General features: G+C 44.2%; 109 protein-coding genes, 1 other RNA gene, 1 pseudogene and 1 riboswitch (1 of these 112 cut by a window edge). Of the genes and pseudogenes, 19 read left to right on the top strand and 92 right to left on the bottom strand.

Features of this window, described 5'->3' with window-relative positions; all coding sequences use genetic code 11:
- Positions 1 to 79: 79 nt before the first annotated feature.
- The 11 genes from MARME_RS09770 to gorA form a co-directional block, all read right to left on the bottom strand.
- Positions 80 to 520 (bottom strand): hypothetical protein, encoded by a 441-nt coding sequence (locus tag MARME_RS09770; protein WP_013661098.1) that lies wholly within the window; start codon positions 518 to 520, stop codon positions 80 to 82.
- A 374-nt stretch (positions 521 to 894) separates the two neighbouring features.
- Positions 895 to 1,950, bottom strand: coding sequence for an IS91 family transposase (locus MARME_RS09765; RefSeq protein WP_013661097.1), 1,056 nt, complete (start codon positions 1,948 to 1,950; stop codon positions 895 to 897).
- Complete coding sequence (locus MARME_RS09760; protein WP_013661096.1) at positions 1,947 to 2,798, bottom strand: tyrosine-type recombinase/integrase; 852 nt, start codon at positions 2,796 to 2,798, stop codon at positions 1,947 to 1,949. The genes MARME_RS09765 and MARME_RS09760 overlap by 4 nt, the downstream gene beginning before the upstream one ends.
- Before the next feature lie 196 nt (positions 2,799 to 2,994).
- Positions 2,995 to 3,411 carry a hypothetical protein gene (locus MARME_RS09755; protein ID WP_013661095.1) on the bottom strand — a complete coding sequence of 139 codons (417 nt, stop codon included), beginning with the start codon at positions 3,409 to 3,411 and terminating at the stop codon, positions 2,995 to 2,997.
- 246 nt (positions 3,412 to 3,657) lie between these two features.
- Positions 3,658 to 5,406, bottom strand: coding sequence for a hypothetical protein (locus MARME_RS09750; protein ID WP_013661094.1), 1,749 nt, complete (start codon positions 5,404 to 5,406; stop codon positions 3,658 to 3,660).
- Between the two features lie 229 nt (positions 5,407 to 5,635).
- Positions 5,636 to 6,400 (bottom strand): TRADD-N-associated membrane domain-containing protein, encoded by a 765-nt coding sequence (locus MARME_RS09745; RefSeq protein WP_013661093.1) that lies wholly within the window; start codon positions 6,398 to 6,400, stop codon positions 5,636 to 5,638.
- Between the two features lie 719 nt (positions 6,401 to 7,119).
- Entirely contained in the window at positions 7,120 to 7,728 is a 609-nt protein-coding gene (gene cobO, locus MARME_RS09740) for a cob(I)yrinic acid a,c-diamide adenosyltransferase (protein WP_013661092.1), read from the bottom strand.
- Positions 7,712 to 8,167: a hypothetical protein gene (locus MARME_RS09735; protein WP_013661091.1), complete on the bottom strand. Its 456-nt coding sequence runs from the start codon at positions 8,165 to 8,167 to the stop codon at positions 7,712 to 7,714. The genes cobO and MARME_RS09735 overlap by 17 nt, the downstream gene beginning before the upstream one ends.
- Positions 8,168 to 8,195: 28 nt before the next feature.
- Entirely contained in the window at positions 8,196 to 11,930 is a 3,735-nt protein-coding gene (gene metH / locus MARME_RS09730) for a methionine synthase (RefSeq protein WP_013661090.1), read from the bottom strand.
- Between the two features lie 252 nt (positions 11,931 to 12,182).
- Positions 12,183 to 13,658, bottom strand: coding sequence for an aminoacyl-histidine dipeptidase (locus MARME_RS09725; protein WP_013661089.1), 1,476 nt, complete (start codon positions 13,656 to 13,658; stop codon positions 12,183 to 12,185).
- A gap of 165 nt (positions 13,659 to 13,823) precedes the next feature.
- A complete protein-coding gene (gorA, locus tag MARME_RS09720) occupies positions 13,824 to 15,182 on the bottom strand; it encodes a glutathione-disulfide reductase (RefSeq protein ID WP_013661088.1) in 1,359 nt (452 codons plus the stop codon).
- Between the two features lie 148 nt (positions 15,183 to 15,330).
- On the opposite strand from gorA, the gene xthA reads away from it, so the two are divergent.
- On the top strand, positions 15,331 to 16,137 hold the full coding sequence (gene xthA / locus MARME_RS09715; RefSeq protein ID WP_013661087.1) for an exodeoxyribonuclease III: 807 nt from the start codon (positions 15,331 to 15,333) through the stop codon (positions 16,135 to 16,137).
- Positions 16,138 to 16,359: 222 nt separating this feature from the next.
- Positions 16,360 to 16,671, top strand: coding sequence for an ArsR/SmtB family transcription factor (locus tag MARME_RS09710; RefSeq protein ID WP_013661086.1), 312 nt, complete (start codon positions 16,360 to 16,362; stop codon positions 16,669 to 16,671).
- A 22-nt stretch (positions 16,672 to 16,693) separates the two neighbouring features.
- On the opposite strand, the gene MARME_RS09705 is transcribed toward MARME_RS09710, so the two are convergent.
- From MARME_RS09705 to sbcB, 17 genes are all read right to left on the bottom strand, one after another.
- A complete protein-coding gene (locus MARME_RS09705; protein ID WP_013661085.1) occupies positions 16,694 to 17,416 on the bottom strand; it encodes an alpha/beta fold hydrolase in 723 nt (240 codons plus the stop codon).
- Positions 17,417 to 17,424: 8 nt separating this feature from the next.
- Positions 17,425 to 18,252: a DNA ligase gene (locus MARME_RS09700; RefSeq protein ID WP_013661084.1), complete on the bottom strand. Its 828-nt coding sequence runs from the start codon at positions 18,250 to 18,252 to the stop codon at positions 17,425 to 17,427.
- A gap of 170 nt (positions 18,253 to 18,422) precedes the next feature.
- A complete protein-coding gene (gene htpG / locus MARME_RS09695) occupies positions 18,423 to 20,351 on the bottom strand; it encodes a molecular chaperone HtpG (RefSeq protein WP_013661083.1) in 1,929 nt (642 codons plus the stop codon).
- 145 nt (positions 20,352 to 20,496) lie between these two features.
- The gene (locus MARME_RS09690) at positions 20,497 to 21,198 is read right to left on the bottom strand and encodes an O-methyltransferase (protein ID WP_013661082.1); all 702 of its coding nucleotides are present in this window, start codon (positions 21,196 to 21,198) and stop codon (positions 20,497 to 20,499) included.
- The gene (locus MARME_RS09685; protein ID WP_013661081.1) at positions 21,188 to 21,919 is read right to left on the bottom strand and encodes a DUF599 domain-containing protein; all 732 of its coding nucleotides are present in this window, start codon (positions 21,917 to 21,919) and stop codon (positions 21,188 to 21,190) included. The genes MARME_RS09690 and MARME_RS09685 overlap by 11 nt, the downstream gene beginning before the upstream one ends.
- A gap of 270 nt (positions 21,920 to 22,189) precedes the next feature.
- The gene (locus MARME_RS09680) at positions 22,190 to 22,432 is read right to left on the bottom strand and encodes a DUF2164 domain-containing protein (protein ID WP_013661080.1); all 243 of its coding nucleotides are present in this window, start codon (positions 22,430 to 22,432) and stop codon (positions 22,190 to 22,192) included.
- The gene (locus MARME_RS09675) at positions 22,429 to 22,812 is read right to left on the bottom strand and encodes a hypothetical protein (protein WP_013661079.1); all 384 of its coding nucleotides are present in this window, start codon (positions 22,810 to 22,812) and stop codon (positions 22,429 to 22,431) included. Before MARME_RS09675 ends, MARME_RS09680 begins: the two co-directional genes overlap by 4 nt.
- A gap of 45 nt (positions 22,813 to 22,857) precedes the next feature.
- Entirely contained in the window at positions 22,858 to 23,196 is a 339-nt protein-coding gene (locus MARME_RS09670) for a zinc ribbon domain-containing protein YjdM (protein WP_013661078.1), read from the bottom strand.
- Positions 23,197 to 23,310: 114 nt separating this feature from the next.
- Entirely contained in the window at positions 23,311 to 23,742 is a 432-nt protein-coding gene (gene gvpU, locus MARME_RS09665) for a gas vesicle accessory protein GvpU (RefSeq protein ID WP_013661077.1), read from the bottom strand.
- Between the two features lie 264 nt (positions 23,743 to 24,006).
- On the bottom strand, positions 24,007 to 25,656 hold the full coding sequence (locus MARME_RS09660) for a tannase/feruloyl esterase family alpha/beta hydrolase (protein ID WP_013661076.1): 1,650 nt from the start codon (positions 25,654 to 25,656) through the stop codon (positions 24,007 to 24,009).
- Between the two features lie 470 nt (positions 25,657 to 26,126).
- Positions 26,127 to 26,405 carry a pyridoxamine 5'-phosphate oxidase family protein gene (locus tag MARME_RS22860; protein ID WP_223295024.1) on the bottom strand — a complete coding sequence of 93 codons (279 nt, stop codon included), beginning with the start codon at positions 26,403 to 26,405 and terminating at the stop codon, positions 26,127 to 26,129.
- A gap of 284 nt (positions 26,406 to 26,689) precedes the next feature.
- Positions 26,690 to 27,349, bottom strand: coding sequence for a formyl transferase (locus MARME_RS09655; RefSeq protein WP_013661075.1), 660 nt, complete (start codon positions 27,347 to 27,349; stop codon positions 26,690 to 26,692).
- A 1,005-nt stretch (positions 27,350 to 28,354) separates the two neighbouring features.
- Positions 28,355 to 29,386: a dihydroorotase gene (gene pyrC / locus MARME_RS09650; RefSeq protein WP_013661074.1), complete on the bottom strand. Its 1,032-nt coding sequence runs from the start codon at positions 29,384 to 29,386 to the stop codon at positions 28,355 to 28,357.
- Positions 29,387 to 29,521: 135 nt separating this feature from the next.
- A complete protein-coding gene (locus MARME_RS09645) occupies positions 29,522 to 31,381 on the bottom strand; it encodes a DEAD/DEAH box helicase (RefSeq protein ID WP_013661073.1) in 1,860 nt (619 codons plus the stop codon).
- A 247-nt stretch (positions 31,382 to 31,628) separates the two neighbouring features.
- Complete coding sequence (locus MARME_RS09640) at positions 31,629 to 32,324, bottom strand: SDR family oxidoreductase (protein ID WP_013661072.1); 696 nt, start codon at positions 32,322 to 32,324, stop codon at positions 31,629 to 31,631.
- Positions 32,325 to 32,332: 8 nt separating this feature from the next.
- Positions 32,333 to 33,370 (bottom strand): AI-2E family transporter, encoded by a 1,038-nt coding sequence (locus tag MARME_RS09635; protein ID WP_013661071.1) that lies wholly within the window; start codon positions 33,368 to 33,370, stop codon positions 32,333 to 32,335.
- A gap of 126 nt (positions 33,371 to 33,496) precedes the next feature.
- Positions 33,497 to 34,945 carry an exodeoxyribonuclease I gene (gene sbcB / locus MARME_RS09630; RefSeq protein WP_013661070.1) on the bottom strand — a complete coding sequence of 483 codons (1,449 nt, stop codon included), beginning with the start codon at positions 34,943 to 34,945 and terminating at the stop codon, positions 33,497 to 33,499.
- A 77-nt stretch (positions 34,946 to 35,022) separates the two neighbouring features.
- On the opposite strand from sbcB, the gene MARME_RS09625 reads away from it, so the two are divergent.
- Entirely contained in the window at positions 35,023 to 35,544 is a 522-nt protein-coding gene (locus MARME_RS09625) for a YchJ family protein (protein WP_013661069.1), read from the top strand.
- Positions 35,545 to 35,641: 97 nt separating this feature from the next.
- Here MARME_RS09625 and MARME_RS09620 read toward each other — a convergent pair whose 3' ends face one another.
- From MARME_RS09620 to MARME_RS09605, 4 genes are all read right to left on the bottom strand, one after another.
- Positions 35,642 to 36,739 (bottom strand): HD domain-containing phosphohydrolase, encoded by a 1,098-nt coding sequence (locus MARME_RS09620; protein ID WP_049787821.1) that lies wholly within the window; start codon positions 36,737 to 36,739, stop codon positions 35,642 to 35,644.
- Positions 36,732 to 39,734 (bottom strand): hybrid sensor histidine kinase/response regulator, encoded by a 3,003-nt coding sequence (locus MARME_RS09615; protein ID WP_013661067.1) that lies wholly within the window; start codon positions 39,732 to 39,734, stop codon positions 36,732 to 36,734. Before MARME_RS09615 ends, MARME_RS09620 begins: the two co-directional genes overlap by 8 nt.
- Positions 39,735 to 39,752: 18 nt before the next feature.
- A complete protein-coding gene (locus MARME_RS09610; RefSeq protein ID WP_013661066.1) occupies positions 39,753 to 40,289 on the bottom strand; it encodes a molybdopterin-dependent oxidoreductase in 537 nt (178 codons plus the stop codon).
- A 121-nt stretch (positions 40,290 to 40,410) separates the two neighbouring features.
- Positions 40,411 to 41,316, bottom strand: a complete 906-nt coding sequence (locus tag MARME_RS09605) for an aldo/keto reductase (protein WP_013661065.1) — start codon at positions 41,314 to 41,316, stop codon at positions 40,411 to 40,413.
- A gap of 196 nt (positions 41,317 to 41,512) precedes the next feature.
- On the opposite strand from MARME_RS09605, the gene aroA reads away from it, so the two are divergent.
- Positions 41,513 to 42,790 (top strand): 3-phosphoshikimate 1-carboxyvinyltransferase, encoded by a 1,278-nt coding sequence (gene aroA / locus MARME_RS09600; RefSeq protein ID WP_013661064.1) that lies wholly within the window; start codon positions 41,513 to 41,515, stop codon positions 42,788 to 42,790.
- A 121-nt stretch (positions 42,791 to 42,911) separates the two neighbouring features.
- Here aroA and MARME_RS09595 read toward each other — a convergent pair whose 3' ends face one another.
- The 6 genes from MARME_RS09595 to thiC all read right to left on the bottom strand — a co-directional run bounded on the left by MARME_RS09595 (position 42,912) and on the right by thiC (position 49,470).
- Complete coding sequence (locus tag MARME_RS09595; RefSeq protein ID WP_041647861.1) at positions 42,912 to 43,490, bottom strand: Spy/CpxP family protein refolding chaperone; 579 nt, start codon at positions 43,488 to 43,490, stop codon at positions 42,912 to 42,914.
- 127 nt (positions 43,491 to 43,617) lie between these two features.
- On the bottom strand, positions 43,618 to 44,820 hold the full coding sequence (gene thiH / locus MARME_RS09590) for a 2-iminoacetate synthase ThiH (RefSeq protein ID WP_013661062.1): 1,203 nt from the start codon (positions 44,818 to 44,820) through the stop codon (positions 43,618 to 43,620).
- Positions 44,817 to 45,644, bottom strand: a complete 828-nt coding sequence (locus tag MARME_RS09585; RefSeq protein ID WP_013661061.1) for a thiazole synthase — start codon at positions 45,642 to 45,644, stop codon at positions 44,817 to 44,819. The genes thiH and MARME_RS09585 overlap by 4 nt, the downstream gene beginning before the upstream one ends.
- Positions 45,645 to 45,648: 4 nt before the next feature.
- On the bottom strand, positions 45,649 to 45,849 hold the full coding sequence (gene thiS, locus MARME_RS09580; RefSeq protein WP_013661060.1) for a sulfur carrier protein ThiS: 201 nt from the start codon (positions 45,847 to 45,849) through the stop codon (positions 45,649 to 45,651).
- 3 nt (positions 45,850 to 45,852) lie between these two features.
- Positions 45,853 to 47,475 carry a thiamine phosphate synthase gene (gene thiE / locus MARME_RS09575; RefSeq protein ID WP_013661059.1) on the bottom strand — a complete coding sequence of 541 codons (1,623 nt, stop codon included), beginning with the start codon at positions 47,473 to 47,475 and terminating at the stop codon, positions 45,853 to 45,855.
- Between the two features lie 45 nt (positions 47,476 to 47,520).
- Positions 47,521 to 49,470, bottom strand: coding sequence for a phosphomethylpyrimidine synthase ThiC (thiC, locus tag MARME_RS09570; protein ID WP_013661058.1), 1,950 nt, complete (start codon positions 49,468 to 49,470; stop codon positions 47,521 to 47,523).
- A gap of 193 nt (positions 49,471 to 49,663) precedes the next feature.
- A riboswitch (TPP riboswitch) is annotated at positions 49,664 to 49,770 on the bottom strand.
- A gap of 222 nt (positions 49,771 to 49,992) precedes the next feature.
- Here thiC and MARME_RS09565 point away from each other — a divergent pair.
- A complete protein-coding gene (locus tag MARME_RS09565) occupies positions 49,993 to 50,559 on the top strand; it encodes an NADPH-dependent FMN reductase (protein ID WP_013661057.1) in 567 nt (188 codons plus the stop codon).
- Positions 50,560 to 50,566: 7 nt separating this feature from the next.
- Here the strand turns inward: MARME_RS09565 and MARME_RS09560 are convergent, their stop codons facing one another.
- The 10 genes and pseudogenes from MARME_RS09560 to ffs all read right to left on the bottom strand — a co-directional run bounded on the left by MARME_RS09560 (position 50,567) and on the right by ffs (position 59,589).
- Entirely contained in the window at positions 50,567 to 51,598 is a 1,032-nt protein-coding gene (locus MARME_RS09560) for a phytanoyl-CoA dioxygenase family protein (RefSeq protein WP_013661056.1), read from the bottom strand.
- A gap of 52 nt (positions 51,599 to 51,650) precedes the next feature.
- Positions 51,651 to 52,625 carry a GlxA family transcriptional regulator gene (locus MARME_RS09555; RefSeq protein WP_013661055.1) on the bottom strand — a complete coding sequence of 325 codons (975 nt, stop codon included), beginning with the start codon at positions 52,623 to 52,625 and terminating at the stop codon, positions 51,651 to 51,653.
- Between the two features lie 64 nt (positions 52,626 to 52,689).
- Positions 52,690 to 53,607 (bottom strand): O-acetylserine/cysteine exporter, encoded by a 918-nt coding sequence (locus MARME_RS09550; protein ID WP_013661054.1) that lies wholly within the window; start codon positions 53,605 to 53,607, stop codon positions 52,690 to 52,692.
- Positions 53,608 to 53,851: 244 nt separating this feature from the next.
- Entirely contained in the window at positions 53,852 to 54,190 is a 339-nt protein-coding gene (locus MARME_RS22470) for an NAD(P)/FAD-dependent oxidoreductase (RefSeq protein ID WP_223295023.1), read from the bottom strand.
- Positions 54,191 to 54,354: 164 nt separating this feature from the next.
- Positions 54,355 to 55,143, bottom strand: a complete 789-nt coding sequence (locus tag MARME_RS22465; RefSeq protein WP_223295022.1) for an NAD(P)/FAD-dependent oxidoreductase — start codon at positions 55,141 to 55,143, stop codon at positions 54,355 to 54,357.
- 6 nt (positions 55,144 to 55,149) lie between these two features.
- On the bottom strand, positions 55,150 to 55,350 hold the full coding sequence (locus tag MARME_RS22290) for a RidA family protein (protein ID WP_263053304.1): 201 nt from the start codon (positions 55,348 to 55,350) through the stop codon (positions 55,150 to 55,152).
- Between the two features lie 102 nt (positions 55,351 to 55,452).
- Positions 55,453 to 56,396, bottom strand: a pseudogene (locus tag MARME_RS09540) (tyramine oxidase subunit B); the annotation flags it as partial.
- 300 nt (positions 56,397 to 56,696) lie between these two features.
- The gene (locus tag MARME_RS09535) at positions 56,697 to 57,737 is read right to left on the bottom strand and encodes a methionine synthase (RefSeq protein ID WP_013661053.1); all 1,041 of its coding nucleotides are present in this window, start codon (positions 57,735 to 57,737) and stop codon (positions 56,697 to 56,699) included.
- A gap of 22 nt (positions 57,738 to 57,759) precedes the next feature.
- Positions 57,760 to 58,737, bottom strand: coding sequence for a DUF1852 domain-containing protein (locus MARME_RS09530; protein ID WP_013661052.1), 978 nt, complete (start codon positions 58,735 to 58,737; stop codon positions 57,760 to 57,762).
- A 755-nt stretch (positions 58,738 to 59,492) separates the two neighbouring features.
- Positions 59,493 to 59,589: signal recognition particle sRNA small type (gene ffs, locus MARME_RS21730), an RNA gene on the bottom strand.
- 305 nt (positions 59,590 to 59,894) lie between these two features.
- Between ffs and MARME_RS09525 the strand changes: the two genes are divergently transcribed.
- The 4 genes from MARME_RS09525 to MARME_RS09510 all read left to right on the top strand — a co-directional run bounded on the left by MARME_RS09525 (position 59,895) and on the right by MARME_RS09510 (position 64,151).
- Positions 59,895 to 60,758, top strand: coding sequence for a 6-carboxytetrahydropterin synthase (locus MARME_RS09525; RefSeq protein WP_013661051.1), 864 nt, complete (start codon positions 59,895 to 59,897; stop codon positions 60,756 to 60,758).
- Positions 60,759 to 60,765: 7 nt separating this feature from the next.
- Entirely contained in the window at positions 60,766 to 61,170 is a 405-nt protein-coding gene (hisI, locus tag MARME_RS09520) for a phosphoribosyl-AMP cyclohydrolase (protein ID WP_013661050.1), read from the top strand.
- 463 nt (positions 61,171 to 61,633) lie between these two features.
- On the top strand, positions 61,634 to 63,301 hold the full coding sequence (locus tag MARME_RS09515) for a methyl-accepting chemotaxis protein (RefSeq protein WP_013661049.1): 1,668 nt from the start codon (positions 61,634 to 61,636) through the stop codon (positions 63,299 to 63,301).
- A gap of 76 nt (positions 63,302 to 63,377) precedes the next feature.
- The gene (locus MARME_RS09510) at positions 63,378 to 64,151 is read left to right on the top strand and encodes a class II glutamine amidotransferase (protein ID WP_013661048.1); all 774 of its coding nucleotides are present in this window, start codon (positions 63,378 to 63,380) and stop codon (positions 64,149 to 64,151) included.
- A 165-nt stretch (positions 64,152 to 64,316) separates the two neighbouring features.
- Here MARME_RS09510 and MARME_RS09505 read toward each other — a convergent pair whose 3' ends face one another.
- The 3 genes from MARME_RS09505 to MARME_RS09495 are packed head-to-tail and all read right to left on the bottom strand — an operon-like array spanning position 64,317 to position 68,812.
- Positions 64,317 to 65,267: an isopenicillin N synthase family dioxygenase gene (locus MARME_RS09505; protein ID WP_013661047.1), complete on the bottom strand. Its 951-nt coding sequence runs from the start codon at positions 65,265 to 65,267 to the stop codon at positions 64,317 to 64,319.
- A gap of 9 nt (positions 65,268 to 65,276) precedes the next feature.
- Positions 65,277 to 67,616: an ATP-dependent helicase gene (locus MARME_RS09500; protein ID WP_013661046.1), complete on the bottom strand. Its 2,340-nt coding sequence runs from the start codon at positions 67,614 to 67,616 to the stop codon at positions 65,277 to 65,279.
- Between the two features lie 11 nt (positions 67,617 to 67,627).
- Positions 67,628 to 68,812, bottom strand: coding sequence for a succinylglutamate desuccinylase/aspartoacylase family protein (locus tag MARME_RS09495; RefSeq protein ID WP_013661045.1), 1,185 nt, complete (start codon positions 68,810 to 68,812; stop codon positions 67,628 to 67,630).
- Between the two features lie 285 nt (positions 68,813 to 69,097).
- Here MARME_RS09495 and MARME_RS09490 point away from each other — a divergent pair, with 285 nt between their 5' ends.
- Genes MARME_RS09490 through MARME_RS09480 form a run of 3 tightly spaced genes read left to right on the top strand, consistent with a single transcriptional unit; the run spans position 69,098 to position 72,718 of the window.
- The gene (locus MARME_RS09490; protein ID WP_013661044.1) at positions 69,098 to 70,297 is read left to right on the top strand and encodes an ABC transporter substrate-binding protein; all 1,200 of its coding nucleotides are present in this window, start codon (positions 69,098 to 69,100) and stop codon (positions 70,295 to 70,297) included.
- The gene (locus MARME_RS09485; RefSeq protein ID WP_013661043.1) at positions 70,297 to 72,099 is read left to right on the top strand and encodes an ABC transporter permease; all 1,803 of its coding nucleotides are present in this window, start codon (positions 70,297 to 70,299) and stop codon (positions 72,097 to 72,099) included. The genes MARME_RS09490 and MARME_RS09485 overlap by 1 nt, the downstream gene beginning before the upstream one ends.
- A complete protein-coding gene (locus MARME_RS09480) occupies positions 72,083 to 72,718 on the top strand; it encodes an ATP-binding cassette domain-containing protein (protein ID WP_013661042.1) in 636 nt (211 codons plus the stop codon). Before MARME_RS09485 ends, MARME_RS09480 begins: the two co-directional genes overlap by 17 nt.
- A 135-nt stretch (positions 72,719 to 72,853) precedes the next feature.
- Here MARME_RS09480 and MARME_RS09475 read toward each other — a convergent pair whose 3' ends face one another.
- Positions 72,854 to 74,005, bottom strand: a complete 1,152-nt coding sequence (locus tag MARME_RS09475; RefSeq protein ID WP_083799763.1) for a tRNA-queuosine alpha-mannosyltransferase domain-containing protein — start codon at positions 74,003 to 74,005, stop codon at positions 72,854 to 72,856.
- Positions 74,006 to 74,246: 241 nt separating this feature from the next.
- Positions 74,247 to 74,798, bottom strand: coding sequence for a YaeQ family protein (locus MARME_RS09470; protein ID WP_013661041.1), 552 nt, complete (start codon positions 74,796 to 74,798; stop codon positions 74,247 to 74,249).
- Between the two features lie 687 nt (positions 74,799 to 75,485).
- Between MARME_RS09470 and MARME_RS09465 the strand changes: the two genes are divergently transcribed.
- Entirely contained in the window at positions 75,486 to 75,701 is a 216-nt protein-coding gene (locus tag MARME_RS09465; protein ID WP_013661039.1) for a DUF1127 domain-containing protein, read from the top strand.
- Positions 75,702 to 75,846: 145 nt separating this feature from the next.
- Here MARME_RS09465 and MARME_RS09460 read toward each other — a convergent pair whose 3' ends face one another.
- From MARME_RS09460 to MARME_RS21835, 4 genes are all read right to left on the bottom strand, one after another.
- Entirely contained in the window at positions 75,847 to 77,094 is a 1,248-nt protein-coding gene (locus tag MARME_RS09460) for an ABC transporter substrate-binding protein (RefSeq protein ID WP_013661038.1), read from the bottom strand.
- A 44-nt stretch (positions 77,095 to 77,138) separates the two neighbouring features.
- Positions 77,139 to 79,679: a bifunctional diguanylate cyclase/phosphodiesterase gene (locus tag MARME_RS09455; RefSeq protein WP_013661037.1), complete on the bottom strand. Its 2,541-nt coding sequence runs from the start codon at positions 79,677 to 79,679 to the stop codon at positions 77,139 to 77,141.
- A 732-nt stretch (positions 79,680 to 80,411) separates the two neighbouring features.
- Positions 80,412 to 81,419 (bottom strand): hypothetical protein, encoded by a 1,008-nt coding sequence (locus MARME_RS09450; RefSeq protein WP_013661036.1) that lies wholly within the window; start codon positions 81,417 to 81,419, stop codon positions 80,412 to 80,414.
- Between the two features lie 290 nt (positions 81,420 to 81,709).
- A complete protein-coding gene (locus MARME_RS21835) occupies positions 81,710 to 82,012 on the bottom strand; it encodes a site-specific integrase (RefSeq protein WP_041647858.1) in 303 nt (100 codons plus the stop codon).
- Positions 82,013 to 82,617: 605 nt separating this feature from the next.
- Here MARME_RS21835 and MARME_RS09440 point away from each other — a divergent pair.
- Positions 82,618 to 83,487, top strand: coding sequence for a hypothetical protein (locus MARME_RS09440; RefSeq protein ID WP_013661035.1), 870 nt, complete (start codon positions 82,618 to 82,620; stop codon positions 83,485 to 83,487).
- Here MARME_RS09440 and MARME_RS09435 read toward each other — a convergent pair.
- On the bottom strand, positions 83,468 to 84,304 hold the full coding sequence (locus MARME_RS09435; protein WP_013661034.1) for an alpha/beta fold hydrolase: 837 nt from the start codon (positions 84,302 to 84,304) through the stop codon (positions 83,468 to 83,470). The two genes, MARME_RS09440 and MARME_RS09435, sit on opposite strands and share 20 nt — an antisense overlap.
- 132 nt (positions 84,305 to 84,436) lie before the next feature.
- Between MARME_RS09435 and MARME_RS09430 the strand changes: the two genes are divergently transcribed.
- From MARME_RS09430 to MARME_RS09425, 3 genes are all read left to right on the top strand, one after another.
- Positions 84,437 to 84,640, top strand: a complete 204-nt coding sequence (locus MARME_RS09430; protein ID WP_013661033.1) for a hypothetical protein — start codon at positions 84,437 to 84,439, stop codon at positions 84,638 to 84,640.
- A gap of 221 nt (positions 84,641 to 84,861) precedes the next feature.
- Positions 84,862 to 85,029, top strand: coding sequence for a hypothetical protein (locus MARME_RS22285; protein WP_013661032.1), 168 nt, complete (start codon positions 84,862 to 84,864; stop codon positions 85,027 to 85,029).
- Between the two features lie 96 nt (positions 85,030 to 85,125).
- The gene (locus tag MARME_RS09425) at positions 85,126 to 85,983 is read left to right on the top strand and encodes an endonuclease I family protein (protein ID WP_013661031.1); all 858 of its coding nucleotides are present in this window, start codon (positions 85,126 to 85,128) and stop codon (positions 85,981 to 85,983) included.
- Between the two features lie 53 nt (positions 85,984 to 86,036).
- On the opposite strand, the gene MARME_RS09420 is transcribed toward MARME_RS09425, so the two are convergent.
- Positions 86,037 to 86,603, bottom strand: a complete 567-nt coding sequence (locus MARME_RS09420; RefSeq protein ID WP_013661030.1) for a KilA-N domain-containing protein — start codon at positions 86,601 to 86,603, stop codon at positions 86,037 to 86,039.
- Positions 86,604 to 86,968: 365 nt separating this feature from the next.
- On the bottom strand, positions 86,969 to 87,829 hold the full coding sequence (locus tag MARME_RS09415; RefSeq protein WP_013661029.1) for a BRCT domain-containing protein: 861 nt from the start codon (positions 87,827 to 87,829) through the stop codon (positions 86,969 to 86,971).
- 124 nt (positions 87,830 to 87,953) lie between these two features.
- On the opposite strand from MARME_RS09415, the gene MARME_RS09410 reads away from it, so the two are divergent.
- Positions 87,954 to 89,102, top strand: a complete 1,149-nt coding sequence (locus tag MARME_RS09410; RefSeq protein ID WP_013661028.1) for a hypothetical protein — start codon at positions 87,954 to 87,956, stop codon at positions 89,100 to 89,102.
- Positions 89,103 to 90,372: 1,270 nt separating this feature from the next.
- Here MARME_RS09410 and MARME_RS09400 read toward each other — a convergent pair.
- The 9 genes from MARME_RS09400 to MARME_RS09365 form a co-directional block, all read right to left on the bottom strand.
- Positions 90,373 to 91,320, bottom strand: coding sequence for an IS30 family transposase (locus MARME_RS09400; RefSeq protein ID WP_013661027.1), 948 nt, complete (start codon positions 91,318 to 91,320; stop codon positions 90,373 to 90,375).
- 88 nt (positions 91,321 to 91,408) lie between these two features.
- Entirely contained in the window at positions 91,409 to 91,903 is a 495-nt protein-coding gene (locus MARME_RS09395) for a hypothetical protein (RefSeq protein ID WP_013661026.1), read from the bottom strand.
- Positions 91,904 to 91,954: 51 nt separating this feature from the next.
- Positions 91,955 to 92,089, bottom strand: a complete 135-nt coding sequence (locus tag MARME_RS22680) for a hypothetical protein (protein ID WP_013661025.1) — start codon at positions 92,087 to 92,089, stop codon at positions 91,955 to 91,957.
- Positions 92,090 to 92,245 (bottom strand): hypothetical protein, encoded by a 156-nt coding sequence (locus MARME_RS09390; protein ID WP_013661024.1) that lies wholly within the window; start codon positions 92,243 to 92,245, stop codon positions 92,090 to 92,092.
- Positions 92,246 to 92,477: 232 nt separating this feature from the next.
- A complete protein-coding gene (locus tag MARME_RS09385; RefSeq protein ID WP_013661023.1) occupies positions 92,478 to 93,488 on the bottom strand; it encodes a contractile injection system protein, VgrG/Pvc8 family in 1,011 nt (336 codons plus the stop codon).
- Positions 93,479 to 93,688 carry a tail protein X gene (locus MARME_RS09380; RefSeq protein ID WP_013661022.1) on the bottom strand — a complete coding sequence of 70 codons (210 nt, stop codon included), beginning with the start codon at positions 93,686 to 93,688 and terminating at the stop codon, positions 93,479 to 93,481. The genes MARME_RS09385 and MARME_RS09380 overlap by 10 nt, the downstream gene beginning before the upstream one ends.
- A complete protein-coding gene (locus tag MARME_RS09375; RefSeq protein ID WP_013661021.1) occupies positions 93,672 to 94,064 on the bottom strand; it encodes a phage tail protein in 393 nt (130 codons plus the stop codon). The genes MARME_RS09380 and MARME_RS09375 overlap by 17 nt, the downstream gene beginning before the upstream one ends.
- A 138-nt stretch (positions 94,065 to 94,202) precedes the next feature.
- On the bottom strand, positions 94,203 to 94,850 hold the full coding sequence (locus MARME_RS09370) for a hypothetical protein (protein ID WP_013661020.1): 648 nt from the start codon (positions 94,848 to 94,850) through the stop codon (positions 94,203 to 94,205).
- A 161-nt stretch (positions 94,851 to 95,011) separates the two neighbouring features.
- Complete coding sequence (locus MARME_RS09365; protein ID WP_013661019.1) at positions 95,012 to 95,770, bottom strand: hypothetical protein; 759 nt, start codon at positions 95,768 to 95,770, stop codon at positions 95,012 to 95,014.
- Between the two features lie 377 nt (positions 95,771 to 96,147).
- On the opposite strand from MARME_RS09365, the gene MARME_RS09360 reads away from it, so the two are divergent.
- Positions 96,148 to 97,095 (top strand): IS30 family transposase, encoded by a 948-nt coding sequence (locus tag MARME_RS09360; protein WP_013661018.1) that lies wholly within the window; start codon positions 96,148 to 96,150, stop codon positions 97,093 to 97,095.
- A gap of 201 nt (positions 97,096 to 97,296) precedes the next feature.
- Here the strand turns inward: MARME_RS09360 and MARME_RS09355 are convergent, their stop codons facing one another.
- The 23 genes from MARME_RS09355 to MARME_RS09245 all read right to left on the bottom strand — a co-directional run.
- Positions 97,297 to 100,143, bottom strand: coding sequence for a phage tail tape measure protein (locus tag MARME_RS09355; RefSeq protein ID WP_041647855.1), 2,847 nt, complete (start codon positions 100,141 to 100,143; stop codon positions 97,297 to 97,299).
- A 131-nt stretch (positions 100,144 to 100,274) separates the two neighbouring features.
- The gene (locus MARME_RS09350; protein ID WP_013661016.1) at positions 100,275 to 100,844 is read right to left on the bottom strand and encodes a phage tail assembly protein; all 570 of its coding nucleotides are present in this window, start codon (positions 100,842 to 100,844) and stop codon (positions 100,275 to 100,277) included.
- Between the two features lie 55 nt (positions 100,845 to 100,899).
- On the bottom strand, positions 100,900 to 101,406 hold the full coding sequence (locus MARME_RS09345) for a phage major tail tube protein (protein WP_013661015.1): 507 nt from the start codon (positions 101,404 to 101,406) through the stop codon (positions 100,900 to 100,902).
- A gap of 1 nt (position 101,407) precedes the next feature.
- Positions 101,408 to 102,577 (bottom strand): phage tail sheath protein, encoded by a 1,170-nt coding sequence (locus MARME_RS09340; RefSeq protein ID WP_013661014.1) that lies wholly within the window; start codon positions 102,575 to 102,577, stop codon positions 101,408 to 101,410.
- Positions 102,577 to 102,765, bottom strand: coding sequence for a hypothetical protein (locus MARME_RS09335; RefSeq protein WP_013661013.1), 189 nt, complete (start codon positions 102,763 to 102,765; stop codon positions 102,577 to 102,579). The genes MARME_RS09340 and MARME_RS09335 overlap by 1 nt, the downstream gene beginning before the upstream one ends.
- 82 nt (positions 102,766 to 102,847) lie before the next feature.
- Complete coding sequence (locus tag MARME_RS09330; RefSeq protein WP_013661012.1) at positions 102,848 to 103,261, bottom strand: hypothetical protein; 414 nt, start codon at positions 103,259 to 103,261, stop codon at positions 102,848 to 102,850.
- Positions 103,258 to 103,959 carry a hypothetical protein gene (locus MARME_RS09325; protein WP_013661011.1) on the bottom strand — a complete coding sequence of 234 codons (702 nt, stop codon included), beginning with the start codon at positions 103,957 to 103,959 and terminating at the stop codon, positions 103,258 to 103,260. Before MARME_RS09325 ends, MARME_RS09330 begins: the two co-directional genes overlap by 4 nt.
- Before the next feature lie 4 nt (positions 103,960 to 103,963).
- Positions 103,964 to 104,500 carry a phage tail protein gene (locus MARME_RS09320; protein WP_013661010.1) on the bottom strand — a complete coding sequence of 179 codons (537 nt, stop codon included), beginning with the start codon at positions 104,498 to 104,500 and terminating at the stop codon, positions 103,964 to 103,966.
- On the bottom strand, positions 104,497 to 105,249 hold the full coding sequence (locus MARME_RS21420; RefSeq protein WP_013661009.1) for a phage tail protein I: 753 nt from the start codon (positions 105,247 to 105,249) through the stop codon (positions 104,497 to 104,499). The genes MARME_RS09320 and MARME_RS21420 overlap by 4 nt, the downstream gene beginning before the upstream one ends.
- Positions 105,209 to 106,210 (bottom strand): baseplate J/gp47 family protein, encoded by a 1,002-nt coding sequence (locus tag MARME_RS09310; protein ID WP_013661008.1) that lies wholly within the window; start codon positions 106,208 to 106,210, stop codon positions 105,209 to 105,211. The genes MARME_RS21420 and MARME_RS09310 overlap by 41 nt, the downstream gene beginning before the upstream one ends.
- A complete protein-coding gene (locus tag MARME_RS09305; protein WP_013661007.1) occupies positions 106,197 to 106,538 on the bottom strand; it encodes a hypothetical protein in 342 nt (113 codons plus the stop codon). The genes MARME_RS09310 and MARME_RS09305 overlap by 14 nt, the downstream gene beginning before the upstream one ends.
- On the bottom strand, positions 106,538 to 106,735 hold the full coding sequence (locus tag MARME_RS09300) for a hypothetical protein (protein ID WP_013661006.1): 198 nt from the start codon (positions 106,733 to 106,735) through the stop codon (positions 106,538 to 106,540). Before MARME_RS09300 ends, MARME_RS09305 begins: the two co-directional genes overlap by 1 nt.
- Before the next feature lie 13 nt (positions 106,736 to 106,748).
- Entirely contained in the window at positions 106,749 to 107,414 is a 666-nt protein-coding gene (locus MARME_RS21415; protein ID WP_013661005.1) for a phage baseplate assembly protein V, read from the bottom strand.
- Positions 107,411 to 107,950 carry a hypothetical protein gene (locus tag MARME_RS09290; protein WP_013661004.1) on the bottom strand — a complete coding sequence of 180 codons (540 nt, stop codon included), beginning with the start codon at positions 107,948 to 107,950 and terminating at the stop codon, positions 107,411 to 107,413. The genes MARME_RS21415 and MARME_RS09290 overlap by 4 nt, the downstream gene beginning before the upstream one ends.
- Entirely contained in the window at positions 107,947 to 108,438 is a 492-nt protein-coding gene (locus MARME_RS09285) for a phage tail protein (RefSeq protein ID WP_013661003.1), read from the bottom strand. Before MARME_RS09285 ends, MARME_RS09290 begins: the two co-directional genes overlap by 4 nt.
- On the bottom strand, positions 108,428 to 108,793 hold the full coding sequence (locus tag MARME_RS09280; RefSeq protein WP_013661002.1) for a hypothetical protein: 366 nt from the start codon (positions 108,791 to 108,793) through the stop codon (positions 108,428 to 108,430). Before MARME_RS09280 ends, MARME_RS09285 begins: the two co-directional genes overlap by 11 nt.
- Complete coding sequence (locus MARME_RS09275; protein WP_013661001.1) at positions 108,793 to 109,812, bottom strand: major capsid protein; 1,020 nt, start codon at positions 109,810 to 109,812, stop codon at positions 108,793 to 108,795. Before MARME_RS09275 ends, MARME_RS09280 begins: the two co-directional genes overlap by 1 nt.
- A 9-nt stretch (positions 109,813 to 109,821) precedes the next feature.
- The gene (locus MARME_RS09270; RefSeq protein WP_013661000.1) at positions 109,822 to 110,184 is read right to left on the bottom strand and encodes a head decoration protein; all 363 of its coding nucleotides are present in this window, start codon (positions 110,182 to 110,184) and stop codon (positions 109,822 to 109,824) included.
- 33 nt (positions 110,185 to 110,217) lie between these two features.
- Positions 110,218 to 111,246, bottom strand: a complete 1,029-nt coding sequence (locus MARME_RS09265; RefSeq protein WP_013660999.1) for a head maturation protease, ClpP-related — start codon at positions 111,244 to 111,246, stop codon at positions 110,218 to 110,220.
- A 28-nt stretch (positions 111,247 to 111,274) separates the two neighbouring features.
- Complete coding sequence (locus MARME_RS09260; RefSeq protein ID WP_013660998.1) at positions 111,275 to 112,774, bottom strand: phage portal protein; 1,500 nt, start codon at positions 112,772 to 112,774, stop codon at positions 111,275 to 111,277.
- The gene (locus MARME_RS09255) at positions 112,774 to 112,974 is read right to left on the bottom strand and encodes a phage head-tail joining protein (RefSeq protein ID WP_013660997.1); all 201 of its coding nucleotides are present in this window, start codon (positions 112,972 to 112,974) and stop codon (positions 112,774 to 112,776) included. Before MARME_RS09255 ends, MARME_RS09260 begins: the two co-directional genes overlap by 1 nt.
- On the bottom strand, positions 112,971 to 115,022 hold the full coding sequence (locus MARME_RS09250; RefSeq protein WP_013660996.1) for a phage terminase large subunit family protein: 2,052 nt from the start codon (positions 115,020 to 115,022) through the stop codon (positions 112,971 to 112,973). Before MARME_RS09250 ends, MARME_RS09255 begins: the two co-directional genes overlap by 4 nt.
- A protein-coding gene (locus MARME_RS09245; protein ID WP_013660995.1) for a DUF1441 family protein crosses the window boundary here: on the bottom strand, positions 115,022 to 115,343 show its 3' portion. 158 nt of this gene lie beyond the right edge of the window; only the last 322 of its 480 coding nucleotides appear in the window; its start codon lies off the right edge, out of view; it ends in the stop codon at positions 115,022 to 115,024. The genes MARME_RS09250 and MARME_RS09245 overlap by 1 nt, the downstream gene beginning before the upstream one ends.

Raw genomic sequence — 115,343 nt, 5'->3', positions numbered from 1 at the left:
GCATGTTGGACGCTTTTTTGCGTCATGTTTTTTTAAGCAAAAAATCGGACAATATGAAACGTCAGATTTAATGCGCTTGTTATGTTGCTGAAAGCCTGAGACTTAAAAATTTACGTAGTTTAGAGTTAAGCGTTGTAGCTTTTTTCTGTATCTCTTTTTTATCATTGCTAGACAATGAGTGCAGATATCCGTTACGTAATTGCCTGGCTGATTTTTCATTTTGTTTACCCGCTCCGCCTTTAAACAACTCAGGTAAGTCCGTATCATCGAAAGTGAGTTTAAAGTGATTTAAAGCGGCTTTAAGAGCAGTAATGTTTAACTTATCTTCAGCTGTTTTATTTATATCAGTTCGATAATAGCGCTGTAATTTTTTTGCAAAGACTTCAGACTGCAAATACAAACCTATAAAAGACCCAACTTCACCTTGGCAACTAAATTGAGGATCTAGTTTCTGAACAGCGTCTAATTCCTTGTTTCTGGAATTAGCTAAGGCTTCTTTCTGTTTTATCGATTTGGTCACAAACTTTCCCTAGCAACATAACAATTAATGGTTATACGGCGACGCAGCCGCAGTTATAACCGTCTGTTGAACGGCCGCGTCTTTATATAGGGAATTTGCTTTTTTCATGATATGACCTCCCTGTGTCTTTGCGGTGTGTTTTCGAGTGCTCTTGTCCTTAAATCAGGCTAAGAAGATTCTTTTTGATCGTTTTTTATCTTCTATCTCTATAGTTTTACCCAGATCCTAGGCAATTGGCAAGCCTAATCCCCAAGCTCTTTGACCTGATTCTGTTTTCGCTGACGTTCGTGTTCGTTTTATGCCACTAGCCTGTTCTTAATCTTTCTCGCTTCCAACGGTTCGAGGTGACTTCGCCTATGTAGTGTGCCGACGAGTCACCGTACGCAGGGCAATGACATCCTATTACCGGAGACTCCTGTTGGGTGCTTTTTATCTTTTTCAGGACGGGGCGCATCTTGTTCTCGTATTTTTAATAGGCTCTTTCGTCGGATCGCATTCGACATATAGCCATAGTGTCTTACTCGCATGAACCCTTTCGGCAGAACGTGAAGCAAAAACCGCCTTAGCAGCTCTTCGGGTGTGAGTGTCATCTGGCTTTGTGTATTCGTTCGGTAGTCTTTGTACGATAAGCGGACATGCTCGCCGTCCCACGATTGAATACGGTGATTACTCAGACCAATACGATGCGTATAGCGAGCAAGGTAGCGGATCAGGGTCTCTTGGTATTCCAGTGCGGATTTGCAATACACTACCCAAGGAGCAGACATCAGTTCGTTTAGTTTAGAAGTAAGCTGTTGCTGTGTAACACCTTCCAATTCGCCTTGCTTGTGTGCTTCACGTAGCAGGCTCACCATGAGCCCTCTGAATCGATTCGACATCAGTTTGACGGGCAAAAAATACGACTTGTTGACTCGCTTCCAAGATTGCGTCCCCAGTACACCGGCTGGCACGAGTGCATGCAGATGAACATGTCGTACCAGCGTTTGCCCCCAAGTATGCAACACAGCCGTCATCCCTGCTCTACCGTGATATTTTCGGATCGCGAGCACGTTTAAGGTTTGCCAAGCAGAGTGAAACAAGGCGTGGTAGATGACTCTATCATGCTGGCTGATCCATTCATTGAGCTGGTGAGGCAGAGTAAACACGATATGGAAGTACGGCGCTGGCACACTTCGCTCTGTTTGTTTTCTTACCCAATCTTCATTTGCTTTGGTCTGACATTGTGGACAATGACGATCTCGACAGCTGTGATGCCAGTACCAGTGATACCCGCAATGATGGCATTCGTATTGCCCCGTTCCCATCTTTTCAGTTCGGCAGTCTTCAATGTGATGAAGCACCTGCCATTGCCGTGGGCTTGCACATAAAGTTTGGTTCTGTTGACAATGCTGAACCAGCTGAGCAAGGTTAACCTTTTCCATGCCTTTCATTGCGTTGTCTCCAGCGGTCTCAATAAGTCTTCTGACGACTCTTCTTTTAGATCCATCATGGCGATCCACTGTAAATACCTAAACGTGGTCTGGATGACCTGATGACCGAGTAATATCTGGAGCCTGGGAAGAGGCATGCCTCTTAATAGTTGATGGCACGCAAACGCATGGCGCAAACTATGAAAACGTACTTCTTTATGTATTTCTGCCTGTTGTGCTGCAAGTTTAAGACCTCGTCTCAGAGTTGAGGTATCGATTTTTCGATCCTTATCCAATCCGTAAACAACATAATCTGTTGGACGAAACACCCTCCAGTATTCTCTAAGGGGAACTTTGAGCCCTTCTGGAAACAACACGTAGCGATCTCGCCTTCCCTTTCCTTCTCTGATTTTAATGCAGCTGTTTTTACCATCGAGATCAGGCACCTTAAGCCTAACAATCTCTCCCGCTCTCATGCCTGTGGCATAAGCCAGCATTATCGCTGCTTTCGCCTTTCCTCGTTCGCAGGCTGAGATCATTCGATGTACTTCGTTTGGATAAAGGAGATCAGGAATACGCTGTTGTTTATTGGGGTGAGGTAAAGCAACTCTTAAACGGTTTCTAGACAACACCTTCTGGTACAAAAAGTTCAGAGCATGAACACTCTGTCGGCAACTTGACCAACTCCAGCCCCGATCCCGTATAAGGTGTAGGATATAACGCTGTATATCTGCCCGCCGGATACGGTCGGGCGGCAGGTTAAAATAGCGTGACGCTTCACCAATCTGATAAAGATAGGCCTTTTGAGTCAGGGGGGATAACCCTTCAAGGGTCATTGTATCAATGATTTTTTGATGTAACGCAGACATATAAACTCTCCTATAATGAATTAACAGGACAGTTAAGTTTGGTCGCGAACGACTAAGTTGGGGTATTCAAATAACGCTCCGCGAAGCGGCTTAGCTCAACACTCATTTAAGGGGCTGATAATTGTTGGCTAAAATGTGTAGCGAAGCGAAACCGAGCAAACTGTTAGCAGTCCCGCTTTAAATTCTTGTATGGAAATCACTCAAAGTACTCGGCTTTCATTTTTATAAAACGATCGTAGTGGTAAGCAATCGGAGCATCTTGGTAATTATCATTTGATAGAAGCTCTAGCACTATATTTTCCCTCTTAAACGTACAATCTACACAACGAATAACTTTTACTAATTTAAACTTAGTACCTATAGGTAACTCTTCGCGACTTAAAACTTCAGGGCCACCGAAACCCGGAGCCTCCATTAAGGAGTAGTGATGAAGAACTTCCTCATAGTTAGGCTCCGTTGTTACACCATGGATTACGAATTTAACTTTAGTCTTAAGTTGAGTCCCGATAATGCCTTTAAATTCATTCTCCCCACTTACATCTTCCCACTCTTTGATTAAACAACCAGATAAAGAAAGAATTAAGGATATGACTATTAGAATTCTCAGGTTCACAGCATACTCCTTTGCATATAACGCCCAAATAACCCGCAACTACTGCGGAAGTTTTTTGTGTGTAAAATGGAAGCGAACCGCACACAAAAAATCCGGAGTAGTAGTTGTCGGTGTTGATTTGTTTGTTATATTGCAATTTAAACTTACCGTAGCTATTTTCATTATGTCTAAAAACTATTATAGCTATGTATCTAGCGAACTCACATATCCAAAAATCAGATATAATTAGCGTCTACTCCATCAATTTTAATTACTAAGTTTAGAATTGACCTGATGCCTTGCAACAAGCGGGTTGTTAAAGGTTACATTATTTTCTTCTTCTTTCGGCTTAGGATTCATAAGCTCGACATGCCACAATGCATTTCTAGAGATATCTTTATGTTCAGGAGTAAGTCTGTGGGCAACAAGCTTAGCAATTTCTTGTATGGTAGAGGTCTGAATTTGTAGATCTTCCTCACTTTTCTTTATAACTTCTTCTTCGAATTTAATATCCAAAATGACTGAGGTCAACAATGTACCGACGCAATTATCTTCATTATTTGCCCTCATACCACTACAGCGCATCAGTAAACCACTTTTCCATTCTGAAGTTCTCCGTTTATATTCTACTTTACGATATATCTGAATTATACTTTCGCAAAGCTTTGTGCGACCCCTTTCATTCTCCACATAAGGCACCTCAAGGACTTTTGCGTAATTATTAATGTTGCTTAAAAATGTCTTTGATTTTAATAAGTCATTTACTTCAGATTCATCGATGTAAGCGGGGTTTTGGATTACTTCAGTCTTGATATGGTCCCAATCTTTTCTTTGTATCAATGATTTTCCATTTACCGTTATCTTGGAAAGTTTATCCCAAGTAGTATCGCGATAAACTTTTTTGGTGGATACATTATGTTCATGCTGCCACTGGTGCCAGGCAATAATTGTTTTGTACGCTACAGCAGCTGCTGCTGAACCATCATTTGCTTGCGACATCTGCCATTCGATAAGGTTTCGCGTTCTAACAACCATGTCATGACTTAATTTAGCTCTTTTTTCTTTGTATATGACCATCCCGCTATTCATCAACTCAGTTTCAACAAGCGTAGCCCCTTCCGTTGCGCTTAGTTCCCACCAATTCTTATTCCTTGAGCTCAATTGATTTAAGAAGCATATGCGAATAATTAGGTTTTCAATTTTTTTATCGTCAAATGAAATAGCATCAGGGAACACTTGGCTGATATCTACTTCAGGTATGTTTCCAATGGTGGAACCCGATACAGCAACATCCGGCATGTCAGTTGTTTTTGCACCACACTTTACAACTTGTTTCTTCGCCTCATTTACAGTGCCTGAAATTGCACTTGAAATAAGGCCTGTACACCAATTAGTTACTGACTCGCGAGCAGCCTGACTAAGATTACTACCAAAATTTCCGCCGGTCCCCCACTGAACATTCCAATCTAATTTAACAGTATCGTCATTTTTAACAGTTCTAGTAGGGACTAAGCCAAATTCACTTGGGCCTGTAGTACCCAAAGCTTGGGTGATCAATCCGCCAGCTATTGAGCCGATAGGTACAGCTACCATTGAAATTGCGATTTCGACGACTGCTGATAACAATAGTTTTCCAGAAGCAACTAAGTTACTATCTTTGAATGGGCAACCGACACCCTCCAATTGTTGCACCGCTATACTTTGAGCAAGCATGACAATACTCTTACTAAGCTTTTCCATGGCACTCGTCATTTCAGTTATACAGGCTAACTCTGTAAGTTCGGTAGTGATAGCCTTAACCACTTGCCCATTAGCTTCCTGCTCGACGCCTTCGAGCAATGTTCTTAGATTGCTTTTAGGATACAATGCTTGCAGTCTATCTATTTCATAATCAAGTTTCCGTATTATTCCTTCAATACCATCTGAAGACTTGATCCATTCTCTATATATCTCGGCTTTAACCCCTTGCTTTCTCATTTCTATCATCGCATTGGCGATCTTCTCATAATCAGTCATATTACCTACCCTTTTATATTTCTTAAGTTTTCTAAAGGTGAGGATAACTTTGCTAAAGAAATCTTTCTCTTGTGAATTTATTGATTATTCTTGTTAAATTATGAACAGGTATGACAAAAAAAAGTAAGTTATAAAAAATTTACGCACTTTCCTTACAATATAACGCCGCCAGCAGGGGCTGGAGCACGCAGTGCGGAAGTCCCACTGGCTGGCTTTGTTATACATTTATCTACTTTCTAGTTAGGTATTCGTTAACATTTTCTGACAACCTATCAACAAGTTGCTTCTGAGTATCGCTTCTATCGTCAGTTTCAAGATCTTCTGCAATTTTTAGGGCGAGACTAATATTCTGTGTAACTACCAATTTGTCGTGATAATCTGACATTTTGCTGACAGTTTGATTGTAAAAATAGAAAAATATAGCTGCGATAAACTCGCTAGTAACCCCTGCTGCTGTTGTAACATATGCAGGAGTGACATCTCCCGAGCCGTTATACATCATAACGATTCCCGTAGTTATGACAGCTAAACCAGCTAGTGATGCAAAAGCCGCTAGAAAAAAGCTTTTATTAGCTTGATTTTGTGTTTGTTCATAATACTGGTCCAAGTATTTAAAGTTAATCTGAACAAGCTTTGTAACAAAATCAGTTTCAATTGTATCTTGTAAGTTTGCAGCGCCTTCTTTTAGTAGTTGTTTATCAACATTCGATTTAGCAAACCACGTAAAAAACCGAACGTAATAAATAAGGAAAACGTAAATCCCTGACCCTGCAGCAATACCTCCCATTGAAAAAGTTAATATTTCCTTGGTTCCATCAAGTTCGTTTTCAAGATACCCAAGGCCTATTAATAAAATCCAGCCTAATGCTATCGCTATAGATAGATGGGTCACTCTAAATCGAAATTTGTCCGCTTGCTTTTCAAATGACGCCTTCTGCTTCTTAAGGAGCTCAATCTTTTCCTTCGGCGTAAAAACTATGTCTACTTCAGGCATATTATTACCTTATCTTCAATGATCCCTAATTGATTGCTGAGTATTGTATAACATTTTATTAATAGGCATGCTCATTTATCCAGTCGGGTTATTTCACATTTCTTTCTAACCCTTTGAATAAAAATAACTTTTCAACCCTCCCGAAAAAGCGAGCATTGAAAACGAGCATGCGCATATGTATTTATCGGTATGGCACACTATTTCGGCCACCCATTCACTATACTCCTGATATTAATACACTTTCTGAAAGCATTATAGACGAACCGAGAAAGTGAATTTGGTTCACCTCGTAAATAGTGAGCCATTTTTGAGATAAGGCAAAAATAGACTGTATATAAGCGCAGTTTTTTGATTTTTTGGCGAAGATTAGAGATGCACTTCCTAGGCTGCTATTTATAGACTCCACAACGAGTGTGGAGTGACTGTTTGGGGTTGCAAGGTCACCAGGAAAAACGCTAGATCTTTAGTAGATGTCGGACGGCGTCTCTTCGAGACTTGGCCGACCTACTTTCTTTGGTTTCAAGTGAGACGTTCTAGGTTGCGAGGTGGACTCCGCATCGGAGTGCGGAGTGACTGTGTTGAGGTGCAAGATTGTCGGCGAATGTCGGGTGGCATCTCTTCGAGACTTAGCCGACCTACTTTTCTTTGATTCCAAGTGAGACGTTCTAGGTTGCGAGGTGGACTCCACATCAAGTGTGGAGTGACTTTAAAATGCAAGCTTAGTACTCAAGCCCTTTCTGAGCTTTGATACCGCGTTTGAAGGCGTGTTTGATTTCTTTGATTTCGCTGACGGTGTCGGCGAGTTCGATAAGGGATTCAGATGCGCCACGGCCTGATACAACAAGGTGTTGGTTTTCAGGTCGGTTGATGATGGCGGAGACAACGTCGTCTTCGTTGAGGTATTCGTAGTGTAGAAGATAAGTCAGTTCATCGAGTACCACAAGGTCGATGCTGTCGTCTTGCAGCAATGCTTTGGCGTGTGCCCATGCCTCTTCTGAACTGGCTTTGTCTTGTTCGCGGTTTTGGGTTTCCCATGTAAAGCCGGAGCTCATTATGTGCCATTGGACGTTTTCATGTTGTTTGAAGAAGCTTATTTCGCCCGTGTCCCATTCGCCTTTCAAGAATTGCACAACGCCCACTTTCATACCGTGCCCGAGTGCTCTTGCAACCATTCCTAATGATGAGCTGGACTTCCCTTTTCCGTTACCTGTGAGCAACACAAACGTGCCTTTGTCCTCTTGCGCTTTTGCTATCCGACGGTCGACGTGCTCTTTAATACGTTTCATTCTCTCGACGTGTTTTTCGGGATCTTTAATCGCTTTGGACATTGCTGACTACCTCAATTTTGTTCTTTAACGTGTGAATGAAGTTATCGATTTGCAGTTGGCGTTCGGTACTGACGTTTCGGATATGTCGCAGGGTTAGCCAACCGTTTACATTCGATGAAAACGTTATTACGGATGAAAAGTCATTATTGGATTCAATTGAGATAGACCAATACTCTTTTGTTTTGAAAATCGGTAACGAAACGGTGAAACTAAGTACGAGTTTATTTGGTGGTTCTGCTAATGACACATGCCCTTTGATGGCACGTCGTCGAAAGCCATATTTAGAGACAAGCTTAATGTTCGCCATTGAGGGTAAGGATGGCAGCGTCGATTCGATATAGAAGAGTTGAGCATTTTCATCTTGAAAATGCTCACTCATAACACGCCAAAGTACATCAGGTGTAGCGGATATTATCGTTGAAGACTCATATAACTTCACGCGTTAGCCCTGCTTCTTAGTACGCGATTTATACGCGGTCGTCTTCTGGGTCATACCCTAGATTCGGAGCTAACCAACGCTCTGCGTCGTCTTTACTCATACCTTTGCGTTCAGCATAGCTTTCTACTTGATCAGGGCCAATTTTACCGACTCCGAAATAGTTACTTTCGGCGTTCCCAAAGTACCAACCGCTTACAGCCGCCGTGGGCCACATTGCGAAGCTTTCCGTTAGGTCTATGTCTGCGTTTTCTTTTACGTTTAGCAGATCCCACAGTTTGGCTTTTTCAGTGTGATCAGGGCACGCTGGGTAACCCGGTGCAGGACGGATGCCTTTATAACGCTCTTTAATCAGCTCTTCGTTGGTCAGGGTTTCGTCTTCAGCATAACCCCATAGTTCTTTTCGCACTTTTTCATGCAGGTATTCTGCTGTTGCTTCCGCTAAACGATCTGCCACGGCTTTGACCATGATGGAGTTATAGTCGTCGTGATCAGCCTCGTACGCTTCGACAATTGGATCAATACCAAAGCCAGCCGCACACGCAAACGCGCCCATGTAGTCGTTAACACCACTGTCTTTTGGTGCGACGAAGTCAGATAGACACTGGTTGTATTTACCCGGTGTTTTCAGTTCGTTCTGATTACGCAAGAAGCTCAGTGTCATGCGTTCCGTTTGACGGCTTTCGTCTTCGTAGATGACCACATCGTCATGGTTAACCTGAGCTGCTGGGAACAAGCCAACAACGGCTTTTGCGTCTAGGTTACCTTCTTCAATAACCTTCGCTAACATGGCTTTGGCGTCTGCAAAGAGTCGAGTGGCTTCTTCTCCGACGACCTTGTCCGTTAGAATTCGTGGGTAAGCGCCTGCCAATTCCCACGTTTGGAAGAACGGAGTCCAATCGATGTAATTTTGAACAATATTAAAATCGATATCCGATTCTTTAAAAACGGTAATGCCGAGTTTCTTAGGTGTCACAACAGAGCTGAAATCAACAGGCGTTTTATTTTCACGCGCTTTGTTTAGCGACACGCGACGGCCAGCACTTGCTCGGTCTTTAAAGCGTTTACGCGTTTTTTCGTAGTCATCTTTAATGGTGTCGATAAATTCTTTACGACGTTCTTCGTCTTTGGTCAATAACGAACTGGCAACACTCACACTTCGAGAGGCGTTCGTCACATGCACGACTTGGTTACGCTTGTAATTTTGTTCAATTTTAACCGCTGTATGGGCCTTAGAGGTCGTTGCGCCACCAATCATGACAGGCAGGTCGAACTCTTGACGCTCCATTTCTTTGGCAACATGAACCATCTCGTCCAAAGACGGTGTGATCAGTCCAGATAAACCAATAATGTCGGCGTTTTCTTCACGCGCGGTACGCAAGATTTTCTCTGCGGGTACCATGACACCTAGGTCAATCACTTCAAAGTTATTACATTGAAGTACAACGCCGACGATATTTTTACCAATGTCATGCACGTCACCTTTTACGGTTGCCATGATGACTTTACCAGCGCTTGAAGAAGCGGTATCTGAATTACGTGCTTTCTCTTCTTCGATGAACGGCATCAAATACGCAACGGCCTTCTTCATGACTCGTGCTGATTTTACGACCTGCGGTAAGAACATTTTACCCGCACCAAACAGATCACCAACAATACTCATGCCCGCCATGAGCGGCCCTTCGATTACTTCGAGAGGTCTATCGTACTGTTGGCGTGCTTCTTCAGTGTCTTCATCGATAAATTCTGTAATGCCTTTTACTAAGGCATGACTCAGACGCTCACTTACGTCAAATGAGCGCCATTCCTGAGTTTCTGCTTCGACCGTTTCGCCTGTTCCGACGAATTCACCAGCAATGGAAAGCAAGGTGTCCGTTGCGTCAGGTGTTCGGTTTAATACCGCGTCTTCCACGGCGTCTCGTAGACGTGGTGGAATGTCTTCGTAAACCGCAAGTTGACCCGCGTTCACGATCCCCATTGTCATGCCTTGTTTGATCGCGTGGTATAGGAACACGGCGTGAATCGCTTCGCGCACAGGGTTGTTACCACGGAATGAGAAAGAGACATTGGACACGCCGCCAGAGATTTTAGCGTAAGGCAGCTCTCGTTTAATATCGCCCGTTGCTTCGATAAAGTCCAAAGCATAACGGTTATGTTCTTCAATACCTGTCGCGATCGCAAAAATGTTGGGATCAAAGATGATGTCTTCTGGTGAAAAGCCAACTTTGTTAACCAATACGTCGTACGAACGACGACAAATTTCTATCTTGCGCTCACGAGTGTCCGCTTGACCTACTTCGTCAAACGCCATAACGATCACGGCTGCGCCGTACTTCATGAGTTTTCGAGCTTGCTCAACGAATTTCTCTTCGCCTTCTTTCAAGCTAATGGAGTTTACGACGCCCTTACCTTGAACCCATTTCAGGCCCGCTTCTAAGATTTCCCACTTTGAGGAATCAAGCATGATCGGAACACGAGAGATATCTGGCTCAGAGGCAATTAATTTAAGAAAACGCTCCATGGCCGCTTGAGAATCCAACATCCCTTCGTCCATGTTGATGTCGATAATTTGGGCACCGTTTTCTACTTGCTGCCTCGCGACTTCCAATGCGGCGTCATAATCGCCTTCTTTAATAAGACGTTTGAATCGAGCAGAACCTGTTACGTTGGTTCTTTCACCCACGTTTACAAACAAGCTACTTTCATCAATGTTAAATGGCTCTAACCCCGACAGGCGACACGCTTTTTCGATTTCTGGAATAGTTCGAGGTGCGGATTCTTTGAACGCTTCGGCAAACACAGCAATGTGTTCCGGCGTTGTTCCGCAACAGCCACCTATGATGTTTAGGAAGCCAGAGTCCACCCACCCTTGAATCTCTTCAAGCATTTCTTCTGGTGACTCATCGTATTCACCAAAGGCATTCGGTAGGCCAGCATTGGGGTGTGCAGAGACTTGTGTATCAGCGATGCGAGACAGTTCATCAATATATTGGCGTAGGTCTTTTGGGCCAAGCGCACAGTTTAGTCCAACGGAAATGGGCTTGGCATGTGCAATGGAGTTCCAGAACGCTTCGGTTGTTTGACCAGATAAGGTTCGACCCGACGCGTCGGTGATCGTGCCCGATATCATAATCGGATAACGTACCCCTGTTTTTTCGAAGTATTCTAATGCGGCATAGATCGCCGCTTTGGCGTTCAATGTGTCGAAAATTGTTTCGATTAAGATAAGATCAACGCCGCCTTTGATGAGACCATCCAGCGCCGTATCGTACGCAGCGACAAGCTCATCAAAATGAACATTACGATAACCTGGGTCATTCACATCAGGGGAAATGGTACAAGTACGCGATGTGGGGCCAATAGCACCCGCAACAAAACGAGGTTTGTGCGGCTCTTTGGCTGTGATCTCATCGGCTGCCTGACGCGCAAGTTTCGCAGACTCATAGTTGATTTCGTAGCTAAGTTCTTCCATGTGGTAATCAAGCATGGAAATGGCATTCGCATTGAAGGTATTCGTCTCAACAATGTCAGCACCCGCTTCAAGGTACGCGGTATGAATCGCCTTAATCACTTGAGGTTGAGTCAGTGAAAGTAAGTCGTTGTTCCCTTTCAGTTCGCTTTTCCAGTCCGCGAATCGTTCTCCTCGAAAATCAGCTTCCTCAAATTTATAATCCTGAATCATAGTGCCCATTGCACCGTCTAGAATCAGTATATTTTCCTTTAAACGATTTTCGATCGCTTCATAAGAACGAGATTTAACGACCACACTTTCACCTCAAATATTAAGTTTCACCGCTACTATAACCGACACACATAAAAAAGAGTTGAAAAATTATAATAGGAAAATGAATGAAGCGAATGTTCTTACAAGAATGTATATGATTGTCGTCCTAACAATGTGTTCTGGCGCTCTAAAGCGTTAAATTTTACTAACAGCATTGGGTCGTCAGCGTATCCTTCTCCGACGACGCCAATGATCGCCTTCCTTTGCCTTGCACTGTTCTTTGTATTTTGTTTTTTACTTAATCGATGTCATCGCTAAGAGAGACTTCAATAACACCCAGAAATCTGCGACAGAACGGATTTCCAATTTTTCAGACGGTGAGTGCGCTCCGCGAATATTCGGACCAAACGACACCATTTCCATGCCCGGGTATTTCGCGCCGATAATGCCGCATTCTAATCCGGCATGTATGACCTTGACGTTGGCATCGTACCCCATCGACTCTTTATGAACCTTTAGAAATTGCGTTAATAAACGTGCACCTGCATCCGGCTTCCACCCCGGATAGCCATTGTCAAACGATACATCCGCACCGCATAAAAGAAAGGCACTTTTGGCTTTATTCGCAATGTTTTCAAACGCAGAATCAATTAGGGAACGGGTTAGCAAACATGAACTAAAAATTAACTTGCCGCTGTTATCCGCTTCAAGATTAATGACACCCAAGTTGCAGGATGTTTCTGTCACACCTTCCAATTCAATGCTCATTCGCATGACACCATGAGGAGCGCAATTAAGTGAGGCTAGCAAGGCGATCTGATCATCTTTATCAAGCGCAGTCTCAGCAGGGCTACCAACGCTCAATTTAATACGTAAATCTGGCTCAACCTGCGAATATTCGTTTTTAATGTCATTCAAAAGGCTTTCTAATGCGGCTTCGATCTCAGCAAACACAAGATGATTCACATTAAGCATAGCGATTGCATCGCGAGCAATCGCATTACGCAGTGTTCCCCCATTGAACGACGTGAGAGACAGTTCAAATTGATCCTGCAATGCGTTTAACACTCTAATCAGCAACACATTCGCGCTGGCACGGCCTTTATGGATGTCCAATCCAGAATGTCCGCCTTTAAGACCGTCAATACGGAGTGTCACGCCTATTTGGTCATCAACAACCGTCTTTGCGTTAAAGGCTTTTTTCACATTGATATCAACACCCCCAGCGCAACCAATATAGACATCGCCTCGGTCTTCAGAGTCAAGGTTCAGTAAGATTTTTCCTTGAAGAATGCCCTCTTCTAATTGCAATGCGCCACGAAGACTCGACTCTTCTTCAATCGTAAATAAGGCTTCAATAGGCCCGTGCTCAATCTCCTCAGAATCCAACACCGCCAACGCCGCTGCGACGCCGATCCCATTATCAGCCCCTAAGGTCGTTCCTATTGCATGCACCCAACCGTCTATAATCTGAGTTTTGATTGGGTCGTACTCGAAGTTATGTTCGATGTTCGCGTCTTTTTGCGCCACCATATCCAAATGACCTTGTAAGACAACGCCCTCACGATCCTCCATCCCGCGCGTCGCTGGCTTTCGTATAATCAAGTTCCCCACAGGATCGACGTAGGTCGCAAGCTGTTTGGATTCCGCCCAGCGAATCAGCTTATCTCTCAGCGCCGCTTCTTTGTATGACGGGCGTGGCGTATTGCACAGAGTTTGAAAATGACGCCACACGATACTTGGCTCTAAATCCGCGAGGTGCTCGTTCATAGATAAGGTCTCTTAATGTTCTTTATTAGATACAGAGACAATATAGGGAAGACGCAATGTAAGGCAATTCAAATAAAGAAATGCCTTCATTCAAAAAGCAAATGAAGGCGTTGCATGAGGCGTGTCCGGCGGACCGCAATCGTTAGATTGTAGTAAGAATATCTACTAACGTTTTTTTAGTGCGTTCGCAGAAAAGGTAACAAACTCTTCAGCACTTGTTGGATGAACACCAATGGTCGAATCAAAATGCTCTTTGGTCGCGCCCGCTTTAATCGCGATCCCCAAACCTTGAATGATTTCACCGGCGTAATCACCTACCATATGCGCACCGATTACCTCGTCATTTTCATTGTTCACAATAAGCTTCATAAAGGAGCGACTTTCACTGCCACTTAACGTGTTCTTCATGGCCTTGAAATCGGTCTGATACACACGAATATCTAACCCTTTGCTGTCCGCTTCGTCTTCGCTTAGACCCACTGTGCCAATTTGAGGCTGACTGAAAACGGCAGTCGGAATATTGTCGTAGTCAAACTGAACGTCTTTGCCTTCGAACCAGTAATCCAGCAAAGCCATTGCTTCTTTGATTGCCACTGGCGTTAGTTGAATATTGTCTGTCACGTCACCAATGGCGTAGACACTTTCGACGTTCGATTGGTAATTATTGTTTATCTCGATCGCCCCTTTTCCAGACATCTTCACGCCGATTTCGGCCAATCCAAGATTCGCAGTATTTGGAACACGGCCCGTCGCATACAACACAAGGCCAAAGTTTTCGGTTTTACCGTCTTTAAAGGTCACCAGTTTGGACCCATCTTGATCGGCAATGCTTGCAACATCGGTATTTAAGCGAACATCAACACCGGACTTCACATACTCTTGTGATGCGAAAGCACGCACGTCAGAGTCAAACCCTCTAAGCAGTTGATCGCCTCGATAAGCCAATGAGACATCCACTCCAAGACCTTTTAAAATGCCAGCAAACTCGACTGCAATATAACCACCACCGACAACCAATGCTTTTGACGGCAATTCGTCTAGGTAAAACATATTGTCGGAGACAACAACATGCTCGTTACCTGGGAAGTTCGGTACGAATGGCGTCGCGCCCACCGCGATTAGAATACGTTCTGCGGTATACGTGTTACCAGCAACTTCGACTGTGTGTGCGTCGATCAGCTTGCCGTGCCCTTCGATAATCTCAACACCAGGAGAACGGAGTAAATTACCGTATATACCATTTAATCGTTCAATTTCTTTGGTTTTGTTATCACGCAATGTCTTCCAATCAAAAGACGGTTGAGAGAAAGACCAACCATACCCTTTCGCGTCTTTCGCAATATGAGAAAATTCCGCGCCATAAACAAACAGCTTTTTAGGGACGCAGCCGATGTTTACGCAAGTCCCACCTAAGGCAGACGACTCTGCAACCGCCACTTTGTATCCTTTGGAAGCAGCAACACGACTTGCTCGAACTCCACCAGAACCAGCACCAATAACGAACAGATCGTACTGATAAGACATTTTTCAAAACTCCTTTATCTTTTTCTAATGCATGTAACCATAATAGAAAGCCATTACAAATGCTCTAAAACCGCTGCAATTATCGCATTTTTTAGCAATAAGCTTTATTCTTTGTTCAATCAGGCTTAACCAAGAAGGCTAAATTGAAATGAAAGTTATCTCTTTTAATATCAACGGACTAAGAGCACGTCCCCATCAAATCGCAGCACTGGTCGAAAAGCATCAACCCGATGTGATTGGTTTACAAGAAATCAAGGTACATGACGACGCATTTCCAAAGGAAATACCGGAAGAGCACAGTTACCACGCCTATTATTACGGTCAAAAATCACACTATGGCGTTGCTATATTTAGTAAGCAACCCGCAACAAGCGTCGAGTACGGTTTCCCTACAGACGAAGAAGACGCACAACGTCGTATGATCATTGCAACCTTCGACACTGAAAATGGTCCGGTTAAAGTAATTAACGGATACTTTCCTCAAGGTGAAAGTCGCGACCATGAAACGAAGTTTCCTGCTAAGCGTAAATTTTATGCTGATCTAATGGCCTACCTTGCCAGTCACTCAAAGGATGAGAAAATCATCGTAATGGGGGATGTTAATATTTCACCAACGGATCTCGACATCGGTATCGGTGAGAAAAATGCAAAACGCTGGCTTAAAACCGGAAAATGCAGTTTCTTACCCGAAGAAAGAGAATGGTTCGACGCACTCCTCGACTGGGGATTTGTTGATACCTATCGATCTCAAAATCCAGAGAGCAACGAACTGTTTAGCTGGTTTGACTATCGATCTAAAGGATTTGAAGACACGCCTAAGCGCGGACTAAGAATTGATGTTATCCTAGCCAGCAATGGATTGATTAATCAGTTAGAAGCAACGGGTATAGACTACGATATACGCGGTATTGAAAAGCCTTCCGATCACGCACCGATTTGGGCGAGTTTTTCTTAATCTACGACCTGCGAAACTGAGCACTTTTTAGACAGCACTGCGTTAGTAATAACGAATGCCTATAAACGGGAAGAAAGACGACATTATCAGACTTCTTCCCCCAAGCTTATCCACAGAGTCTGTGGATGAAAGTTTATTTACAACCGAAATACTCTTGTTAAGAGCATGGGTTTTGAGCTCATGGGTTTAGAATTTTAGTTTAAACATTGGATAGCGGTATATATGACAGATAGCAACTTATCCATGGATGATATGCTTGCTCGCGCAGCGGAAGCAGCGGGCTTTATGAAGGCATTGGGAAATGAACGACGTTTGATCATCTTATGTAATCTAGTAGATCAAGAACTGTCCGTAAGTGGCCTAAACAAACGATTGCCCTTAAGCCAATCCGCGCTTTCTCAGCACTTGGCCGTTTTGAGAAAAGATGGTTTGGTCACGACACGTCGCGATTCGCAAACCATCTACTATTCCATCGGGGATGAGCGAGTAAAGCAACTCATGCAGACTCTATATGCCCTATTCTGCAAAGAGTAAATGCTACCCGCCGTGTTACTTTTTACAGACCTGAATGAATAAGTAAGTTATTGAGGTGAGAAGCCAACCATTTGGGCTGTTCCATTGGCAACATATGACCACAATCAGACGTTAAATAGATATTCAAATTTTCAACTTGTGATAGCTTTCGAATCTGTCGCATAGAAATGAGATTATCTTCCATGCCAACGAACGCCTTAATTGGGACACGCGTTGCACTTAGAGCATCGATCAGGCATGGACGATCCATGGTCGCATCAAGCTGAGTGACAAATGCCTTCTCGCCCATTTCTTCCGCCATTGACATAATTTGTTGCACCATGCTTCTTTTACGCCTATTTCTAGCACCAAGCATGGATTCCGCTTTCTTTACGGGCACGCCCTGATAGCCACTTTTAGACACCCAATTCAATGCCTGCTTCCTTTGAGCAAGCTCACTATCAGGCAGCGCTTGGGCACTGTTTGAGATCATATAGAGGGTAGAAATACGGTGCGGATGATAAACCGTAAAATAACTCGCTAAATAGCCTCCTAGTGAAAAACCCACAAGCTCAATAGGCTCGTCGGGTAAAACCGTTGCCAGCTTATCCATCATCGCATTTAAGCTTGGCTCCATTGGAATATCGATATGGACGAGCTCCGTACCTACTGCAATGTGACTTTCAAGTTCACGCCAAAGGCGCTCGTCGCACATGGTGCCAGGCAAGCAGTAGAGTTTCCTGTTTACAGACTTAGTAATTTTCATAAATAGTCTTACTCTTGAGGCCTTACACGCAAAAAGCTCGCAAAACGCGGCAAGCCTGTCCCTGTAAACCCAAAATACTTGTAGGTAACTCGATCACCTACTCTTGGGGGATTCATACGTTGAACATTAGTAAAACCTGTCCCAATTTTAAAACGTTGGCCTGTTGGCATTTCAACCAGTAACGCTCCCATCATATTCTTGAACTTTCCTTTTCCTGGTAATACGGAAACCACGGAGGCCTCCGCGTCTTCAAATCTCTTAAATTTTAGCAAGTTTCCAGATCGACCCGATGCAAATAAAGCAGACTTTTTGTGTAAAATTAGGCCCTCTCCGTCCATATTAGTTATTTCTTCGAGTAATATGTAAAGATCCTCTTTCGATTCAAGCTCTCGTTGTTGTACCGCTTGAACATGGTTCAGCTTAAGCGACGCGACTAATTCGCCGTATATGTGCCAGCGCTCACTAAAAGGACGCGAATAATCTGGTGCGTCGAAAACCATGTACGTGATCTTGCGCCATGCCGCCTCTTCTGGTGTTTTGTCTAAAACTGTCGATGCTACAAATCTATAGTCATTTCGATTGCTCCAAAGTTCCCCATCTAGCCAAACATCTGGCAAATCGTGAGTAAACCAATCGGGAGCGTGTATTTCATGACCATTTTTAGTGAGCAAACGGTGACCGTTCCAAATGGCGCGGATACCGTCGTATTTTTCGCTGACATAATATTCAGAGACGGGAACGCCTTCTCGGTACACTTTTGCAAGCTGTACGTCTTGGGCAAACAAACAACAAGGAAGCAGTAGACTCATTAAGCCTACGAGACGGGACACTTTCATCGAAAATCCTTTTCTGTAAAATCGCCAAATCCGTAGCAACTTTATCTTCAGTTAACGTGAGATCTTTGCACGGTCGTCGTGTCAAAATCTCAACATAAAATATTACGTGTAGAACATACAAAAGCCCGCCAGCGAAACGCTGGCAGGCTTTTATGTTTAAGCCGCTGTAACTACTGGCTTAATTGAACAATAAGCTTGTTCATGCGAGATACAAATGAAGCTGGATCATCTAATTGACCGCCTTCTGATAGCGTCGCTTGCTCAAACAGCAACCAAGCCATGTCTGAAAAACGCTCTTCATCTGCTTCCGAGTCCATTTTAACCACGATCGGGTGATCAGGGTTAATCTCTAAACTTGGCTTAGACTCAGGCATTGCTTGACCTGCTTGCTCAAGTAGACGGCGCATTTGTAGACCCATGTCGTACTCACCAACAACCAAACACGCTGGTGAGTTGGTTAGACGATCAGTGGACGTCACGTCGGTTACTTGCTCTTCTAAAACAGCTTTCATGCGATCTAACAGTGGCTTGATTTCTTCTGCCTTCTGTTCTTTTTCTTTCTTCGCTTCTTCTGTTTCGTCTTCTGCTAGATCAAGCTTACCTTTTGTAACGTCTTGGAATTTTTTGCCATCAAACTCTTGCAGAGAGGACATCATCCATTCGTCAATACGGTCACTTAGCAACAGAACCTCAAAGCCTTTCTTACGCAAAATCTCTAGGTGAGGGCTGTTCTTCGCTGTGTTGTGGTTTTCAGCGTAGATGTAGTAGATCTTATCCTGACCTTCTGACATACGCTCAACATAACCCGCTAGAGACTCAGTTTGCTCTGCTTTATCAGTGTGCGTCGTACTAAAGCGAAGCAACTGGGCGATTTTGTCTTTGTTACCAAAGTCGTCAGCAGGCCCTTCTTTCAGTACGTTACCGAACTCATCCCAGAACGTTTGATATTTTTCTGACTCATTTTTAGCCATTTTAGACAACATGTCTAATACACGCTTAGTCAACGCTGAACGCATAGAGTCGACCGCTTTGTCATTCTGAAGGATTTCGCGAGAAACGTTCAGTGACAAGTCGTTAGAATCAACCACACCTTTAACGAAACGCATGTAAGGTGGTAGGAATGCTTCTGCTTCGTCCATGATAAAGACGCGTTGAACATAAAGCTTCAAACCGCGCTGCATATCACGGTTCCAAAGATCATGCGGCGCTTTTGAAGGAACGTATAGCAAGCTTGTGTACTCAAGCTTACCTTCAACTTTGTTATGCGACCACTTGATAGGATCTTGAAAGTCATGCGATACATGCTTGTAGAACTCAGAGTATTCTTCGTCAGACACTTCGCTACGAGCACGAGTCCAAAGCGCTTTTGCTGAGTTAACAGCTTCAAACTCGACCGCTTGGTTTTCATCAACAGGTTTTGGGTTACCCTCTTCGTCCATTTCTGGATAAACCACTTTTTCCATTTCAACTGGAATAGAAATGTGATCAGAGTACTTGGTAACCAAAGAACGTAAACGGTAGTTATCCGCGAAATCTTTTTCGTCTGCTTTTAAATGCAGCGTAATGCGTGTACCGCGTGTTTCTTTTTCAATCGCTTCGATCGTAAAGTCGCCATCACCGCTGGATTCCCAACGTACAGCTTCATCCGTCGCTGCGCCTGCTTTACGCGTTTCTACCGTTACTTTGTCTGCAACGATAAAGGCAGAGTAAAAACCAACACCGAACTGTCCGATCAACTGACTGTCTTTTTTCTGGTCGCCGCTAAGCTGTTCAAGAAATTGAGCGGTTCCAGATTTAGCGATCGTACCTAGGTTATTGATTGCATCATCGCGATTCATACCAATACCGTTATCATCGATGATAACCGTACCCGCTTCGTTATCAAATTCTAAACGAACGCGTAGATTAGGATCTTCGGATAGTAAGTCTGCGTTTGATACCGACTCAAAGCGTAGTTTGTCTACAGCATCAGATGCGTTAGAGATCAGCTCTCGTAAAAATATTTCTTTGTTCGAGTATAAAGAGTGGATCATCAAGTGAAGCAATTGTTTCACTTCAGTTTGGAATCCTAACGTTTCTTTTTGAGTTTCTGTTGCCATCTTTCTAGCAGCTCCTATTTAAAACACTTAATCAACCCAAGGAAGGGTTTATTTACAGTAATGTGTTCTCTTAGATAGAGGCTGCAAATTAGATTTCAAGGCCAAACCCACAAATTCTTTACGCTTAATGACAAGGCGTTAAAACCTATTGCTTACGCACTATGGTTAAACCATCGCCAATCGGCAACTGGGACAAGGTAACATCAGCGTCAGAGTGAATATAATCATTTAATGCTCTAACTGCGACCGTATCTTTATCGTCAAACTCAGCGTTCGCAACGTTGCCCCACCAAAGTGTATTGTCAATAATGAGGCAACCTCCAGATGACAACAACTGTATCCCCATTGTGTAATAAGCCATTAAATTGGCTTTATCTGCATCGATAAAGAGAAAATCATACGTTCCTGACTCTGTTTTAACGAGGTCTTGCATGACTTCAACCGCGTTTGCGCATACGGTTTTCACATCCGCTTTAATCTCTGCTTGCTCAAGGTATCGATTAGCGATGTCCAACCACATTTGCTTCTTATCAACGGCTAACATAGTTGCGTCTTTAGACAAATACCTTGCTATCGAAATCGTGCTATACCCTGTAAACACACCTATTTCCAACACCTTTTTTGGATTAACCAATGACACAAGCATGCCTAAAAACTGCCCTACTTCTGGCGACAACGCCATACGAGCCATATGATACTGAGCCGTTTCGCGACGCAATGCGTCTAACACTTCGGGTTCACGGACCGAATGATCAATCAAATAGTCATACAAAGTGTCGTCCACTTTAACCGTGCGATTTACAGGACGGTTTTCTTCAGAAACAGGTTTTGGAAAATTAGGAAGCATGGTTGTTTATTACTAGGCCTCGATTTAAGGTTTTAAACGTTTTAGAACGAAATTCTCTGCGATACAACACCAGCACCACCATGACGCTCGATGCCATGCAAAAATAAGGACCGAGAAACCAACCGCAAAATGCCATTGCGAAATAATACGCTCGTAAACCGTAGTTGAATTGGTTCGCGGCTAAGCTACATACACGCGCCATATGCGTCGCGTAAGACTGTCTCTCGCTTTCGTCTATGCCCCGTTCAGTCGCAAGCGGCGCACTGCCCACCAGAACCGAACAGAAATTGTATTGCCGCACAGACCACGTAAATGTGAAAAAGGCGTAGACAAAGATGACGATCAACATGATAACCTTCATCTCCCATTCTTGCTGACTGTTCGGCGCCAGCAAGTAAAAATCAGCAATAATCCCAACGGCTTTTTCGGAATAATTAAACGCAGTAAAAAGGCCAGCAATGATAAGCAAGCTACTGGACGCAAAAAACAAGCTACTTCGTTCTAAATTCGCCATCACAGAGGCATCGGCGATGCGATTATCTCGCCTTAGCAAACGCGTCATCCAAGCCAGTCGAAATTGGTGTAATACACTGACCAAGCAGGATTTACGTTTTGAATTGTATTGTGCGTAAAATGAGTACCCCCACCAACACGTAAAAAACACGATGATAGTGGCAATATTGAGCGGATCTAAAAGACGAGAAGCCGTTTCGGTTTCCATTATATAAAGGTACCTAAAGAGAATGATGGACTACTGGGAAGCTACCAATAGATTGCTTGAGCTTCGGTTTTATCAAAGAGTTTGACGATCAAGGCAAAAATTCGCAGTTTCACCAGACAATTAAACCATTAATTGCGCCATCGACACCATGAACAAACCATTAAAAAGTAAGACTTTTTTGTATTTTCTTTATATCAAATTGTTGCGCACTGCGGCCGAACAAAGGGAGTTCCCGCCCTTAACGTTTACTTGCTAACAAAAGACACTCCTTTAGATCGGCTGTTCAAGTTCCTGAATGAGATAACCTAGCTCATCCGCTTTCTCATTGAACGCTGACTGCGCATCCGATAAACCTTTATTGTAGGCATAAGGCGCCAATTCTTTAAGAAAGAATTGAATCAGAAACTCCGCTTCAAATCCGCCAATATCCTGATCCAGTTCATCTGTAAAATAACGTTTGATCTTACTCACGAGCTGCTCCGTCTCAGCTCTATCAAGCTCAATATCTTTCATTTTCGCTTCACCTTTATACGATCAGAGCCTCTTTTTGAGAGCAACTTAAACAAATAAACACCAAACCCTAGAACCAATAAAATGTGACCGATAAAGTTCCAAATACTGATCCAGATAAACGCCACCAACAAAGGGTACTCAATCACTCTGACGGTAGACAACTTCCGACCTGACAGAGCGCAAACAGCAGGCGTGACGACACCGCTGCCATAAAACAACAACATCCCCATATAGTTACCATCGGTAGGATAGGACACCAACCAATCCAAGTACATAGGAATGTCATTTACCACTAAAAAGAAAAAAGCAAAGGCATAGTAGATGCTGGCCAGCATCAAAACCGTACCGTAATAGGTAATGAGACGATCTTCTAATTTCATAGCGCCCTGAGCATGACTATTGTTAAAAACAGGAATAGGAAAGCGTTATGCTTTCTTTACAAATTTTGCCGTTACCATCATCGCGCCTGCACCATCCACTCGGCAATCAAGTTGATGATCTTTAGCGTCTACAATGCGCTTTATTAATGCTTTAGTGCCAATTTTAAGCACTTGAGAACTCCCTTTCACTTTCAAATCTTTTGCCAGTGTCACCTTATCGCCCTCGTGGAGTGCCGTTCCATTAGCATCCAATACTGTCGGTTCAGCCTCTTCAGAATCGTCATCGGATGGGCTCCATTCAAAGGCGCACTCAGGGCAAATTAACAACTCCTGATCTTGATAAACGTATTCTGATTGACATTGCTTACATGGTGGAAGAGACATAAGTCATGACCTTTAGTCTAAAAAAAATGCCTATACTAATGCCTCCGCCGAGACTTGACGAGTCACTTACCGACATTATGCAATCACAGTGGCTACTGAACTTAAACGCTGTGCCTATTCATCGTCTGCAACTAATGCGCCGAGAGAGAAGCCAACAACTTCGGACACTCTACCTCGCCACCAAACACCACGATTCTCGGGAACTGGCGTGCCAACGGTATGGAAAAAACGCGCATTTTTTAGATGTACGTAATTTGGCGGCACAGCAGGTGCATGTGTTTCAGTGTACATGAGCCCATTTTTAGCAAACGCCGACTTTACCTTTTCAGCAGCCTCACCGTCTAATCCAAACGAAAACTCTTCACCAAACCCGTCAAAATATTCCTTACCTCCGACTAACGTACCCGATACTAAAAAACCGCCAACGGTTAACGTAATATCAAAAGTCATTTTACCGCTATTAGTAATTTCAATTAAATCTTGCAAAAACCAATCTTTGCTATCGATATCAACCACTTCAGTTAGCGTTGCATTATTTTCATTCATAGATAGTCCGTACATTTGCTATTAATAAACTGATATATAAAACCAATTAAAGATTAATAACATAGTACATTTTTCCGGCAGGATACAAGCATCTTAAAAATAACGGCAAAAACGAAAAACTCACATCTTAATTTTCGTTTTTTACATGCATATCAGTGGCATTGCTTATGATAGAAGAGAGTTGATGACAGTGCCACCAACTCGCTAGGTTCAAAGAAGTGTTTATTTCAAAGAAAAAACACACCTATTTTTCTAACAGAAGACTTATTGACAGGCAAATGAACGTGCTTTTGCAACATCACCTTTTTTGTATATAGCAGTCAATGGATAAGGACACAGAGGGCGAGAGATCCCTTTCATAGTTTCTGGAATATCACGATTATCATCACGTGTTGCTGCAACAACCTCCGCAGGAGAGTGACCTTGTTCAACCCAAGAAATCAACGGTTCAAGCATATTAAATTGATCAGCAGAAGGCCCACCTTGACCATGCGGCATACCTGGAATGCGATACAATTTAGCAAAATTGCTCGCGTTTCCATCATTATTTTCATCTAAACGATTGTACCAGCGCACAGTATCTTTAACAGAGAAAACAGGGTCACTGTTGCCATGATAAATCATCATTTTGCCATTTGACTGTTGGAACTCTTTCAGTATTGGATTATCAGCGTTAGGTGGTGTCATCACATTCATCGCTGACAGTGGAAACATTTTAGTTTTATTATATATTTTTGGCGCATCTTCATCGAAATCATAGGCCAATAAGAAGTCAATCAATGACTTGGGGTCTCCGCCTACATTAACAGGTGGCGTGCTAAATATATGCGCTAGAGATGCCGCCCCCATAACCCCAATAATAGGTTGATGATCCCATGATTTGATATGGCTCTCAACTTTCCAAAAACGCCATCCACCTGAACGAATACCCGAGTCATATACCCAATCAGAATAGAGCGCCTCATGCTTACTATTACTAGGACCTTGGTGCATCAAGACCAGCGCGTTAATTTTTTCTTCTGGTAAGCAACCTTGTCTCGAATCCGTTGCACAACTTAACGCCTGCGGATTAAAGAGCTTCTGACATTCATCTGATGCGAATATCAAACCGTCTTGCGCACCGTCTAAAGTATCACATCGCTCCAATATCGCATCTGAAAACGAATTCAAATCTTGGCGGGTCAGTGCTTGACTAATGTCACTGTTTACAGCGTGAAGCGCTTGAATATCCCAGGCATGTTGAACCGCCGCTTTAGGCAAGTTAAAACCGGGATAGCCGATCAACAAGCCATCAAACATATTTGGGTAACGAACAGCCGACACCATCGCTTGCCGTCCACCATTAGACTTACCAATACCATACGCATATTGAATCGGCTGTTTGTAATAGCTTTCTACTAACTGCCGCGCAGCAGGGTTCAATTTTTCGATAAAAGAATATCCATAATCTTGACGCGCCTGAGGGTCATGGCCAAATATTGCCCCGCCGACTAACCCAGCGTTTGGATTCAATTTGCCATTGTGGCCCGCATCACTGGATACCACAGCAAACCCTTGATTAATCGGATATTGATCCGGTGTTAAACCTGCTACGACACCCAAAGCAGGCTTAACCGCACCATCGTTACCACCATTAAATTGAAATGCAAACCGCTTCTTCCAGTTTTCAGGCAATCGCAGTTCAAATTTCAGCGAGTAATATTTGCCATCCACTCCTGTCCGCTTATCAAGTTCTCCTAATACCAGGCAATAGGGAACATTCACAACATCATCGTTAGAAATATATTTTGTTGTTATATCAACGTTGTTTGATATTGAGTTTGGCAAAGATTGACAGTCCATCTCAGCGGCTTGTCCAAGCGATGCAGTCAGAAACAGAGCAAAACTTGTGTTAAGCAATAGAATCGGTTTCATATAGGATCCTGTTTTTTTGTTATTTTAATAGCTGCAACTCAAAACAGTTTGAGCGCTAACCAATAATAAGCACAATAAACAATAAAAATAATTCAATTCCTCCTTAACGAATTCAATTTTTAGAACGCTATTCTTAAAACACCATGGGAATTGACAACATTTGGAGACTAGATACAGCCAATACTTCATCTCTTACATAGAGAAAATACATTCAAAATATGAATGAAGAGATTACAAAGATATCATCATGCGAAAGAGATCCGGTCGAAATTTGACGAGCATACTCCGTAAAATCGTTTCGCTTTTTCTACTTGTGATGCTTCCGTTGTACCTGGAACAATAAAATAACCGGGAGCAATAATCGGCTGAATCTGAGTGACCGAAATATTAAACAAGCCTCTCACTGGAAAAACGTCACTAACAAGTGGCTTGATATGGGTAAATAAAGCTCCATATTCACTATCTGATGGTTAAATATAATGTGCGGCCCCTTTAACCTTAAAGCCTTTTTGCTTAAGTACATGCACAAAACTAACACAAACTAACGGGTTATCTAGAACGTTCTTCCTACTGCTTGATGACGCAATATCAGCAATAACAATATGGAGGTCGTCGACAAAGGTAAAATTTTTTTTGGGAGAACAATTTGGATTACCATCAGCTCCTAATGTTGACAGCCAGCAAAGCACACTTTCATTTAATGAATTTTTTACTTCTGAAGGTAAGCATATTTTTACCACTCTTAACATGAAACATAGATTAATGGTTTATACGAGAAACAATATTTCCGCCAGCTTAGAGTAACCAGTTAATATAACTGTTCATCACGTCAACACAGTACGCGGTGTTGCTCTTATTATCTGAATTTAAGCCCTTCTGATCCATTAAACATTCCATTATAAATAATAATCTAGAAAAAAGTTTATTATTTCATTTTCATCCACCAAAGAAAATCCTTTATTTTCAAACTCTAATAAATCATTTGATGATGGGAATGAAAAGTACTGACCTGAGCTTGGCTGAGAAAAAGCTCCTACCGTTTTATTTTTTCTATAAGAAAAATAGCATTTAATATCAATTCTACACCCGAAACATATAGATTTAATACATGCCAAAGATATGACTTATTTTTGTCAACTTCAAATCTGGATTTAGACAGAATTCGACCTGAATCAATACTTCCATCTTCAATATAGTGTAATGTCGTACCAATTTCTTTTTCATCATTTAACATTGACCAAAAAGTAGCCATCACACCTCTATATTCTGGTAATAGACCTGAATGTAAATTCAATACACCAAAGGAAGGAATATTTATTACATCATCTTTAAGTATATTGCCATAGCGAATTAAAATGATCAGGTCAAGTTGATGCTTTCTTATTTTCTCTATGTTTTCAAATGAGTTAATTTTATTTAACACCTCCATTAGTTGCAACAAGTATTCATTCAATTGTTCAAAAGTTTTACATTCCGATTCAAAATGGACTCTATTGATTAATGGTGACATCAATTGATTAAAACGATTTTGTTCAAAAAATTTCAACGTTTCCAATCGAGGTATATTATTTTGGCTAGCACCAACTTTTGACGATAAAAATACCGATATATCGTGGCCCCTAAGGCCTGGAATTAACAAATTAAGAGCATAATTACTCGCAATATTTTTATTAGCTAAAATAATAATTTTCATTCTGTAACTATCCATAGCCTATTGAAAATACAACGTTAAAGTTAAGGAAGGTATAAGCAAGCTTCAGCCTGATCAGAGAAACAGCCTCACACATCATTTTCAATCCACTTGTTAAGATGCTTATATCTCTTTTATAAAGTGATGCGTTGTTTTAATTTTTGTGAAACCGACAGTTTTGTTAGCTTCTAGACTTCATGGGTAATGAGTGGTCGTATCGCTTGCCAACTTTCTATATCCTTTTTGTATAGCCCAACCCTCTACAAATTCCATTAAATTCCGCCCATATTCCTTTCCTCAATATTTTGAACGAATACACCAACCTTCTATGTAGGGAATTTCCTGATCGTGACTTCTGGGAGCATCTTTTCTAATCGAAAATTCTATAAAACCAATAGGGTCATTATTTTCAACGACTATATAAATAAAGTAATCATTCGAGTTAAATATTTTTGTTATTTATTCATTTAATGTTTCATGACTATAATAAGGCCATAATTCTAGCCGGAGTTGTAGAATGATCTTTCTATACTCCTCTCTTCCTTTAATTATATCCATTATTTTTTACCTAACATTCAAGCAATGGCAAACGTTAACGCGCCCAGTCACACACTGCCGATCATCAATACTTCTACTAGAGAACATGCTTAGTATATTGTTTTTTAGCACTCGCCATCACAGATTATGATTGAGTAAACAACCAAACGCCCTGCATTACCATTTTTTAAAATTTGGTAGCTTCTAAGGATATCATCTTGTTTTTCTCCAACATAGAATTTATGTTTATTTGCCTTTTTTAAAGCGAGTCACGGCAATACCAGCACCCGCTCCTATGCAGGGCGCGAGCATACCTTGAAAAACTAGCTTCAAGCCTGCCTAAACCTATATTGTAGTTAGGGCTCGAGCATACCTTCTAGGTAAAATGTTGCAGGAATGGACATTTTCCCCTTAGACGACACCGTTAAGGTCGGGGAAACGAGCTCCAGATGAGACCAGAGCCGCGTTAAGTTATTTCAATTTCCAACGTACGGTTTGATTGGCGTAGAATGGAACAATCGGATCGCCGTCAGGCAAGATAATACTGTCCGGCACTTGCCAGTCTTCTTTTACTAGCGTGACGGTCTCAGTGTTACGAGGCAACCCATAGAAGTCGGGACCGTGCAAACTAGCAAAACCCTCTAGCTTGTCTAGCGCGTTTAACTCTTCGAATACTTGTGTGTACAACTCGAGAGCAGACCAAGCACTGTAGCATCCCGCGCACCCACACGCATTCTCTTTCTTATGACGCGCGTGCGGCGCGGAGTCTGTTCCAAGGAAGAATCGATTTGAACCTGAAGCCACTGCGTTACGCAATGCCTCTTGGTGCGTCGAGCGCTTTAGTACTGGCAAGCAATAGTTGTGCGGCTTTATACCACCATCAAGAATATCGTTACGGTTCATCATTAAATGCTGTGGTGTGACCGTTGCAGCAACACCTTCACGAGCCGACATTACAAAGTCCGCCGCATCTTTGGTGGTGATATGCTCAAAGATGACCTTTAAAGAAGGTACTTTTTCAACGATACGTACTAGGTGTCGATCGATGAACTCTTTTTCTCGGTCAAAGATATCAATGTGTTTTTCGGTGACTTCACCATGAATCAAAAGCAGCATGCCATTTTCAGCAAGCGCTTCAAACACAGGAAACAATGAATCTAAACTGTTTACGCCAGCATCAGAGTTGGTCGTTGCACCCGCTGGGTACATTTTGGCTGCAACAGCGCCCGCTTTTTTTGCGGCTTTAATATCGTCTGCTGTCGTTTTGTCAGTCAGGTACAAGGTCATTAGCGGCTCAAAACTGCTACCTTCTGGGCGAGCTGCCATGATACGGTCACGGTACGCTGCAACCATTTCTCCTGTTGTAACAGGCGGCACTAAATTTGGCATAACAATCGCGCGCGCAAAACAACGTGCGGTTGCTTTTACGGTTTCATTAAGCATTAGGCCATCACGGAAATGAAGATGCCAATCGTCAGGTTTTATGAGGGTAATTTCGTTCATGCTTAAGCCTTTTTATTCTCTGCTTTGATTTATTTACTGTGTAAAGCGACGTATTTCTTATTAAAAGTGTACGGCAAGGGGTTGTCACGCACACAAAAAAGCCGAGTCAAGACTCGGCTTTTTTTACTCTAATGATTACTCAGAGCGTTTACCACGACGTTCACGTGGTGCACTGTTGGAACGTCTTCCACGATCACCACCGCCACCAGGACGACGATCACCGCGACGCTCACCACCGCCAGCTGGACGACGATTACCACCAGCAGGACGACGGCTCGGATTAGAAGCGCGCTCGTTTAATGCATCAGCGTCTTTAAGGACACTGATTTCAGTACGCTGACCACAAATACGAGTTTTGTTTAGCTTACCGATAGCCTGTTCAGAAAGATCTGCTGGCAAATCAACGGTCGCGAAATCTTCGTAGATTTCGATATGACCAATGTAGCGACTTTCAACGTCCGCTTCATTTGCAATCGCACCAACGATGTTACCCGGCTTAACGCCATCACGGTAGCCGACTTGAACAACGTAACGCTGCATGTCCATGCTTGGATTGTCTTTAAGTGGCATCGCATCTGCCGTAACAGGACGATGACGACGAGGCGCGCGTTCTGCACGATCAGGACGGTCATCACGATCACGACGTTCACGACGCTCTTGACGAACTTCAAGCTCTTTCAGAAGCAACGGTGTTTTACCTTGTGCCATGTGCGCTAATGCCGCACCTAACTTAACAGGGTCTACATCGTTTTCTTTCTGGTAGCTAGCAGCCAATTCAATAAAGAAATCCAGATCTTCGTTATCAATTGTGTCCGTGATGCGCTGTTTAAAGCGAGCAACACGTTGTTCGTTGATATCAGAAGCCGTAGGCAATTGCATACGCTCAATCGCTTGACGAGTCGCACGTTCAATTTGCTGCAACATGCGGCGTTCACGATGGCCAACGAATAGGATCGCTGTACCAGAACGGCCCGCACGGCCAGTACGACCAATACGGTGTACATAAGATTCTGTATCGTAAGGGATGTCGTAGTTTACAACATGACTCACACGATCAACATCTAGACCACGTGCTACAACGTCTGTTGCCACAAGAATGTCAATTTGCCCCTTCTTGATACGATCTACAGTACGTTCACGTAAGTTTTGACTGATGTCACCGTTCAACGCTTCACAAGCATGACCACGAGCGGTTAGCTTTTCAGCCAATTCAACCGTTGCAGCTTTAGTACGAACAAAGATGATCATGCCATCGTGTTCGTTCATTTCAAGAATACGTGTTAACGCATCCAACTTATGAATACCGCTTACCTGCCAGTACTTTTGACTGATAGTTGTCGCTGTAGATGTCTTCGTCAGAATCTTAACTTCTTTAGGGTTGTTAAGATGCTTGTTGGCCACTTTACGGATCACAGGTGGCATTGTTGCTGAGAACAATGCTGTTTGGTGACCGTCAGGTGTATGTTCAAGAATCCATTCGACGTCGTCGATGAACCCCATACGAAGCATTTCATCCGCTTCATCAAGCACAAGTGCTTGTAAGCCGTCTAGTTTCAGTGTTTTGCGGCGGATGTGGTCCATAACACGACCTGGCGTGCCGACAACAACTTGAACACCGCGACGCAATTGACGTAATTGCGTATCGTAAGACATACCACCGTAAATCGGCAGTACGTGGAAATCAGGAATATTGCGAGCGTAACTTTGAAACGCTTCGGAAACCTGAATAGCAAGCTCTCGAGTAGGAGCAAGTACCAACAGTTGAGTTGACTTGTTTGTTACATCTATACGTGAAAGCAGCGGTAGCGCAAACGCTGCAGTCTTACCAGTACCCGTCTGCGCTTGCCCTAGTAAATCGTGCCCTTCAAGAAGGTAAGGAATACTTTGCGCTTGGATAGCTGAGGGTTGCTCGTAACCGAGGTCGGCAACCGCTTTAAGAATAGGGGCGGCTAAGCCCAACGAATCAAATGTTGGCTGAATATCAGCGTCAGACATGTAAATGAGTACCTTTCTATAGGATGGTTGAAGTGCTTGTGACACTTCATTTCAGTTCGAGGATAAACCTGACGGCGAATTATAGGTGAGTAGTGACAAAAGCGCTAGTTAATAAGAGCAATATATTGAATATAATAAGGAAATTTAAAAAATATATCGTTTATTCGGTTAAATCAGGGCAAATCTCGCATTATTCTTGCCTGTTACACCCTACTGAAAACCGAAACAAGATAGACATCACGTCCACTTACCAAGGTATTTGACTGCCATCGTAGTTGATAAAAGCACCAGATTTACTTAAATCTAAGAGCTCGATAACCGACAACAAGCCTTCGACACTCACATCAACTGAAATCAAAGCATTTGGGCCACCCATCGCGGTTTTCACCCAACCAGGGTGAAGCGCCACGACACTGATTCCCTTATGCCTAAGATCAATCGATAGACTTTTTATAACTTGGTTCAGTGCCGCTTTCGAGGAGCGATATAGATACCCTCCTCCAGATTGATTGTCTTCAATGCTACCCACTTTACTACTGAGAAAAGCGAGCTTGGGCGCATCGCTGTCCTCGAGACAATCAACAAACGCTTCTGCAATGAGATAGGGGCCAATCGTATTCGTCGCAAAAACTTTCTGCCACTCCGCAACATCGACCTCGCCGAAGGCCATCCCTTTCGGGCCATAGTAACCTGCATTATTAATAATCCAGTCTAACGATAGATGTTTCCATTTTTCTTTTAAGACAGAGATAGAGCTCGGTTCCGCCACATCGAGTTGAGCAGTTGAAAGTAAAGGATTTTGGTCTTCCAGTGTCAGCAATTCAGTGGCACTCTCAGGTCGTCGATAGGTCGCCCAAACTCGATGCCCATTAGCAAGCAGATGTTTCACTAACGCCAAACCTATGCCGCGACCTGCGCCTGTTACTAACACATTTCGTTCCATAACGACTCCTAATTGCTTTTATAACGCTCTGGGTTCGAATCCAGCATAATAGCAATCCAACGTAAACGCGGGTTTGCTTCTAATGCCAATTTAACAATTATAGTGAGAGGAATCGATAAAAGCATACCCACCGGACCAAACACCCACCCCCATACTAATAATGACAGAAAGACGACGAGTGTCGATAGCCCCAGTCCCTTGCCCATGTATCTAGGTTCTATGATATTGCCGACAATCAAATTCACCGCGGCAAACCCTAAGGCTGTAAGCCCTGCTCCGAGTGTTCCAAGCTGAACAAACGCCAGCATAATCGCAGGAATAGCAGCGATGATGGAGCCAATATTGGGAACGAAGTTCAACAAGAAGGCACACACACCCCAAAGAATTGGAAAGTCTACGCCAATCACGGCCAGCCAAATCGTAATCGCACCACCCGTTAGTGCACTGACAGACGTTTTGATCACTAAATAACGATTAACCGTCACAATAAACTGGTCGAAACGTGCTAAAGAGCGATGCGCATTATCCAGCGCGATGTGTAATTTCTTAGGCAGCTCAACTGCTTCAAACAAGAGAAATACAACGGTTAAAACCACTAAAAAAAGATTCGTCAGAACGCCACCTAAGCTGGTCAGGGCATTGGCAAACATTTGCATCAATGACGCAGGGTCTACGTAACCTTTCACTTGATCATAGGAAATCTGAAGGCCAAGCGTATTTAGCTGAGCAATGAGTTTTGCCAATTCCGTTCCGAATCGCTCTTTGTACCCGGGTAACGCATTTGAGAAGTCATCAAGTGATGATCCCACCAGCAAAGCGATACTGCCAAGCCCTCCCAATATGAGAAAGACCACGATCAAAATAGACACCCACGTCGGTACCTTTTTTCGGCGCAAGCTCGACATTAAAGGAGCACAAATAATGGCAATAAAAACAGACAGCATAAATGGCACCACAATCTGCGACGCCGATTTCAATCCCGCGATAATGATGATTAACGCCGCAAAGCCGACTAACCACTGTGTACCCTTAGAACGTATAACCATGTCTTTTCCTCATTAAACAGATTCCATCCGCTTACGCTTTTAGCTCGTTTTCTGACCTATTCACTTCTCTGTTATTTCGCTTTACGGTGTGAATCATAAATAAGCGACTTTAAATATAAACCGACTCTAAAACGGGTAAATGCTTTGAGCATAGTCGGATAGATCTTGTAGCATCAAGCGCTTCGATGCGGTTAACTCTTCATCTTGAGCAAGTTCATTTAGACGAGCAAAAAACGCATCCATATGAATCGTGCCACCGCCATCTGCATTCAACAATCTCGTTTGACGATATTCTTCCCACTCTTCACGCTGTTGTTCACTTAGCTGATCTGGGTAGTTTCGACCAAGGTAACGCATAAACATTTCAGGAAGACGACGGTCATCGAACGCCATTTCGATTTCACCCAAGGCTTCAATCGGCGTACTGCGAATTTCTTCCATTCGCTGTTTGTCTTCCCTAGAAAAGAATCCGCCACTGTACAGCATTGTATCGGGGTCTTTATCGATTCGGCGCTCTTCTTGCTCAAACACTTTTGAGAGTTTTGCCACTAACTCTTGAGTTGATTTAAGTATGCTTAAATTAGTCCGGCAAACATCACCGTCTAACGCTAACCTCTCGACAACATCGGCTGCTTTTAAAAACGTCGCAGGTGCCACTGCTGGCGCGCGGTTCAAATGTATTACTTTTAACGGTAAGCGCGTTAGTTCTCCGAGCTCTTCGGTCGTTGAAAATACGCGTTGTCGGATCTCTTCTACCGTTAAGGTCACTAGCGGGGTCGCATCTTCCATCAAGTCGTACACTATGATGCCATTTTTATTACTTGGGTGCGGTGCAAGCGGTGCGACGAATGCAGCAAACTTTTTATCCAACCCGAACATACCTGAAATATGCAAAAACGGCTTCATACGATAAGGATCTATAAACTGCTGAAGCTCACTTTTGTGGCGCATTTTCGCATAGTAGTCGAACAGTTTGGGTTGCGTGTCTCGTATTAATTTCGCAATGGCAATGGTGCCATACACATCGGAAAGAGCATCGTGGGCCTGCTCATGGGCAAGACCATTCGCTTTAGTCAACAACTCCAGCTTTAATGAGACTTTGCCTTCGTCGTTTTTTGGCCATTTGATGCCATCAGGCCTCATGGCATAGGTCATCCTAACAAGGTCGATAACATCCCAACGACTACATTTGTTTTGCCACTCACGAGCATAAGGATCGATAAAGTTACGATAGAAGCCATAGCGAACGACTTCGTCGTCAAATCGCAAAGTGTTGTAGCCCAACGCACAAGTGCCTGGCTGAGAGAGCTCTTTCTCTATCTCTGCCATGAATTCAGCTTCACAAAGCCCTTCACGGTTCGCGTCCTGCGGTGTAATGCCAGTTAATAGACAAGCATCTGGATTAGGAAGTACGTCTTCAGCAAGTTTGCAGTACAACATAATAGGATCACCAATAGGATTAAACTCTAAATCCGTACGAATCCCCGCAAACTGCATTGGTCTGTCTTTGGCAGGATCCACTCCAGTTGTTTCAAAATCAAACCAAAAATACGAGCTAGGCCCAATGTTACTCACAAATAAATCCTGTTCGATCAAAAATAAAAAGGTATTATACGCATGTAACCATGTTTATGGCGATCTGAGGAGTACCCATGCCAAACAATGTGCCTAGCCAAGCACCTACTTTATGCCCATGCGGAACAGGCTTACCGTATGAAATGTGTTGTGGAATGTACCACCATAACCCCGGCACAGCACCAACTGCAGAAGCATTAATGCGCTCGCGCTACTCTGCTTTCGTGCTCAATGACTTCGATTATATTGCCGCCACACAGAAGCTTGAAAGCGACCCAGAACAATCTGCGGATGACGTGCAAGACAGTAATGCCAGCACACAATGGATTAAACTTGCCGTCAACGAGACGCAAGATGGACTAGAGAAAGACAAAACAGGCATGGTTGCTTTTACCGCCCATTTTAAAGAAGGCAAACACATTGGACGTTTGAGCGAACGCTCTTTATTCAAAAAGATCAAAAACGCTTGGTATTACATCTCTGGTGAGCATGAAGTACAAGGAAATACCCCTCACGTTTTACCTGAAGAAATGAAACTGGGCAGGAACGACCCTTGCCATTGCGGATCAGGTAAAAAGTTTAAGAAGTGTTGCGGATAGAAAGTTTAAGAACTATTGCGGATAGAGAGTAGTCGTATTCATTAAAATACGTCAATTCAAATTAACGCGTCGTAAATACACATTGAGAGAACACAGGTTAACCTTGTTCTCTCAAGTTTTCCTCTAGCGCGCCATCCCAGCTCGCTTTTATTTCCCTTATACCACTGTCTAATTTAATAAAACGCTCGACTAAATCTGGATCGAAATGCAATCTCGCATTTTCCTTAATGTAGTCATAGGCGTCTTCAACGGGCCAAGAAGGTTTATAGGCTCTTGGCATTGTCAATGAATCAAACACATCAGCAAGGGCGACGATTCTTGCTGACATTGGAATATCCTCCCCCGCTAAACCTTGAGGGTAACCTGTTCCATCCCAACGTTCATGATGATTCATTGCAACTTCAGCAGCGACTTGAAAAAGTGGTGCCTCACTTTTACTCAAAATACTCTGCCCGATTTCGGGATGAGTTTTCATTATCTCCCATTCATCTGGTGTGAGTTTTCTAGGGGCGGTGAGGATAGCGTCTGGTATTCCGATTTTCCCCATATCATGCATTGGTGCCGCAAGCTTGAACATTTCTACTCGATAATCATCCCAACCCATATCTTTAGCGAGAAGTGCGCAATAATCCGCCATTCTCCACATATGGTTTTCCGTATCTTGATCTTTGAAGCTTGCCGCTTCGCTCAGCATTTTAATTGCCGACGTGAGCGCATCTTCAAGCTGAGCGGTTCGCTCTTCAAGCATTAACCGATCGTGCTTATTGCGCTCCGCTAAGGTAATATGAGTTCGAACGCGAGACAGGAGCGTTTTTTTAGCGATAGGCTTAGTGATAAAATCAACCGCCCCCATCTCGAACCCTTTAGATTCATCCTGCTCCGACGTCATAGCGGTGACAAAAATAATTGGGATATGCTTTAGCCTCGAATCCGCTTTTAAAACATCACACAACTCATACCCGTTCATGTCTGGCATCATAATGTCGAGCAAGATCAAATCCGGTTGCAAACGTTCGAGCACGCCTAGTGCGGCCTCTGCGCTCTTAGCAATGCTGACATGGTATTGAGGCGCCAGAACCGCTCTCAATAAATCAATATTGTCCGCCATATCATCAATAACCATAACCGTCTTGCGAGACGACGTATTCGCTCCATCTATAAGTAACGTAGAGCCATTATTGTCGTTCTTATTCATTTCGCCCATCGACCTGATCTACTCCCCTCAAAATACGCTCCACAATGTCGAGAGCGTATTTATAATCATAGTGCTGTATGTATGCTCTCGCCTCCTCCAATTCCTTGTGGAACGGTAATGTTTTGAAACGAGCAAAATCCAAAATGTAAACTTCTGCATCAGGATTCCCTTCAACAAGTAAGGTACGAAGGTGCCGTAACAAAACAACCAATTCGCGGTCGCTTTTATTCGAACCACCCTCATTTTCAATAACACGTTGAGCGACACCGTCCACGTCGTCTTGTGAATGCCGATCAAGATAACGATCTATGGCAGCAATGACGGTAGAAACTTCATTAACAATTTCGACAATCGCATCATTGGCGACATAATTAGTGGTTTGCTCACGGCGTCCCGCCTGATCTTCAGTTAGGAAATCCCCCTGATTTTCTAACTGTTTGATTAAATGCGCTAACCGCTCTGCCCCAATGTTCCTCGCCATACTAAACGTATTATGTAGAATAATCGTTAACGCCTGATTGGAAGCCTCCGTCACCACAACTGCTTCATGAGAGTGCTGTTTAAGAGTCGTGGGTAATTTAATAAGCTGATCTTTAGCGCGCGTCAGCACACTCATATACAAACTGTGATCTGATAACATCACAGACAAACCTTGCTCAGGGTTGAAAGCTTTGAGTCCGCCCTTCGAGGTATCGCTTTTTTGAAAATCACTTTTAGGCGCTTTTCGTTCTCCTACAGCCATTTTTTCATTATTTTTTAAGGAGCCAGACGTCTCAGCGCTCTGAAGAAGTAACGCTCTATCACTTACTGTTTCAGTGCTTGGTATCCACTTTCGGAGAATGTCTAATAATTCGGTTGGTTTAAACGGCTTCGATAACACCCCTTGCATCCCAGCCTCAAAAACAACCTTTTTTTCGGTTCCCATCACATCGGCGGTCAATGCAATTATAGGTACATTATGTCCTTGTAGACGCATCTCACGAGCCGCTGAAACCCCATCTAAAACAGGCATTTGAATATCCATTAGCACCAAATCAAACGTTTGAACTTTTATGACTTCCAATGCCTTCTGACCATGCTCAGCGAGCACTGATATCACACCCAATTTGTCGAGCAATGCCCTGACAATTTCAGCATTGACCGGATTATCTTCTACAACCAAGACTCTGCGCCCAACATACGCCTTGGCTCGATTAAAAGCGTCTATTTCAGCGTCAATTTCAAGATGACTTTGCTTAAGACTGTCGGGATTAGATAAACTACTAAAAACGGCTTTGGGCGTGACCAACGTCTCAACACCGCTGATATCGATTAACACTTCCCCGAGACTTGTTTTTGCATAAGCCTCATCGCAGAAAACAACACATGGCTTTGACATGCTCTCAATTGGGCAAACATCCTTGAACGCAACGCCCTCGCTGTTTACCGTTTTGAATTTGGTTGCACTAATAAACAACACATCATAACGTCGTTCATTAACCAACTCATTCGAAACAACTTGAAAGCTTGGAAGGTACTTGGAGTTCCCAATAAACTGAGCAGCATGCCGATCATCAGGTATCAGAATAAGCTTTGACTTCGATGCGTAAGTAAACTGAGAAGACGCTTTATCAATTTGATAGGGCAACTCGATAAAGAATGTCGTTCCGCGCCCCACTTGGCTTTTAAAAGATATGTGCCCACCCATTAGCTCTAACAATCTTTTGCTGATACTTAACCCAAGCCCTGTGCCGCCGTATTTTCGTGTTGTACTGGCATCGGCTTGCGTAAAGCCATCAAAAACATCAAGAGTAGAGTCAATACCAATCCCAGAGTCTTCCACACAAAATAATAGCCCTCCTTCTTGACGCCTTTTCACCGTCACACAGACATACCCCTTATCTGTGAACTTGATCGCATTTCCTACAACGTTTACCAACACTTGCTGAATGCGAGTCACATCGCCAATAAAGGCATCATCGAGATTGAAGTCACGCTGAACAAGCAACAGTAGTTTCTTAGATCGTGCGGTGGGTAAGCTAATGTGATGAATGTACTCTAGGACATCATCCAGTAAATAGGAGCGTTCAACGAGGTCAAGTTTGCCTGATTCAACTTTTGAAAAGTCCAAAATATCATTAATCAGTTGCAGTAGATTATTAGAGGATTCGTCAATTCGATTAATATAACGCCGCTGCCTTTCTTGAAGCTCAGTATCCAATACGAGGTGCGTCAAGCCGATGATGGCGTTCATGGGGGTTCTTATTTCATGGCTCATCGTTGCAAGAAAATCTGACTTTGCTTGAGCAGCTACTTTGGCAGCCACGGCCGTTTCCTCAAGGTCGTTTGCCAATCGCGCCATTCTTTTGTTGTCCCTTAGACTTTCTCGTATCAAATACATAAGCAGGGCAATGATAATCGACATCGTAACGGTGAGCAGCATAACCAGCACCCCAAGCTGATTATATAACCGCAATTCGATTGCTCGAGCATTAACACGGTCATCCGATTTAAGCTGCAACCCCCCAACCGAAATCAGTTTGGCGTACTTTTTTATAATCACAGATTCACGCTGAATAATACTAACCTCATCGATGGTCATATCGTCTTTATATAAAAGAAGATCTATATGATCAAACGACGTTTTAATCAGTTCAATATTCTGATCAAAATTAGCAGTTCGTTTACTAAACCGATTCAGCTTGCCTGCTAACAATATGTTTACTCGGCTGTATAAAATATCAAACCTTAGACGCGTATTAGACAGCCGTTTATCAGAAACAACCCCTGATTTTTTGAAGTCATTTAGCAACAGCATTGATTGATTGGCAAATAAATGAGATTCATGATCAAGCTGGTACATCGCCCACAGCGTATCTTCATCACTTTGATTTGCAATAGACTCTGCGCGTTGATGAATTTCAAAATAAAAATAAACAGACGCGGCTAAAAAGAGGGACGCAATAAAGGCAAGAAAACCTAAGGTAAACCGAGCCTTTATCGCGACATTATTCATTGGAATGTTGGGAAAAAGCTAGTCGACTCGAATCGACTTTACCTGCCAAACAGACCGATTCTGAATGACTTCGTTATTGAGTGATGGGTCATCGTCGAATGGATAAACGACAAAAATCGGCCCTTTATCTCTTACACTCAGCATTTTTCCATCGCTCATCAAAGCAAGCAATACATTATGCTTTTTAGCATCGGCAACAGGAACAATCGCGCTGTAGTCATTCAGAGCCGTCACCACCATTTGACTTCCAGACGCGCCCACTGCTTCCAAAACCGCTTTTAGACGAGGACCTGAGTAGGTATTAACCCCGTCGGTCCAAGGAGTATTGGTAACCTGATCTTCAAAGCCTAATTCACGAAGCATGGCCAGATCAAACTCAGCACCATTTGGCGTATTTTGCTCCGAGATTTTACCTGTTACAGTCAGAACCACTCGCCCCTCTGGCGCATCCAATGCATAAGCATTCATTGAGACGGCCGCTGAGAACAGTGTGGCATAGGCGACTTTTTGCATCGCCCCAGTTCGTAGAGATAAAGTACGTTTAACGCTCTGCATCACAGAAACTCCTTTCACTCATCACAAAAACAATTAGCTCACATCTCATTATAGAAATAATAGTCAATAAATCATGGGAGATTAACGAATTGACACCAAACGACACCAAGCGCACATATTGCTAAGGCAATGGCTGTCCTCGAGCAGCCTCCCAAATATCAAACCATTGATCCTGAGACAGTGATACATTCAAAGCATCGACGGCAGAAGACAATCGTTCTACTTTTCCAGAGCCTAAGACAGGGCATATTTTAGAAGGGTGTTGCAGTAACCAAGCCAACGCAATCTGATCAACCGACGCATCCTGTTCACTCGCGACCTTTTGTAAAACGCCCCTCACCTCCTCTTGATGGCTAGAAAGCCCCATTTCCTTAAACAGTGCACCGCCGCCAAAGGGCGACCACGCCATCGGTGTAACAGCGTGTTGTTGTAAATGATTCAAACTACTGTCTTCAATATGTTTAGGTGCAACTACTGACAATTCGATTTGATTTACGATTAAGGGCACCTCTAATCTCGACTGGAGTAAATCAAACTGAGCAGGAGAAAAGTTAGAAACACCAAAATGCTTGACCTTACCAAGGGTAAACAAATGCTCAAAGGCACCCGCAACGTCGTCTGGGTCCATCAATGGGTTTGGACGATGCAGTAACAAAAGATCAATGTAATCAGTATTTAGATTGAAAAGCGATTGCTCAACCGAACGAATAATATGCTCCGGCGAATGATCATATCGATATCGACGCACATCTGGACGTTGATCGCTCGGCAGTCGAATACCACATTTGGAGATCAGTTGAATACCATCGCGCAGCTCAGGTTTAATCTTTAGAGCTTCTCCAAACAGAGATTCACAACGATAGTCACCGTAGATATCAGCATGATCAAAGGTGGTCACACCTAATTCCATTGCCTGCTCAATAAACGCCAGTCGCTCTTGGGCATTAAAACCCCACTCATTCATTCTCCAAAAGCCCTGAGAGATTCTAGAACCTTCAAACCCTAATGGATGATACTGATGTTTCACTTTGTGTCCTCTAGTCGTAAATATGGGTGCATTTCACTGGATTATAACGCGTCAATACGTATACACTATACGCCCTAAAATAATACCAAGCTTGCATTCTAAATCGTTAAAAACGGTTATTTATGTAAATGCTTTGGAATAAAACACACATGCGGCACACCGCAGCTCACATGCAAACGACGATACAGGAACTTTGATGGAAAGTTTAACGCTTGGCCCCCTTTCTTCCGCCAATGGAGAAATCCAGATCCCAGGGTCGAAAAGTCTTTCAAACCGCATTCTTCTATTAGCGACTCTTGCTAAAGGCACCACCAAAATAACCAACCTTCTCGACAGCGATGATATTCGTCACATGTTGAACGCTTTGAAAACAATGGGCGTACAATACACACTTGAAGACGACGGCCGCACTTGTATCCTAGAAGGCTTAGGCGGTCCGATTAATGCAACCCAAGCTGATTTATTCTTAGGCAATGCAGGCACAGCAATGCGCCCGTTGGCCGCAGCCTTGTGCTTAGGCGAAGGCGAGTTTCTACTGCATGGCGAGCCTCGCATGCACGAACGTCCCATTGGAGACCTTATCGACGCACTTAAATCATTAGGTGTCGACGTCGAATATCAAGCCGAGTCCGGTTACCCTCCGCTGAAAATAAATGCCGCTGGTCTTAATGGTGGTGAAGTTTCAATAAAAGGGAATATTTCGAGTCAATTCTTAACGGCATTACTAATGAGTGCGCCGCTGGCGAAAAATGACTTAGTTATTCGTGTTGACGGCGAACTGGTTTCCAAGCCCTATATTGATATCACCCTTCACGTTATGAAGCAGTTTGGTATCGAAGTTGAAAACCAAGACTATCAAGCCTTCGTCGTAAAAGGCCAACAAACCTACGTCAGCCCTGGTGAAATCATGGTTGAAGGCGACGCGTCATCTGCATCGTACTTTTTGGCTGCTGCTGCCATTGCTGGCGGTAAAATCAAAGTCCACGGCGTGGGTTCTGACAGTGTCCAAGGTGATGTTAAATTTGCGGACGCGCTTGCGGCAATGGGCGCAAAAATCACTTATGGCCCTACTTGGATAGAATCTGAACGCGGCGAGCTAAAAGGCATTGATATGGACATGAACCATATCCCTGATGCGGCAATGACCATTGCAACCACGGCTCTTTTCGCTGAAGGCACGACAACGATCCGCAACATTTACAACTGGCGTGTAAAAGAGACCGATCGCTTAAACGCGATGGCAACGGAACTTAAAAAGTTAGGCGCTGACGTAATCGAAGGTGACGACTACATCACCGTTACTCCAGTACCAACACTAAAACACGCGGCAATTGATACTTATAATGATCACAGAATCGCGATGTGTTTCTCACTTGTCGCCTTCTCTGATACGAAAGTAACAATCAACGATCCGGGTTGTACCTCGAAAACCTTCCCAACTTACTTCGATTTATTTTCCCAAGTCGCTAAGTAATAGAACGTTGAAAAACGTCACCTAAACTAGCGCAAAAAATCGAATAAAAAAGGCCCCATAAAGAGTTATGGGGCCTTTTAGTTTTCAACTCAGAGCCTGAAACACTTAGTAAAGAAATACCCTAGAGAGGCTTCTTTTTAGGTTCTTCGAACGGCAGTCTTTTTTTAGGTCCAATTCGATGCGGCCTTCTTTCAGACAACTCAAGATAAGCGGTTTGTTGCTCTGAGCTCAGAACAGCAAATAAAGCGGCCTTATTCTTCGCTTTCACTTTAATCAGGTCTTTCACTAAGTCAGCTTGTTTAGCAGCACTTTCACCCACTTTTTCTAAGTATTTTTCGTCACTTGGCGTAAGCCTATGCATTTGTCTTTCGAGAGAAACCAGTTGCTTTTCAAGCGATTTGATTTCCTCATTGCCTTTCTCCAAGACAGTAAATACTTTGATACGGGTTTCGCTATCTAACTCCAACTCTTTAGAAAGGCGCGCCAACGTCCCTTCTACTTTAGCCATATCCGGCATTTCACCTTTGCGCATGCCATCGAAAAACATACCGTCCATCAATGGGGGAGGCATTAACCTAGCATGCTCTGGATGAGGGCCTTTCATACCGGCCCCCGCCATTGCATATGAACCAGCGCCAGTGATACATAACGCAACCAAACTCGCTCGGCTAAGCAAACCACTCACTTTTATCCTCATCATCCTCATCTCCTTTATCATCGCCAATGGATGATCTTATTATGAGCAATCGAGTGTGATTGTGTGTCAGCCATAAGAAAATGCAGTGTAAAGGCGCCTTTAACTGTTCGATAACCACCTTTAAGCGATATCACCGCAACGCTGGGTCCCAATCCTTCCAGACCACTTCCCTACCTTGCTGACGAATCATGTTAGAAACATCGTAAACAGATCGATCATCGCTGATTTCGAATTGTTCCAGAGCTTCTTTTGCGTCTTCGGCGTACCCTCCTGGCTGAGTCTTTGACTCTGCGCTCATCGTCGTTACACCAAAGCGAATGGCATGCTTTCGAAACTCGGCAGACTCTCGCGTAGATAAGCTCATTTCAACATCTGCATCAAACAACCGCCATGCCGTCATGAGCTGTATCAGCTCTTTATCAGAAATCACAGATTTAGGCTGAATCCCTCCTTCACAGGGACGTATTCTAGGGAAAGCCACGCTAAAACGTGAACGCCAGTAACGCTTCTGCAAATGACGTAGATGCGCCGCCATCATCACTGAGTCGATTCGCCAATCATCCAACCCCAATAGAACGCCCAACCCAATTTTGTGAATACCTGCTTGACCAATGCGATCAGGCGCGTCGAGTCGATAATTAAAATTGGACTTATTGCCACGAAGATGGTGCTCTAAATACGTTTGTCGGCGGTAAGTTTCTTGATATACCAAAACGGCATCCAATCCCAAACTTTGCAACCGCTTATAATCACTGGATTCCAACGGCTGAACTTCCATTGATAACTGACTAAAGGCAGGTTTGAATTGCGGCAAAACCTTCTCAAAATAGGGCATTGAAACCTTATTCGTCTCGCCTGTAACAAGCAAAATCGAATCAAAGCCTTTGGACTTAATCGCCGCAATTTCACAATCAATTTGCTCGGCGCTTAAGGTTAAACGTTTAATCGCATTACTCATGGAAAAGCCGCAATAGGTACATTCGTTTGCGCACGTATTAGACAGGTACAGCGGTGCAAACAAGCTGACCGTATTGCCAAATCGCTGCATCGTGAGCCGTTCACTTTGAGTAATCATCTCCATTAGATAGGGTTTCGCCGCCTCAGAGATCAGCGCAGCGAAATCAAACAATGTTTTTTTTCTACTCGCCAGCGCCTGTTCAACATCTCGTGTTGTCGCATTCTTACACCAAGATCCAAACTCTTCCCAGTTCAAATGGTTTTCAAGCACATCACTAAATTGCCCACTCACCGCAGCGCTTTGCTCCAACAGCCTGATACGTTGCTTAGTGACTTTTTTTGGTGACGAGTGATCGGTGGATTGAGGCGTATTCATGACAACGTGTCCAAGAAATTTGTCAATGGACTCGAGGCGCTTGCCTCATTTGACTGTCGACCTAGGCCTGCCTCGTAGGCTAGGCGTCCTGCCTGAACCGCCAGTTTAAATGCTGCGCCCATATTTTCAGGGTTTGGAGACACCGCCATCGCTGTGTTTACCAACACCGCGTCCGCACCCATTTCCATCGCTTGTGCTGCGTGAGACGGTGCGCCTATTCCTGCGTCTACGATCACAGGAACATTAGTCTGTTTAATAATGATCTCCAAAAATCGCTTGCTGGCCAACCCTTGGTTAGAACCAATCGGGGCGCCTAATGGCATCACGCACTGACATCCCACCTCTTCCAGCCGTTTACAAAGTACCGGATCAGCATGAATGTATGGCATCACAACAAAGCCTAAACGCACTAACTCTTCGGCTGCCGTGAGTGTTTCGATCGGATCAGGCATTAAATACCGTGGATCTGGGTGTATTTCCAGCTTCACCCAATTTGTATCCAACAACTCACTAGACAGCTGCGCGGCATAAACCGCTTCTTTAGCCGTTCGCGCGCCAGAGGTATTGGGTAGCAGCTTGATACCGCTTCTTTGCAGGGGTTCTAATATGTTGTCTGAACGATTTTTTAAATCCATCCGCCTAAGCGCCAGTGTCGTTAATTCGCTACCGCTGGCAGCGATAGACGACATCATATGCGCCGAGCTTGCGTATTTACCTGTTCCAGTAAACAGTCGTGAACCAAACTCATGCCCCGCTATGGACAACGACCTTGTTTGCAGACTATCAAGCTGAGTGCCATTTAGATTATTTCTGTTTGATGTCATCTTTTTACCCTCCTGCAATCGATTCAAATAAATCCAGACTCATTCCATCTTGAATGTCGGTCTTATCCCACTGGCTTTTTGGAACAACATGACCGTTTACAGCCACTGCAATATGACGACCTAAGTCAAGCTCATCAATCAACTCACGAATCGTCGTTGCTTGGCTTAGCACTGAATCACCGTTTATTAATAACGACTTTTCCATACGCTACCCCTCCTCCTGCTTCGCGCTGTCTATTACAGACGCTGTGCTAGAAGTCGACTCATGGTCAGAAGGCTTTTTACAAGCCAAAAGAATCCGCTTTATTGCAAGCTCCGGTTCAGGCGAGAGTGTAATGGCCGTCACTAGTGCTATAGAATCGACGCCCGTTTGCTTTACTGCTGCTACTCGACTTTCACTGATTCCACCAATGGCAACCGTCGAATAATGACCTTTCAGAAGCGCTACGTACCTTTTAAGGCGTTTCGTTCCTTGAGGTGACGAAGGCATGTCTTTTGTTTGAGTTGGAAAGATATGCCCTAAGGCGACATAACTCGGCTTAATAGAAAGCACTTTTGCGATTTCAAAGTAACCGTGGGTACTGATACCCAAGCGTAAACCTGCTTCTTTGATCTGTTGCAAATCGGCGATTTCTAGATCTTCTTGACCTAAATGAACGCCAAACGCGCCATACTCGATGGCTTTTTCCCAATAGTCATTAATAAACACTTGCGCGTCATAAGCACGACCCAACGCAATGGCTTGACGAATATGCTCGTCTAGATCAGGATCATTAGGGTTTTTTATGCGCAGTTGTGCGGTTTTCACGCCTTGTTTAAGTGTGCGTTCTAACCATTCAATCGAATCCAATACAGGGTACAGTGACATTTTTGAGGTTTGAACCAGTGCAAACTCATCTTCCATTGCAACGCGGGTTTTAAGAGATGACACGCTAGAACAAATCGTAGGAAAATACGAAAGCGTCGATGGCCAACTCGGTGGCCCCAGTGGTCCAGCCCCCGCCCCAATCTCGACGCCAAGACTTAGCGCTTCACTAATATACGCTTTGGCAAGCGTTAAGGCATCCAGCAACTCATAACCGTGGGCCATAAAACTGGCAATTGCCGTCGATAGTGTGCAACCCGTGCCTCGGTCATTGTGCGCAGTTAACCTTGGCGCGCTAAAACCAATGGCCTGCTGCTCATTCGATAAAAGCCAGTCGCAACTGACATCCTGTGTTTTGTCGTGACCTCCTTTCACAAACCACTGTGTATTAAAGTCTTTTAACCAAGGCGAAACACGTGCATATAATTCACTTGGCGAGGTGGAATTAACAGTATTACCTAGCAACACTTCGGCTTCATGTAAATTGGGTGTCACCAAAGTCACATTAGGGAAAATTTCCCGTAGCAATGCACCGACTACTCCAGATTCTTGAAGCTGATTACCCTTATTGGTACTGGCCGCCATAACAGGATCAAAGATCACTGGCACCGTCGGAAATTTCTCTCGAACCGCCCTTAACCAATGACCGCACTCGCTAATCAAATTCTCTGTCGGTAACAAACTCACTTTTATCGCATCGGGGATAACGTCATCCAATAACGTTATCCACTGCTGATTAAACACCTCTAAACTGACGGGCTCGACTAAATCCACTTGCTTTGAGTTTTGCGCTGTAACCGAGGTCACGATCGTTTGTACGTGACACCCCAGATCTTGCCCTGTTCTTAAATCCGCCTGTAATCCAGCATGAGCCGACGAATCAGACCCGCCGACACACCAAACGACAGGCATTCTGCTAGCGCTGACGGCAACGCCGCCAGCCTTCTCTTTTTCAACGTTTTTCATAACCAACCTTTTGACATTCGCTTTTAAATACGCACTATTGAGGCGTTAACTTTCAAGTTTGTCGGTGGTTAAATAAACGTCGCTTCCTAATTCTTTAAACTGCTCAGACATCTCCTGCATACCTTGCTCCACATTGATCGCGTCAATACGGTCAGCGTTTTGAGCATTGGACTCCTCTAACCCTTTGGCGTAGTCTCGAACTTCCTGAGTAATTTTCATCGAACAGAATTTCGGGCCACACATTGAGCAAAAATGCGCGACTTTTCCTGACGCTTGAGGAAGAGTTTCATCGTGAAATGAACGTGCTGTTTCAGGATCAAGAGACAGGTTGAATTGATCTTCCCAGCGGAACTCAAAACGCGCTTTTGACAAGGCATTATCGCGAATCTGCGCACCGGGATGCCCTTTTGCCAAATCAGCAGCATGAGCGGCAATCTTATAGGTAATCAATCCTTCTTTTACATCTTCTTTATTTGGTAGGCCAAGATGTTCTTTTGGTGTCACGTAACATAGCATGGCACAACCATACCAGCCGATTTGAGCCGCACCGATACCTGACGTGAAGTGGTCGTAGCCGGGCGCAATGTCTTGTGTCAATGGCCCTAATGTATAAAACGGCGCTTCATGACAATGCTCTAGCTGAAGATCCATATTCTCCTTGATAAGCTGCATTGGCACATGCCCAGGCCCTTCAATCATGACCTGAACATCGTATTCCCAAGCGACTTTGGTTAACTCACCAAGCGTCAACAATTCAGACAGCTGCGCTTCGTCGTTCGCATCCATAATAGAACCTGGGCGAAGACCATCGCCTAGCGACAGGGACACATCGTACGCGGCACAGATTTCACAGATTTCACGGAATCGCGTATATAAAAAGTTTTCAGTGTGATGCGCTAAACACCACTTCGCCATGATTGAACCGCCACGAGACACGATGCCAGTTAAGCGTTTCGCGGTCATAGGCACATAACGTAAAAGCACGCCACAGTGAATCGTGAAATAATCGACGCCCTGCTCAGCTTGCTCAATCAAGGTGTCTTTAAACACGTCCCAGTTTAGGTCTTCGGCAACCCCATTTACTTTTTCAAGTGCTTGATAAATTGGCACAGTACCAATAGGTACAGGCGAGTTACGCAAAATCCATTCACGCGTTTCATGAATATTCTTACCCGTAGACAAATCCATGACGGTGTCAGCACCCCAACGTGTTGACCAAACTAGCTTTTCAACTTCTTCTTCTATCGAAGACGTCACCGCAGAGTTACCAATGTTGGCATTGACCTTCACCAAGAAATTTCGACCTATAATCATAGGTTCTGTTTCAGGGTGGTTAATATTAGCGGGAATAATAGCGCGGCCTGCCGCAACTTCTTGACGAACAAACTCTGGCGTTATTTCTGTTTGAAGATTTGCACCGAAACTTTGACCTAGATGCTGTTTCTGCAACAACTCACTTTTAATGGCTTCGCGATTTTGATTCTCTCGGATCGCAATGTATTCCATCTCTGGCGTAACAATACCTTGCTTAGCGTAGTGCATTTGAGAGACACATTTGCCATTTTTGGCTCTGCGAACTTTTGGCAGTTCCTTGAATCTTAATTCGTCTAATTTTTCGTTCATCAAACGCTGTTGAGCAAATTCAGAACTGACGTTTACCAATGTTTCCGTATCATTTCGGTCTTCGATCCACTTGGAACGTGGGGTACGAATTCCCTTATGCACGTCGATACTTTCTTGTGGGTCTGAATAAGGACCTGAGCAATCATAGACGTAAATAGCTTCGTTCGGCTCAAAGGTTAAATTATCTGGATCTGACCCAATAGGCGTATCGGTTAGATTGATTTTGCGCATCGGAACTTGAATCGAAGCGTCGCTGCCTTCGATGTAAACACGCTCTGAAGCGGGACACGGTTTCGCCTGTAGAGACTCAATAAATTCCTTTGCCTCTAAACGGCTTTGTTCGCGAGTTTGTTTTGTAATTTTGTTCGACATGAGCATTATCCATATTATTAAACTTAGAAAATGCTTGTCAGGAGATTACCTATCAAAATATGAGCGTACTCATATGCGTTAGGTAACAGTATTCGATGAATTTAAAAGCGCAGTACTCGTTAGCAGTCTGAGAGACATCTCACAGCAAATACACTCGTAAAATCATCAGAAATACATTTGCTGCAGAATAAAGAAAGTAAATTTTCTTGTTCCCTACGCAGGTGGTTAAGCCTGATCAGGTTCCGCGGATCCCGCATTTAATTATGCGATCTCAGCCAAATGGCACTCCGACAAGTTTTTTTATATAAACAAATTGCAATCTGAGTGTAAAGCGAAAAGAAATAACCGTGTGTTTAGGTTTGTCGGAAAGCACTAATCTGACGCTGACGCATTAATTTTCTATGGTAGTGATTTAGCTAAGAAGGTAATGTAATTAAACAAGACCATACTAACTGGAAACTTTGTTTACACGTATTGAGTTTCCATCATAAGGACAAACCAAACAATGGAAGTAAAAGAAAAATGAGTAGGATTTATACAATCTCAGCAGTGTCAGGCAGCCTCCGCACCGCTTCGCTAAATACTCTGTATTTGAATGCTCTTAAGGCCACAGCGCCCGACAACGTTGAGTTTCACATATTTAACGATTTAGAATCTATTCCCCCCTTTAATGTAGACAAGGACGAAAATCCGCCAAGTTCAGTTTCGCGCTGGAAGGCATTTTTAGAACCCGCTGATTTAATCGTATTGTGCAGCCCTGAATACGCTCACGGCGTCTCTGGCGTGATGAAGAATGCATTAGACTGGCTAGTTTCGAGCTATCTACTAATAGATCGCCCAATAGCATTACCCAACATATCTGTCAGGGCAACTCATGCTCAAGAACATATGTATGAAGTCATCCGCACAATGGGTTTTTCAATCATTGAAGAGTGCAGCTTAAAAGCCTCGCATGAAAGCCCGCTTGTAAACATCGAATACAACTTGGAACAGATGCTCAGCGACAAAATGATTGTCGAACAGTTGAACCTGTTTTGGGACAGAGCGGAGACTTTCTTAGCCTATCAAGACTCAACGTCTTCATCTTAATTTAGCATTATTCAGTGAGCCGAGGGCAACATGGAACCATGTTAATGTATTGCACTATTCTTGGTGCATCACCCTGATTTGGGCGACTTCCATGCGGCAGATACGAATGCCAGATTATCAAATCTCCGGCTTCTGCTCCTATTGGTTTGGAGCCCAAAGCATGTAAGTCTTGTTTCTGCGGGTCCGAGTTCTGATCAAGCTCAGCAAGCCACTTTTCGAGATGTTTATGAAAACCTGGGACGAGTGTCAACGCCCCTTGCTCAGGCTCAGTATCAGTTAAATAGAGAATGCCTTGCGTTGAGAACATCAAAGGTCGGCTAAAGTCCAAATCCCAGTGAAGATCGGGCCCAGGAAAAAGGTGCGCCGCGGTCTGAGGTGGATTAAAGCCGCACCGATCATGCGACACCCAAAGATCACTTGTTCCCCAAAGCTGAGCAAAGGCTTTATGGATTTTTAAGCTGTAACGATTTTGATCAAATACCTTATTCTGAATCTCTTCAATCATGATGCCATGACGTTCTGGCGCCTGCGTCGAATACCAAGAAGCAGGATCTGAAGGGGTCCCATTAATCAACTCCCAAATTACATTTTCGGCTTGCTTAGCGTGCTCGATAGGGACGGCTTGTTTAAGGATGACATAGCCATGTTCTTCCCAAAATAAAAGATCTTCGTTACTCAACACTGGCGGGTATTGATCGACACGCTGCAAATAACGCGCTATTTCTGGATTTGGCTGAGTTAAACCGAACGCGGTTTGAAGACGATTAACAGTGAGTGGTTTTGGCAGACCAGCCAACTCTACAATCCAACGCTCGAACTCTTCGAACGAAGCATTTTGGGTGTATAAATAGCTTAGCACCTGCTGAACACTGATTCCTAGCGCATTGTATATTGCACAATCTAACTCATGTTCAGCTCGTCTGTCGCCATCTTGTCCTTGTTTAAACCCATTCACTGAGGACCATATACGCTTTATCTGGGGAACACCAAGCTCTCCAATGTCAGTTGATAAAGCCATCCTGTCTGTGCTTTCAGCCATATTCCATTTAACTCCGATTAACGTACCTTGGGTGCATGGCGCTATTGTCAAATTATTGGTCAATTCTGTTTACTCTAAACGCGGACGGCGGTTGGCTATACCGCCTCGCCCATAATCGCCTAAACTGACGAGGGTCGTCAAACCCGCAGTGCTCGGCAATGTCATCTATCGTCCAGCGCGTTGTTTGTAGCAGCTGCATAGCCAATGAAATGCGTAAATTATGAATGTACTCTCGCGTCGTTATACCTGTATTGTCTTTGAACATTCGCGTTAAATGGCGAGGGCTACAGCCAACGAGTTCCGATAGCTCTTCCAGAGCCCACATTCTTGTAGGGTTTTCCTGAATCTTATCTTGAACTTGATGGACGCTATTGTGAATGTGATTGCGGTTTTCGAGCCAAGGTGATGCACTTGGGTCGTTTGGTCCTCGTCGTGAGAACAAGACCATATGACGAGCAACCTGACTGGCGCAATTCGCGCCACAGGTTTGTTGCACCAGATGCAGCGCTAAATCAATCCCCGCTGAGATCCCAGCACTGCTGTAAACATTACCATCTACCACAAAGAGTCGGTTATCAAGCACCTTTGACGTTGCATCCGTTTCTCTAAGTTCGTCTAAATGAGCATGATGCGTTGTACAAAGTCGATGGGAGAAGATGCCAAGGCTCGCAAACACAACAGCACCACTGCAAATACTAATAAACTTAGAAAACTGCCCTGCTAGTCGGTCAAACCAGTGACCTATTCGGGTAATCGATTCCGAAGTTAAATCGACGTTTTTCCCAACTGTTCCAGTGCATAAAAGCCAACTATTAGGTTCGATATGGCTAGGAAGAGGATCGACTCGAACATCTAAACCAATCGAGTTTCTAACTTGCTTAACGGGTCCGATGAACTTGAGATTAAAGTTTGCAAAACCGAGCCGCTGAGCATACTGAAACACTTCGGCGGGCCCGGCCACATCAAGTAACACTGAATCCGGTAACACCAAAAAGTAAAGATTGATTTGAGCTTCGCACGACGTCACCTTTACACCCTCTTTTTACTCGTAGATTCGTTCTTCTAATGTGCTAACTTGCGACACCTAACCACTATTCAACTGCGCACCGTTTAACATTTTTGATGCTCTCTATCAGTTTCGCACCAAACGCGTTGAAGAGCAGCCCGCACAACACCAAGACAACGCCTACCCATTGATACGGCGCTAATACCTCGTCAAATAGCAAGGTCGATGCCGTCAGACCAACTACGGGCACGCCTAAGGTCAACGGAGCGACTTGGCTTGCTGGATGCCGACTGATTAAATAGCCCCAAACGCTGTAACCGACAATCGTTGCAATGAGGACAACATAAGCAATTGCACCAATTGCAGGCCAACCTATGTTCATGATTGAACGAATCATGACGTCTTTCCCTTCAACCATGAACGACATGATCAAAAATGGAATGGGCGGTATCCAAGAACTCCAGACAACCAAACTTAGATCCGCTTTATAACCTAAATTACTGATGGTTCGCGCACTAATGTTACCAAACGCCCAACTTAACGCAGCAAAGAGCGTTAGCACAAAGCCGATTAAAGACATGCCGCCTACATCAGCACCTTCCGCTTCCATTGCGATTAAACCAAGTCCACAAACTGCAGACGTAATCGCAACAACTTGATAAAGCTTTATCTGCTCTTTTAAAAGGATAATAGCAATGAGCATGGTAAATAGAGCCTGAGCTTGAAGCACTAATGATGCAAGTCCAGACGGCATTCCATTTACCATGGAAACAAATAAAAATGCAAACTGTAAAAAGCCAATTGGTAAAGCATACAATACCCACCAACGTATCGGCATTTTCGGCATTCTCACAAAGAGACTACCAATAGCTGCAACCAAAAGAAACCGAATAGCCCCTAAAAATAAGGGTGGTACGTCTTCCAAGCCAATGGCTAGGATCACAAAATTGAGCCCCCAAGCAAAGATTACCACTAGACCTAACAAGCTGTCCTTAGTCCCCATTTCGTTCACCTTTACAATAGAATTAACGTCAGCATAAACAGATCAGCAAGTGGAGATAAGGGAACCTAATAGGGTTAAAAAGGACATTATATAAAGTGCTGCACAGAGATAGAAATCACGCCTTTATTTAGGGTAATACAGCTAATTGTAGAACGGGGGCTCATTTCAGAACCAGAAACAAAAAAAGGCCATTGCTTTTAAAGCAACAGCCTTCTAATAAAACGCTATCGACCCGTTTGGTTACTTAGAAACGTCCAAAGCGATACGGATGAGGATCAACCAGTGGCGTATCGTTTGTGACGATATCAGCCGCAAGTTGTCCCGCCGCAGGACCCGTACCAAATCCGTGACCGGAAAAACCAGTCGCGATGGTAAAGCCTGGTAAGCTAGAAATATTATCGATAACTGGATTTGAGTCCGGCGTCACTTCCAATATCCCCGCCCATGCTTCGTCAAGCTCCGCTTTCTCAAACATCGGCCATGCCTTTCTCAGGTTTTCCATCGCCTCGTTGTTTAAGTCAGGGGTTGCACTTGGATCGTTGATGCGATGACGCTCATAAGGCGCAGTACCATTAGGCCCCAACGTCTTGCTATCCCAAGTTTCTTGAAGAGCTCTTTACCAAACTTGACGCGTAGCACGCCTCGCTCATGCTTCAGAGGCTCTCGGTATTTCGCGCAAATTAAAAAGTGATCGGGCGTTATGTGAGCATCTAAGGCACTACGTTGTGTAATAATGTAGCCGCCGTCTTAGTGTTTACGGAATGAAAGGTCAGGTCCGCCAACCGCGATGTCCGTTGGCCCGTCCATCGGCTTAGTACTAAGCACGGAACAAACTAACGGCAATGTAGGAAACGCAATCCCCATATTACCAAGGAAACGTCGTGACCATACGCCACCCGCTAGCAATACTTGATCACAGCGAATTTCACCTTTTTCAGTGACCACGCTGCTGACTTTACCAGCCGAGGTCTCGATCGTCCGCACTGCGCAGTTTTGAACAATTTTAGCGCCTTTAGCCATCGCTGCTTTTGCAATAGCCGCTGCCGCCAATGCAGGTTCTGCTTTACCGTCAGAAGGTGTGTAGATCCCACCTTTCCAACCACCTGATCCACCCGGAACCAGCTGATCAATTTCTTTTTGACTAAGTAGCTTTGAGCCAAGGTCTAACGAATCAACAGATTTAATCCATCGATCATACACCCCCATTTGAGCATCAGAATTACTCAGAAACATAATGCCACATTGCTTGTAGCCAACATCCTTCCCTACTCGCTCAGGCATTTCAGCCCAAAGACGATCTGCCGCTTGAGCCAAAGGCACATCTGCTGCGTGGCGACTGGTTTTACGCACCCACCCAAGGTTACGAGAAGACTGCTCGCAGGCAATATGCCCTTTCTCGATCAATACAACGGGAATACCGCGTTCCGCTAATGTTAACGCCGCAGTCACACCAACAATGCCACCACCGATAACCACTACCGAGGTTGAATCTGGCAATTCATCTTGAGTTGCAATTCTTTCCAACAATTTTGTCATAGTCGTTTATTGCGCAGTAGAAATATTCTCTACTTCCGCCATTGCTGCACCGCGGTATGCCGTGACTTCAAGCTCAACTTTGTAGACAGTTGAACCCAGTGGCGGACACGTTACAGTCGTTGCAGGATCGATACCTTTGAACTTAGAACCCACGTATTCCATTACTTGGTGAGTGTCGGCCGCGTTTTGAATGAAAACACGAGACATCACAACATCAGCAAGGCTTGAGCCTACCGCTTCCAAAGCGCTTTCCCATGCCACGTCTTTTACTGGCATACCACCGACAGACAAGATGATGATTTCTTCGTCATTTTGACGGCCTTTCGTATCACCACCGACGATAGCACCAAGGTCTTCAAGGTCGTCTTTCGTGATAAGACCTTCTTCAACCATATCCATGAAACGAACACCAGGAAGAGGAATATGGTTGTGAGCAGGTTTTGGCACTTCTTCGTACCATGCTTCGTATAGACCTGTGTTATCAAGTACTTTACGAACATCACCTTTTTCCATTTCATCATCTAGGCTGCAATCGCAAGATAAGCGCCTAGCTTAACCCACTCACGCTTAACAAGAGGGTACTTAGATGGGTCACCTGTTTCATCTGAGTTACAGTAAGTAACGATGTCACAACCACGTACAACCTCTTCAATCGTATCAACCACTTCGATTGTCGTGATTTGAGGATAGTTTGCGTTTGCCCAAGAAATGAAGTCGTCGATGCTTTTCTGGTTACGACCTTTCACTTTGACAGTATCGATCAGCGGGCATGCTGCGATGAAGGCAGCGACAGCTGTTTTACCCATAACACCAGGGCCTAAAAGACCAACAACTTTTAAATCTTTACGCGCTAGATGACGTGCACCTACACCTGGAATAGCACCAGTACGGTAAGCAGAAAGTAGGTTTGCTGACATGTAAGCGAGCGGAGCGCCTGTATCCACGTCATTAAGAATCATCATAAGGATCGAGCGAGGCAAACCTTTTTCACGGTTCGCAATGTTAGATCCGTACCACTTCACACCACAAGTTTGGAAATCACCACCAAGATAAGCAGGCATTGCCATGAGACGATGGTCAGCAGTCGGCTTTGGCATCGTAGGAAAAGGAGACTCTTCAGGGAAAGTAATCATCGCACCGTGAGAATCGCTGTTTGGTCCAGCCATTCGATAGTCGCTCGTGTGCAACAAGGCGAACATCTCTTCCATTGCATCAACGCAGCCCGGCATATCGGTAACGCCAGCCTTAATCATGTCTGGCTCAGAAAGGTAAATAAAATCAATTTTAATGTCGTGTGACATGGAAGCACCTTCTTATATATTTTCGTATTCGTTTCTTCGAATGCGGTGTTCTCGTCAATAAAAAAACAAAGGGAGCAAGTCCAATAAAAACTAAGCGACTAAGTTCAATAAAAACAAAACGAGAACACCTGCGATGAATTAGATCCTAAAGAAGGTGGGCAACAAGGTATTGAATATTTGCGCCATCATTGTGCAATTGATTGCAACAGATGACACATTACAGGGAGGTAAAACGGCTATATAAAAAGCTAATCAATCGGAACCACCACAGCTAAGCTCACGCCTCACAAGTTCCGCGCCGGCATTTAGTGCTTTTAGTTTGCCGCTGGCAACCTCCCGTGATAACGGTGCCATGCCACAATTAGTACAGGGGTAAAGCTTATCCGCATCCACATATTCCAGTGCTTTTCGTAGCGTCGTTGCGACTTCTTCTGGCGACTCAATCGTATCGGTCGCAACGTCGATGGCGCCGACCATGACTTTTTTACCACGTATCAGCGCCAGCAATTCAATAGGAACCCGAGAGTTGTGACATTCCAATGAGACAATGTCGATATTCGACTGCTGCAACTTAGGAAAGACTTCTTCATACTGCCGCCACTGCGTGCCTAATGTCTTTTTCCAATCCGTGTTGGCTTTAATGCCATAGCCGTAACAGATATGAACCACCGTTTCGCATTTAAGACCTTCAATGGCTCTTTCAAGAGCGGCGATCCCCCACTCATTAACTTCGTCGAAAAAGACGTTAAAAGCAGGCTCATCAAATTGAATGATATCAACGCCAGCCGCTTCTAATTCTTTGGCTTCTTGGTTGAGAATCTTAGCGAATTCCCATGCAAGCTGTTCTCGACTCTTATAATGATCATCGTAGAGTGTGTCGATCATTGTCATTGGTCCGGGAAGTGCCCACTTTATAGGCTGTGTCGTTTGCTGGCGCAGGAATTTGGCATCTTCAACGAACACTGATTTCTGGCGGCTAACCGCACCCACAACAGTCGGAACACTTGCTTCGTAACGGTCACGAATACGAACCGTTTTACGCTTCTCAAAATCCACACCATCAAGATGCTCAATAAAGGTAGTAACAAAATGTTGGCGTGTTTGTTCGCCATCGCTGACAATATCCACGCCTGCGAGCTGCTGTTCCTGCAATGACACTCTTAGCGCATCTTGCTTGCCATGTTTTAGCTCATCCCCTTGTAATTTCCAAGGCGACCAAAGTGTTTCAGGCTGAGCAAGCCAAGACGGCTTAGGTAGACTTCCAGCCGTGGAAATCGGTAATAATTTTTTCATCATCAATCCTTCTGTTTATTCATCACTGTGAGTTGGCTGCGGACCATTGTTCAAGAACGGTTCGAAACGGCTTTATAAAATGCGCCTCAGCAAACCTCCCCTGTTCGATCGCCAGTGAGCTGCGCTCTTCTCGATCGTACACAATTTGAGTAACTGAGTGATCTTGATGCTTTAAACTGGGTCGATAACACTGACCCGCAACGGCATTGGCGTTGTAAATTTCGGGACGATAAATCTTTTGAAAAGTCTCCATCGTGCTGATAGTGCTAATCAGCTCAAGATTTGAGTAGTCATTCAGCAAGTCGCCAAAAAAATAGAACGCTAACGGCGCTACGCTATGAGGCGGCATAAAATAGCGCACTTCCAACCCCATTTTCATAAAGTATTGCTCTGTTAGAGAGGGCTCATTCGGCTCGTATTCGTAACCCAATACAGGGTGCTGATTTTCCGTTCGTCGATATATTTTGCTATCCGATACGCTAAGACAGATGACAGGCCTTTTATGAAACTGCTGAGCAAATAGGTCGGAGTTAACGAAATATTTAAACAATTTACCGTGTAGATCTCCGAAGTTATCCGGAATACTAAACTGAGTAAGGTCTTTATTGTGCTCTAACAGCAACACGCTAAAATCATAATCTCGTACATAAGAGGAGAAGTTATTTCCTACAATGCCCTCTATGCGTTCATTCGTTTTATGATCGGCAATATCGGTTTTCAATATCTCGATGGTTGGAAAACTCTGTCCGCTGCCTGCTATGTCGGTACTAACCGATATGATTTCCAGCTCCAACGAATAGCGATCTCCGTTAGGGTTATCCCAATGTGCAAGCGTATTAAAACGACTGTCCATCATACGAAGCGCGTTGCGTAGATTTTCCTCACGCTTTTCCCCACGGGCTAAATTAGCAAAATTCGTCGTAATACGCGTATTGTCAGACGGGCAATACGTTTCGTCGAAACGGGTGCGCCCAATCGTAAATGTAAAATCGTTGCTCATCGTCTTAATTCCATTGTTAGAGATAAAATACGTTAATGTCCCTAGCGCTCTTCTAAAAACGCATTGAGCTATTTATACCGCGACACAACAATGAACAAAACTAATACTAAGTCACACAAACATGAATTCAATTAATACAATAGCATGCAAGCGACCTGAAACGCGCATACAGACAATTGGAAAGAACCCGAAAAACTAAGAAAGGTTAGAAAACTAAAGTCATTTTCGAGAATAGTCGCGAAAGCCTTCATCTAAATGACATTTATAGATCTAGTATGAATGCTAGACAGGTTCGCCACAAAGTTACACTAAGTCGCCGTTGGCTCGCTTAGACTTTGCTATCGACGATATATTCAAAAAAGTGACGCCACCTTCCCTCGTGTCTGTCACTGGTGCAGAGCTGTACACCGGCAGCCCTTGCAGATGGAAAACGACAACCAGTACATACTGAATTGTTGCATCGAGCGATACCTGTTTCAGCACCATACGCTTAGAATCGGCAAATTTCAGTAAGAACCCAAGTTTTTCGTAAACTGGTTAAGTGCAATGTTTAATACATGAGATAGGAGAAGCTTAGGCTTTTTAGTAAAAAAACGATTTCATGAGGACAACGATAAAGACAGTATAAACGCATCAAGATACGGTCGATTAGCCCTAAATATCAAAAACACAAAAAAATAGTTAGATATAGACTTATTAAGATCGCTGAGAATGGTAATTTATATTAGGAAGGCAAAAAGAAATTTAGGTGGCACCTCTACCAGCCGCACCTCGGCACACAAGTCGACCGCTGTGGCTGCTTCCTTCCGGACCTGACCAGATTCACGGTGTATTGTTGCGAGGGGACCAGCAGAGATACCATAGAGGAGGTCTCTGTGACCTTGGCGCGAGATTATACGCCAAAAATCTAAAATAGCAACTAAGCTTTATAAGTTTTTCAAAGGGTTAGAATAGACTCGTCACGTTGCCTAGATACACTAAGAAGAGGCGCCTAGGAGTAGATCGAGAGCAAGAGGATTTATTCACTCTTTAAGGAAGCTGTCGTCCAGTCGTTCTATAAGGACGTATTAGACTGCAAACGATTCGCATTAAATGAATTGGTATGTATTAACGGTTCGCGTAGAATGAGCGCAAACTTTTTCCTGAGGAGTATTTGGATGAAGCTGTTTGTTAAGAATCTTACCCATGTTGACCTTTCCTATTTTTGTCCTGAACAAGGCGTATTGGGTGAAAGCTGGCACACAGATGTAATTCTGGATGGCGGTTTAAATGATGAAAGTATGATTTGCGACTTTAGTATCGTAAAGAAGCAGATAAAGAAGTGGCTGGACGATAATATTGATCACACCCTTGCCCTTCCCATGAGCCATGCAAAATCCACGCTGCGCGCGATGGAAGATGGACGACTTCATTATCTATTTGAACAGGAAGACGGCTACACGTTCGAATGCGAAGCACCAGAACAAGCGTATTGCTCTCTTCCGTTCGAGCGCATTACACCTGATCAAGTTGCCCAATGGGTAGAAACTCAAATTGTCGATTTACTACCGGCCGATATTGAGTCCGTCAAGGTACGCTTCTATAAAGAGAATATAGACGGCTCTGAATATCAGTATACCCACGGTTTGAAAAAACACGGCGGAAACTGCCAACGTATTGCTCACGGTCATCGCTCTACTATTGAGATTTACCGCAATGGCGACAGAGATTCGTCTTTAGAACAAGATTGGGCGAAACGCTGGGAAGACATCTACCTAGGAACGAACGAAGATTTACTTGGCATCATAGAAAACAACGGAAAGCGCCACCATCATTTTGCCTATGTCAGTATGCAAGGCAAATTTGAGCTAAAAACCCGCAGTGATCGAGTCTATATGCTTGATTGTGACACAACGGTAGAATCGTTGTCTGAGCACGTTGCTGAAGTCCTCGCTCATGAAAACCCGGGCGATCAAATAGAAGTCCATGCCTTTGAGGGCATTGGAAAAGGCGCTATTTCCGTTAAAAGCATTAATCGATGAGAACATCATGAGTCTAAAAGAATTTGAAGATTTAGAAAAAGGCAGCGCATTAGAATTAAAAACGGTACTCAAAAATTTAAAGACAGATGAGCACGGCTTGGTCGCTGCTATTGCTCAGCAATATGACACGAAAGAAGTGCTCATGCTGGCTTATATGAACGAGAAGTCCATTTTAGAGTCTCTCGAAACGGGGCAAGTATGCTATTGGTCCCGTTCACGTCAAACCTATTGGCGAAAAGGAGAAAGCTCAGGCCATCGCCAACGTCTTGTCGGCATGTCTTTTGATTGTGACGGCGATGCTATCTTGCTACAGGTGGATCAACTTGGCCCTGCATGCCATACAAACCGTCGCGACTGCTTTTTCTTTGAAGTCGATGGCGATAAGGTCGTTATTAAAAGCGCGCCACTTTAAACTCTTTTTAGAATACCTCTCAAGATACCTACTCTTCGTTAACATCGTCCTTATTAAGTATAAGGACGATGTTAAGCCGAACTACTCTACGCATCAAGAAACTACTTTCCACATTAAGAAACTATTCAAGCATTTTTCCGAACCCTTTTCAGCACACGTTTCTCACCCACTTTATAAAAACACGCCAATCGACTTTTGTTACTAATTTGTAAACAACTGGTCAAAGTTTGTGTTTTTCGTCACTTCCACTTAATATCATCTTAAATAATCTGATAATTCGAGCCATTAAAGGATAATTACCTTATTTCTTTAATTTTATCAGACCACTTCGCTTTCTTAATTTAAAAAAACAGCCGATTTACTATCGCTTTTGTATTCTATTTAACCTAGTATTATCGAAATAATGCACATTAAGTGCACATAGAATACATAACGTTACCAAGATAAGTAATTAGGAAGCCGTATGTTTAGTTTGTCAGTAAAGCAAAAAATCCTTTTATTGGTTGCGCTATTTTCAGTCGTTATCATTGGATTGAACACCAGCTATGCAATTTCTGGAAAAGACGTTTCCACTGAGTTGCAACAGCTTAATACCCAAAGCTTGGATTTGGTTAAGAACCTCGAAAAGAGCCGCCAACTTCTATTAAAGCAGTCTGTTGAGTTTGAAAGAGGCTTTTTCCAAGTATCCATTGCCAAATCCATGGGTGGCTATGGCACCGAGCTTATAAAGGAGTCGGAAGACAATTTCAAAGCCTACACGGAAGAGCTAATACAAAGCCTAAATGCAATCAAGCTGACTCTTGATAACATGCCCGTCACACCCGAATCATCTGCACTACTGGAACAAATCGATGTTTTAGAAACACTTCAAACGGAATTCCTTACTGCCAGCACGGAGACGTACAGCTGGTGGGTGAAACTAAAAACCTTGCAAGCCAACAAGGCTCGTCGAAAAGCCGACGCTGCACTGGAATCCGTGAATGTGCAAATGGAGTCCATTATTGTACTTATTGATCAATACAATGCGGCCGTTGCACAGGAAGAAAACGAAGCGCTAGATACCGCCATTATCGGCTCCGCAAGTATTGCAGGAGCAATCACTGTGCTCGGCATTATTATTGGCGTACTAATCGCAAACGGCATTTCCTCACCTCTAGCACGCGCCGTTAAGCGAGCAGAAGAAATCGCATCTGGGGAACTTAATGAATCGACAACCCCTACCAAACGTAAAGATGAAATCGGCACACTTGAAACCGCAATGGACAAACTGGTCAGCCAGTTAAGCGTTATTTTGCATGAGGTCTCTGATTCAAGCCAATTGCTTACCAAAGCAGCGGAAGAGTTGAACAATATTACTGACAACTCCACTAAGATGGTTGAACAGCAAAAGGACGAAACAAACTTAATATCAAATGCGGTTCATGAGATCCAGTCGACAGCAGTGCACGTTTCGGAGTCAACAGCCGAAGCAAGTGATGCAGCACATATTGCAGAATCAGCAACGACCGAAGGTGTACGCATTGTTAATGAAACAATCTCCACTATCGAAGGGCTGGCGGAAGAGTTGTCAAATTCGACACAAACCATCAATACCTTGCAAGAAAACACCAGTGAGATAAGCAACATTCTTAACGTCATTCTTGGCATTGCTGAACAGACAAACCTGCTTGCACTAAATGCAGCAATCGAAGCGGCTCGTGCGGGTGAGCAAGGCCGAGGCTTCGCCGTCGTTGCGGATGAAGTACGTCAGCTCGCGCAAAACACTCAAAACGCCACACAGCAAATCGAACAGATGATCGCTCAGCTGCAAAACGGCACGACCTCTGCGGTCAATGCTATGCGCAGCAGTTATAAGCGCTCAGTGACCGCTGTAGAGCAAGTTAAACATGAAGAGGGTTCACTTACTAACATCAACTCTTCGGTAGCACGCATTCGCGATATGAATGACCGAATCTCAGCAACAGCAGAAGAGCAAGCCAGTGTCACGGCAGAAGTACGACGTAATGTTGAGAACATAACGGACATAGCGGACCGTACAACAGACTCGATGCACTCTGTTAGCAACAGCTCCGAACAACTTGCGCATTTAGCACAGCAGTTAAACCAACGTATCAGCTACTTTAAAGTTTAAGCAAATTCAGGCACACTAGGGGTATATCTCCAATTAATATATCCTTATTCCATTAAATCCCACCTAAGGAAACCCTATGTGTCGCTGGATGGCCTACAAAGGACAATCCGTCTATTTAGAAAGTTTATTATTTGAGCCCGACCACTCTTTGATCCACCAAAGTTTAAGCGCAAGAAAGTCGGAAGTGACCGTCAATGCCGATGGTTTCGGCCTTGGTTGGTATGACGAACGTGAAGAGCCTGGCCTCTATCATGAGATCCTACCCGCTTGGAGCGACTGCAACCTTAAAAGTCTCGCTCGACACATAAAAAGTCCTCTATTCTTTGCGCATGTACGCGCTTCGACAGGCACGTCGACAAACCGCTCCAACTGTCATCCTTTCGCTTACAAAGAATGGCTCTTTATGCATAACGGCCAAATCGGTGAGTACGACGAACTAAAATGGATGCTCGATCGAGCTATTCCTGAACATTTATACGGGCACAGACGTGGTGCGACCGACTCAGAGGCCATCTTTTTACTACTTCTTAGCAATGGACTAGAGTCGAACCCTGAAGGCGCAGTTGAGAAAACGCTCACGCAGATTCGCAATATGATGATAGAGAAGAACATTGAAGAACCATTGAGATTCACAAGTGTGTTTTCTAATGGCAAAGACATGTGGGCAGTACGCTATTCAAGCGATGAACAAGCCCCTTCCCTCTACATTAAAAACTTCGATAACCATTTAGTAATTGGCTCTGAGCCTTTAGAGCTATCGGGCGACGGCTGGGAACTAATTCCACCATCGAGTCTGATAAAAATCGACGGTCTTGGTTATCAACGCACAGAGTTAAATGTCGAGATCTAGCCTAAAGTCTCGCTAGACAAAAAGCGTCTAACAACAAAGCGAGTACGGCATTCAGAATTTAAAAAGCCCTATCAGCGAATCCTAACTCTGCTGATAGGGCTTTTTTTATGACACAACACTTTTTAGAGAAAACAGCAATAAAGTAATAAAAATATCTAATTTACTTTATTCTGAATCACGGTAGTCATAAGTGGCATCAAAGCGCGACTGAATCCAATCTCCTGCCAAAACAGATTCGTATTTCGCGGGCATCTCTTCTGATGCACAAGTTGGAACACACGCAACCTCAGTCTCGTAATCGGGCTCAACAAAGAAAGGAATGGAGTAACGGTGAATTCCTGGATCTGAAGCCTTAACACGGTGTGCCGTAGAGACATACTGATCGTTCGTCCAGCGCTGCATTAAGTCCCCGATATTGACCACTAACGCTCCTTCTATCGGCGTTGCATCCACCCACTCACCATTACGATGTTTTACCTGTAACCCGCCTGTTTGATCTTGCAACAACAAGGTGACACAACCGTAATCCGTATGTGCGCCAGCTCCATTGTCATGAGATTGCTCTGGTCTAGGCGGATAATGAATCATGCGTAACACAGTCACATGCGTTTTAAAACACTTAGAAAAAAAGTCACCTTCAAGCTTTAGTGTCTGCGCCATTGCCGTCAGCAGCTTTTGCGACACTTCGAACGCTGCAACATAATACTCTTGCAGCGCTTCCACCACTTCAGGGTCGCTAGAATTTTGATTTGGCCCATACATACTTGGGTACTTTGCCACCAGCGGATTATCGCTCGGGATATCCAACGCCATGTCAAAGGTCTCTTTCCAGTCGGCCTTATTCACTTCATCCAACTGCTCTTCACCAATTCCACCGTAGCCTCGGTGGTTAGGGCTGTTTTTTATGTCAATTTTGAGCTTTTCTTCAAGCGGCTTTGCAAAAAAGTTCTTTGCGGTCGTCATCATTTTGTTAATGAGCGATTGTGGGATTCCGGTATTGACGAGATAGAAAAATCCGATTTCACGACATGCCTTATCCAATAAGGCCATTTCAGCTTGGCGAGCACTTAGGTCTTCGCTGATAAGATTTTCTAAATTAATTAATGGAATGCTCATTTCTTCTCCTTAAGCTCGCGATGCAACTTTTACGAGCTTAGTATGCTTTGGGTTAAATCTTTTGAGACCTGCTTCCGCAAAATCTACATATATCATTCGCTTTGCACTTTGCTCTTGCCTGACAACAACACCTTCCCCATACTGATCATGCTTTACTTTATCGCCAGCTTGAAGCACATCCAATTCTGAACGCTTTGGCTTTAAAAAAGTAACAACAGGCGCGCCATCGATCTTCGCAAGATACGCCTCAAACATATCAGATTGATCAGACGTAATTGGCTCAGAAAGCTCTTCACCCCAATGTCGACACAACACGCCAGCCGTTCCAGGCCGAGATTCAAACACAAATCTCGACAGCGATCGCTGCGCATATTTTGTGGGCTTATTGCCCGCCGTTAACGTTGTTGTTTCCTTTGCATCAGGACTTTCTAAAATAACCAATCGACGTCTTGCTCGCGTAATCGCAACGTAGAACAAGCGACGCTCAGCCTGCATATTCTTTTTGGCTTGAAGATCAATATCGCTCACATCCTCTTCATAGTATGGAAACCGCCCTTCTCGTAAACCGGGCAACATAACCAGATCAAATTCCAAACCTTTGGATTTGTGAATCGTCATCAGGTGAACACCGCCATTCGCTTGAGAAGCCTGTGACGCTCCAGAGTCATAGCCCTTTGTTTGGTTGCCAGCGTGACAAAGCGACGTTAACGCAGCAAGAATCGAACCAGCATTAGATCCAACCCCTTTTACATAGGCGATAAACGCTTCACAGGTTTCCATTTTTTCTTGCGCTTGAATGTCTTTGCTACTGGTGCTTTCGAAATAGCGATAAATCCCCAGCTTTTCGATGGTGGATTTCAAACCGTCAGCAGGACTCTTGGCAAAAGTGGGTAGCATTCTTAGCCAATCAGCACGCTCTTGCAGTTTTTTCGCTCTCCAGCCTTCTTGCTCGGAAGCAAGTTGCTCGATCAACTGCGGAATGAGATGGGGCGCCTGTTTCGCCTTAGTAATCAACGCTTGTTTCTGCTGATACGCTCCCGCCAATGCTGGCACACTTAGCAGATACTCAACGTCGTTTAATGAAAAAAACACGCTTTGATCTTCAAGGCCACCCGCCATCACTGCAAGATACGACATAAGCATCCGAATTTGACGATTCTCCCAGAGCGGTGAATCACCATGTAATTGATAAGGTATCTGCTTATGCATAAGCGCCAATTGCAATGGCACCATATCACTGTAAAGACGCACTAAGATGGCACAATCTTCAAGCTTATTGCCCTTTTCGTACCAGTCTTTCAATTCGGTTAACGCGGACTTACCAACTAACGGCGATTTCGCGAAGCCGACTTCGGTGCCAGTTCCCCTACCAATCACTAGAGTGTCGTCGCCATTTTCGGAAATAACGCCACTGGCCATAAGACCAATTGCGTGACCATAACGAAAACTCTGCGACAGTTTGTAGGTTGCAACCGACGGAAACTCTTGATCAAACTGGGTTTGCATAATGTCGGGGCTCGCGCCTCGCCACTCGTAGATACACTGCTGGGTGTCACCGACAATCATCCATTGTGCGGACTCTTTATAGAACCCCTTCAGCAATTCAAACTGGCAGGGGTTAATGTCTTGAAACTCGTCGATCAATAAGTATTGATAGCCTGGAACCAACTGCCTCACATAGGCTATTTGCTCCACGTCCATCCTGGATATCGCATCATAGGGATCTTTGAGAAGGTCGCTGAAAAACCGGATGTTAGAACGCTTCCTTAATTTTTCGACTTCGATAAAAAGCTTAGGGAAGAAGCGTCGATCGGCAGACCACTTTAGGTTTTCGTAGACGACATCCTCGCTTTCTACTGAGGCCTTTACATAGTCGAAATAAAGAAGCGCGTCTTCCAACCAATCACGCTCATCTTGAAGTGTGATCTCCTCACCCTGACGTATTAGATTATTGCGCGCCTCTCGAATCAATTTGACGAAAGAGAACTCATCCGTAACAAGCTTTGCTTGTGATAAGACTCCTTTTCGCTCTAATCGATTGCACAAACGCATACCAAAACTGTGAAACGTCATAACATCGGGCAATCGAGCAGATTCCATAACGCCGTTTAGTTGAGCGTACATGCGAGAGGAGAACTCTTCTTGCGCGCTTTTATTAAACATAAACACGCCAATCTGCTCTGGACGCACACCTTTTAGCAAGAGTGCTTTTATCCGCTCTATAAGCGTTGAGGTTTTTCCCGCTCCCGCCACAGCGACGACCTTAGCGTGCCCTGACAAGTTATGCTCTACAACAGCACTTTGCTCTGTCGTAAAACCAAGCGCTGCTGTCATCTCATTATCTATCATGAATTATCTAATTATTTATCTTCAAATAAGTGACCTACCTCACGATAGGCGAGGTGTTCTTTACCTGCTATTTTGGCAATGGACTCACCTCTAATCACAAGACGGCGCTGCAATCGGGCAAAAAGAACGCCATTCGTACGGGCAACCAAAGGATAAGACGATTGATCGACATCATCGTCCGTTAAACTGACAACGTCGCCGATCACCTCTCCTGCCTCAACATTGTCTCCAATGTTTTTCTCATAACAGACGATTCCAGCGCATGGCGCCTTCACCAAATCCATCGCATCAAGCGGATAATAAACCACACTGTCTTTGTGATCCTTCTCCAAAGTATCGTTTAACAAGACGGTGTCTTTGTTTTCGCCCGTCTCAGTCTCAACCACATCCCTCAAAACAAAGTAATCATACAAGGCTTGCGCATCTTGCTCGGCATACGCTTTTGATATGTCGTTCTCGCCTCGTAATTCTAGCGTCAAGGAACGCGCTCCCCAAGGCACCAAGTGTGCAAAATGCGCTTTTAAATGCCGCCAAACACTGACGTTCGTTTCATCAAATGAGTGAGCGCCCGTCTCTAACTCTGACAAGGCCACCTTGGCGCCGATAAGATTGAGCAAAGGTCTGAAATGCTCTTCAAATTCTTGGGCGACATACGCGTGCATGCACGCTTCCCCTGAACAATGTAGATCAAGCACTTCGTCCGCATCCATCGACAACGCCAAGAGGGTTTTCTTTAGACCTTGTAACTCTGTTTGCTCTCCCAGCTGAATCAACTCGTCTTTGATGGCCGCACGAACTAAACGTATGTTTTCCTCTTGATCTTGAGAAATGGTTGAGCGAACTCGCTTTTCCACGCTCTCACCCAGCTGAGGCCAATTGCGATTAAAATTGCCACCGCCTTCGGAAAAAGCAAAGCGCCCTGGAATGTAACAATGAAAGTTTTGCGATAAGCCAATAGGGTTAGCAACGGGAACAACGACAATTTCACCTTTGATCAGGCCTTCTTCATCGACCTGTTTGAGCTTTTTAAGCAACTCATTAAGTACCAAAAAACCCGGCCATTCATCCGCATGAAGTCCAGCTTGGAGATAGACTTTAGGTCGTGCTCCACGTTCGCCAAAATGATGCACTTTAATTGCTCGCTGAGTACCGGGAGTGGCACTTGGCAAGGTGTGTGAGTATATCTGATAAGCCATAAGACCTCGTCTAAGGAACGACTAGTTTCGCATGATGTTCAGCGCTATAAATTGCATACAAAATCTGCATGTAAATCAGGACGCCATCAAGGCGAACGACATCGCACTAAAAACTTCATTAAAACGTGTACTTTATATGGCAGAATATTACGCTAAAATCAGTGCAAGTTCATGATAACGCGATTTTTTATTACGGATTTAAATTCAAATTATCAGTACAAGATTGTAATAATTTAAATCGTCGTTACGTCTAACTTAGGAATTTTTACTTTTCAGGAGATCAACATGCTTAAAACCATCGCCGCAGCCACGCTCAGTGGTGCCCTTTTTCTTTCCGGAAGTTCAGCTTATGCTGATTGGCAAGAGACGGTCGCTGACGCTAAAGGCGAAACGGTTTACTTTAACGCTTGGGGTGGTTCAGACAACATCAATGCTTACATTCAATGGGCAGCCAAAAACATCGAAGACAAATACGATGTCCATTTGAAACACGTCAAACTGACTGATACCGCCAACGCCGTAAATCGCGTCATCGCTGAAAAAGCAGCTCATAAAAATAACAACGGATCGATTGACCTTATTTGGATCAATGGCGAAAACTTCCGCTCGATGAAGAGCAAAGGTTTGCTATTCGGCCCCTTCTCGGAGTCCCTCCCTAATTACAAGGCCTATGTAGACCCCAATGCACGCCAAAGTCTAACGCTCGATTTCGGCACAAGCGTTGATGGAATGGAAGCACCATGGGGAATGGCGCAAGTTATCTTTATGTACGATACCGCCACTCTATCCACGCCACCAAACAGCACGCAAGCATTACTCGAATACGCTGAAAAGCACCCTGGCCGTATTACCTACCCCAGACCGCCTCAGTTTTTAGGTTCGACGTTTTTGAAACAAGCGCTGTACGAATTAACACCTTACCGAAAAACTTTGTCGCAACCTGTATCGACCATAGACTTCGATAAAGTCACTGCACCTCTTTGGCGCTACCTTGACCAATTGCACCCAGTAGCATGGCGAAGCGGATCTTCATTCCCAAACAATTCAGAAGAAATGATACGTCTGTTAGACGATCAAGAAATCGACATTGCATTGAGCTTCGATATTTCCGCTGCGTCGGTTCAAATCGACAAAGGCAACTTGCCAGAGACGGTTCGCTCCTATGTGTTTGAAAATGGCACGATTGGCAACACGCACTTTTTAGCCATACCCTACAACAGTCAGTCATCGGCTGGCGCGCAAGTCGTTGCCAATTACTTGCTTTCACCTGAAGCACAGGCTCACAAACAACACCCTACGGTATGGGGTGATTTGAGTGTATTAGCATACGACAAGCTCAGTTCAGACGACCAAAGCCGCTTTGATAACTTGCCAAAAGGCATCGCTACCTTATCGATTTCAGAGTTAGGTCAAACACTGCCTGAACCACACGCAAGCTGGATGGGCGCATTAGAGAAAGAGTGGCAGAAGCGCTACGCTAATTAATGAGACGCGCGCTTTTTTCGCCCATTTACCTGTTGATAATAGGCCTCTTAGGAACGCCTATTATCATCGGCATATTTGGTATTTTACTGCCTGCTTTTGGTTATTTTCCTGCCCTAGATAGCCATGATTGGACATTGGATTATTGGTACCAACTGTTTCGTTCGCCAAGCTTATCAAGCAGTCTGTTTTTAAGCGTATTTACCGGTGTTACCGCGACGATAATTTCGCTCTGGCTTTCTATCTCATTAATCTCGATGAGTTATCATACGTCGTGGTATGAAAGGCTACAGCGAATACTCTCGCCTATTCTGTCCGTTCCACATGCTTCTATTGCCATCGGTTTGCTCTTTCTTCTCAGTCCATCCGGCTGGCTGCTTCGAATTGTCAGCCCTGATGTAACAGGCTTTGTACGCCCTCCAAACTGGATCACTGTTCAAGACCCGTATGGGTTATCGCTTATCCTTGCGTTAGTGATAAAAGAAACGCCTTATTTATTATTTGTCATCGCCGCTGCACTTCATCAACTCGCCCCTACTCAAGCCTTAGCAACTTGTCAAAGCTTGGGATATTCGAAACTAACCACGTGGCGTAAAGTACTTTTACCTCAGCTTTATCCGCTCATACGGCTGCCTATTTTTATCGTGTTGTCGTTTAGCCTAACCGTCGTCGATATGGCACTTATTGTGGGCCCAAACACACCCTCTACTTTTGCCGTGTTGTTGTTAAACTGGTTTAACGATTCAGACCTTTCCCACCGTTACGTCGCCAGCGCAGGCGCGATTATGCTGGTCCTGCTCATTTTGGCGATCATTGCCGTTTGGGAGCTTGCACGCACGCTGGTTCAAAAAATGGTTCGGTATGAACGTATCAATGGCAAACGCTCTGGGTTCACAGACCTGTTTTTGACTATAGGCGCATTTTTGGGCGCTTGGTCTTTTGTTATTTCATTTCTTTCACTCTTGGTGCTCCCCATTTGGGCGGTCGCGAAGCGCTGGCGTTTTCCTGATGTTTTTCCGAGTCAATTTAGCCTTTCCAACTTAGAACGGGCATGGCCTGTTTTGTCATCGACAACCAGCCAAACATTGATTATCGCCATTTCTTCAACACTGATTGCTTTAGCAATATCCATCTTCGTTTTGGAGCTCATAAGAGCAACAAGACAAACACAAGCCACTAAACATGTACCTGCAAAAGCGCAAACGAAAGCAGAAATACGGAACCTAAACACACGCCATACGACAGAGCAAGACGGTCAAAAGCCGCTACTGGCACTTATGTATTTACCTATTTTACTGCCTCAAATTGGTTTTCTATTCGGCATTCAGGTCCTGCTTATTTCGTTTGATCTTAATGGCCATTACTTATCGGTGATTGTCATGCATTTACTGTATGTACTACCTTATGTTTATTTAACGCTATCTGGACCTTATCAAAGTTTTGAGCACGCCTATTTATTAGAGGCAAACCGACTAAATAAGCGACCAGCTCGAAACTTTTTTTCGATCAAACTGGCCATGCTAAAAGCACCACTTTGTACCGCTTTCGCCATTGGTTTTTCCGTTAGCATGGCGCAATACTTACCCACTTTGATTGCGGGAGAAGGACGCATCACAACCCTCACAACAGAAGCCGTCGCACTGGCAACGAGCGGAGATCGAAAGAAAGTCGGTGTGTTTGCATTAGTACAAATATTGTTTCCCATTTTCGCGTTTGCTGCCGCTCACATTATTCCTACTTACTGGACTCAATGGCGACTAAACACCAAAAACGCATTGCGAGGTTCATTTGTTAGTCGTACGTAATTTTTCACTCCAAGCTGGCGAGAGACAGCTAATCGACGACCTATCATTTGAGGTAAACGAAGGTGATATCTTGACCATTATGGGCGCGTCAGGAATCGGAAAATCCAGTTTGCTCTCTTATATCAGTGGCACCACACCGCCAGCGCTTAAGGCTAACGGCACGCTTTTGCTAAACGACATCGAACTTGTCAGTAAACCGCCTCATAAACGGGACGTCGGCCTTATGCAGCAATCTCCCCTACTCTTCCCTCACATGACCATTGCAGAAAATTTACTTTTCGCCGTGCCCAGCCACTATTCGACGAAAAGTCGCAAACAAAAAGTCATGGATGCAATAAACGACCTTGAACTTCAAGGACACGAAGAAGCGCTACCAAACACCTTATCAGGTGGGCAACAAGCACGCGCCGCGTTATTGCGAACACTTCTTTCTGAACCGAAGTGTCTATTGATCGATGAGCCATTTAGTAAACTTGACGCGACATTGCGCGCGACGACGCGAACATTTGTAAAAGAAAAGGTTAAACACGCAGGCATTCCTGCGATTTTGGTCACTCATGACCCCGAAGATGCAGAATCAATGGGCGGTGCGATCATTCATCTCAGCCATCCAGGTTGATCATTTAAGCATGACGGTTAAGTTGTGGCGTTGCACCAATAGAGGCGGTAAAAACAGAAAGCCAAACACCACGAATTGAAAACTGACAACTGACAACTGGGAACTGAGAGCTGATAACTGGAAACGCAGCATGGATTACGAATTAAGATTGAATAGAGATTGAATCAGTTCTTGGTATAAAGGTTTCAGTGATGCTTTGGTAAAACGATCCACACTAAGCGCTTGCTGCTCTCGCGTGGAGCGAGACTGATGCTCATTCAAGCTTTCAACAGATAGGTCTTCAACAGAGTGTTCTTCAACAGGACATTCTTCAAACGTACCAATCACAGAACGCATGTGACTAACAACGTGACTCGCCTCTACCTCAATATCAGTGTCCGTAGAGTAGGTATACGCACCGCCAAATAACTCTGGATACACTTGCCTATTCGGCAGAACAGGCAGACACCCTAATGCAACCGCTTCCAACACACTCAACCCTTGAAATTCATGAAGTGCCGTGGAAAGAAAAACATCGCCTTCGGACAACACGGTCAGATAATCTTGACGACTTGGCAGGAAGCCAAAATGACAAAGCTCTTGAGCAAATTCTTTTTCGATCACATCGAACTCAGCAGGTTTATCCCTAAAACTCTGCCCCAACACAGACAGTTTGAATTCGACGTTAGCATTTTTTAACGCCCTTAGTGCGGCCAATAAACGATCTGGGCCTTTGTCATACTCCCAACGAGCCGCCCAAATAATATGCGGAACACAATTGGTGCTAGAATGCCCTGAGTGTTCACGCTTTAAATGACAATTAGGTTTAGACAACGAGAGAGCTTTAGCCTGATTAACAACGTCGTTAGCGAGTGGCACTGAGATCACCGTCGACTTATTGCGTAAGATTTCAGGGCAGTTTTCACCTGTATAATCTGGCAGTTTGTTTAGCAGCTTCATCACACCGGACAAAAAGCTATCTCGATTGTATGCACTGTTAAAAACACACGCTTCGGCCGCTAACGCGGAATACAAGGTAACCATTTGCATTTCGACCAACCCTTGCTGCAAATGACTGGCAGGGTAATCGTATTGATTTTCGTGGAAATACAATAGCCATGGCGTCATCGCAAACTGAGGCAAAAACGCCTTCAGCCCAACAACGTCGGTCATCGAGGTGGCGATGACCAAATCGTACTGACGCGATACGATTTCTTTAAACTTGCTCTCAAAAGCAAACCCCAATGCATTCCCTCTTATGCGCCATGAAAAATAATGAGGAGGCAGGGTCGCTTCAAACCACGCCACCTAGGGCAGCATATCTTTTAAGGTATCCGCCCAAGCCTTGTGGCTTTGAGCATGGTAGGCACTGAGAAGCAAAATTTTCATGTTATAAACAGAGTGAGACCTTTGCACGAAGTCACGAGCAAAGCCAAGACGAGGCAAAAATAGACGAAGAAGCGGAGTTTATGCGTTATAAATGAGCATTTTGAGTCTCTTTTTAACACTGTATTGGAGAGCGTAGTCATCGTACAAAGGTCTCAGAGTATTAGAAACTGCGCCATTCAGGTCTAATGGTACAACTGCCATTGTCGGACGACACCCAGAACTCGCCATCTTGAACTGTCACATTCAACTGCATGGTTCTTTCGCACAGCGCTTCCAGTGCCGTGACTTGCTCTTCTTTGAGAGAAAGCGTACGAAGGTTGGAAAAACGAGATAACTTGCTCTTCATTTCCTTCCACCATACTTCCGACTTATCGTGATAGTTGACGATAACAACCGACTTAGATCGACCGCACGCCTTGCGCATCCGTTTCTCGTCTGGCTGACCGAGTTCAACCCAAAGAAGCACTTCATCAGAGAAGTTTTTTTGCCATAAATCAGGCTCTTCTTCCGTACTGATCCCTTTGGTGAACGACAATTGCTCATCGCCCTCTTTCTCATCTGCCAACATGGAAAACACTAACAGACGAACCATCATCCGCAATATGGTCTCAGATGGGTGCAATGCAACCGTTAAATCGTAAGATTGGTAATGATTTCGATCCATGTCCGAGACTTGAATCGACGCTTTATATACAGTGGAATTAATTGCCATGGGGACCTTTACTCGACGCGGTTCTAAGCGCTCTAACTTAGCGTTAACTTCTAAAGTGATAGTTCTACTTCAACATGAAAATTCTACGAAGCATAACTAGAAGGTTCTGCTAAAAAAGAACGCTTGAACAGCGTCTATTATCTATCGAAAATGCCTTGTGAAAGCGAAGCAAGCAAGTTCCAAGCCTTCATAAAGCGCATATTGTAAGTCATTGTTTTTTAATACAACACCAAAGATCAAACAAATGACATTATTTCCTTAAAAAGTAAGGAAGCAGAATGAGGATAGGATACACATAATTTCAACGATCTAGATCAAGCATTCAATTTTTTTACGTTATTTTCATATAAGGCGTTGACATAAAGCACTAAATATTGCTCAATATATGTGCTCCCAGAGCACATTACACGGAAGCATTCACTAATAGTGAGCACTCAGTGAGAGTCCACTCAAGTGATGCGATATTAACGCAAGACATTAGGAGGCACGCAAAGATGAAAAACACCTTTTCCATCATTCATTGTGTCTCTATGTATATTAAGCAAATTCGATCCAATCGACTTTCTTATAAAACGCGTTTAATGTCTGTGTAATTACCACATCATTGATCGCGGAATTTACGCGGTCAACCTATCTTTATAAAAATACCTCGTAAGTTCCGTTTAAACTTCTATTTTGGAGAAACTTATGAGCATTATCGCCCTTTTTAACCTAGCAAAAGAATACTTTGTTCGTCGTCAATACGAAGCTACCTTCAAGCATCTTGATAACCACAGCTTGAGAGATATCGGCTTTCACCGCGAAGATGGACGTATCAGACCTCTGTCTGGCAATGCAGATGACCAAGTAGACACATTGGAGACAGTTAAAGCACCGCCAAGCCGTTTACCGTTAGATGGTTAACTAAAGCGCAATACTAACGGATTCAGTATTGCGCGAAATCAAGGTAAGGACGCGACACAGGACATGGTAAGAATGCAACTTAACATGTCCTCGTTTTAGTTTTCGAACCACTCATTTCCCTAATGAGCAGAGAGCAAAAAAGACGCTACTCACTAAAACCATAGTTTCGATTGCGAGCCATCGCGGCTTCAATATTCTCCACTGCTAAGTCCAATGCGATTTTAGGATCGACACCCCCAAAAATATCAGACATCGCTTTTCGATAATGTACTGAAATAGCAGTATAAGCGGGGGTCGCTGGGCGTGGTTTCGCATACATCTTAGACATTTCAAACACCCCTCTCCACTTTCCGCCTTTGGCATACTCCTTCGTTAACTCCGCAGCCGCCTCAGACGTTGGAAACAACGAAGCCGTTTCTGACACTTTGGCAAGTTCGTCTGGCAATAACAAAAAAGACAGAAACTCTTTCGCCCCTTCGGTATGCTCACAGCTGCTGGTAATCGCCCAATGCCATGAACCACCACCAATCACGACACCGTTTTCTAGATCCGGCGCAGGCAAAACTGCCAAATCTTCACCAAATTCCGCCTCCAAGTCTTTTAGCATCCAAGACCCAGAGTAAAGCATTCCAACTTTTCCATCAATGAAGGCATTGTCATCAAGATACTCTGTCGGGATAAAACCCTGCGATTTTAAAATTTGAAGCCAAGATCCAAAACCAACCGCTTTATCAGAGTTAAGAACGCCCTCAACGTCAACGTAGGTATCTCGGTCGATTAAATCCGCCCCCCAGGATTGCATAAGTGGCGCCCATGCATAAGAGATCCATTCTGTTTTATCGTGCGCACGCAAATCAATCGGGTATTCAAACTCACCCAGCTCTTTAATCACACTCAACGCCCATTCGAACTCGGGTCGATCCCATGGTTGATCAAACGTTGGAATCCTGAGCGACAACTCTTCTAATAATGACTTACGCGTATACATCACAAGGGATACATCAAATTGTCCTACGGAATAAACGCTAGATCGATACCGCCCTTTTCCAGACTCATTAATTGAATTCAGTAAGTCACTTTTAATCAGGTTATCAAGGGGAGTTAACACGTCTTTCCACGCAAAGTAAGGCACTAAAGGTTGATCTATGTCGATAATGCAAGGTAGCAAATTTGCTCCCGCCGCCGCATCGATCGATTGGATATACGCTTTTTCAGGAACATAGTCCGGCACGACTTTCCAGCGCTCTTGGCTCTCATTAAAGCGTCCAATGGCCGCAAGAGAGGCCTTCATCTCCGCCACACCCGCCACATGACGCCAAAGCGAAATCTCAGTCGGTGCCGCCAGCGCACAAGACGAGAACAGAGCACCCAAAGCAACAAACATGGGTGCCATCCGTTGATACCTGCTTATCTCAGATCTCTGCATATTTAGTATGCCTAACTGTCTTTTATACTGTAGCGCGTTAGTGCTTGAGGAGAGCCATATTCCATGTTTTCGGAACACTTTTTAGCAAGCTCTTCGATTCGTATAGGCGCATCAAAATAGTACCCCTGCGCAAGATCGCAACCCATATCTGTCAGCTTGTTTAATTCTTCAATCGTTTCCACACCTTCACTCACAACACGCGTTCCACAAGACTGCCCAATCCCAAGAATCATACGAACAAGCATTTCCGTTTGATGATTTTCAAGAAATTGATTCACAAAAGCGCGATCGATCTTGATTTCGGTGAGCGGAAGGTTATTGATGTAGCTCAACGACGAATACCCTGTCCCGAAATCATCCAAAGACAACCCGAAGCCTGCCTCTCGCAGTTCAGTCAAATAAGGCTGTATGTTCTTTAAGTCGCTAATTGGAATATTTTCCGTGACTTCAAGCGTAATGCGGTCCGTATCGATGCCTATTTCCTGACACATTTGAACCAAACTCATACCGAAGGACGGATCGAATATTTGCAATGGCGACACATTAAATGACAAGGCAATAGCCTCTTTGCCATTTGGGAATTTCTCGATCAGCCCTTCACAAGCTTTCCTAAACAGGTAAAAGCCAAGTGAATGAATCAAGCCAATTTCTTCCGCAATCGAAATAAAGGTTTCTGGCGAAACAAAACCGAGCTTTTCATTCTTCCATCGGGCTAATGCCTCGACACCATAGAGCTTATTGGTTTTTAAATCGATTTGTGGCTGATAGCAAATATACATCTCGTCACGTTTAATGACCCGTACCAGTTCGTCTTCAACCGTCATTCGATATTTTATTTGCTCACTGACACTGTCATCGTAGAATAAAATGCTTCCCTTCTTCGTGGCTTTGACCCGATAAAGCACAGTGTCCGCTTGCGAAATCAAGGTTTCGGCATCATCGCTGTCTTCGGGATACATAGCAACACCGATACTACAGCTCGTTGTTAATACTCGCCCTTCAATAATAATCGCGTCAGCAAGCAAGTTTTGAATATTGATCGCTATTTGCTGTGTCTCTTCCGCACTTTTTATAGTGGGAAAACAGAAAATGAACTCATCTCCACCAAAACGTGACACCAAATCCCGAACCCCAATCAAGGATTCAAATTTGCGACTGACCACCTCTAACAGCTGGTCTCCCACGCCATGGCCATACAAATCATTCACGTTTTTAAAGTTATCGAGGTCAACAAACATCACCGCCAAACGGGATTTCGTGTCTCTTGCGTAGGCGACCCCCATGTTGATCTCTTTAATCAATGAAACACGGTTGGGCAAGCCGGTTAGCTCATCATGGAGCGCCATGTACTCCATTTTGTTTTTGGTCTTATTCAGTTCATTAAAGTCTTTCGTGATACGCGACTGGAACATCTCGAAGCGTCGCGCAATGAGGTTACTCACATAGAGAGAAACGACGATCAGAAGAACAGTGGAAATCAACGTCAGCACCACCAGCTTAGAAAGGCTTTCGCGGTTAAATGCCTCAAGCTGTTCTTCTTTTATTTTTAAATACTTTTCAAAACTTCCTGTACTGAACCCCGTACCAATTATCCAATCCCAACCGTTTACTTCGCGAACGTAACTGACTTGCTCTAACTGTACTTTACCACTCAGTGTCAGTGGTTTTTGAAAGGTAATAAAACCTCCACCATGAGACACTTGCTCTAACATCTGCTCAAGAAGGCCCTGGGCTATTTTCTTACCAACTTGTAAGTCCAGCCCCATAAAATCATTGTGATGCAACGACAGCAAGGTGCCGTCTTTTTTATTTATGACAAAGAAGTAGCCGTTTTCGCCGTATTCGTACTCACTGAACCAATGCAAAAGGCGCTGCTTGGTATCATCTAAAGCGTCACTTAGATATTCACCTGTCCCAATCACCCATTCGTACGGTTCAAATTCTTTAACAAACCCCAATTTACTCCAATCATGATCCAATGTCGCACCCGGTTTAGGAAAGCGCCATTGCAAAAAGCCTTCGCCTCGTTTTTGCGCAACGTTAACCAAATCGCGGCCAAAATAGTCACCATGACTATCAACCGAGTTCCAGAGGCTAGTACCTTCCAGCTCTGGCTGAACCCCATGCATGACATTATTGGCATAACGGTTCAGTACAAAGTAGTACCCTCTTCCGTTAAAGAAACGAATAGGACGGAGCGCTTCTGAGATCAGCGCAGAAATCTCTTCTTTTGATTTCGCTCGATTGTTCGCGTAAATGTGATGAGCAATCCCATACGCTTCATAAACACGTTGTTTCGTGTTCATTTCGAGCTGAGATCGTATATTGGACTTTTCAACGATAAGTTGTTTGTAAACCTGATGAACTTGCGAACGCACCACTTCACGTCGCTGATTAAGCAACTCTTCTCGTAGGCTGTTTGTGCTGTGTAAGGCTTTTTCGCGGTTGTCTTGAATTGCAATAATATTTACGGAAATAGAAAACAGACACACCACGGCGACGGGTGCATAACGAATTAAAGTGATTAGCTTCTTATTGTCGAGTGTCGACATTACAACTTAATCCCGAAACCGTATTTCCTCAAGTATAGTCCATTGCACTTAAGCACATATAGTCTTCATAAGTTAAATTTCAGCACCAAAACGTAACAATCCGAAAATAAATTGCGTTAACACAACAAAATTGACGTAATTTCTACCTCATTGAGCTTCAAGCAGAATTCGTAGTTGGGACTAAAGCAGTGAGAGAAGGCGTTAGAAAGACGTGTAGTGCTCTTGAAACAGATCGCATTTTAGGTCACAAACCGATGATAGTACGCTTGGCTAAAGTGGTTTTAAGCGCGTTAACTTATTTGCTAAAGCAGCCATAGAGTTCTTACAAAAAACACGCTTTAGATAACGAAGGTTGTATGTGTGAGTAAGGAATGTCGTTCTCTTCTTATGAAAACGACATTTTGTATATAAAGCCTTGTGTTTATTGGGCGAGAGCATAGTGTCTTAACAATTCTATGGCGCATGTTGGCGGTAAGTCACATATCTTTTTTGATGGATAAGTTTTATTCACGCACAAAAAACCACCCGCAGGTGGCATTTGTAAAGGAGTTAAACTCAATTAGTCTCTTGTATAGCGCCATGACGACCAACCTACACTCTCAGATATCAAAGGTTGTTAGGCATTACCACACAAATCTGAATTTACCAATTTCCAACATCAAGAGTGACGTGAACTATCTAATTTGGCCATCCGATAAGGGGTGGTTTCCTCATGACGTTTGCGGCGACGGCCTACTTCTTTGCCATATTTTCGATGATGGCCTTTACCGCTTTTCCTAGCAGCTGCGCCCAGATAGAACCTGGGTTCCGATCGAAGATACTACGATCTAGCCCCCAAGGCTCCAACGGACCGACCGAGGTACGCATTAGGAAGTCAATCGTTTCGTTGCGCACTTTCTCTTTGTATGCTTCGATCTCCTGTGTCACTTTTGGCTTATCCTTGCCAGGGAACATAGGTACGTTGCCAGAAGCTACTTTCTTACCCGTCCAGTTGTCCTTAGCTGTCACGGTTGCACCAAACTGCATGTAACCGCCACTTTGGGTTTTGACTTCGATCTCACCTATACGCCATTCCAGAACTTGCTGCGCGGCTAGTTTAATGTATTCAACGTAGTTGCTCTTGCTGTTTTCAAATCGATCTTGATTTACCTGTTGATTTTTTTCAGTATCATGGTCTTTACCAGCCTTAACTAGTAGCGACAGAACCAAGGTCTCCTGAAGGGCCAGCATAGTGATGAAAGGTAAGGTTTCAAACCAATCACGTCCACTATCTGACATTCCTTGGAACATACCGCGAAAGGCATCAAACTGGCCCGCTAAGGAGATCAGAGCTGTGTATTGGGTTTGTCCTTCGTAATTCGCTGCATTCTTGAAACCATCCCCCAGTCCGTCATTAATACCGCGCATGGTTTTTATTTTTTCTTCCATGATGCGGTTGTTTATCTCACGTTTGACCTGTCCCTCGACCTGCTCCCAAACAGAACGGCGATCTTCGGTTAGGAAGCCCAAGATTGGCCCCAGTACTTGCCCTACGACGGGGATTTTAGAAACAGCTGCAATAGCTAATTTCTTCATTATCGCTTCGACTTGTTCGTCGGTGATTGTTAGTCCGTTGGCACCTGCTCCTACTATATTGGCACCACCAAGTGCTTCAATCTCCTCATCCATGGTAGAAGGCTCCCCCACCACATCGTATGTCACACCGTTGTTGGTTACTTCGGTATATATCTCTTGCGTCATGCTGTGCCTCCTTAAGGCGCTAAACTATCAATCCTAAGCCATATGATTACATTTATTAAAATCAAGAGCTTCATTAGCATCGCGCAGTAAGAATAAAAAAACAAGCGCATGGCGCCAAGCCATACATGGGGGTGGGGGACAAATCGTCGCTCATTGATCGGATATCAGAATTTATCAGGGTACACATGTTAATATCCTTGAAAGCACTGACATCTCAAGATAAATGTCCCAATAATGTTTAATATTATATTCTTCAAACTGAAGTTTCTATTTTACCCTTCTCCAAAGTATCAGCTTGTGACGCTTTTGACGCGTATGTCGTGGCTGGTGAATTTGATGCCGACTTCGTCGCTGAGGCTTTGATACCAACGCTCTACTGTGCGTATGGCATAGGGTTTGTCGCCGTTGGAAGAGAAGATATAGTCGCCGTGCTTTGGCAATGTATGTATCAGGTCGTAAGCGTGTTGGGAGATCGGGAGCCGGTTCTTGGCGTTTTCTTCGGGAATGCTCCACTCCAATCGCGCGTTGGAAAATGACTTCCATTCTGCGAGCGATGTCTCCCCTATTCTGGTTGCGTTGAGCAGCTGCGTCATGAAGAACAAGCATCTTATTGGCTGGCAGACTTACATAGGAATAAGCCATACATCATCAAATGTTATATAAAGGCGTCACCATAAAGAGTCATTTAGTAACCCGTCAAAATAAGATTTAAGCTGCTTTTCAAATACCGCTGAAATACAGGCGGGAAAAGCATCGCTTAATCCTGTAATTTTATGACATAATTAGGCTATTCTTAGTGGCGTGCTCTTTGCTTAAGACAGAAGCATTTTCATACTATTGCTCCGCCTGTCTGAGTGTTCCGTGGCGTCCAATACATCCTATGCACTTTTTGCCGAATTCGATTTTATTATTTAATGCAGACAACAACCGAAACACCCAAGTAGCTCTCCTTTTTCTGGATCAAGCAACACGATCGACAGACGACTCTCTATCGCTCCAATGCTCGATTGAACCAACACAAAAACAAATCTATATATTTCAACAACTTAACCATAACCCCTTTTTTCTTTAGCAAATTTTAAGCAAACCAGTCTTCGATACCTCTCTTTTTATACCTATTTCAATACCCTTTTTAAGATAGTGCACACCAGTGATAGAATGGCAGGCTGATACAGTTTAAGAACACTAGGAACGCACATTGAAGATTTTACCGGATGAGATGTTAGATCAATTAAGCGTTTTGCTTGAAGGCTTTGAGCAAAATGCGGTCGAAAGTATGGTCTATGTAAAACGTACACAAGGATGGACACCGGAGACTATTGCGGCACGATTCTCAAATATTGAGCCGGGACTTCTAAAGCGATATTTTCAACCTCGATATTCGACAGTTCGTCCGCTTCACTTTATCGCGGCCTTTAGCTGGATAACCATGTTACCCATGACATCTTTCTATCGCGGCGCAAGCGTTAGGGAAGAGTTTCGCGGAATGGATTCATCTGCTGTTGAAGCTCTTATAAACATCGGCAGAATGCCCCATGAACAGTTCGATGTTGTCCTTAAATGTATCCACCTTTACCTTGATGATGAAGGCAAACACGCTCTCGATACACTTGCACAATCATTACCTCCCCTAACGAACAACATTGATACTGAATATGCAGCCCCAATCGTCATTGATTTAAAGACATTTGGTGACAGTTACTACCGCGCTTTAGCAAAATATGGCAAAGAGTTTCGCTCTGAACATAAATTGAGTAAATCAACGATGGCGAAGGTGCTAGGGCTATCACCCTACAGCTACAGCGTATTAGAAGATGAAGACAACCCTCAACCTCTTTCGATACTTGTTGGGGCTCGTATGAAACTTGGCTTCCAGCTCTCGGATCACTTTTCCTTTACCCAACATATGATCGAGTATAGTGAGTTTCATAAGTTTAGAGGGGAGCAACATGTTCGTGACATGCTGCTCGTTGATTCTTTACGTAGACTTCCAAAAAAGCAAAAGCCTTACGTCATAGAAATCATTAAAGGCGTAGCGACTGCTTATGCTAACTCGCTAACTGCTTAAACTCTTCTGTTGTTCTGATTTGATTTTTCGCTAAAGCGATAAGCGCCTGAGCGAGCTTTTCAGGTTGCTGTAGATGCAATAGATGATCAGCGTCTTTTAGAACAACATAGTGAGCGTTCTGTAATTGATCTGCAAAGCCCTTCGTTATCTTAAGCGTTGCATAAGGGTCGTGCTCACCCACGATCACAACAGCTGGCATAGAGACCGCCGCTAAGTTTGTCGGTTTATGCGCTAACAGTCGTATACTATTTTCAATAAATGAAATTGCACGATAATCATCATACTTTGAAACGCTTCGAATCACCGAGCGTCTAATAACATCGTTCTTTGGAATGGTATCTTTATCAACTGTTAGCACATTCACAAACGTATTAGCAAATGTCTTTCTATCTCTTCTAGCGGCCGCAATTACATCGATCGTTGCCATCCGGGCTGATTCGGGTATACCAGGTACACCGCAAGCGACAGAGAGAGACTTCACGCCATTCCAAATATCACACAGCTCAACACCAATCGCAGTACCATAAGAAACAGCAAAAATGTGTGCCTCTTCAACACCTAAGCATTGAATAAGGTCTAAAACCATTTTCGATTGCTCTCGAATAGTAACTGTTCCTGAGAGCACCGCATTCTCTCCAGTACCCGGTGCTTCTATAACAATGGTGTTCAAAGTACGTGCAAAATACTTAGAAAAAAACTCAACAGTAGCGATTTCTTGCAAGGCTCCCAACAGAAATATTCCATAGTTATCAGAGCCTTCACAGCCGTAAATTGCATAGCGATACTCAACACCACCTAAATTTAATGTTTTATACATATAAAAACCCCTAGATTTTAACATCTATCTCATGTAGTTTTGGTTTATAGCAATGGTTTTCAAAAACCAGTGTTTTTTTAAACGGACAAAGCCTACAGATTTATGGGTTATGGAACATGGAGATAAGGAAATATGGTCGACAACTACGTCAAAATTGACTCTCCGCACGATGACGCTCTTAAGTATTCTCAGCAAGCTATAGCACTCACCGTCCTACTCTCGAAAGACAGCACATTAGAAGAGATCACGCCAAAAATTCGCAACAACGCACTGTGCTTACTAATGGACCGACTTGAGAACCTTGAGCAAGCCATAGAGAGAATACCCAATGTCTGACAAGCGCCCTTTTATAAAGTACCTACTCGAAAATAGAGGCGGCTGGATGTATTTGGCGTGGCTTATAGTGTGCTTTGTGGTCGTTTTCCTATCAGTTTGAGGAACTACAACCAAACTTTCGTTTTTGTGATTAAAGCTAATGCCTTTTAGCAGCTAAAAGTGATAAATTCGTATTTCACTTTTAGCCTAGGAAGGGCTTCTACAAAGTAAAAGGACGAATCATGGATAACTTGAACCTGCTAGAACTGCTCGAAGCAATCGAACACATCACACTAAATGACATCGCTCAGCTACCTGAAGATCGTCAGCACCTAATCGTTGAACATATTGAACAGTTACGAGACCAACTTAAGCCACTGAACTTAGAATCAACAGTAACTATTCAATAAAAACGTTGTCCTGAGCAATTTCGCTGCTCACACCACTGTCACAAAAATCGACTAGTCTAAAAAGTGATCAACAATAACGACTAGGAGGTTTTAGGGATGTTTCAGTATCTATTAATTGCTTTACTAGGGGTGTCCACGCTTTCGTGGGCGAGTTCTAACTATTACGCTGGTACGGAAGGTCTAACAGGAGCGAATCTTAAAGCAAAGCTGCACAGTATTATCGATGGACAGGACCCTTTACCTTATACATCCAGTGGAAATGATGATTGGTATGATGGTGAGAAAATCGATGTGTGGGAAGCGTTGGTTTACACTGATTCAGCTTGCCCCGCCACTCAGCCAGATTGTGGACTAGTACAGCTTCTCTATCTCGACGAAACCCGCAGTATTGACCAGGCAAACAGAGGCGCGAGTAAAAATGACTCGTGGGATAGAGAACATGTGTGGCCTAAGTCGCGTGGGTTCAAGAAAAAAAGCCAAGACGGCTATACCGACCTGCACCACCTTCGCCCTGCCGATCGAAACATTAACGGCACCCACAGTAACTACGGCTACGACGAAGGCGGAGACATCGTCTACGACAAACTATTAGATGGTAGCCAGCGCGTTAGCGGAGCCTATTTAGACAAAACCGCACAATCCTTTGAACCAACGGACCGTGCTAAAGGCCAGATTGCCCGTATGATCTTCTACATGGCTACTCGCTACGAAATTGGCGACGGCCAATCTCCAGAGAACATGCCAGACCTCGTCTTAGCAGACAAAAACCAAAAACAATCCGGCGAACCGTGGATAGGCGATTTATGTACGCTGGTTAAATGGAACAACGAATTTGAAGTAACGGTTTTCGAACGCACTCGTAACGATCGTGTTGAAGAACTACAAGGCAATCGTAACCCTTTCATAGATCATCCTGAATTTGTGGACGCAATATGGGCGAGCAAGTGCCCATAAGCCATCAGGGATAGTTTTGAAAAAGCCCACCATACGGTGGGCATTTTTATACATTACATATCTGCAAAAGTACGACCTGTACTCTGCTTTAGCGTTTCAATTGTCTCATTCACCCAATCTGGCGTTTTAAGTTGCGCTATTTGCATTTGATACATTCGTACTGCTTGAATCATATTAACCAGCTCAATGGCAGGTACAACGACCGTATCTTGTTGAAACCGCATAGACTGAGCAATATTGTTTATCAGTTGAAATTTTAACGATTCATCAGGAATGGAAGCGTGTTCTATAGGAAGCTGTTTGGGCAGGCTTGATTGAGCAGAGTCAAACGCCCGTATCACCTTGAGGTGAAAACTTGGACTGATCCACATAGCGTATGCGTAGACAAGCTCCTTGCAGACCCATGTGCCTCCATTTCTTCCTTGAGTTTTTTCAAATGTTAAACTCCTCAGATCTGAGGAATTATCTATTTCACCGATAAGTTCTTGAGTTGTTTCGAGCCTCAGGAAGTTAGCAGGTTGATGCCTCTTATCAGAACCTGATGCTTTATGAAGATCATTAAGAGAATACAAACCGTCTTTCTGACGAATATCTTTAGATAAGATTGTTAGATTAGCCATCATTGGCCTCCTTACATTTTTTTCGAATAAAATGGTGTCGGGAGGTTCGAAACGGCTGTAAGAAACCGCGAGCAGCTTTCCCCAAGGGTATTGTATAACTGCTGCCCTCCCGACTTAGATTGCACATTACGGGTACAACACGGGCAAGGGTTGCCATCTTTCAGGCACAAAAAAGCCAACACTATCGGGGTTGGTTACTCTTCCGCTTACAGAGGTTTCGACGCCTCAACACAAATGATAGAGAGATCGGTAGGATTTAGCAAGTATATGGTGTCGGGAGGTTCAGAACAGTCAACAAGTATCGCGGGCTTATTCCTTGTAGTAGGTATTGTATTCACCACCCTCCCGACATATGCAAGTCATACCTATAAAAAACTAATCCACTGACTCTCAGAGATAATTTTAATAGGGTAACCTTCCAATTTAAGTTTGACAGCTTTTTCGATTTTTCCGCCGAAATTATTTGCTCCCCAGTTAGGAGAAACCTTAGAACCAAAAACAAGATAGTCCGTTTTCTTGCTTACAGAGCCTAACAGCCGATAACCTCGTCCTATAGCAATATCTTTAACATCATCCCTACTTCCCATGTCAAATTCACCAGAGACTACAATACTTGAATTTAGATGATTTATAGAGTCAATTTCATCTTCAATAAAAGCTAAAGGGTGTACTTCAACGCTACCAGTTTCGCAAAAATTGGCACCTGAGACTTTTTTAAGATATTGAAGAAGCTCCTCACTCATAGTTTCTTGAGATACAGACTGCTCTAGTTGTTCCATCTTCTTGACGACTAGATTAATTGGGAACGTACTAAACAGATCGTCATTACGACTCAACCAATCAATTAGTGCTGAAAGCTCTTCGGTATTAAGAATATCGTCGGCAACCACTCCAGATACCAGAGCCAAAAACTCATTGACTCGATCAATGTTTTTATCCAGGGGAACCTCTTTGAATTTGACGATATCTTCTAATAACGTTTTTAGATCATCTATTTCATCTTCGGTAACGACTCCATCAGCAAGAATATCACCTACCGCATCCAATAAATCAATTGCATCGCTGTCGTCTCTCAAATGCTCTTGTGACTTCAGCCAAACATCCAAAAACAGTATCTCAACTTCATTTAGCTCCTGATCAGCAACAACTCCCTGCAAAATACCTTTTAGCGAAATTGCAGCCTTCTTTCGATTACGATCTAAGCAAAAATAACTCACTTTTTCCATAACGCCCTCCTTAGGTACGTTAACGAATATACACCTTAACTCCACTGCTCTCAAAAAACTCCACAAATATCCTTGAAACCAATTAAAAGGCCACCACTGTATATATATACAGAAAGGAGTAATCATGGAATCAACCGTACCAAACGAAATTAGATTTAGTAAACCAGCACGATACTTTGATGAAGATCATCAAAACCTAACGCTAGAGTACCTGTTAAAAACTCTAAAAAAAGGCATGGTCGTTCAACTAAATTTAGACTTGAATGCCCTGATCCAAATGGAACAGCTTACCAGAGATTCCACTGTGGAAGATTTGAGTAAATTAGGTCTAGGGCCTTTATATGATCTTCTCCAAACAGGCTTAGTGGTAATGACCGCTGCTGGAGTTAATGAGGCGAAAGAGACGCATATATCTAAAAAACACGCAGCATACGAGCTATTTTGCGAGCTTTTCTGGAAAAGTCATAAGACTGATAAAAAAGCCACATACCGAACCCCTCAGAGCGACTCACCTCTAGATCAACGTAACTTTTGGGGGCTAACTGATGCAGAGCGATACTTCTATGGGCATTTTTATGTGGCCATGCTATTAATCCAAGATATAAAGAAAAATCATGCGCTTACACCCATAAAGCAGTTTGAAAGCTACTTGAGCGGTATGATTTCAATGGTAGATAGGCTACACGCCTTTGAAATAGAGATTGCTAAGTTTGCTTTTTGGTCACCTACTTCTCGCGAAATCGAATCTTTTTCACCAAAACTTAAACAAATTTACAAGGATATGAAGAATAACTTTTACCGAAAGAAAGGTGGTAAAAAATCTTTTGCAGCCCACTGTATGAACGCGGCAATGGACATTTCATGGCTTGGAAGCGCTGCTATGAGCGAGGAAATGGGGGCTGATATAGAGATTGATGGAGTTACGTTTAAGGTGGAGCAGTGGTTAGCCACTACAGATCAAAAACTTCATAGACTTAGCAAGGAATATCATCACATTCGAGAAAAAGACTCAAATACTAAACATTTTGCAAACTACAGGGATGATGAAATGGATTCATACGCATATTGGAGAGAAGTAGACGAGCTTTCAAGTAGAATATCTAGACAAAGAAGCATAAGGATCGCAAAAGAAATAGAATCTGAGCAAAAACTATACAATGAAGATCCTAACGAATATCGCTTATATTGGCGTAACAAAGAGAACCTTTCCCTTAAGAAAGTAGAAGCGGCAGCTAGAAACCTCGAAATTAGCCTTGACGGAAAACTCAGTTGACGCTTATTTCTGCTTGGAAAGCCTTACGGTACTGCCCGTAATAAATTTTTGTTTGACAGCATTCGTCATTATAGATAGATCACAAAAGGCTTGCCTAGAAAACTAGACAGGCCTTTTTATATAGAAATATATGCTGCTACAAGCCCTCACCGATACCCTCCTCTGCAATCCCCTCTCGCGGTGACTTTATCTATGCTCCAGTTACCGCGCATTTCGGGTGGGAAGATGTCGTTTAGGGTGAGGATGCCTTTGGCGACGATCAATCTACAGAGAACATGCCAGACCTCGTTATAGAGGATAAAAATAAGAAACAATCCGGCGAACCGTGAATAGGCGATTTATGTACGCTGGTTAATTGAACAATGAATTTGAGGTCACGGTTTTCAAACTCACTCGTAACCCATTCATAGATCATCCTGAATTTGTGGACTTGATCTGGAGGGGTGATTGTTAGAAATTCGCGCTTAGATCGAATTAAGTCGCGTTTTTGGCCGTCAAATGGTCTGTAAGCGCGACCTAATGCCCATAAAATTATGTCTCTATTCAAAAACTGGAGAGATATATGAGTTATGAAAACAGGGTCGCGATAGTCCTACTGGCGTGTTTAGCTTTCATCCATTTTTCAGGGATTCTATAACCCTTCTCAAGACAGCCCGCAGAAAGCGCGGGCATGCGGGTACGATGTATTAATCAAATAAAAAAGCCGAACGATGCACTACTTAATGACTGCATGGTTCGGCTTCTACCCACCCTATCCCGTAATACCTTAGTGCTTCTTCGGCTACTTGCCTCAGCGTTTTCACCTAGTCTCTGACAGGCAACTAAGGACACCAAAATGCTGGACACGACCCCAGCTTTATTGCTGGGGTGGTGCATCTAAATTGATAGCATTTAAACGAACAACTGCTAACCAGTTGCATACCGCGGTTCTAAGCACCACTTAGCTTTATTGGATTTGGATCTCATATTAAAACGGAAAATGCTTGCTCTGCAAGCCCAACTTCAAAAACTTCTGATAAAAGGCGAACCTCACTGGTTCGGTTTCTGTATAACTGGAAAGTGCATATTGCTGTTGTTTAGCAAACCCACCTTCGGACTCCAAACTTTCCATAAAACTATGAAATTCAATTACGAGATCATCAATGTTTGCGCACTCAACTATCTGTTCAGCAAACCAGTTACTATTTTCTGCATCCCCATGAATCCAGTCTTTTTTTCCAATTTTAAATGTTCAGCCTGAATTCAAGTTCGAAGTGCGACACTTTTCATTTCAAGCCGCTAAGCACATCTCTTTAAATGCGACTGCTGGCTGCTTGAACCCTAAACACTTTCTTGGACGATAATTGATACGTGTCATCGCCCAATGAATGACGTCATCTTCAATCTCTCTTAAATCAGTTCCTTTCCGCACATATTGCCTTAAAAGGCCGTTACTGTTTTCGTTCGCGCCGCGCTCCCAAGAGCTATAAGGGTGGGCAAAATAGACTTTGGTATCCAGCGCTTCTGCAATCTTAGCGTGATGAGCAAATTCTCTACCGTTATCTGCTGTAATCGTATGCACATGATCTTTAAAGGGCATTAACAACTCTATCGTCGCTTGGGTGACATCTAGAGCAGATTTTGAATTCACTTTCTTTATCAAGTAAAAACGCGTCGTTCGCTCAAGTAGCGTGACAATCGAGCCAGTTCCACTTTTACCTAAAACCGTGTCTATCTCCCAATCCCCAAAACGTTTTCGCGTATCGACAATATCAGGACGCTCCTCTATGGATACAGCGTTCTTTATAACTTCATCTTTTGTTCGTTTGCCTTTCCTATAGCGCTTATGACCCTGTCTTAAGTGTCGGTAAAGTGTTCCTTTGAGCCTTTTATCATCATGAATGTACTGATAAATCCACTCATGACTGACTGGAACACCACATAGTCTCAATACGTTAGATACTTGCTCTGGACTCCAGTCAAACTCAATAAGAGTCCGTATATAATTGATCGTTTTTGTTGGTATTCGATACTTTGCAGACCTCTTTCGTCTTGTTAGACAAAGAGTGTGTGCTTCCTTAGGGCAATAGCGTTTTGCTTGCCTGTTACGCTTTAATTCACGATAAACCGTGGCTTTATGACACTTAATGGCATTGGCTATATTGGGCACTGACATTTTTTGTTCTAAAAGAGCGGAAATCTGGTATCGTTTCCCTTCGGTCAACTGCTGATAATTCATGTTTGTACTGCTTGTTTTTGTGGTGAAAAGAAGTGTACCAACTTCAGCAGTTGGCTTCTTCTACACCTGTCTTGCAGTGTCGCACTTATTATCTGAATTTAGGAGCAATAAGTTCACCATTTTTAATGTTGTAATCAAAAAGCATAGCTCTCACTAGTTTTATTAGGGCAAAACCTTGCTCTTTTTCAAGCACAACTAGTTTAATAGCTTTCATACGTTCTTCGTTTTTGCTGTATTGTGGAGTTGAGCGTACTCTTCTACATGTTTGAACTATAGAAGAAAACAGTTCTTCGCCTTCTAGTTTAGTGTACTTAAACATTATCCCACTCTTATCTTCGTTGAGAGACAACCCGTAGAATAAATGAGTATTCCTTCGTTTTAGCTGGCCACCATACTCATTTATGAAGTACTGCATTTGACGTTCTGTAGCGAGTGCCTTGCCATTGCGCCACCTTGATACAAGAGAACCAGAGCTTTCTTTTAGGCCTGCTTTTCTAGCAATTTCAACATTGGTGTATCCACCTTCCGAAATTGCGATCTTAAGTAATTTTTGCGTGTGCTTGTACTTCTTTTCCTTTGCCATGATCATTTCCATAGAAATAAAAAAGGCGGCATTTTAGCCGCCGGTGATCAATTAGTCATCCCCTAGGTAATCATCATTATTTGGATTGTGTACGTCAGCCCATGTGTCCATATCTGCATCGTTGTTTGGGTTGTTAATATCAGACCATACATCTAGTTCATCTTGGCTCATGTCTTGTGAACTCATCTACTTAGCTCCTTTCTTACCTTTGTATAATGAATTGTTTGGGTTTAATTGATTTGAGCGGTTATCAAGCATCTTCTGATACGCGTCATTTATCCCGCTCGTTCCCTTGTTATCATTAGCTTGGTTTGCTTTATGATCGTTTGCCCGTTTACTCATTTTCAGCTCCTTAGCAACTTGTTAAAAGGCAGAATCATAGTAACGAGTAAGAAGAAAAAAGAACAATGATGAATCAGTGATTGTTTAGTGATTAGCAGTGATATTTGGTGATTTATAAAACTTAGTATAATTTTAAGGAGCCGCGTGCAAACATAAACAGTTACTGTCTGTCTCCCTCAATAGATAAGACCATCCCACAGCGCAGAAAGTGCGGGCTTTTTACGCCTAATGTTTAGCTAATAGACAATTTACCCACCACCCCACACCGATACCCTCCTCTGCAATCCCCTCTCGCGGTGACTTTATCTATGCTCCAGTTGCCTTTCATTTCGGGTGGGAAGGTGTCGTTTAGGGTGAGGATGCCTTCGGCGACGAGTTTGGGGTTGCCAGGTAGGTCGAGGGTGACGCTGGTGCCTCGGCGTTGGATTTTGGTGAGTTCGTCTTTACAGGCGGTGAGTGCGGCTTGTTCGCTTTCATAAGCTTGTCGGAGCTTTTTAAACGGTTTGGTGCCGACGGACACAGGGTGCTCTTCCCCTGTGTTGTTGTTTGTCCAGTTGGCTTTTACGCCAGATAACTTGCCTCGGCTTGGTTGGTCGAGCTGGCAGTTTATAAACTGGTTGGTTTTGGATGGGTCGTTTTGACTCGATACGCCGACCACCACAGGTGGGATGGCTTTGCCCGTCACCGTTTTTACTTGGCCGCGCCTCGCCAGCACATAAAGATTGTTTACGGGTTTGGCGATCGCGTCTCGCTCTTTGGCGATTCGGGTCAAGAAGGCGCTGTCTGTTTCGTCGATCTGGTCAATGTGATCCAGCATAAGAGATTCAAACTCTGTCGCCACACGGGGGCTAAAGTTGTGCTGTGTGACGACTTGCCTAAACAGGTCAGCAAGGCTGATGTTTTCAAAAGTGCGCGTTCTGCGCTCTTTAAAGCCTGTTTTGTCGTCTATCTGAAACGGGGCAGCGGTCGCTATTATTGTCACACTAGGTGGAAATAACGTCGGCACAATGCGAGTAATCGTAAATTGGCCTTTCTCGACCATATTGCCTTCATAGCCTTCGTGCCAGATAAGCACCGCGCCTTCTTTAGGGATGCCGCTTTGCCCTGCTGTATTGATTCGTAGTGTCAGTTGATCACTCTGAAAGCCTGCGGCGTCGATCCGCTCCCACGATGTTAAACGAGCATTGATAACGCTCTCCCCTGCACCGCTCACTCTTACTTTTGGTTTGTCGTTTAATCCCATATGTTCACCACCGTTTCAGGGGCTTTTTCTGGCATGGTTGGCAGAAAGATGACAACGCCTGCGGGTAATACTGGCCCGTGTTGTTCTAAGCCGGGGTTTTGTTCGAACAGCGCTTCTTCTGCTTCGTCGTCATTGCGACCAAGGCCAAGCAATAAGATGTTGGAAATCGTATCGCCATCGCGACTACGTATGGTTTTCATTGATGTATTCTTCCAGTTCGAGAGTAAAGTTAAGAACAAACGCCGTACCGTCATCAATGATTTTCTCTTGCTTCTCTTGCAGGCGTTTAATCGTCCATTGGCCTAAGTTATTACCGTAGCCGTCCGCGAGAACCAGCGCTTCACATTGCGCTTGCAGGTCTCGTAATTCGGTTATGTGGCTCATTCCTTCCGCCTGAAACCACGTCCCAGTGAGCGTGATATTTTCCAACGGCTGACCAGTATTTTGGCTCAACGGCTTTTGACCATAGCGTTGCACCGGCACCCAGCCGCCACTACTGGTTCGTTGTAAGCCTTCATACGGCGTACCTTCGTTTAACGCGAACACAAAGCCGCCAAGCGACATCATTTGAGGCATGGTAAATCCTAAAAATTGAGGGAATAGAAACGAAAAAGCCCATCGGATGATGGGCTTGGGGGTATTGGTTGGTTGGTTGGTTGGCGATTAAGGGGGAAAATTTTATTTGATCCCCAAATTTACTTTTATGTGCATTTCTTAATCATAATAATCTTCTTGCTGTTCAAATTTCGTTCTAAGCAACGATTTAATCCACTGAATAACGTTATGTCTCGATTTAAGACAAAAAAGCATGAATGAGAGAAGAGCGAAAAATGTAGCTGTTCTTACAGCAAAGCTATCCGCAATATTTGCATCTTCAAATATCACTTCCTTTTTCTCATAGTAAACGCCAGTTCCCTTATAGCTCACGCTCGGGTAGTACTTTATTAGCTTTCTATCTTCAACTACAAGATATGTAAAGCTGTGGTCAGATAAGACAGGAATAAGAATTTCCTCTTTTGTGGCAATAACTCGTGAGTCACCTAAACCACTCGCTTCCAGTTTCTTTACAATAAGCTTTGGTCGGCCTTTATCATCGAAAACTGGTGCCGAAACCGTAACCTCTCTTTCAAGCTCTCTAGACAATATTTCTGGTAGGTGAGGAGCACTTTTATAAGAAAAATTATTTGGGATTTTCCCGACAATAACATCTGCGTATTCTGGTTCTGTGTACTCAATCTCAACATGGGTTTCGGGAGTTAGAACCCAGTAAACCCCATACACAATATATCCTAGTATTAGTCCTACTCCGGCAGAAATTTCATTCCACCAAGCGATTCTGTTCTCTATATTTTCACTTTCCATAGTTTATTTATACTGACTTTCTGAGTATATAAAATTTAATCAGCGAGCATAAGCGTTCAATAGCATTTTGATCTCTACTTAAAATAGCTATCCCCTAAATTTGAGCTCAAAGTGCAACATTTTTATTCCTATTCACTACAAAAATTAATGATTATAAAAAATCATTCAAGAGGAATCGATCTAAGTGAGACCACCTTTTTATTATGTGGATCTCCGAACCCACCTTTTTTAGTTTTAGTAAGCGTAAGTTTCAAGGCAGAAATATACTCAGCATCCTGATTTGAATTCAAAAAAGAAAGCTTAACTTCTACTGGCACGTCCATTATTAACTCATGCCAAATCCAATCTTTTTTTCCAATTTCAATAGCATCATAACCATTATAGGTGATACTGAAAATCTTGTTTTTAACCCCATTATTGTCGAATATTGCTGAACTCTTAAATAAATTAAAAACTGAATCTTTCCCTGTTGAAGTAAGCTTTAATTTACAATCGATTCTTCCTGAAACTTTATAACAACCAACAACCTCAATATCGATTCCATTCCAATGCATGTTTGCCAATATCGCCTCTTCTTTCACCCTTGAAGAATTCAGAGACGCTTTTGTTTTCAATTCAGAGCCTAAATATGTACAGTAGAAAAAACCTGAAACAGTGAAGACAAAAAACATCCTCCTTAATATCTTTCTTGAGTCTTCATAAAACCATAACAAAAAGCCAAACATAGCTAAAAGCATGTAAATCAGAAACAGGGTTACAGCATCTTTAAACCAATAAACACTAGCACCATAACGAAAAATATCAGATATATTTTCGTTAGAAAATAAATCCGGAACGATAATTTGAAGTATCGTGACATATGAAGCAAGAAAACTAGGTATCGTGAAAACAATAAAACCAAAGTTCTTTTTATTTAACATTTTAATGTCCTTTCTATATTCCCTAAAAATATTTAAGCAGTTAAATTTTAACTTTTAAATTTAAAGCTTACACGGAGAAAAAAATAGTTACAACCTCCTATTGAACGCCCGCGTATGACATAGAATTTTTCTTTTTATAAAGTAAGCACCCCTTATCTAGTCTTTTAGCTTGATACTGATCTCCACGGAGGAATGGGGCATTCCACCTTGATAATTAACTCATTCACAACTGACTTAGTAGTCATCTATAAGGGGTCTGCATTTAACGCCCCCACCTAAATTCAGATAATAAGTGCGACACTGCAAGACAGGTGTAGAAGAAGCCAACTGCTGAAGTTGGTACACTTCTTTTCACCGCAAAAACAAGCAGTACAAACATGAATTATCAGCAGTTGACCGAAGGGAAACGATACCAGATTTCCGCTCTTTTAGAACAAAAAATGTCAGTGTCCGATATCGCTAATGCCATTAAGTGCCATAAAGCCACGGTTTATCGTGAATTAAAGCGTAACAGACAAGCAAAACACTATTGCCCTAAGGAAGCACACACTCTTTGTCTAACAAGACGAAAGAGGTCTGCAAAGTATCGAATACCAACAAAAACGATCAATTATATACGGACTCTTATTGAGTTTGACTGGAGTCCAGTGCAAGTATCTAACGTATTGAGGCTATGTGGCGTTCCAGTCAGTCATGAGTGGATTTATCAATACATTCATGATGATAAAAGGCGCAAAGGAATACTTTACCGACACTTAAGGCAGGGCCATAAGCGCTATCGAAAAGGCAAACGAACAAAAGATGAAGTTATAAAGAACGCTGTATCCATAGAGGAGCGTCCTGATATTGTCGATACGCGAAAACGTTTTGGAGATTGGGAGATAGACACGGTTTTAGGTAAAAGTGGAACAGGCTCGATTGTCACGCTACTTGAGCGAACGACGCGTTTTTACTTGATAAAGAAAGTGAATTCAAAGTCTGCCGTAGATGTCACTCAAGCGACAATAGAGTTGTTAATGCCCTTTAAAGATCACGTACATACGATTACAGCAGATAACGGTAGAGAATTTGCTCATCACGCTAAGATTGCAGAAGCGCTGGATACCAAAGTCTATTTTGCCCACCCTTATAGCTCTTGGGAGCGCGGCGCGAACGAAAACAGTAACGGCCTTTTAAGGCAATATGTGCGGAAAGAAACTGATTTAAGAGAGATTGAAGATGACGTCATTCATTGGGCGATGACACGTATCAATTATCGTCCAAGAAAGTGTTTAGGGTTCAAGCAGCCAGCAGTCGCATTTAAAGAGATGTGCTTAGCGGCTTGAAATGAAAAGTGTCGCACTTCGAACTTGAATTCAGGCATTTATAACACTGCACATACAATTTAGAAAGTACCAACCTGCCCTACAAACTTATCCTACTAATAATGGTAAGACAGCTACCTGATGTATAATAAACAAGTTAGGGCTTCGGTTGTAATAAGAGCCTTTTTTCACGCCCTTACCACAATGCATGCGCCTTATAACTTAACTCGTTCGCTTATCCCCCAAGCTTCCATCCGCCCTTGTCGCCATGTCCATGTTGCCCATCATTCCCTGTGCAAATTCGGCCTTGAGTCTTTCTATGACTTGATCCGCCATATCTTGATCATAACTTGGATTCCCAGTTGGTGTTAAGTGGAGCACTGGCGCAAAGGTCATGCTTTTGGTGTTGTTTTGAAGCTGTTGGGTTTGGCTTGTTATGTTGCTGGGTGCGGGTTGCTCTGTTTTGTCGTCGCTGAACCAGCCGCCAATGTTTGAGCCGATCCACTCCCCTAGTGCGCCACCGCCCATGCCGCCTGCAATGGTGCCGATGAGGCCACCAATTGCGGTCCCGACTATTGGGACGACCGATCCGATGGCGGCACCCGCCATGCCGCCCGCCGCTGCACCGCCTAAACCACCGACCATGTCCCCTGCTGTTGCGCCGATTTCTACGCTGTCGCCTTGTGACACGGCAGAGGCTAGGCCTGCGCCTTGAAGCGCAATGTCTAATGGACGAAAGAGTTTCCCTGCGCCTTTTAGTACGTTGCCTGACATACCACCCACTGGCAACATGGTAGACAACCCGCCAGCGGCTCCCGCTAGGTCTGCCCCTGTCATGGCAATGTCGCTGATATTCGTGCCTGCGTTTGCTGTGTCGGACATAAGGGATAGTGCTGCGCCTCCACCCATGAGACCTGCGAGTCGGCCATAGCGTCCAAATTTTGATCGTCCTAACCGACCTGCAATGCCTTTGCCGTTTTTATCGAAGGGTTGTTTTGTATCGTTGATACGTTCTTCTGCTTGCCTTAAGCCTGCTAAGCGGCTCCCTGTGTATCGGCCTGTTGAGTTTCCGTTTCGCGTTCTGCCGCCTCTTTGTCCAGATCCACCACCGTAACCCGCGCCAGCACCTAAGCCGTTTAGCTTTCGGTTTAGTCTGTCTATGGATCGAGAGGCACGATTCGCACTGATTGCGGTACGATCAGTGGAGCTTGTGAGCTTTTCGCGACCCAGTTTGAATCTGTCTTTGCCGTTACCCAGTGCAAGTTTGGCAAATTTGAAGGCGATAACCCCTGCTTTCACGGCAGCCAGTGCTCCCACGACGCCCAATAGCCCTGTGGCTAATTGTGGATTGGCTTCGGCAAAGTTGGCGACACCATCCACGACGGACATTAGCGGCGGCAATACGGTGTCTAACACGGGTAGAAGTCGATCACCCAGCACGATGGTCATGCGATCGAACTTGGCGCTCAGTTGGCTAAGCTGATGACCTCGTGTGCTGGCTCGGTTTGCGTATTCGTCGTTTACGCTGTTTGCTCTGTCGGCTTGGTTGGCGACTTTGCCAAAGGCGGAGACGAGGCCGTTTTTGTCGTCGTCTAAGGTTGTGACGAGTTTTGCTACCGCGCCTTTGACTTCTTCGCCAAAGAGTTGCGAAATGACGGCGCCTCGGTCGGTTGCGTTTACGTCTTGTAAGCCACGCATTACTTCAATGAGCGTGCTTTGTGCGTCGTTTTGCATCATGCCTGCAAGTTCGTCTGCATCGAACCCGATTCGGTTCATTGCCTCTTTTTGCGCACCTGTGGCGGCGTAACCTGCGGTTAAGCGTCCTGTGATGTTTTTAAGTGCTGTAGAGGCAACTTCTTCTGTTGCGCCCCCTGCGATCAGCGTTGCAGACAATGCGGCGGTTTGGTTGTAATCCAGCCCCGCGCCCATTGCTGTGGAGCCTTGGCGAACCATGACGGCGGCAATGTCCTTTGCCTTGGCGTTCATGTTGTTGCTTAGGTAGTTTGTGCTGTCGGCAAGGTCAATTGCATTCTCTTGTGTCAGACCCATTGCAGCGCGCCATGTGGCGAGTGTGGAGCCTGCTTCTTCTGAGCTTACATCCCATGCTACGCTCATTTTGGTGGCGGATTCTGCGAATTCTAGTAGCTGTTTTTTCTCTATGCCGCTCTGCCCCGCGGCGGTGACGATGTCGGCAATGCCTTTTTGCTCAACGCCTAAGCGCCCTGCAAGTTGCATCATTTTTGTTCTGTATTCGGCTTCTTCTCGTTTGTCTGAGAAGTTGACGACCTTTTTAACATCGGCAAAGGTGCTTTCGTATTCCACCGCTCGTTTACCCGCCATGACAAGGGGCGCGGTTTTGACCGCTAGGCCAACGGCTTGGCCGACAAGTTCGCCTTTTTGCGCGTTGCGATCGGCAATGCGGCCTTTTAGCTTTTGGATGCGTTGAAGCTTGGCTTTTTGCTGTTCTAGCTTTCGGTTGGCTTGCTCTGTTTGTTTGGCGAGCTTGAGCTGTTGCACACCCAATGAGTTTACTTTTAGCCCTGCGTCGCTCATGCCACGACGCAATCCACCTAGCTCTTTGGCTTGTTTGCTGTATGAGGTTGTTAAGCGTGCGGTGGCGCGCTCTGCCCCTTTTAGGCTGGCTTTTTCTTTTTTATGAGCGCGTTCAGCGTCTTTTTTGGCTTTGGTGAGTTTTTTAAGCTCTTTGGTTGCTTTGGCTACTTGCTCGGACTCTGCGCCGTGGGCTTCTGCCGTTTCTAATAGGGCTTGTTCGGCTTTGGCTAGGGCTTTGGTATGAAGGGTTACAACATGCTTTGCTGCTGCTTCGCTGTCTTTGAGTTTGTCGGTTTCTGTTTTGGCTTTTGAGAGCGCTTGGCGGGAGTCGTCTAGACGATCGTTGAGGGTTTTGAATCGGGTGATTAGTTTTTGCTTGTTGCCTAGTTCCTTGAGAGTTTTGTCGGTTTGTTTGGCTTCTTCTTGCAGCTTCCCTGCTGATTTGCTCGCCATTTTGAAGGGCTTGGAAAATTTGTCGATTGCAGTCAGTGCAATGGATACGCTTCTATCTGCCAAGGTTTACCCCTTTTTGATTCCTAGTTTTGCGGCGGCGAGATGGTAACGGCGCATGGCTTCGTCGATGCGCCAATTTAGTATTTCAGATGGTGGGATGTGGTAGACGATCGGGATGATGTCGGTGAGGACTTCTACGTCGTTTGGCGAAAGTAAGCCGCCGGTTTTTCCAAAAAATCGATGAGTCGCTCTTGCAGTTGGTTCCAATCTGGCAAGCTTAAACGCCCTAGTTCGGTCTGGCTCAAACCTGTACAGCTTGAGCTGATAAACAGCGTGCGTTGCCATTCATCTTCGTGAGTGTCCATGAGGTCGGTTGTGGCGACGGTAGGCGGCTTGAGTTTGTATTGGTTGATGTCGCGGCCATCGTCTCCGTTAATCGGCTGTAGCAATAATGGTGCATTTAGATCGAACGCGTTTTTATTGTCCATGAGCTTACTGGCTGTTGCGTTCATCAGCTCCAATACTTTGGTTTGAATGCTGGTGTAGTCGGGCGTGACGAGCCGTTTAAGCTCTTTGTCTGTTAGTCCTGTGCTTTCACAGATGCAAGCACGTAGGAGCTTTGTATCGTCGTTTTGGATGCTTTGGCTCAAGGCTCGGTGAGTTTCCATGTCCATGAGTTGGAATGTGATTTGATGAATCTGCTCGCCTTTGTCGCTGTCGATCGGCCAGACAAGTTCGTGCGTTTTTACTTTGAATTCAGGCATACGTTTATCCTAAAAAAAAGCCCGCAGTGTGCGGGCGATAAGGGGAAGTTTTGGGTTATGGCAAGCCGACGTTTCGGCGATGTTCGGCGAGAATGTCACCGCTTCCTAGATTAAGTATCTGGGCATTGCGATCAATCTCGTAGATGGTTTTACCCGATTCTGTTTTCTTATAGGCACTGACGGCCATTTCGATCTCGTGGTCGGGCAGTTCGCCCATTTTGCTCGCAGATTCGGTAATGCTTGTGATTTCCCCCGTCAAGCTGTCTTCTAACGCGAACTTTGCGCCGTCTTCGTCTTGAAGGGATTCATTGACGTTCACTTGGCACATTTCGCCATCGGCAAGGCCAAACGCTGAGAGCATGGCTTGAGTCGCGCCTTTGACTTTGAACTTGGCGGTCATTTTCTCAAGGCCGACCATAACTTCACCTGGTATGAACGAGCCGCCTCTTGTCTCTTGCATGGTTTTCTTTATCTCAGGCGGGGTGTATTCGTCTAGCTCTTTTACAAGCGGCTCGCCATTAATAACCGCACGGCGGGTAATTCGTGTTCTTTGACCTGCCATATTAAGCAACTCCTTCTAGGAATGATTCGACGATGCCAACGTCTTCAATTAGGTGGTAAACCATGTGTTCGTTGACGCTGTAACCGTGGTATTTGATGGCAATGTGCCATTCGCCGTTTCGATAGTTTTCGACGTTGTTGAGCGTTGGGTGTAAGTAGACTTGAGCGCCCATCACTGTTTCGTTGGCTTGAAGTGATTTGAGCCAGTAATTCAGCTTTTCAATCTCTTGCTTCATGAATGATTCGGAGAGGTTGTAAGCCATGGCGCGTTGGGCTGTTTTGGCGAGTTTGCGAATAATGGCGTATTCCAAGCCCACTTGAGAGACAAAGCGCCCCATTACGCAACGGTTGCCAATCAGCGAGAAGCCGCCCATGGAGGTGCGCGCAAAGTAGCTGATGCCGTTTCGGTTCAGTAGGTCGCCACTTGTGGCTTTGTCCATGATGTTATAGTCAATAATTCGGCTAGTTCCTTCAATCAGCGCCCCCATTCCGCCTTTCGCAGGGCTTTCCCACGGTGCAACACGAGCGAAGCAGCTTAGCGCGATCGCCGATCCTGGGAAGAGTATGTTCCCACTCGCTGCTTGGCTGTAGACTGAGACAAACGGATCGATAAGATAGACAGACTCATAGCCCGTACCCGCGCCGCCTAAAGAGGCCGAATAACTGATTGCTTCGGTGTCATTGGTATTTGGTCCATCGACGACGGGAATCGCGTAGAGCCTTTTCCCCATCGTTGCGAGTGCATCAGCAACAGGTTTGGTGTTAAAGCCCGGTGCTGCAATGTGCGTTGGGATCTCGTCACAACCCGCGAGCGCTTCAATACCCGTTCGCTGGCCTGTCGCACCGTCAATTTTACCGATCACATTATTTTGAGCTGCCGCAACGTCTGCACCTTCTGCAACAATGATCACGTAAATAGGAACCGATACAACTCGTAGAATCTCGTAGCACGTGCGGTACAAAGTCCCGCGCTCGTCTCCTACTATGTCGAGCTTAGCAACGGCGCCCATGTTGGCGATTCGAATTGGCGTGTTTTCTGGAAAATCAGCGTGAGCGTCTGGCGCGGTGCCAACGATGCCCAAGACAACACTGCCCAATGGCCCCATAGCTGGCGGAGCCGATTGGGTAACGACACTGATGCCGTTGTGCACGAATGATGCTATTTCAGGCATTAGGCCTCTCCTTTTGGTTTCGCGGTATTTCTCGCAAGAGCGACTTTACCACTGAGAATTAAGTATTCTGCTTCGCAAGGAAGCAGGTTGACCGTGTCACCTTTTTCGTGCCAATGCTTTTTGTTAGGGCATTGGTACGGGTTGAGAACTTCGTATTGCTTGGGTTGGGTTTTGGATTGATTTGCCATCTTTCCTCCACAAAAAAGCCCCGCATGTGCGGCATAAAAAAACCGCTGATGCGGTTGGGGGATGAATCAGTCTGATAGTCGACTATTTACTAAGAATCTTACTTACCTCTGTCGCTCTTTCTGAGATATCTTCAATTACGTCAGATTGCCCTTTAGACTGATATGGAAACTTATACTTACCTGAGTCCATTCCATCTAGTACTATGTTCGCATCTGAAACGAACGAGTTAGATGCTTTTTTAAAGTCATCAAATGAATCTGCACTCTCTAGACTAACTACTAGCTTACTAAACTCGACTAGCAACAACTCAGCAGCGTCCGCGTTGGCGCCCAAAAGGGATTGATGGTCACCAGCGGCTTCTAATATTCCTAATCTCTTTTTAAGTCTAACTTCGCTATCTGTATATTCATATGTACAACCCGCCGGAAAAACCAATGACTCTGCACCATCCAAAGAGCCGTAGTAAACTACGGCACCATCATTCAAGACCCTCATATACTGCTTCCTATTCCATATGAACTTGACATAACAATTAACGGAGAACCGCTAATATAACCAGCACTAACCCACGGCCCGACTATATACAGCTTCACTCCCTGAGCACTTACAGAGCCCACCAGCCCATCTATATTCCAATAGCGAACAGATCCCATACTTAGATCCACATACAGCTGATTTGACTCCATCGTTTGACCGCAAAAAAACATCCCGTTTTTATCGGCTAAGCATGCCAAAACCCCGGTAGTAAATCGCCCGCGCACTGGACGACCGGGGAGTAATAAAAAATCCCCACCAGCCGAGCCAGCAGACAAGGTCACTTCCAACACATTAAAAACAAGACCGCCTTCCACATGACACTGACTTTTTATCTCAGACGGAACATCGTCATCCGTATACTCCAATACTCTTAAATCATCCAACACAGCTCCACCACTAGAGTGAAAGCCAATGGGACTTAGATAATTTCCATCCGAATCTTTTTCCGTTGCCCTCGAATTCAACAGAAGATTAACAGCAGGAAGGTTTCCACTTGCTCCATCTATATACCTCTCCACCGCTACTTCCGCCGCTTTCATGCGCCCATCTATTTCGCCAATCATCCCACTAACAACGCTCGTCTGTTCCTGACTCACCGCCGTCTGCTCTTGAGCTGCCTGTTTGAGCTTTTGAAGCTCTTCTACTATTTCGGCCATTAAACTACCCTCCTAACCTTAATTTTTCGCTCAGTTGCATTAACATATGAGCCTGTTTTGTTGCGACAACTTGTGAGCGAACAAACGCGACTGCATCCATCATCATTTCGTTGTCTATTAGAATGTTGAGATTGTCGGTTCCGACCTGAATAGATACCGAGTCCGTGGGCAAGGCGCTTAGATTCAGCACATGCTGAATAATCATTTTGCCGCCTGCGGATTTGTAGTTCAGCGTTACACCCGGAGATGAAATCACGCCGAGCAACGTACCTGTTTCTAGATAGAACCCAAGTTCGTTAGCTGAGTATTCAAGATCGCCTTCAAACTTTGCGATCGCTTTTATCTTGCCCGCTCCAATATCGACTGTGTCGTTAAATTCTACTCGCTGTTTTTCGCTGTATAGCCTCGTTTGGTTTGCAATTGGGGTGTAGGATCGATCACCCGCTCCCACGTGCGTTATTTTTATTTGAATGCCTGCCTGTTTAGCAGAAATACACTCAGCAAGACCTTCTTCTGTTATGACTAAACCCAGTGCACTCATAAAATTGCTGTTGCCTCCACGCTTCCAATTGAGTAAACATAAGCGCCTGCTGCTAAGTAGAGCGCTGCCGATGTGTTTGTAATGGATAACTCCGCTTGAATTTCTAGATTATTGATTGAGGTTCCAACTTGAGCAGCGCCACATAATGCAAGCTCTGTTTTTGTTTCTAATTCCCACAGCCGGGCTTCGTGTGAGCTGCTTTTGAAATTTACCGCCGGAGCTATTGCACCAGCTAAGCCCATGTTTTGTTCGACACCATAGGCGAGGGATAGCGTTACTGTGTCTCGCTCTGATTTCGCTTCGTCAATATAAGAAAGTAACTTCTTTGCGTTCGCTACGTTTACGGGGTTATTTCCGTGCTCCCATGCGGTTATTATTTCTAGTGAGTAAGGCTCGGCGCTCTGTTCGTACCAGGGCGTAATCTCACCTTTAAACCCTAGCGATTCTAAAGCCGTTTTGATGCCCTTTTTTGTGCCAGCGAGCCGCCTTACTATCCACGCATCCCGTGCTAATCTTCGTTTTAACTCGTCTGGTGCATCGTCATCCCAAATTGGAACTTGTGCGTCGTGAGCCAAAAACGGAAGCAGTTTATTTGTGGTTGTTTCAGCATTGAGCAAACCTGGAAATGGAGAAGCGTGCTGATAAAGTTGCTCTGCTAATGCAAGCTCTATCGCTCTTTCGAGTGCAGATTTGTTGTCCGGTAAGACACTATAGCTGTGCAGTGACGACGTTGATGTTGATTGACTCAAGATAAGGTACCTCTGAATAGTCGCATTGGATGCTGTCTGTCATATTGAGTTCGACTCTCCGAACACCACCTATCGATGCAAGTGCGGCATACAGCAAGCTGGGTTCAATTTCTCCGCCTAGTCGGTTTTGTTCGTCACCGTATTCTTGAACCGCTTTAATTGCTGCGTCTCTCACAACCTCTCGATCAGGCCCTACTCGTAAATGAATGGTCGCGTCACACGCCCAACGAACAATATTTGCGGCTTGAACGGTTACGAGATCGGTTTCTTGGGCTATATCGTCTCGATCGATTAGATACGCTTTCGTCGCATTAATTAACGCCTGCGATGGTGTGCCGTCACCTTCATGCGCAAGTATTCGAACATCGACCTCGCCCGGAGATGTTTGGCGTGCTTGGGCATCTTTTGTTTGTCCGCCCATTTCATGCTCTTCATAGCGATAGGTTACGACGACTTGACCCGATTCAGAACTTTGAACATCTATCTTAGGGCGACCACCTAAAGTCATAGCGTGATAACGATAGCCGGAGCGAGTGCCTGCACTGGATAACGCAAACACAGCAAGGTAGTAGCGAGTTAAGAGTGCATCATTGGATTCCATTGTTGGAGCAACTGGCGGGAAAGCATTAGGATCGCCTTCATCAATAATCTGCCGCTCAAGTCCTAAGCGACTGACAATCACATCGACCATATCGTCATCGGTGGCATACATGCCAAACATTTGGAGGGCTTGCGCATTTCGCTGTCTATCCGTCGCTTGCATGATGACGGCGAACGCTTCAATGAGCTTGGTTATGATGGCCGCTTCGTTCTCAAACGTTTCTTGTACGCTGTCTGCTATGGATGGATCATGCTCAGCCAAATACGCCAATACGGATTCTTTGATATTAGATAAAACAGCCTCATAAGGGCGAGTTTTAATAATATCTGGAATTGGGAGCTGGTTTTTATGAGGAAACATCGACTAACGCCTCAAAAGTATGCAAGCGACCCCGCCACTCGCCTTCTATGTAGAAAATAAATCCAATCTCGCCCGACTTAACTAAACAGCGTTTTGGGATGAAATCACTGAGCCCATTTTCAGGAATGTAAAACGCGGCTATTGCAGCAGACTGACAACGCACTGCTTCACCGGGCGACATGTTTGCACTCAAAAATTTGGGAACATCTGAACCAAATTCCGGCCTTTTTGCACGCCCGCCAAATGGAGTCGTCAGTACTTGGGTTATACGGCTAACAAGGAAATCGAAATCTGTGATTTCATTTCCCGTTTTTCTATCTATGTCCACTATGTCACCTTATATGTTCCAGATGATGAACCACCCTCAATAACAACTTCCGCATTTGAATTTAAGTGATCGATAATGCCTTTTGAAAACGCTACATAAAAATCATGGCCTGCGGCTTTGTCTGTCGTTGGTTTATACCCTGCTTGCTCTAATGAGTTTTCTATTGATATCGCCATTAATTCGGGAACAAGTGCCATAACTTACCTCGTGTCATTTTGCGGCGTTTACCAGCGTTGAACAGTCAGCGTGAGGTAATCCGGTGATCATGCACTTATGTGCACCGGTTACCACGCCAGCGCCTCCGATTAAGTCAATTTTGGAACCTTCAATTAATACGTTTGCACCAGATTTAACGGTGACATCCCCGCCAGCAGTTAACTCTGTGGTTTCGCCCACTTCGATCGTGGCGGAAGCTCCCACTTCGATATTCAGTTCACCGACGCTCTTAATTGTCATAACTTTGTCTTGTGTGTGATAGGACACGAGCGAGCCATCCGGATAGCATCGCGTTATTAGATTGGTTTCTGTGGTTGGCGCTGGGAATGCATCACTGAATAGCCCCACAAGCGCGACGGTCTGAGCACCTGCATTGCCGCCTCCATAGTTCAAAATCACGCATTGTTCGCCTTCGCTTGGACAGCGGTAATCCGTTGTCGCACCTGCTGCGGCGGCAAACCAACGAATGGAGGGAGTTGTTAGTTCGCCGTGACGAACTTTGATTAACATGCCTGATTCGTGGATGGATTCGACATACCCGAGGCGAACCATGCTCTGCATTCTTCGGCGTAGGTCTTCGGTTTCTGCACTTAATTCTTCAATACGATCAAGATACGACTCAAGCATCTGCCGAACCGTTGCTTCTATTAAATCTCTCATTTGGGCGGATTTTCATTTGTAGCGATGAGTGAGAAGTCACTATCGTGTTTAGGATTAATACCAAGAAAAATGGACTTCAAGGCTCGATCTTCTTCTAGTAACGATTCATCCATCTCAACAACTTGACTGAATTCAACTGTCCAACAGTTAAACCCTTTGTCTCCACGTTTGAAATCACTCGGATAAGCGACAATATTCTCAGGGATACCAATATCCGAAAGCCCCCATCGATTTCTAACGAGCAAACGCTTAACGAAGCTAGCCAGGTTAATGACTTTTAATTCCGATACTTCGACCCTATTGGATAGAATGCAATGCAGGTATACGCCTACTTTCTCTTGATTTGTTCCCGATGCACTGTGTCCCGTTGCTTCATTCAACTCTGGGAAATCTATGAGAATCGCCATCTCTGGCAACGCATCCCATGATTCAATTGAAGTGGCAAATTCTACCAGCGGTATCTGAACCCCTTTGTTAGAGGCTGATGTGTTTAAACCCGCTTTTAAGGCATCGAAGTATTCAAGTATGCTTTTCACTGTAATGCTTCCCGTATCCACTGGGCGAACTTACGATTTAGTTGCCCTTCCAGCTGCCGAATAATGCGTTCCGCTTCGCTAGAGAAGTCGATAGTTTGTTTCTTCAAAGGGTGGCGGCTCGCTCCAAGGCGCTTCCAAATAGCAAATTCTCCGTATACCGTCTCTAAAAATGCGCCTCTAAAGAAGTAGTCGCGCACTTTTACACCGCCCTCTTGTTGACGAGCTGCGCCGATCTTTACCGCCGAGATGGGCAAAATCCCCACCCACAAGCGGGCAGAGTGACCTTTTCTCGACACTCGAATCCGAAAGCGGTTTTTCAAGGCCGTTTTTTTTACTCCTAACTCTTGCGATAAACGCTTAAGGCTTTCTGTTCTAAGCCATGCAACCGCTCTTCGAAGGGCTTTTCTAATCGCACTGGTTAACTTTCGTTTAAGCTCGCCCACAACCTCTAAAGGCATATCCAACTCTAACGAGTAATCAAAGGCCATAATCGCTATTCTCGGTATGAGTCAATTTTTCGGGTGTTTGAGTAGAGAGAATGCACAGTGTTTCACCACTGCCATCGTGCAGAGTGTTTTCGATAAAGAAGGTTTCATTTGCGATTCTGCAATGCCAGTCCTCAATTTCTTGCAGCGGCGACGGGATTGAAAGCAGCTTCTCAGTCGTTTTGAATTCGACATTGGAATGTCGCCCTTTGAGCCCGTTAAGTTTTTCAAGAAGCTCTGGGTTATCGAATATTCCCGACGTCTCGAAGCTTTCCTCTGCGCTATAAACAAAAACGGGCGTTCCGACCTTTCGGAACACCCGCTTATTTGCGCGGTTTAACGCCTTATCGAAAGACATTAACCCTTCTTACCCTTAAACAACATCTTGGGGCGGCGTGGATAGAAAAGCGGATAGCTATAACATTCCAGCTCGACAAACTGCTGACGTTTATCATCCAATAGTTGCAGTGAATAAAACTCTTCACCCAATTTACCAATATCAGCAAAGGATTCCCCCGGTGCTAAAGCCATTTCAAAGACATTGGCGTTTTTACCAGCCGGGAAAATATGACATTTATCAACATTAACAGCGATTTCCGAGTTATCGTCCGTACCTACGTAGTTGACCCACTTCACACCTGCGAAATCCAGTTCAAAGTCTGTTCCGGGGGCTCTAAGCTCGTGGCCCGCTTGTTGAACTTTGTACGTTTCTCGTACTTCAGAGTTACTGATCAAATCATCCCAAAATGCGTCTCCACAAATCGCTCGAATTTCAGAGTATCGAGCCCCTTTTGCACTTCGTCTCATTTGACGAATTACTTTTTCGGTAATTAACTTACGTAGATCGCCGTCTTTCTTATTCGCTAGATCAAAGTTAATTTCAGTATTTGCACTGATATCAAACTCACTAAAGTAGTCGTAGATAACGGACCCATCTGCGTCAACTAACTTACCTTGCACGGATGCTAAGCGCATATTTTCATGCGTTGCGACGATGTCCTCTTTCACGCTCATCATACGGCGAGCAAATTCTAATTGAACTTCGGTAATTGCATCCGTTAGACCTAATGCTCTAACGAAAGCCAATTCCGATGCCGTGATTTTATCGGCTTGAGCAACACGGACCGCATTCAAATTTCTGATTTTACGGTCACCCTTCTCTTTTTGCGGAAGAGGTTCTCCGCGCAATGAGACAGGTACAACAGAGAGAGATTCACTCTTTGTCTCAATCGCGATCACATCACTACGCACTGGATTTCGACGGAAAATACCTAACTGCCCCAAATAATCTGGAGCGACTTCTACTTCGTTGATCGCTTCTGTCATGGAAGCGACAGAGAATGCATCATCGTTAAAAATATCGACTAGTTCAGCCATGTTAGCTCCTTAAACTACTTTGATGCCATTCACTGCCAATTTTGCAATGGCAGCGGTTTTTTGGGCGTCTGAAATACCTTCAGGCCAAACGAGGTCTGAAGCTCGAGCGGCAGTTAATGCAGTGGAAAGCACACCTTCAACATCTCCAGAAGATGCATCCACAGCGTCAAACAAGATGGCAGATGCATTTTCGGCGCCGTCCGTCACGGTTGGATCTAGCTGTTTAAACTTAGAAGAAGCAGACACTTTCCCCATGACCGTACAAGCACTGTATTTACCCGCTGTAATGACTTTCTTATCACGACTTAAATATTGGCCGACTTCTTCGACAATATATTGCCCCGCGCCAGGCGCTTTCGTTTTGGTAACCATTGTTAACCCTCTTTAATAAACGTTTGCAGTGGCTTAGCGCTTCACTGCGGAAATGGCACGAGACCATGAGTTTTTGATGTTTTCATTGTTTTGCTTGTTTTGCGTTAAGTCTTTAGGGCCACCTGAATCAATGTCTTCATCCATTTCCGCCTTGGTTTCAGATACGGCGATACGCAGCAACTCCGCCGGATTATTCATGTTCTGTATGAGGTTTTGAGTCACAGTATTTAGGCCAGCAGTTGCACAGATATTTTGAATATCATTCGCTGTCGTAAGACGACTCTGTACATCTGTGATTGAAAGATTCTGAGTCACAAAATCAGACGCGAGGAAAGATAGATTCTTGTCGTGACACATTTTGATGATTTGAACCGCATCATTATCACTTCCATTCACTGGTGGAGAGTTTTGTGCGCTCACAGCGCCCTTAAGGCTATTAAGTACTTCTGATTTAACTTGTTCACGACTTGCTAGATTGCAATTGAGAACAGGCGCTTCTGTTACAATAATTTCATCAACAAAGCCTTTCAAAACCGCTTCTTCCGCTGTCATCAACGTTTCTTGATCAAGCATTTCCCACAATGTGGCGCCTTCAATACCTGTTCTTTCTGCATAGAGCCGTAACAAACCAGATTTCAGAATATCCAGCTTATCAGCCATCGCACGGAAGTCGTTCGCGTTGCCCTGCATTCCCGTTAGGGGGTTGTGAATCATCATAAATGAAGCTGGGTAAGCTCTAAGCTTTCCAGCAGAAGCACCCATCGCAATAGCAGAACCCGCGCTGGACGCTTCACTAAGGATCTCAATAATTACTTCGGCTTTATGCCCTTTTAGAAAGTTCGCAATAGCAAGGCCGTCGAAGAAGTTGCCGCCCGGTGTGGCGAGAGAAACACGAATTTCATCCAAGTCACCCATGCTTTGAACCGCTTGAATAAACTCACTTGCGGCCACGGCATCGGGATCAAAAAAACTCCCGCCTACGGTGCCATGAATATTAATGGTCACTGAGCGAGGTTTATCGCCTGCCCCGCCTGTTAAGTTGAGGATTTCATACCATTTCATTATTGAACCCTATAAATAAGAAACCCCGCTAAGATGCGGGGTTTGTGAGGTAGTTTTCGACTTTCTGCAAAAAGCCTAAATCGTCTTCGGTAATACCAAGCTCCTTGGCTTTCTGAACTTTTCGCAGGAGCTTTTTCAGATTGGTTGTTTCAATTTCTTCCGGGTCTTGCCCTTTGCGAGCCACTTCCAGATCGGTTGATGTTAGATCATGCTTTTGCGCTTTGATCTTCGCATTTACATCTTGCTCTGGGTGGATGTAATCCCACCCTTGTGGTCTGTAATCTGCCTTGAAATATTGTTCGGGGCTTGCTGAGTAAAAGGGTGCATCCAGCTTTCCAGAAAAGACGCAGGCTTCGATAAACCACTTCCAGTCCTTCATACAAATCTGATAAACCAACAACTGATCTTGAATCGCTTCAATCTGTCGGTAATATTGCTGCATGATGATTCGAACCAGACGATCGTTCACTTGTGACCAGTCACCTGTTAAAAGCTCATAAGGTTGGTTATAAGACAGCGCCAAGCTAATGCACTGCCAACGCATGTAATCAGAGTAACCTTGCCCCGCATCATCACCATTGAAAAGGGTCAGATCGTCTCCGGGGAAACCATTTAAGACCGTTCCCGCCTGAACACTGACGTTCGGTATTTCATTCGTAGAATCTGGGTGGATTTCTTCGCCGGTTATCGGGTCAAACTGCCAATGCTTATCTTCTTCATAATGAGAGTAATCAACGGCACGCTTCATAAATCCCGTATAAGGCGCTCTCTGCTCTTTTCGTACTAGCTCTGCATCATCGTAAGAGTTAAAGGTGATTGCCTTAATCAACCCAGAAGTTCCATCTGGTGTACCGCGCCTTTGTCCTGGTCGCGTTGGTAAGTAATGATGAATAACGTCCTTTGCTCTTACACGAACATAGTCAGAAAGGTTTATGCTGAACTCGCCATCATGTGGATGTTCTCGGTAAAAGTAATAGGCTAATCGCCTTCCCTTTCTATCGAACTCAATGCCTTCACGAATCTTCCGTCCATTTCTAAGATCTTGATTTAGCTCTATTGGACAAAAACAGGATTCTAAGATTTGATTTTGATACGGAGCCGGAAGTCCATCGCTAAGCGAGCGATAGCGTTTACGGATGAAAACCTCTCCCTGAGTTCTTCTCGCTCTAACAGCCTGTGTTAACTGACCGTGCCAGTTAATTACAAGCTCAGGATCAGAGTATTGAACTCTCTGTTGCCATAGCTCATTCGCCGCAATATTAAATTGCTCATCACTTGTTTTGGCGCGAATCGCCACGCCTGAACCCACTTCATTGACAACATTCTTTTCAATGCCGCTGAACACCAAAGGCATGTTTCTATGACCTGCCAATGTGCGATCGCGTAATGAACCTTGATCAGGCGCAACCGTTTTATTGGGCCCTAATCTTGGAGAATGCAGACTGGCCGCGCGCTTACCGCGAGTCGCCCCTTCATAGGATAGATTTGCGACACTGGATAGCGGATTTCCTCGATGGTCAACAATCACTAGAAACCTCTGTTTACAGACGTGGTAACAGCATGAAGTGGACGTGAACGCCGTTTCTTACGCTGGAGGCGTTTCTCAATCCTTTCTAACTCGTCAATGCTGCGGTATTCAATTTCTCGGTCACCCTTACGAACCCGCTTTTCGCCACCACTGATAACCTCGTCAACATCTGTCAATTGCTCATCTATTTTTGTTGTCATGCTATCTGAATCCTACTTCTGCGCTCTCGCTTGGTTTTATGCGCTTTTTCAAGCTGATTGGGCCGTATTATGAAAGGATTTTCTTCTATAGGTTTTGCGTAAACAGGTGGTAATTCCCAGTCAACGGTATGTGCTCTCAACTGATAAATAGCCGCCCATCCATAATAGAATTGGTCAAATGCTTCGTTCGCCTTCTTGCCAGGTTTGGTCCAGCGGCCATCTACACCGCGGATTTCATATGTCAGCTCGTCATAAAAGCTCTCAGGCAACCAGTCGGGGAAATAACAGTATTTCGCGCCCGGCTCATCTCGACCTATTGAGGAGTTATTGACGATATCTTTAAAGCGGTTGGAATTTAGTAGAAGCAAGGGGATATCACCCCGTGCTCTGGCTTTTCTATGCTTCTTCTTTGAGTTATCCGGGTAACTCACTCGAATATAATCAGACTCAAGCTTCTTACCGTCACCTTTTAGTAACCAAAACTTTTCATGCATTTTTAGCTTTTTTAGGCGGCGATAGTACTCGTAGGCATTATCCGTTACACCATCTTCACCACCACTATCACAAAGCGTAATAGTTATAGGCATTCGCAAGTCAGGATGGTCTTCAATCTGATAAGACTGGTTAATTACGCGATCCGTAATCAGATCCCAATCTTCCGAATATTTTGCAGGGTCAACGCGCTTTTCTTGACCGTCTTCAACACGATTACTTTTCACGATTTCAAATCGATCAATAACCGTGTGTTGCAGGCCTTCCCCCCAACCTAAGACCATCACAGAGAAACGACTCTTCTTACCGTTTTGCACGTCTATCTGCGCCGTTAAGAAGCGAACCCATTTAGGAACTAACAATTGCTCAAGGGGGACAACGCGTTCTTTCAGTTCTTCAGCTTTACCTTTCGCCTGAAGGCTCATCGGTGTATATGGCCTACCCTGATCCACATTGACCGTGGTTCTTAACTGCTTTTCACTGCCCGTTTTGTCATAGTCTCTTTTTGCGGATAGATGGAGATAAACCAACTCTTCCCACGTCTGAAAGTTTGCCGCTGGCCCTTCCATCCAGAAAGACGCTAAAGGCGAATCGATCATTTCACCGGTGATCTCACCATCGCGCGAAATCTCACAACCACCAGGAACCCAACGCGCCTTTTGTATCAGTTCAAACTTGTGTTGAGGCTTAATATCATTGGAGCCACAATGCGGACAAAACGCCGTTACGTTTCTTGCCGCCTTTCGAATATTGGTTTCATTTTCATCAAACCTTAGATACTCAAACTTTGCAGGAAAAAATTCACCACAATCAAGGCAAGCCCAATAGAGCTGCCTTCTGTCACCCGTATTGTATAGAGACAAAATCCCGAGTGAGGCTGGCGCTTCGTGATGTTGAAGGTTCTTATCTCCATCTGGCATCACCTCATAACCGGGGCTGCTTTCACACACAGCCATTCCCAAACTCTGATACGTTTGGATACGTTTAAACGCCAAGCCCCAACCAGAACCTTCACCGCCTACATCAAGCGGCCATCGATCGTAATCTGTTAAGAAAACAAAACGATAATCAGACGACGCTAGAATGGTTTTCGAAGGATGACCAATACGAAGATAATTACCCGCCTTAAAAATCTTTTCTGTCACGTTATTGTCGTGAGTGCGAGGGCTTAGACAGTCGGCGAGTATTGGGGAATTCTCCAACATGGGAGTAATTCGCTTCTTACCAAACTCTGCCGCTTTGACTTGCGACATCTGAGCGACCAACATGTCGCTAGGGTCAACAGCCACCCCATAACCTACACCACCATCGATAAGTGCTTGGGTTTTACCTGATCGGGCTGGACCTACAAATATCAGCCCCTTCTTTTTCCGAGAAGAGATAATATCCATGGGCTCGACCATATAGGGCGCGGTTTCAATGTCCCAGTAATCCCAATTCCCTGATGGCGTTTTTGTCTTGACGTACTGAGCGACGGCTTCCGATACTGCTAACCTAGTCGGTGGTTTAATTAAAAGCGCCGTGTCTCGTTTTAAACTATTTGCGGATGCATACACTATTCGAGATCACCACCGTTATTAACCACAGACAGATACATATTTTCTCTAATGCTATCGACTTGCTTTTGAACAATCTCAGCTTGATCCGCATTGAGACCCGCTTTTCGTTCCAATAAATCAGGTAGGCTGTCCAGTGGGTTTACAATTGCTTTTGCAAACTCGGCGTACCCTCTCGCCACTTCATCTGCAGGAACCAACTCACCACAATTTATCTCAAAATTGACTCTGGCATTTTCAGAGTCAAACCAAGCTTTCCGTTCGCCCGGTGTCATCGTATCGGGATTAATAACACTTTCATTTACGATCAGTTCAGAAATG

This window comes from Marinomonas mediterranea MMB-1 (assembly GCF_000192865.1).
In the GTDB taxonomy this organism is placed as follows: domain Bacteria; phylum Pseudomonadota; class Gammaproteobacteria; order Pseudomonadales; family Marinomonadaceae; genus Marinomonas; species Marinomonas mediterranea.
The sequence above is the reverse complement of the archived record's forward strand: the minus strand, read 5'-3'. Positions and strand labels throughout refer to the sequence as shown.

Bases quoted from the DNA above. Each gene is read 5' to 3' on its own strand.
- MARME_RS09455 (WP_013661037.1), bottom strand. From the start codon at position 79,679: ATGTCGACACTCGACAATAAGAAGCTAATCACTTTAATTCGTTATGCA.
- MARME_RS09435 (WP_013661034.1), bottom strand. From the start codon at position 84,304: ATGTATAAAACATTAAATTTAGGTGGTGTTGAGTATCGCTATGCAATT.
- MARME_RS09380 (WP_013661022.1), bottom strand. From the start codon at position 93,688: ATGAAAACCATACGTAGTCGCGATGGCGATACGATTTCCAACATCTTA.
- MARME_RS09690 (WP_013661082.1), bottom strand. From the start codon at position 21,198: ATGCTTCCTAATTTTCCAAAACCTGTTTCTGAAGAAAACCGTCCTGTA.
- MARME_RS09655 (WP_013661075.1), bottom strand. From the start codon at position 27,349: ATGAAAATTATTATTTTAGCTAATAAAAATATTGCGAGTAATTATGCT.
- MARME_RS09530 (WP_013661052.1), bottom strand. From the start codon at position 58,737: ATGAGCAACGATTTTACATTTACGATTGGGCGCACCCGTTTCGACGAA.
- MARME_RS09745 (WP_013661093.1), bottom strand. From the start codon at position 6,400: ATGCCTGAAGTAGACATAGTTTTTACGCCGAAGGAAAAGATTGAGCTC.
- MARME_RS22860 (WP_223295024.1), bottom strand. From the start codon at position 26,405: ATGTTAAGAGTGGTAAAAATATGCTTACCTTCAGAAGTAAAAAATTCA.
- MARME_RS09675 (WP_013661079.1), bottom strand. From the start codon at position 22,812: ATGAAATTAGAAGATCGTCTCATTACCTATTACGGTACGGTTTTGATG.
- MARME_RS09425 (WP_013661031.1), top strand. From the start codon at position 85,126: ATGTTTCAGTATCTATTAATTGCTTTACTAGGGGTGTCCACGCTTTCG.
- MARME_RS09505 (WP_013661047.1), bottom strand. From the start codon at position 65,267: ATGAGCATTCCATTAATTAATTTAGAAAATCTTATCAGCGAAGACCTA.
- MARME_RS09515 (WP_013661049.1), top strand. From the start codon at position 61,634: ATGTTTAGTTTGTCAGTAAAGCAAAAAATCCTTTTATTGGTTGCGCTA.
- MARME_RS09705 (WP_013661085.1), bottom strand. From the start codon at position 17,416: ATGAAAATTACTAAGTCTGTAAACAGGAAACTCTACTGCTTGCCTGGC.
- thiS (WP_013661060.1), bottom strand. From the start codon at position 45,849: ATGGAAAAGTCGTTATTAATAAACGGTGATTCAGTGCTAAGCCAAGCA.
- MARME_RS09760 (WP_013661096.1), bottom strand. From the start codon at position 2,798: ATGTCTGCGTTACATCAAAAAATCATTGATACAATGACCCTTGAAGGG.
- MARME_RS09535 (WP_013661053.1), bottom strand. From the start codon at position 57,737: ATGAAAAAATTATTACCGATTTCCACGGCTGGAAGTCTACCTAAGCCG.
- MARME_RS09300 (WP_013661006.1), bottom strand. From the start codon at position 106,735: ATGGCACTTGTTCCCGAATTAATGGCGATATCAATAGAAAACTCATTA.
- MARME_RS09265 (WP_013660999.1), bottom strand. From the start codon at position 111,246: ATGAAATGGTATGAAATCCTCAACTTAACAGGCGGGGCAGGCGATAAA.
- MARME_RS09765 (WP_013661097.1), bottom strand. From the start codon at position 1,950: ATGAAAGGCATGGAAAAGGTTAACCTTGCTCAGCTGGTTCAGCATTGT.
- MARME_RS09350 (WP_013661016.1), bottom strand. From the start codon at position 100,844: ATGCCTGAATTCAAAGTAAAAACGCACGAACTTGTCTGGCCGATCGAC.
- MARME_RS09585 (WP_013661061.1), bottom strand. From the start codon at position 45,644: ATGACATCAAACAGAAATAATCTAAATGGCACTCAGCTTGATAGTCTG.
- MARME_RS22290 (WP_263053304.1), bottom strand. From the start codon at position 55,350: ATGTCTCGTGTTTTCATTCAAAACGCGGCCGACACTCACCAAGTAATG.
- MARME_RS09500 (WP_013661046.1), bottom strand. From the start codon at position 67,616: ATGATAGATAATGAGATGACAGCAGCGCTTGGTTTTACGACAGAGCAA.
- MARME_RS09495 (WP_013661045.1), bottom strand. From the start codon at position 68,812: ATGGCTTATCAGATATACTCACACACCTTGCCAAGTGCCACTCCCGGT.
- MARME_RS09725 (WP_013661089.1), bottom strand. From the start codon at position 13,658: ATGAACGAGCACCTCGCGGATTTAGAGCCAAGTATCGTGTGGCGTCAT.
- MARME_RS09345 (WP_013661015.1), bottom strand. From the start codon at position 101,406: ATGGCAGGTCAAAGAACACGAATTACCCGCCGTGCGGTTATTAATGGC.
- MARME_RS09595 (WP_041647861.1), bottom strand. From the start codon at position 43,490: ATGATGAGGATAAAAGTGAGTGGTTTGCTTAGCCGAGCGAGTTTGGTT.
- MARME_RS09330 (WP_013661012.1), bottom strand. From the start codon at position 103,261: ATGAGGGTCTTGAATGATGGTGCCGTAGTTTACTACGGCTCTTTGGAT.
- MARME_RS09525 (WP_013661051.1), top strand. From the start codon at position 59,895: ATGAAGCTGTTTGTTAAGAATCTTACCCATGTTGACCTTTCCTATTTT.
- MARME_RS09370 (WP_013661020.1), bottom strand. From the start codon at position 94,850: ATGGAAAGTGAAAATATAGAGAACAGAATCGCTTGGTGGAATGAAATT.
- MARME_RS09285 (WP_013661003.1), bottom strand. From the start codon at position 108,438: ATGGCCTTTGATTACTCGTTAGAGTTGGATATGCCTTTAGAGGTTGTG.
- MARME_RS09410 (WP_013661028.1), top strand. From the start codon at position 87,954: ATGGAATCAACCGTACCAAACGAAATTAGATTTAGTAAACCAGCACGA.
- thiE (WP_013661059.1), bottom strand. From the start codon at position 47,475: ATGAAAAACGTTGAAAAAGAGAAGGCTGGCGGCGTTGCCGTCAGCGCT.
- MARME_RS09340 (WP_013661014.1), bottom strand. From the start codon at position 102,577: ATGCCTGAAATAGCATCATTCGTGCACAACGGCATCAGTGTCGTTACC.
- MARME_RS09430 (WP_013661033.1), top strand. From the start codon at position 84,437: ATGGTCGACAACTACGTCAAAATTGACTCTCCGCACGATGACGCTCTT.
- MARME_RS09490 (WP_013661044.1), top strand. From the start codon at position 69,098: ATGCTTAAAACCATCGCCGCAGCCACGCTCAGTGGTGCCCTTTTTCTT.
- MARME_RS09610 (WP_013661066.1), bottom strand. From the start codon at position 40,289: ATGCAGAGCGTTAAACGTACTTTATCTCTACGAACTGGGGCGATGCAA.
- MARME_RS09365 (WP_013661019.1), bottom strand. From the start codon at position 95,770: ATGTTAAATAAAAAGAACTTTGGTTTTATTGTTTTCACGATACCTAGT.
- hisI (WP_013661050.1), top strand. From the start codon at position 60,766: ATGAGTCTAAAAGAATTTGAAGATTTAGAAAAAGGCAGCGCATTAGAA.
- MARME_RS09375 (WP_013661021.1), bottom strand. From the start codon at position 94,064: ATGCCTCAAATGATGTCGCTTGGCGGCTTTGTGTTCGCGTTAAACGAA.
- MARME_RS09320 (WP_013661010.1), bottom strand. From the start codon at position 104,500: ATGAGTGCACTGGGTTTAGTCATAACAGAAGAAGGTCTTGCTGAGTGT.
- xthA (WP_013661087.1), top strand. From the start codon at position 15,331: ATGAAAGTTATCTCTTTTAATATCAACGGACTAAGAGCACGTCCCCAT.
- MARME_RS09710 (WP_013661086.1), top strand. From the start codon at position 16,360: ATGACAGATAGCAACTTATCCATGGATGATATGCTTGCTCGCGCAGCG.
- MARME_RS09450 (WP_013661036.1), bottom strand. From the start codon at position 81,419: ATGACGCAAGAGATATATACCGAAGTAACCAACAACGGTGTGACATAC.
- gvpU (WP_013661077.1), bottom strand. From the start codon at position 23,742: ATGAATGAAAATAATGCAACGCTAACTGAAGTGGTTGATATCGATAGC.
- gorA (WP_013661088.1), bottom strand. From the start codon at position 15,182: ATGTCTTATCAGTACGATCTGTTCGTTATTGGTGCTGGTTCTGGTGGA.
- MARME_RS09275 (WP_013661001.1), bottom strand. From the start codon at position 109,812: ATGGCTGAACTAGTCGATATTTTTAACGATGATGCATTCTCTGTCGCT.
- MARME_RS09280 (WP_013661002.1), bottom strand. From the start codon at position 108,793: ATGTCTTTCGATAAGGCGTTAAACCGCGCAAATAAGCGGGTGTTCCGA.
- MARME_RS09510 (WP_013661048.1), top strand. From the start codon at position 63,378: ATGTGTCGCTGGATGGCCTACAAAGGACAATCCGTCTATTTAGAAAGT.
- MARME_RS22465 (WP_223295022.1), bottom strand. From the start codon at position 55,143: ATGACAAAATTGTTGGAAAGAATTGCAACTCAAGATGAATTGCCAGAT.
- thiH (WP_013661062.1), bottom strand. From the start codon at position 44,820: ATGAATACGCCTCAATCCACCGATCACTCGTCACCAAAAAAAGTCACT.
- thiC (WP_013661058.1), bottom strand. From the start codon at position 49,470: ATGTCGAACAAAATTACAAAACAAACTCGCGAACAAAGCCGTTTAGAG.
- MARME_RS09620 (WP_049787821.1), bottom strand. From the start codon at position 36,739: ATGAATAAGAACGACAATAATGGCTCTACGTTACTTATAGATGGAGCG.
- pyrC (WP_013661074.1), bottom strand. From the start codon at position 29,386: ATGAACGAAATTACCCTCATAAAACCTGACGATTGGCATCTTCATTTC.
- MARME_RS09325 (WP_013661011.1), bottom strand. From the start codon at position 103,959: ATGGCCGAAATAGTAGAAGAGCTTCAAAAGCTCAAACAGGCAGCTCAA.
- MARME_RS09390 (WP_013661024.1), bottom strand. From the start codon at position 92,245: ATGAGTAAACGGGCAAACGATCATAAAGCAAACCAAGCTAATGATAAC.
- cobO (WP_013661092.1), bottom strand. From the start codon at position 7,728: ATGTCCAAAGCGATTAAAGATCCCGAAAAACACGTCGAGAGAATGAAA.
- MARME_RS09485 (WP_013661043.1), top strand. From the start codon at position 70,297: ATGAGACGCGCGCTTTTTTCGCCCATTTACCTGTTGATAATAGGCCTC.
- MARME_RS21835 (WP_041647858.1), bottom strand. From the start codon at position 82,012: ATGACGCAGCTGCTCAACGCAACCAGAATAGGGGAGACATCGCTCGCA.
- MARME_RS09660 (WP_013661076.1), bottom strand. From the start codon at position 25,656: ATGAAACCGATTCTATTGCTTAACACAAGTTTTGCTCTGTTTCTGACT.
- MARME_RS09680 (WP_013661080.1), bottom strand. From the start codon at position 22,432: ATGAAAGATATTGAGCTTGATAGAGCTGAGACGGAGCAGCTCGTGAGT.
- MARME_RS09640 (WP_013661072.1), bottom strand. From the start codon at position 32,324: ATGGAACGAAATGTGTTAGTAACAGGCGCAGGTCGCGGCATAGGTTTG.
- MARME_RS09255 (WP_013660997.1), bottom strand. From the start codon at position 112,974: ATGACAACAAAAATAGATGAGCAATTGACAGATGTTGACGAGGTTATC.
- MARME_RS09395 (WP_013661026.1), bottom strand. From the start codon at position 91,903: ATGGCAAAGGAAAAGAAGTACAAGCACACGCAAAAATTACTTAAGATC.
- MARME_RS22285 (WP_013661032.1), top strand. From the start codon at position 84,862: ATGGATAACTTGAACCTGCTAGAACTGCTCGAAGCAATCGAACACATC.
- MARME_RS09615 (WP_013661067.1), bottom strand. From the start codon at position 39,734: ATGAATAATGTCGCGATAAAGGCTCGGTTTACCTTAGGTTTTCTTGCC.
- MARME_RS09565 (WP_013661057.1), top strand. From the start codon at position 49,993: ATGAGTAGGATTTATACAATCTCAGCAGTGTCAGGCAGCCTCCGCACC.
- MARME_RS09470 (WP_013661041.1), bottom strand. From the start codon at position 74,798: ATGGCAATTAATTCCACTGTATATAAAGCGTCGATTCAAGTCTCGGAC.
- MARME_RS09465 (WP_013661039.1), top strand. From the start codon at position 75,486: ATGAGCATTATCGCCCTTTTTAACCTAGCAAAAGAATACTTTGTTCGT.
- htpG (WP_013661083.1), bottom strand. From the start codon at position 20,351: ATGGCAACAGAAACTCAAAAAGAAACGTTAGGATTCCAAACTGAAGTG.
- MARME_RS09645 (WP_013661073.1), bottom strand. From the start codon at position 31,381: ATGTCTGACGCTGATATTCAGCCAACATTTGATTCGTTGGGCTTAGCC.
- MARME_RS21415 (WP_013661005.1), bottom strand. From the start codon at position 107,414: ATGAGAGATTTAATAGAAGCAACGGTTCGGCAGATGCTTGAGTCGTAT.
- MARME_RS09700 (WP_013661084.1), bottom strand. From the start codon at position 18,252: ATGAAAGTGTCCCGTCTCGTAGGCTTAATGAGTCTACTGCTTCCTTGT.
- MARME_RS09385 (WP_013661023.1), bottom strand. From the start codon at position 93,488: ATGGGATTAAACGACAAACCAAAAGTAAGAGTGAGCGGTGCAGGGGAG.
- MARME_RS09635 (WP_013661071.1), bottom strand. From the start codon at position 33,370: ATGGTTATACGTTCTAAGGGTACACAGTGGTTAGTCGGCTTTGCGGCG.
- MARME_RS09360 (WP_013661018.1), top strand. From the start codon at position 96,148: ATGAATTATCAGCAGTTGACCGAAGGGAAACGATACCAGATTTCCGCT.
- MARME_RS09750 (WP_013661094.1), bottom strand. From the start codon at position 5,406: ATGACTGATTATGAGAAGATCGCCAATGCGATGATAGAAATGAGAAAG.
- MARME_RS09685 (WP_013661081.1), bottom strand. From the start codon at position 21,919: ATGGAAACCGAAACGGCTTCTCGTCTTTTAGATCCGCTCAATATTGCC.
- MARME_RS09335 (WP_013661013.1), bottom strand. From the start codon at position 102,765: ATGGCAAATCAATCCAAAACCCAACCCAAGCAATACGAAGTTCTCAAC.
- MARME_RS09270 (WP_013661000.1), bottom strand. From the start codon at position 110,184: ATGGTTACCAAAACGAAAGCGCCTGGCGCGGGGCAATATATTGTCGAA.
- MARME_RS09420 (WP_013661030.1), bottom strand. From the start codon at position 86,603: ATGGCTAATCTAACAATCTTATCTAAAGATATTCGTCAGAAAGACGGT.
- MARME_RS09550 (WP_013661054.1), bottom strand. From the start codon at position 53,607: ATGGGGACTAAGGACAGCTTGTTAGGTCTAGTGGTAATCTTTGCTTGG.
- MARME_RS09670 (WP_013661078.1), bottom strand. From the start codon at position 23,196: ATGTCTCTTCCACCATGTAAGCAATGTCAATCAGAATACGTTTATCAA.
- MARME_RS09625 (WP_013661069.1), top strand. From the start codon at position 35,023: ATGCCAAACAATGTGCCTAGCCAAGCACCTACTTTATGCCCATGCGGA.
- aroA (WP_013661064.1), top strand. From the start codon at position 41,513: ATGGAAAGTTTAACGCTTGGCCCCCTTTCTTCCGCCAATGGAGAAATC.
- MARME_RS09415 (WP_013661029.1), bottom strand. From the start codon at position 87,829: ATGGAAAAAGTGAGTTATTTTTGCTTAGATCGTAATCGAAAGAAGGCT.
- MARME_RS09560 (WP_013661056.1), bottom strand. From the start codon at position 51,598: ATGGCTGAAAGCACAGACAGGATGGCTTTATCAACTGACATTGGAGAG.
- MARME_RS09310 (WP_013661008.1), bottom strand. From the start codon at position 106,210: ATGTTTCCTCATAAAAACCAGCTCCCAATTCCAGATATTATTAAAACT.
- MARME_RS09460 (WP_013661038.1), bottom strand. From the start codon at position 77,094: ATGGCACCCATGTTTGTTGCTTTGGGTGCTCTGTTCTCGTCTTGTGCG.
- MARME_RS22680 (WP_013661025.1), bottom strand. From the start codon at position 92,089: ATGAGTTCACAAGACATGAGCCAAGATGAACTAGATGTATGGTCTGAT.
- MARME_RS09400 (WP_013661027.1), bottom strand. From the start codon at position 91,320: ATGAATTATCAGCAGTTGACCGAAGGGAAACGATACCAGATTTCCGCT.